Source organism: Brevundimonas bullata (genome assembly GCF_003350205.1).
In the GTDB taxonomy this organism is placed as follows: Bacteria; Pseudomonadota; Alphaproteobacteria; order Caulobacterales; family Caulobacteraceae; genus Brevundimonas; species Brevundimonas bullata.
The window spans coordinates 1-91,081 of record NZ_QLLC01000015.1 but is presented as its reverse complement, the minus strand read 5'-3'; the positions used below and the strand labels follow the sequence as shown (position 1 = coordinate 91,081).

Annotated in this window: 79 protein-coding genes, 1 tRNA gene and 4 pseudogenes; 36 read left to right on the top strand and 48 right to left on the bottom strand. The window is 66.1% G+C overall.

All coding sequences use genetic code 11. The annotated features are described in order from the left end of the window. The 3 genes and pseudogenes from DXK21_RS09225 to DXK21_RS09215 all read left to right on the top strand — a co-directional run. A partial coding sequence (locus DXK21_RS09225) for a LysR family transcriptional regulator (RefSeq protein ID WP_211306001.1) occupies positions 1–868 on the top strand: 868 nt, incomplete at its 5' end. A gap of 98 nt (positions 869–966) precedes the next feature. Further along, positions 967–1,173, top strand: a complete 207-nt coding sequence (locus DXK21_RS09220) for a hypothetical protein (RefSeq protein ID WP_114817482.1) — start codon at positions 967–969, stop codon at positions 1,171–1,173. Positions 1,174–1,214: 41 nt separating this feature from the next. Continuing rightward, a pseudogene (locus DXK21_RS09215) lies at positions 1,215–2,048 on the top strand (IS3 family transposase); the annotation flags it as partial. A gap of 10 nt (positions 2,049–2,058) precedes the next feature. Here DXK21_RS09215 and DXK21_RS09210 read toward each other — a convergent pair. The 11 genes and pseudogenes from DXK21_RS09210 to DXK21_RS09175 all read right to left on the bottom strand — a co-directional run bounded on the left by DXK21_RS09210 (position 2,059) and on the right by DXK21_RS09175 (position 10,366). Continuing rightward, entirely contained in the window at positions 2,059–2,616 is a 558-nt protein-coding gene (locus DXK21_RS09210; RefSeq protein ID WP_114817481.1) for an NADH dehydrogenase ubiquinone Fe-S protein 4, read from the bottom strand. Beyond that, positions 2,600–3,238, bottom strand: coding sequence for a hypothetical protein (locus DXK21_RS09205; RefSeq protein WP_114817480.1), 639 nt, complete (start codon positions 3,236–3,238; stop codon positions 2,600–2,602). Before DXK21_RS09205 ends, DXK21_RS09210 begins: the two co-directional genes overlap by 17 nt. Before the next feature lie 208 nt (positions 3,239–3,446). Then, positions 3,447–4,094 (bottom strand): HdeD family acid-resistance protein, encoded by a 648-nt coding sequence (locus DXK21_RS09195; protein ID WP_167493334.1) that lies wholly within the window; start codon positions 4,092–4,094, stop codon positions 3,447–3,449. 27 nt (positions 4,095–4,121) lie between these two features. Next, positions 4,122–5,264 (bottom strand): sigma-70 family RNA polymerase sigma factor, encoded by a 1,143-nt coding sequence (locus DXK21_RS09190; protein ID WP_114817478.1) that lies wholly within the window; start codon positions 5,262–5,264, stop codon positions 4,122–4,124. 79 nt (positions 5,265–5,343) lie between these two features. Then, the gene (locus DXK21_RS09185) at positions 5,344–8,169 is read right to left on the bottom strand and encodes an ATP-dependent Clp protease ATP-binding subunit (protein ID WP_281269028.1); all 2,826 of its coding nucleotides are present in this window, start codon (positions 8,167–8,169) and stop codon (positions 5,344–5,346) included. Then, positions 8,072–8,689: an ATP-dependent metallopeptidase FtsH/Yme1/Tma family protein gene (locus tag DXK21_RS17045; protein ID WP_281269027.1), complete on the bottom strand. Its 618-nt coding sequence runs from the start codon at positions 8,687–8,689 to the stop codon at positions 8,072–8,074. The genes DXK21_RS09185 and DXK21_RS17045 overlap by 98 nt, the downstream gene beginning before the upstream one ends. A 256-nt stretch (positions 8,690–8,945) precedes the next feature. Continuing rightward, positions 8,946–9,026, bottom strand: a pseudogene (locus DXK21_RS17040) (hypothetical protein); the annotation flags it as partial. A 133-nt stretch (positions 9,027–9,159) separates the two neighbouring features. Continuing rightward, positions 9,160–9,291 (bottom strand): annotated as a pseudogene (locus DXK21_RS17035) (AAA family ATPase); the annotation flags it as partial. After that, the gene (locus DXK21_RS17030; RefSeq protein ID WP_211305999.1) at positions 9,234–9,497 is read right to left on the bottom strand and encodes an AAA family ATPase; all 264 of its coding nucleotides are present in this window, start codon (positions 9,495–9,497) and stop codon (positions 9,234–9,236) included. The gene DXK21_RS17030 and the pseudogene DXK21_RS17035, both read right to left, overlap by 58 nt. A 201-nt stretch (positions 9,498–9,698) precedes the next feature. Then, the gene (locus DXK21_RS16770) at positions 9,699–9,920 is read right to left on the bottom strand and encodes an ATP-dependent metallopeptidase FtsH/Yme1/Tma family protein (RefSeq protein ID WP_211305998.1); all 222 of its coding nucleotides are present in this window, start codon (positions 9,918–9,920) and stop codon (positions 9,699–9,701) included. A 17-nt stretch (positions 9,921–9,937) separates the two neighbouring features. Further along, complete coding sequence (locus DXK21_RS09175; RefSeq protein WP_114817476.1) at positions 9,938–10,366, bottom strand: MarR family winged helix-turn-helix transcriptional regulator; 429 nt, start codon at positions 10,364–10,366, stop codon at positions 9,938–9,940. A 202-nt stretch (positions 10,367–10,568) separates the two neighbouring features. Between DXK21_RS09175 and DXK21_RS09170 the strand changes: the two genes are divergently transcribed. The 6 genes and pseudogenes from DXK21_RS09170 to DXK21_RS17120 all read left to right on the top strand — a co-directional run bounded on the left by DXK21_RS09170 (position 10,569) and on the right by DXK21_RS17120 (position 13,217). After that, a complete protein-coding gene (locus DXK21_RS09170) occupies positions 10,569–10,994 on the top strand; it encodes an Hsp20/alpha crystallin family protein (protein WP_114817475.1) in 426 nt (141 codons plus the stop codon). A gap of 14 nt (positions 10,995–11,008) precedes the next feature. Continuing rightward, positions 11,009–11,448: pseudogene (locus DXK21_RS09165) on the top strand (Hsp20/alpha crystallin family protein). 20 nt (positions 11,449–11,468) lie between these two features. Next, the gene (locus DXK21_RS09160) at positions 11,469–11,960 is read left to right on the top strand and encodes an Hsp20/alpha crystallin family protein (protein ID WP_114817474.1); all 492 of its coding nucleotides are present in this window, start codon (positions 11,469–11,471) and stop codon (positions 11,958–11,960) included. A gap of 114 nt (positions 11,961–12,074) precedes the next feature. Next, positions 12,075–12,554: a phosphate-starvation-inducible PsiE family protein gene (locus tag DXK21_RS09155; RefSeq protein WP_114817473.1), complete on the top strand. Its 480-nt coding sequence runs from the start codon at positions 12,075–12,077 to the stop codon at positions 12,552–12,554. 232 nt (positions 12,555–12,786) lie between these two features. After that, a complete protein-coding gene (locus DXK21_RS16765; RefSeq protein WP_211305997.1) occupies positions 12,787–12,999 on the top strand; it encodes a M48 family metalloprotease in 213 nt (70 codons plus the stop codon). Further along, on the top strand, positions 12,897–13,217 hold the full coding sequence (locus DXK21_RS17120) for a M48 family metalloprotease (protein ID WP_211306003.1): 321 nt from the start codon (positions 12,897–12,899) through the stop codon (positions 13,215–13,217). The genes DXK21_RS16765 and DXK21_RS17120 overlap by 103 nt, the downstream gene beginning before the upstream one ends. Here the strand turns inward: DXK21_RS17120 and DXK21_RS16505 are convergent. The 6 genes from DXK21_RS16505 to DXK21_RS09125 all read right to left on the bottom strand — a co-directional run bounded on the left by DXK21_RS16505 (position 13,155) and on the right by DXK21_RS09125 (position 17,716). Beyond that, complete coding sequence (locus tag DXK21_RS16505; protein ID WP_162790616.1) at positions 13,155–13,451, bottom strand: hypothetical protein; 297 nt, start codon at positions 13,449–13,451, stop codon at positions 13,155–13,157. The genes DXK21_RS17120 and DXK21_RS16505 overlap by 63 nt on opposite strands. 5 nt (positions 13,452–13,456) lie before the next feature. After that, a complete protein-coding gene (locus DXK21_RS09145) occupies positions 13,457–14,713 on the bottom strand; it encodes an alpha-D-glucose phosphate-specific phosphoglucomutase (protein ID WP_114817472.1) in 1,257 nt (418 codons plus the stop codon). 432 nt (positions 14,714–15,145) lie between these two features. Further along, complete coding sequence (locus tag DXK21_RS09140) at positions 15,146–15,556, bottom strand: HdeD family acid-resistance protein (protein ID WP_114817471.1); 411 nt, start codon at positions 15,554–15,556, stop codon at positions 15,146–15,148. A gap of 30 nt (positions 15,557–15,586) precedes the next feature. Beyond that, a complete protein-coding gene (locus DXK21_RS09135; RefSeq protein WP_012520304.1) occupies positions 15,587–16,246 on the bottom strand; it encodes a hypothetical protein in 660 nt (219 codons plus the stop codon). After that, positions 16,243–16,980, bottom strand: a complete 738-nt coding sequence (locus tag DXK21_RS09130) for a sensor histidine kinase (protein WP_114817470.1) — start codon at positions 16,978–16,980, stop codon at positions 16,243–16,245. Before DXK21_RS09130 ends, DXK21_RS09135 begins: the two co-directional genes overlap by 4 nt. Positions 16,981–17,053: 73 nt before the next feature. Next, positions 17,054–17,716, bottom strand: a complete 663-nt coding sequence (locus tag DXK21_RS09125; RefSeq protein ID WP_114817469.1) for a BON domain-containing protein — start codon at positions 17,714–17,716, stop codon at positions 17,054–17,056. Positions 17,717–17,899: 183 nt separating this feature from the next. Between DXK21_RS09125 and DXK21_RS09120 the strand changes: the two genes are divergently transcribed. After that, entirely contained in the window at positions 17,900–18,829 is a 930-nt protein-coding gene (locus tag DXK21_RS09120; protein ID WP_114817468.1) for a YfdX family protein, read from the top strand. A 162-nt stretch (positions 18,830–18,991) separates the two neighbouring features. Beyond that, positions 18,992–19,693 carry a Crp/Fnr family transcriptional regulator gene (locus DXK21_RS09115; protein ID WP_162790615.1) on the top strand — a complete coding sequence of 234 codons (702 nt, stop codon included), beginning with the start codon at positions 18,992–18,994 and terminating at the stop codon, positions 19,691–19,693. 53 nt (positions 19,694–19,746) lie between these two features. Here DXK21_RS09115 and DXK21_RS09110 read toward each other — a convergent pair whose 3' ends face one another. Next, the gene (locus DXK21_RS09110; RefSeq protein WP_196066429.1) at positions 19,747–20,130 is read right to left on the bottom strand and encodes a hypothetical protein; all 384 of its coding nucleotides are present in this window, start codon (positions 20,128–20,130) and stop codon (positions 19,747–19,749) included. Positions 20,131–20,176: 46 nt separating this feature from the next. Between DXK21_RS09110 and DXK21_RS16755 the strand changes: the two genes are divergently transcribed. After that, complete coding sequence (locus DXK21_RS16755) at positions 20,177–21,322, top strand: PD-(D/E)XK nuclease family protein (RefSeq protein ID WP_196066428.1); 1,146 nt, start codon at positions 20,177–20,179, stop codon at positions 21,320–21,322. A 255-nt stretch (positions 21,323–21,577) separates the two neighbouring features. On the opposite strand, the gene DXK21_RS09095 is transcribed toward DXK21_RS16755, so the two are convergent. After that, a complete protein-coding gene (locus DXK21_RS09095; protein ID WP_114817465.1) occupies positions 21,578–22,579 on the bottom strand; it encodes a cyanophycinase in 1,002 nt (333 codons plus the stop codon). A 138-nt stretch (positions 22,580–22,717) separates the two neighbouring features. Between DXK21_RS09095 and DXK21_RS09090 the strand changes: the two genes are divergently transcribed. From DXK21_RS09090 to DXK21_RS09065, 6 genes are all read left to right on the top strand, one after another. Continuing rightward, the gene (locus DXK21_RS09090) at positions 22,718–25,486 is read left to right on the top strand and encodes a TonB-dependent receptor plug domain-containing protein (RefSeq protein ID WP_114817464.1); all 2,769 of its coding nucleotides are present in this window, start codon (positions 22,718–22,720) and stop codon (positions 25,484–25,486) included. Positions 25,487–25,785: 299 nt separating this feature from the next. Then, entirely contained in the window at positions 25,786–27,981 is a 2,196-nt protein-coding gene (locus tag DXK21_RS09085; protein ID WP_114817463.1) for a TonB-dependent receptor, read from the top strand. Positions 27,982–28,077: 96 nt separating this feature from the next. Then, a complete protein-coding gene (locus DXK21_RS09080; RefSeq protein ID WP_245945166.1) occupies positions 28,078–30,672 on the top strand; it encodes an ABC transporter substrate-binding protein in 2,595 nt (864 codons plus the stop codon). Then, the gene (locus DXK21_RS09075) at positions 30,669–31,532 is read left to right on the top strand and encodes an ABC transporter permease (protein ID WP_114817462.1); all 864 of its coding nucleotides are present in this window, start codon (positions 30,669–30,671) and stop codon (positions 31,530–31,532) included. Before DXK21_RS09080 ends, DXK21_RS09075 begins: the two co-directional genes overlap by 4 nt. Further along, positions 31,529–33,145 (top strand): ABC transporter ATP-binding protein, encoded by a 1,617-nt coding sequence (locus DXK21_RS09070; RefSeq protein WP_114817461.1) that lies wholly within the window; start codon positions 31,529–31,531, stop codon positions 33,143–33,145. The genes DXK21_RS09075 and DXK21_RS09070 overlap by 4 nt, the downstream gene beginning before the upstream one ends. After that, positions 33,142–34,263, top strand: coding sequence for a P1 family peptidase (locus tag DXK21_RS09065; protein WP_114817460.1), 1,122 nt, complete (start codon positions 33,142–33,144; stop codon positions 34,261–34,263). Before DXK21_RS09070 ends, DXK21_RS09065 begins: the two co-directional genes overlap by 4 nt. An 18-nt stretch (positions 34,264–34,281) precedes the next feature. Here the strand turns inward: DXK21_RS09065 and ggt are convergent, their stop codons facing one another. Next, positions 34,282–36,024, bottom strand: coding sequence for a gamma-glutamyltransferase (gene ggt / locus DXK21_RS09060; protein WP_211305996.1), 1,743 nt, complete (start codon positions 36,022–36,024; stop codon positions 34,282–34,284). Between the two features lie 398 nt (positions 36,025–36,422). Here ggt and DXK21_RS09055 point away from each other — a divergent pair, with 398 nt between their 5' ends. Both DXK21_RS09055 and DXK21_RS09050 read left to right on the top strand, forming a co-directional pair. Then, on the top strand, positions 36,423–39,383 hold the full coding sequence (locus tag DXK21_RS09055; RefSeq protein ID WP_245945165.1) for a TonB-dependent receptor plug domain-containing protein: 2,961 nt from the start codon (positions 36,423–36,425) through the stop codon (positions 39,381–39,383). A gap of 80 nt (positions 39,384–39,463) precedes the next feature. Further along, positions 39,464–40,915, top strand: a complete 1,452-nt coding sequence (locus tag DXK21_RS09050) for an amidohydrolase (protein WP_114817458.1) — start codon at positions 39,464–39,466, stop codon at positions 40,913–40,915. On the opposite strand, the gene DXK21_RS09045 is transcribed toward DXK21_RS09050, so the two are convergent. From DXK21_RS09045 to DXK21_RS09030, 4 genes are all read right to left on the bottom strand, one after another. Then, positions 40,899–41,168, bottom strand: a complete 270-nt coding sequence (locus DXK21_RS09045; protein ID WP_114817457.1) for a SemiSWEET family sugar transporter — start codon at positions 41,166–41,168, stop codon at positions 40,899–40,901. The genes DXK21_RS09050 and DXK21_RS09045 overlap by 17 nt on opposite strands. Next, positions 41,165–41,638, bottom strand: a complete 474-nt coding sequence (locus DXK21_RS09040; RefSeq protein ID WP_114817456.1) for a low affinity iron permease family protein — start codon at positions 41,636–41,638, stop codon at positions 41,165–41,167. The genes DXK21_RS09045 and DXK21_RS09040 overlap by 4 nt, the downstream gene beginning before the upstream one ends. Before the next feature lie 33 nt (positions 41,639–41,671). Further along, positions 41,672–43,075 (bottom strand): amidase, encoded by a 1,404-nt coding sequence (locus DXK21_RS09035; protein WP_114817455.1) that lies wholly within the window; start codon positions 43,073–43,075, stop codon positions 41,672–41,674. A 113-nt stretch (positions 43,076–43,188) separates the two neighbouring features. Beyond that, positions 43,189–45,438, bottom strand: a complete 2,250-nt coding sequence (locus tag DXK21_RS09030; RefSeq protein ID WP_245945164.1) for a S9 family peptidase — start codon at positions 45,436–45,438, stop codon at positions 43,189–43,191. A gap of 393 nt (positions 45,439–45,831) precedes the next feature. Here DXK21_RS09030 and DXK21_RS09025 point away from each other — a divergent pair, with 393 nt between their 5' ends. Further along, complete coding sequence (locus DXK21_RS09025) at positions 45,832–46,647, top strand: ferredoxin--NADP reductase (protein ID WP_114817454.1); 816 nt, start codon at positions 45,832–45,834, stop codon at positions 46,645–46,647. A 4-nt stretch (positions 46,648–46,651) separates the two neighbouring features. After that, positions 46,652–46,984 carry a chorismate mutase gene (locus tag DXK21_RS09020; RefSeq protein WP_114817489.1) on the top strand — a complete coding sequence of 111 codons (333 nt, stop codon included), beginning with the start codon at positions 46,652–46,654 and terminating at the stop codon, positions 46,982–46,984. Positions 46,985–47,161: 177 nt separating this feature from the next. Here DXK21_RS09020 and DXK21_RS09015 read toward each other — a convergent pair whose 3' ends face one another. Both DXK21_RS09015 and DXK21_RS09010 read right to left on the bottom strand, forming a co-directional pair. Then, entirely contained in the window at positions 47,162–47,515 is a 354-nt protein-coding gene (locus DXK21_RS09015) for an Hpt domain-containing protein (RefSeq protein ID WP_114817453.1), read from the bottom strand. Further along, complete coding sequence (locus DXK21_RS09010; protein WP_114817452.1) at positions 47,515–48,924, bottom strand: amino acid permease; 1,410 nt, start codon at positions 48,922–48,924, stop codon at positions 47,515–47,517. The genes DXK21_RS09015 and DXK21_RS09010 overlap by 1 nt, the downstream gene beginning before the upstream one ends. A 195-nt stretch (positions 48,925–49,119) precedes the next feature. On the opposite strand from DXK21_RS09010, the gene DXK21_RS09005 reads away from it, so the two are divergent. Beyond that, positions 49,120–49,195: transfer RNA gene (locus DXK21_RS09005), tRNA-Lys, on the top strand. A gap of 164 nt (positions 49,196–49,359) precedes the next feature. Further along, entirely contained in the window at positions 49,360–50,301 is a 942-nt protein-coding gene (locus DXK21_RS09000; protein WP_114817488.1) for a DUF808 domain-containing protein, read from the top strand. Between the two features lie 9 nt (positions 50,302–50,310). Here DXK21_RS09000 and DXK21_RS08995 read toward each other — a convergent pair whose 3' ends face one another. The 7 genes from DXK21_RS08995 to cyoA all read right to left on the bottom strand — a co-directional run bounded on the left by DXK21_RS08995 (position 50,311) and on the right by cyoA (position 57,255). Continuing rightward, positions 50,311–50,847, bottom strand: a complete 537-nt coding sequence (locus DXK21_RS08995; protein WP_376856721.1) for a response regulator transcription factor — start codon at positions 50,845–50,847, stop codon at positions 50,311–50,313. 5 nt (positions 50,848–50,852) lie between these two features. After that, positions 50,853–52,175 (bottom strand): ATP-binding protein, encoded by a 1,323-nt coding sequence (locus tag DXK21_RS08990; protein ID WP_114817450.1) that lies wholly within the window; start codon positions 52,173–52,175, stop codon positions 50,853–50,855. Next, positions 52,172–52,885 (bottom strand): SURF1 family protein, encoded by a 714-nt coding sequence (locus tag DXK21_RS08985; protein ID WP_114817449.1) that lies wholly within the window; start codon positions 52,883–52,885, stop codon positions 52,172–52,174. The genes DXK21_RS08990 and DXK21_RS08985 overlap by 4 nt, the downstream gene beginning before the upstream one ends. Positions 52,886–52,952: 67 nt before the next feature. Then, entirely contained in the window at positions 52,953–53,354 is a 402-nt protein-coding gene (cyoD, locus tag DXK21_RS08980) for a cytochrome o ubiquinol oxidase subunit IV (protein WP_114817448.1), read from the bottom strand. Continuing rightward, on the bottom strand, positions 53,351–53,995 hold the full coding sequence (cyoC, locus tag DXK21_RS08975) for a cytochrome o ubiquinol oxidase subunit III (RefSeq protein ID WP_114817447.1): 645 nt from the start codon (positions 53,993–53,995) through the stop codon (positions 53,351–53,353). The genes cyoD and cyoC overlap by 4 nt, the downstream gene beginning before the upstream one ends. 4 nt (positions 53,996–53,999) lie before the next feature. Further along, a complete protein-coding gene (gene cyoB / locus DXK21_RS08970) occupies positions 54,000–56,009 on the bottom strand; it encodes a cytochrome o ubiquinol oxidase subunit I (RefSeq protein WP_114817446.1) in 2,010 nt (669 codons plus the stop codon). Positions 56,010–56,022: 13 nt separating this feature from the next. Then, on the bottom strand, positions 56,023–57,255 hold the full coding sequence (gene cyoA / locus DXK21_RS08965) for a ubiquinol oxidase subunit II (protein WP_162790614.1): 1,233 nt from the start codon (positions 57,253–57,255) through the stop codon (positions 56,023–56,025). A gap of 190 nt (positions 57,256–57,445) precedes the next feature. On the opposite strand from cyoA, the gene DXK21_RS08960 reads away from it, so the two are divergent. Both DXK21_RS08960 and DXK21_RS08955 read left to right on the top strand, forming a co-directional pair. Then, positions 57,446–58,789, top strand: coding sequence for an MFS transporter (locus DXK21_RS08960; RefSeq protein ID WP_114817444.1), 1,344 nt, complete (start codon positions 57,446–57,448; stop codon positions 58,787–58,789). 223 nt (positions 58,790–59,012) lie between these two features. Continuing rightward, positions 59,013–59,444 carry a hypothetical protein gene (locus DXK21_RS08955; RefSeq protein WP_114817443.1) on the top strand — a complete coding sequence of 144 codons (432 nt, stop codon included), beginning with the start codon at positions 59,013–59,015 and terminating at the stop codon, positions 59,442–59,444. Positions 59,445–59,521: 77 nt separating this feature from the next. On the opposite strand, the gene DXK21_RS08950 is transcribed toward DXK21_RS08955, so the two are convergent. The 6 genes from DXK21_RS08950 to DXK21_RS08925 all read right to left on the bottom strand — a co-directional run bounded on the left by DXK21_RS08950 (position 59,522) and on the right by DXK21_RS08925 (position 68,085). Further along, positions 59,522–60,430, bottom strand: coding sequence for a hypothetical protein (locus tag DXK21_RS08950; RefSeq protein ID WP_162790613.1), 909 nt, complete (start codon positions 60,428–60,430; stop codon positions 59,522–59,524). Positions 60,431–60,447: 17 nt separating this feature from the next. Further along, positions 60,448–62,973, bottom strand: a complete 2,526-nt coding sequence (locus tag DXK21_RS08945) for a fimbria/pilus outer membrane usher protein (protein ID WP_162790612.1) — start codon at positions 62,971–62,973, stop codon at positions 60,448–60,450. A 62-nt stretch (positions 62,974–63,035) separates the two neighbouring features. After that, on the bottom strand, positions 63,036–63,884 hold the full coding sequence (locus DXK21_RS08940) for a molecular chaperone (RefSeq protein WP_211305995.1): 849 nt from the start codon (positions 63,882–63,884) through the stop codon (positions 63,036–63,038). Positions 63,885–64,059: 175 nt separating this feature from the next. Then, positions 64,060–64,854, bottom strand: a complete 795-nt coding sequence (locus DXK21_RS08935) for a hypothetical protein (protein ID WP_114817439.1) — start codon at positions 64,852–64,854, stop codon at positions 64,060–64,062. 256 nt (positions 64,855–65,110) lie between these two features. Continuing rightward, entirely contained in the window at positions 65,111–65,647 is a 537-nt protein-coding gene (locus DXK21_RS08930) for a hypothetical protein (protein ID WP_114817438.1), read from the bottom strand. Between the two features lie 284 nt (positions 65,648–65,931). Further along, positions 65,932–68,085 carry a malate synthase G gene (locus DXK21_RS08925; RefSeq protein WP_114817437.1) on the bottom strand — a complete coding sequence of 718 codons (2,154 nt, stop codon included), beginning with the start codon at positions 68,083–68,085 and terminating at the stop codon, positions 65,932–65,934. A gap of 104 nt (positions 68,086–68,189) precedes the next feature. Here DXK21_RS08925 and DXK21_RS08920 point away from each other — a divergent pair, with 104 nt between their 5' ends. Next, a complete protein-coding gene (locus tag DXK21_RS08920) occupies positions 68,190–69,080 on the top strand; it encodes a LysR family transcriptional regulator (protein ID WP_114817436.1) in 891 nt (296 codons plus the stop codon). Positions 69,081–69,225: 145 nt separating this feature from the next. Here the strand turns inward: DXK21_RS08920 and DXK21_RS08915 are convergent, their stop codons facing one another. The 3 genes from DXK21_RS08915 to DXK21_RS08905 form a co-directional block, all read right to left on the bottom strand. Then, complete coding sequence (locus DXK21_RS08915) at positions 69,226–71,685, bottom strand: S9 family peptidase (protein WP_114817435.1); 2,460 nt, start codon at positions 71,683–71,685, stop codon at positions 69,226–69,228. Between the two features lie 84 nt (positions 71,686–71,769). Further along, positions 71,770–72,183 (bottom strand): DUF2177 family protein, encoded by a 414-nt coding sequence (locus tag DXK21_RS08910; protein WP_114817434.1) that lies wholly within the window; start codon positions 72,181–72,183, stop codon positions 71,770–71,772. Further along, entirely contained in the window at positions 72,183–73,226 is a 1,044-nt protein-coding gene (locus DXK21_RS08905; protein ID WP_114817487.1) for an SAM-dependent methyltransferase, read from the bottom strand. The genes DXK21_RS08910 and DXK21_RS08905 overlap by 1 nt, the downstream gene beginning before the upstream one ends. A 141-nt stretch (positions 73,227–73,367) precedes the next feature. Between DXK21_RS08905 and DXK21_RS08900 the strand changes: the two genes are divergently transcribed. Next, a complete protein-coding gene (locus DXK21_RS08900; protein ID WP_114817433.1) occupies positions 73,368–74,069 on the top strand; it encodes a CoA transferase subunit A in 702 nt (233 codons plus the stop codon). Positions 74,070–74,072: 3 nt separating this feature from the next. Further along, positions 74,073–74,723, top strand: coding sequence for a 3-oxoacid CoA-transferase subunit B (locus DXK21_RS08895; RefSeq protein ID WP_114817432.1), 651 nt, complete (start codon positions 74,073–74,075; stop codon positions 74,721–74,723). A 243-nt stretch (positions 74,724–74,966) separates the two neighbouring features. Here the strand turns inward: DXK21_RS08895 and DXK21_RS08890 are convergent, their stop codons facing one another. The 6 genes from DXK21_RS08890 to flgK form a co-directional block, all read right to left on the bottom strand. Next, positions 74,967–75,587 (bottom strand): ABC-type transport auxiliary lipoprotein family protein, encoded by a 621-nt coding sequence (locus DXK21_RS08890; protein WP_114817431.1) that lies wholly within the window; start codon positions 75,585–75,587, stop codon positions 74,967–74,969. Beyond that, complete coding sequence (locus tag DXK21_RS08885) at positions 75,584–76,522, bottom strand: MlaD family protein (RefSeq protein ID WP_114817430.1); 939 nt, start codon at positions 76,520–76,522, stop codon at positions 75,584–75,586. Before DXK21_RS08885 ends, DXK21_RS08890 begins: the two co-directional genes overlap by 4 nt. A 15-nt stretch (positions 76,523–76,537) precedes the next feature. Next, the gene (locus DXK21_RS08880) at positions 76,538–77,326 is read right to left on the bottom strand and encodes an ABC transporter ATP-binding protein (protein WP_114817429.1); all 789 of its coding nucleotides are present in this window, start codon (positions 77,324–77,326) and stop codon (positions 76,538–76,540) included. Continuing rightward, the gene (locus tag DXK21_RS08875; RefSeq protein WP_114817428.1) at positions 77,323–78,441 is read right to left on the bottom strand and encodes an MlaE family ABC transporter permease; all 1,119 of its coding nucleotides are present in this window, start codon (positions 78,439–78,441) and stop codon (positions 77,323–77,325) included. Before DXK21_RS08875 ends, DXK21_RS08880 begins: the two co-directional genes overlap by 4 nt. A gap of 110 nt (positions 78,442–78,551) precedes the next feature. Beyond that, positions 78,552–79,493, bottom strand: coding sequence for a flagellin (locus DXK21_RS08870; RefSeq protein ID WP_114817427.1), 942 nt, complete (start codon positions 79,491–79,493; stop codon positions 78,552–78,554). Further along, the gene (flgK, locus tag DXK21_RS08865; protein ID WP_114817426.1) at positions 79,490–81,604 is read right to left on the bottom strand and encodes a flagellar hook-associated protein FlgK; all 2,115 of its coding nucleotides are present in this window, start codon (positions 81,602–81,604) and stop codon (positions 79,490–79,492) included. Before flgK ends, DXK21_RS08870 begins: the two co-directional genes overlap by 4 nt. Positions 81,605–81,996: 392 nt before the next feature. Here flgK and DXK21_RS16915 point away from each other — a divergent pair, with 392 nt between their 5' ends. The 7 genes from DXK21_RS16915 (at position 81,997) to DXK21_RS08830 (ending at position 90,919) form a co-directional block, all read left to right on the top strand. Further along, the gene (locus DXK21_RS16915; RefSeq protein ID WP_245945162.1) at positions 81,997–83,928 is read left to right on the top strand and encodes a flagellar hook-length control protein FliK; all 1,932 of its coding nucleotides are present in this window, start codon (positions 81,997–81,999) and stop codon (positions 83,926–83,928) included. A 3-nt stretch (positions 83,929–83,931) separates the two neighbouring features. Beyond that, positions 83,932–84,627 carry a flagellar hook assembly protein FlgD gene (locus DXK21_RS08855; RefSeq protein ID WP_114817425.1) on the top strand — a complete coding sequence of 232 codons (696 nt, stop codon included), beginning with the start codon at positions 83,932–83,934 and terminating at the stop codon, positions 84,625–84,627. A gap of 47 nt (positions 84,628–84,674) precedes the next feature. Further along, a complete protein-coding gene (flgE, locus tag DXK21_RS08850) occupies positions 84,675–86,432 on the top strand; it encodes a flagellar hook protein FlgE (RefSeq protein WP_162790611.1) in 1,758 nt (585 codons plus the stop codon). A gap of 186 nt (positions 86,433–86,618) precedes the next feature. Beyond that, positions 86,619–86,903: a CtrA inhibitor SciP gene (gene sciP / locus DXK21_RS08845; protein WP_105563033.1), complete on the top strand. Its 285-nt coding sequence runs from the start codon at positions 86,619–86,621 to the stop codon at positions 86,901–86,903. A gap of 237 nt (positions 86,904–87,140) precedes the next feature. Continuing rightward, the gene (gene mnmA, locus DXK21_RS08840; RefSeq protein WP_114817484.1) at positions 87,141–88,313 is read left to right on the top strand and encodes a tRNA 2-thiouridine(34) synthase MnmA; all 1,173 of its coding nucleotides are present in this window, start codon (positions 87,141–87,143) and stop codon (positions 88,311–88,313) included. A gap of 52 nt (positions 88,314–88,365) precedes the next feature. Continuing rightward, entirely contained in the window at positions 88,366–88,884 is a 519-nt protein-coding gene (locus DXK21_RS08835) for a hemerythrin domain-containing protein (RefSeq protein ID WP_162790610.1), read from the top strand. Positions 88,885–88,981: 97 nt separating this feature from the next. Next, positions 88,982–90,919 (top strand): S9 family peptidase, encoded by a 1,938-nt coding sequence (locus DXK21_RS08830; RefSeq protein WP_114817423.1) that lies wholly within the window; start codon positions 88,982–88,984, stop codon positions 90,917–90,919. Positions 90,920–91,081 lie beyond the last annotated feature (162 nt).

Sequence of the window (91,081 nt, the reverse complement as noted above, 5' to 3'; positions counted from 1 at the left end):
TGACTCGGGCCGGAAAACTCTAGCCTCGGGTGCTCCAGAAAACGGGGGCGGATCACGGGCAATCGGCATCACCCAACCGGCGGCGTCGCAGCACATCGCCTCACTCGAAGCGCAATTGGGCCGTCCCTTGTTTGATCGCCATTCGCGGGGTGTTCGACCAACAGCGATTGCCGACGATCTGGCGGCTTCGATCGGAAGCAGCCTCGACACGGCGGAATCGGCAGTGGCCAGCGCGCGGGCCCGATCGTCGCGCATCTCGGGCACGGTCCACATCGCCGCGCCGTCGGACCTGCTGGGCGAAATGATCACGCCCCGGCTGGCTCCGCTGCTGGAGGCAGGGCTGGACCTGCGCCTGCATATCGGCGGGCGCGAGGCGCTCTATGCCTTGCTCCTGGAGGACAAGGTGCACCTGGCCGTCACCGCCTCGCAACCCGAAGATCCGCGGTTGGCCTTCCATGCGCTGGGCGAGGAACACCTGCGCGCCGTAGCCTCGCCCGCCGTGGCCATGCGGATTGCCGAATTGCCGCTTGCCGACGGGCTCAACCGGACGGCCCACCTCGCCTACGACCTCGACCGGCCGCTGCTGCGAACCTGGCTCCATGCAAACCAGCTCGAGCTGACGAGCCAGCCCGCGTTGACCGCGCCCGATTTGAGAGTATTGCGATCGGGATTGTGCGCGGGTCTCGGCTGGACGGTGATGCCCGGCTATCTCACCCGCAGCGAACGCGCTGCCTGCACGCTGATCGAGATACCCGCCCCGGTCACGGTGCCGCGCAACGCTTACTACCTCGTCTGGGCACGCTCATCGCTGCGACACCCGCGCGTGGCCATGGCTCGGGACGCCCTGATTGCTGCACTCCGAATATAATTGTGGCGACGCCTATTGGGCCGTCAACGGCCTAGCCATTCCCCGTCATGACCAGCACCCGAAGCTGCCTGAGATCGCGGCTCCTACATTCTCAATGCATGGGCCGGAGATTTCTGCCGTCGCGAACCTCGCTTGATGGCCTTGATGCGATCTTCGCACCGATAGATCAGGGCCAGCAAATCACCGATCTGGCTGATTTCCCGAGCAGCCTGGAGCCGGGTCCGACTATTTGCGATCTGTTCGAGCAAGGCATCGATCTCTCCTTCACCGCCCTTGCTCCGAACCGCATGGGCAGTCTGACGTGACCCCCAGAAACTCCTCCAGGAATAGCTAGAGTCCGCCCTAACGAAGGACGGACAGAATGAAGCGATCACGGTTCACGGAAGAGCAGATCATCGGGATCCTGAGGGCCCTCGCCCAGGAACGTCGCCGGTTCGGCTACCGCCGCCTGCACGTCCTGCTGCGGCGCGAGGGCCATGCGGTCAACAGGAAGCGGGTTCAGCGGATCTATCGTGAGGAACGGCTGACGGTGCGCCCGCGCGGCGGGCGGAAGCGAGCAATGGGCAGGCGGCGACCGCTGGACCTGCCGCTGGTGGCCAACCAGCGCTGGTCGCTGGACTTCGTCTCTGACCAGATGACGGACGGGCGGCGCTTCCGCATCCTGACGGTGATCGACAACTTCACCCGCGAGTGCCTGGCGTTGGTGGCCGACACCTCGCTGTCGGGCGCTCGGGTGGCGCGAGAGTTGGACGCCGTCATCCGGCAGCGGGGCCGACCCGACACCATCGTCAGCGACAACGGCACGGAATACACCTCGAACGCCGTCCTGGCGTGGGCCGACGACACCGGCGTCGGCTGGCATTACATCGCGCCGGGCAAGCCCCAGCAGAACGGCTTCAATGAGAGCTTCAACGGGCGCCTGCGTGACGAGCTGCTGAACGAGACGCTGTTTCGATCCCTGCCGCATGCGCGCGCGGTGCTCGAGGCCTGGCGGCGTGACTACAACGAACGGCGACCGCACTCGAAGCTCGGCTGGCTGACGCCGCAGGCCTACGCGCAAGCCCTTGCTGGAAACACAGGGCGGCCTGCTGCGCTGGTTGACGGCTGCGCAGGCCGCCCTATTGCCAACCCAACCAATCTCTACCCAGATCAACCTCGGACTCTTGTTATGGCTGGATGAGAAACGGGGGTCACGTCACCGTCCAGGCCGGGGGATCGGAGGCCGGGAAGGATTCGAGCGAGGCTTCGAGCACCGGATCGAATTCGGCCTGTTCTTGCGACGACAGGTCCACCGTGCCTTTCTGCTCGACCGCGCGCCGGAGGCGGTGATCCGAGCGACCGTGATCCACGCGGGACGGGATGCGGAAGGCTTCCGGCGCATCGGCTCCCTTGTGGAGTCGATGCCGTTCCTCTCCCCGCCAGCGGTCAGGCGCATGCCGGGGAGCCACATCCTCACGCACGAAATAGCGCCAGTCCTGCCGCTCCGCGAATTCCACGGCGCTTTCGCGGTCGGGAAATTTCAGCCGGATCGAACGGTAGGGATCGTTGCTGGAGGTATATCCCATCAGCGGCTCGACCTGCAGGGGTCGAGACGGCTCGAATTCCAGTATCCAGTAGTTGGGCCGCGGCGCCGACGTCATCGCGGAACGAGCCGGCCGGTAAATGATCGCGGTCGGAACGTCCCAAGACCTCATGTTGGTCCCGGGTATCGTCGGCGGAAAGGGCGGGCGGTTATGGCCGCGCATCATGACGTTTCTCCTTCTTAATCTTTGCGAGCTCCGCTCCAAAATTGAGATCGTCAAGTTTCTCCATTCGCGTCGAGTTGCGGCGAATGGCGCTCGCCGCATTCGTTGAGGTCAAGGCCGTGTTCTGGAGCACGTCAGATCGCATTGCCGTTGTCAGATCGGCAACGGACTGCATCACCTTTTCGCCGTCAGCTTCGGAAAGCGCGCCGTCCGCAAAGCCGGACAACAGGGCGTCGAGAACGACCTCAAAGCGGATCACAACCTCTTCGCTGGCTACCACCGCAAGCTTATGATTGAGAACCCTCAGATCATCGATCAGCCCGGCCTCATGCTTTGCGTTCTCGACAATTTCCGCGACCTTTTCTATGCACGACATGTATATATCGCATTGCTGCTGAAGGATGATAACCCTTCCTTCTTTCCGAAGCTCGAGTTCTGTCTGACGATTGAGGAGAGCGGCGGTAAGAGCGATCGTGACGACGGCGCCCAGAAAGACCAGCGTCACCTCTTGGGCAAACGGCAGAGGCTCTTCCGACATATACATTGCGCGAAACATAAAATAGATGCCGACCCCAAACGAGGTGGCGACAACTAGGTAGGCAAGATCGCGCAGGCTGTACTTCATTGGCGATCGTCCTCTTTGCAATCTGCCCTCAGCCGAACATTGGGCTTCTCGCAGCTTTGTTCTTCGCCACTCGGCTGCGGGAAAACCGGCGTCGGACCGCTGCCGAAAGGATTGAAACCAGCCTTTAGACAGCGGTCAAAGATTGTCTCGTCCCATCGAGTAAAATCATCCTCGTTGCCGATGGGCCGCCCGGTCGTCATTCCGCGAGTCATGTGCCTACGGCTTGGTTGGCTTCGGGACCTTTGTCGTGCTCCGTGTGATTGGCGCGGCGCAGCCGCAGGCCCAACATGAGCATCATTGCTCCGAAGAAGGCGGCGTAAAAGCCAAGAAGCCAGCCAAGCGCAAGAAAACTTTCGAGCGGGCGCGTCAGCAGCATCCAGGTCACTAAGACCCCCAGGGTGACGGACAGAAGGCCGCTCAGGATGAGCCAGATTTCGCCCTTGATTTCCTTGCGCAGGCGAATCGCCGCCACGATTTCCAGGACGCCGGAGAACACGGACCAGAATGCGATGCTGGCCCAGAGGAATGTCGCAAGCACGAGCGTCGCGACAAAGGGCGAGACAACCACGACGACGCCGGTGGCGATCCCCAGGAGGCCGCTGAACATCAGCCAGCCCCAGCGTTTGCCCTTGCGGATGTTACGTATCGCGGCGACGAGGCCGAACACGCCGTCGGCAAAGGCGAACGCGCCGAAGACCAGCGTGAGCGCCAGAAGCGATTCCGCAGGCATGACGAAGGCCAGCACCGCGATGATCAATGCGAGCACGCCGCGCAACACGAATGCCCACCAATTCCGGGACAGGCTGCACAGCATGTCTTGCATCTTGTCGGTCGGGTTTTCATAGGCTGTTCTCATTGGTCCATCTCCTGTTCCTGTTTCAACTCAGTTTTCTGCGTTTGTCTCCGCGCCGGCGAGCGCGGCAGCCACGCGGCGCCGGTACTCGACTGGCTGGGGCAGGCGCTGCGTCAGGGCAATTTCCCGTTCGATGGGCGCGCGCCCCGATGCCTCGCTGATCAACCCCGCTTCGACAAGCTTTCTGCGCAGTGTCTCGCCCGCCTTCTCGGCGATTTCTTCGACCTCTGCTTCGGAAAGGCCGAGGAGGTCCGCCGTCTCCGCAAGCGTGGCGTCGTCTAGGTGGAGCCGATAGAGAACGCGGCGTTCGACCGACGGAAGATCGGCGATTGCCCGGTGCAGCGTCACGGCGATATCATGACGACTCATTTCGGTCTCAGGATCCGTGCCGCCGTCGTCGGCGACGAGTTCCTCGAGCAGCAGCACGTCGTCGGGCTGGTAGAACTCGAACATCTCCTCATCAGACTCGGTAGGCTCCCCGGCAGGCGCCTCGGGCGCTACGTAGATCGAGGCGGCATCCTCGGGCACCGCGCGGCGCGCAGCCTGCGCCTCGGCCTCGACGGTCTCGAAGGCCAGCTGCGTCAGCCAGTCCCGGACGGAGAATTCGGTCGGCCGCCGCTCGAAGCGGTTGAGCCCGTTGAGGATCGTCGCATCGACGATATCGCCAACGCTCAGGTAGCCAGCCGGCACAGACCCGCTACACTCGAGATAGGTCAACTCGCGCCTGACGGTATCGTAGACCGTATCGAGATGATCCTCGATCAGGTCGAAGAAGAGTTGGCGCCGGTCCGCTTCCGCCGCATCCCGCGCGGACGGCAGCGGGGCGCCGATCCGGCGCCGGCGGGCGGGACGCTTGTATTCAGGCTCGTGCTTGAGGCGCGCCACATGCCGGTCAACCCGCTGGCGCAGGTCGGCAAAGGCCTTGCGCAGGACAGGCTCGATCTTGAACCCCTCTTCCTGTGCCGCGATCACGCCCGAGGGCAGTTGCAGGCGCAGGCTGACCTCGATGCGCGTCTTGCCGCTCGTCTGGGTGGCGACGACTTCGAGCCGGACGAGATCCTCGCGGAAGCGTACAAGATGCGGTTCAAGTTGCCGCACCTCTTCCTCGATGACCTCAGGCGCGCGCTGTTGGCCGTGCCGGTCGAGATTGCGAAATGCTCTGATGACTTCCATGCCGTATGACCTTGCTTGTCGCTTTTTTGACGAAATGAGCCGGCGCGACCGTCATCGCGCCGGCCAGTCCTTCACGACGTCATCCGGTAGACTTATCGCCCTTGGACTGCTCCTTATCATTGGCGTCGACTGGGACATCGGGCGTCGGAGCGTCCGCCTTGTTTTCGGCAACTGCGCTGGACTCGCCGATCCCGGCTTGGGCCGGATCGTCCGGGCTGTCTTCACCGGTGTCCCTTGCGATCTTTTCGAACACGACCTTCTGTTCGTCCGCTGACCAGGCGACGCGGACCTTGTCGCCATCCTCGATCCGCCCCGAGAGCAATTCGCGAGCCAACTCGGTCTCCAGCTCCGACCGGATCAGCCGGCGTAGCTCGCGGGCACCGAATTCGGGACGGAAGCCGACCGCGCCGAAGTGATCCACGACGCTCACATCGAGTTCGAGTTCGACGCCCTGGGTAAGGGCGGTCCGCTTCACCCGGTTGAGCTGCAACTCGACGATCTGGCGGATCTCCGACTGATTCAGCGAATGGAAGACGATGATCTCGTCGATCCGGTTGATGAACTCTGGCCGGAAATGACCGCGCAACACCTCCATCAGTTCGGATTTCTGCTTGGCCTCGTCGAACTCCCTGCTGCCGCGTTTCGTGAGGTTGCGCTGGATGATGTCCGAACCGAGGTTCGAGGTGGCGATGATGATGGTGTTAGTGAAGTCCACCACGCGGCCCTTGCCATCTGTCAGGCGGCCATCGTCGAACACCTGAAGCAGGATGTTGTAGACATCGGGATGCGCCTTTTCGATCTCGTCGAGGAGCACGACCGAGTAGGGCCGACGGCGCACCTTCTCCGTCAGCTGCCCGCCTTCGTCGTACCCGACGTAGCCCGGAGGTGCGCCAACCAGCCGGGCAACCGAGTGGCGCTCGCCATACTCCGACATGTCGATACGGATCAGCGCATCCTGGTCGCCGAAGATCACCTCCGCGAGCGTCTTGGCCAGTTCCGTCTTGCCAACCCCGGTCGGCCCGAGGAACAGGAAGGTCGCGGTCGGACCGGAACCTTCGCGCAGACCCGCACGCGCCAGGCGCACCGCATCGGCCACGGCGCGGATCGCTTCTTCCTGGCCGATGACGCGCTCGTGCAGCTTCTCCTCGAGCTTGAGGAGCTTGTCCTTCTCCTCGGTGGTCAGGTCCGTGACCGGAACGCCGGTGATCTTGGAGACGATCTGCGCGACGTGATCGGCGCGCACCTCGGCGGTCGCCGAAGCCTGATCGCGCTTCCAGATCTCCAGAAGCTCGTCCAGCTCCTTCTGCTTCTGCTCCAGCTCCTTCTTCAGTTCCGCTGCCCGGTCGAATTGCTTGCGGGCTGCGGCATAGTCCTGCTCGCGCCTGATCTGCGCGGCTTCGGCCTCCAGCTCCTGGACGTCCACGGGGCGCGCTGTGGCGCTGATCTTCACCCGTGCGGCTGCCTGATCGATCAGGTCGATCGCCTTGTCGGGCATGAAGCGGCCAGTGATGTAGCGATCAGAAAGCTCGGCCGCCGCGACGATGGCCTCGTCGGTGATCGTCACCTTGTGGTGCGCCTCCAGCGTGTCGCGCAGGCCGCGCAGGATCATGATGACCTGAGCTATCGTGGGTTCCTCGACATAAACCGGTTGGAACCGTCGCTCGAGCGCCGCGTCCTTCTCGATGTACTTCTGGTACTCGTTGAGCGTCGTCGCACCGATCAGGTTCAGCTCCCCCCGCGCCAGCGCCGGCTTGAAGGTGTTGGCGATGTCGAGACCACCTTCGCCGCCGCCCTGGCCGGCGCCGACGATGGTGTGGATCTCGTCGATGAACAGGACCAGGCTGTCCTTCTCCTCGGTGATCTCCTTGAGGATCTTCTGCACTCGCTCCTCGAACTCGCCGCGATACTTCGACCCGGCCACCATCGAGTTGATGTTGAGCTCGACCAGCCGCTTGTCGCGCAGCGCCTCGGGCACTTCGCCCGCGACGATCCGTTGTGCAAGTCCCTCGACGATGGCGGTCTTGCCCACGCCGGGCTCGCCGATCAGCACCGGGTTGTTCTTTTTCCGGCGGGCCAGCACTTCGATCGTCGTCTCGATCTCGCGGGCGCGGCCGATGACGGGATCGAGCTTGCCCTCGCGGGCGAGCTTCGTCAGGTCACGGCTGAACTGGTCGAGATCGGGGGTGTTCGACGGAGTCTCGACGCGGCCTTCCTCGGCTCCCTTGCCGACCACCTTCGTCACCTGCTGACGCAGCGCCTGCGGCGTCAACCCCAGCTTGCGCAGCATCGCGGCCGCGAGGCCTTCGCCCTCTTCGGCGAGCCCGATCAGCAGATGTTCCGGCCCGACATAGGAATGGCCAAGCTCGTTCGAGGCGATGAAGGCCCGGTTCAGCGCGTCCTTGAGACGCGGGCTGACACCGATTTCGCCTTCCGTCTTGGCGTCTCCACGCTTCGCTTCCTTCTCGATCTGGCGCCGCAGATCGTCCACATCGACCTTGAACTGTTCCAGGATCGTCTTGACTACGTCAGACGAGGTCAATGCCAGAAGCAGATGTTCGGTATCGACCTCGCTGCGCCCGAATTCCCCGGCCTTCTGTGCGGCATCCTGCAGCAGCTTGTTGCCCTGTTCGCTCAGCCGGTCGGCGATGGTGCGTCCGCCGCCGCGCCGCGATCCACGCCGCGGCGCGCCCTCGTCGAAAGTGGCGTCGACGACAGCGTCATCGCCATCACCCATAGAGCCGAGCGTGCCGCCTCGCAACGGACTGTCACCAAAGAGGCTGCCGAAACTGCTCTCGCCGAAGAACTCGTCAAGAAGGGAACGCCGTCCGAACAGGGACTCCAGTGGCGAGGCGCTGCGCCCCGACCGGCGCGCCATTTCGCTGTAATGCTGGTCGCAAAGCTCCATGTTCTGAACCCTGCCGTTCACCGAGGCGCGCACACGCGCCGTCGCCGGGCGACCGCAAATATCGCAAGCTCCGTTTGTCATTCGGCTTCTCCGTTTTCATTATCCAGTCAGGCGCCAGTGACAGTGTCACGCAGCGACCTGTCTCTCGTTGCAGGAGATCCTGCGCCGATTGCTCGAGAAGATCCAGATTGGTTTCAAGAAAGGTGAGGGTGCGCTTAAACCCGCCATCCACGATGTCGCGCACCTTCGCGTCCATCCGCTTAGCAGTGGCGTCGCTGTAGCGGCGGTTTAGCCAGGAAGACTGGTCGCCGGTGCCGAGAAAGCCGGGCCGATCGGTGTCGTAGCTGACATGCCCGAGGTCTTCGTCCATCCCGTACCGCGCGACCATGGCGCTGGCGATGTCGGTCGCCTTGACCAGATCGTCCGCCGCCCCGGTCGAGACATGATCGTAGATGATCTTCTCTGCTGCGCGCCCGCCAAGCAGGACTGCGATCTTGGTTTCGAGTTCCTCCCGCGTCATCAGGAAGCGGTCCTCGGTCGGCGCTGGATGGTGTAGCCGAGCGCGCCAATCCCGCGCGGTATGATCGAGACTTGTGCACCGGGTCCACCCCCGGCAGAGCCATCGCCACCAGCGCGTGCCCCATCTCGTGGTGCGCCACGATCTCGCGTTCGCGCGGATTGAGCACGCGGTTCTTCTTTTCCAACCCGGCGATGATGCGTTCCACCGCATTGTTGAAGTCGTCCATCGTCACCGCATCAGCCTTGCGGCGCGTGGCGAGCAATGCTGCCTCGTTGACGAGATTGGCAAGATCCGCGCCGGAAAAAGCCGGGAGTAAGCGCTGCGACCTTCTCGGCATCGACGTCTGGGGCGAGCGTCACTTTCTTCATGTGCACGTTCAAGATCTGCACACGCCCCGTCTTGTCGGGCCGGTCCACCAGCACCTGACGGTCGAAGCGTCCCGCACGCAGCAGCGCGGGGTCGAGAATCTCGGGTCGGTTGGTGGCGGCCAGGAGCACGATGCCCACTGAAGGGTCGAAGCCGTCGAGCTCGGTCAGAAGCTGGTTCAGCGTCTGCTCACGCTCATCATGGCCACCGGCGATCTGGCCGGAGGAGCGCGCCATCCAAGAGCGTCGAGTTCGTCGATGAAGATGATTGCCGGGGCCGATTTCCGGGCCTGCTCGAACAGGTCGCGCACCCGTGCGGCACCGACGCCCACGAACATCTCGACGAACTCTGATCCCGAGATCGAAAAGAAGGTCACGCCGGCCTCGCCTGCCACCGCGCGCGCCAGAAGCGTCTTGCCGGTTCCCGGCGGCCCGACGAGCAATATGCCTTTGGGGATATGAAGCCGCCAAAACCCTGCTTGTCGGCGAACTTGCGGAACAGCAGCATCCAGATTCCGAAGAAGACAAGCGCTGGCGCCACCCAGGAAATCAGCGTGCCGAGAAAAGTGTTTTGCGGAACGCCAGTGATCTCGATACCTGACCGGTCTATCCGATCGAGAGGATTGCGGGATTCACTACGGTCGTCACGACTGCTTCTTGCCGTCGACCGGTTCGGCGAAGGCGCCGGTGATGGTGTCTGACCCGACCGCGTCCGACGCGACCCTGCCGTCCTCGAGATAGGTTTCGAATTGGCTGTAGCTGATGGGAGCGACGGATTGCCAGCCAGCGATCAGGTTCTGGATGAAAAGCACGGCTATGAAAGCCACCACCCAGTACCAGATGTTGTATTCGGTCTTCTTTTCCATACCGCTTTCCCCTTTCCCTAGCACCCAAGCCGCGACTTGATCCGCTCGAGCAGCGCCAGCAGGATGCGCCTTTCGTCCGCCGACAAATCCTGCAGGATTTCATGTTCGAGCGCCGATTGCCGCGGCGCGAGTTCCTCCAGCATTGCCCTGGCCTTCGGCGTTGCCGTGACGATCTGCGACCGTCGGTCGTCGGGTGACGCCCACCGCTCTGCCCAACCGCCCTGTACCATGCGATCGACGAGCTGGCCCGCAGTGGCCCGGCCCACCTCCAGCCGCCCGGCCAGATCGCCGATGGTCAGCCCGGGCGAATCCTCGACATGTGCCACCGCCATCCAGGACAGGCGGGTCAGGCCGCTGTCGCCGATCTCGTTGTCGATCCGCTGCTGGATGAGCTGCGCTACCCGGTGGATCGTCGTCCCGATCAGGGCGAGATCAGAAGTGATCAAGGGTATCTTTCCTCCGTCTGCATGAGAAACAGGATAGACTGCGGTCCACCCAAAGTGCAATGCAAGCATCATATATGCTTGCATAATAAATGGATCCGCCTATCTTGATGGGCGGTCTCCGAACCGACATCCAGCCGGCACCGTTGCCCGGTCGGACCATGCCGCCGGTTCGGGGGCATCGATCAGCAACAGGAGGCCAGCAATGCTCTATCCGACATATCTGTGCCGCAGCGATCCCTTCGCGCTGATGCCCTCCATGATGCGCGATCTCGACCGCGGCTTCTGGCCCCCGTCCCGCGCGGCGTTCCCGGCGGTGAATGTGTGGCAAGGCTCCGAGGCCGTTGCCGTCACCGCTGAACTTCCCGGCATCGAACCGGGCGACATTGAAATTTCGGCCAAGGACAACGTCCTGACGCTGTCGGGCGAACGCAAGCTGCCCGAGGTTCCCGAAGGTGCGCGCTGGCACCGCAACGAACGCGGTTATGGCAAGTTTTCCCGCGCTATCCGCCTGTCATTCACGGCTTCGGATGACAAGGTGGAGGCGAAGATGACGAAAGGCGTATTGCGGATCGCCATCTCCCGTCCCGAGGCAGAAAAGCCAAAGAAAATCGAGATCAAGGCAGCCTGATAGGAGCTGGAACGATGAGCACCGACATCACGCAAGCCACCGAAAAGACGCCGACCGACGCGCCCGAGACCGCCGGCGGCGGCGGCGGCGGCGGCGGCGGCGGCGGCGGCGGCGGCGGCGGCGGCGGCATCTACCGCCCGCTGACCGATATTGTCGAGACCGATCAGGGTGTCTCCATGATGCTCGAAATGCCTGGGGTCGCCGCCGATGCGGTCGAAATCACACTCGAAAACCGCGTGCTGACGATTCGCGGCAAGGTTGAGCCGATGCGGCCAGAAAACCTGGAACTTGCCTATGCCGAATATGGCGAGGGTGATTTCGAGAGGGCTTCACGCTTTCCGAGGATTTCGACCCCGACAGGATCGAGGCCGAGATGCGCGGAGGCGTCCTCACTTTGACGCTCCCCCGAGCCCCTGAAGCGCACCCAAAAAGGATCGCCGTCAAAGGCGCCTGAAAATCGAAGGAGACACCATCATGCAGATCAAGGACCTGATCCCCTGGGCGCGCAAGGACGGCGCGCCAGACGCCAAGAGCAGCGAAGACAACCCGATCGCGACGCTCCAGCGCGAAATGAACCATGTGTTCGAGAACTTCTGGAACCGGGTCGGTCAGTTCGAATGGCCCTGGGGCAGCGGCGAAGCCAAATCTGACATGGTTGAGACCGACAAGGCGATCGAAGTGTCGATCGAGCTGCCCGGCATGGAGATGAAGGACCTCGAGGTGACGGTCAACGATGACATGTTGACTGTGAAGGGGGAGAAGAAGATCGAGCGCCAAGAGGAGAAGAAGGGATACTATCTCTCCGAGCGCAGCTACGGCGCGATCTACCGGACAATTCCGCTCCCCCCCGGTGTGGATGGCGAAAAGGCGCAAGCATCGTTCAAGAACGGGGTTCTGACGATCAAGCTGCCCCAGACTCCCGAGGCGCAGGCCAAGGTCAAGCGCATCGAGGTCAAGAACGGCTGATTTGCCACATGGGGGTCGCCGGTTTGCGGCGTCCCCTCCGCTCCGTGCGATATCGCACCGTCTGGCAAAGCCCCGGGGAGCCTGTCTCTCCGGGGCGGCTTTCGAGAGGCAATCATGAAAGACTCGCAACGATCCGGGCTGACCCGTGAACAATGGTCGGCGATGACGCTCTACGAGAAGTTCGAGCAAGTTGTCATCTTCGTCCTCAGCGTCATCATTGCGGCGATCATCGTGGCGTCGGTCTGGGCGCTGATGCTCGAAGTCGTGAACCGCTTGCTTCTGGGGGCATTCGACACGCTCGACTACGCCACTTTCCAAGTGGTGTTCGGCATGATCTTCACCGTGGTGATCGCGCTCGAGTTCAAGCGCTCCCTTCTTGTTGCGACCGAGCGCAGCTTGGGGATCCTCCAAGTCCGCACGATCGTGCTGATCGCGCTCCTCGCCATCGCGCGCAAATTCATCATCCTGGACCTCAGCGAGACGGAATCATCCAAGATTGCAGCACTCGCGGGCGCGGCGCTTGCGCTCGGCGCTGTCCACTGGCTGGTGCGCGATCAGGACCGACGCGAACTCGGAGGCCACGAGACGCGCTGACCAATACCTCCGCCAGCCACCGCCTGCTCAATTTCGTGCAATCGGCGCTGCTGCTCGGGCTCATCGCCTGGATCGCGGTGACAGCGATCGCCGGACCCGAAAATGGTCTCCTCATGGCGCTCGCGATGGGCGGGGGTCTCCTGTTTGCGCCCCGCTGCCACTCCGGCTGCTCCTCTCGACCTATCAGGCGCAGCGGCTCACCGGTCGTGATGCCCCCGGTCTCGTCGCGGCCTTGGCCGAACTCGCCCGCAGGTCCGGGCTGCAGCGCGCACCGGCGCTTTATCGCGTGCCGAGCCGGCTGCCGAACGCCTTCGGCCTGGGCAGGCCCGAGGACAGCGCCATCTGCGTCACCCACGGGCTGCTCGACCAGCTCGACGGCGAGAACTCGCCGGGGTTCTGGCGCATGAGATCGGGCATATCGCCAACCGCGACCTGTGGATCATGATCCTTCTCCCCGGCCGCCGCATTCCGGAGCTCAGGATGCATCCCCCGACCGAAAGCCGAATCCGCCGTCTCCAGGACTTGGTCACGGGGCGCACGAGCCCGATCCCCGCCCTTGTCGGCTATCCAATCGAGCGGCCGAGCCGATCTTGCCAGCGTCTATCGCAATATTTTCGGCGAGAACCTCAAGGCGAGCCGGGCCGAGAAGACGGAGCTTTTTAAGAAGCTCAACATGTTCGGCATCGGCGGTGAGACCAGCAACCGGGTGTCCACAGCCGCCAGAGGCGGGCTGTCCACGACCTCGCCATTCTCATAGGTGGCGCTGAAGCGCGGTCCAAAATAGCCGCCCCAAGGGCTGGGGTTGCCGGGAAACGGCCGAATTTCGGCCGCCAGCCGATCTGCCTTCCATAGCTCTGGCTCACCTTCGGCTGCACCGGCTCGCAGCGCTTCAGCCACGTCCGTCAGGTCGACAGGACCGCCGGCGCGATCGAAGCGGGCCAGCACCTCGTCCGGCGTTTCACTCGGGGCCGATGATGATGACATGGTCTATCACGCGGGGACACCGCCCACAGACCATCCTTCTCCCGGATGTGACTGGAGCCCGCGCCGAAGCTCTCTTCGCCGCACAGGTTGATCAGACCCCGGTCAAGCAGGGCGACGAAGTACTTCCAGCCGGTGGGGGTAACATAGCAGGGCACGCCGAGGGCGCGGGCGACATGATCCACAGCCCGGCTCGTCGGCATCGACCGTGCGATGCCCGCGATTCCACGTGCGTAAGCCGGTACGGCCGTCGCATTGGCCGCCATCACCGCAAGGCCGTCGCTCGGCGTAACGAAGACACCGCGACCGAGGATCATGTGCCGGTCGCCGTCGCCGTCGGAAGCGGCCCCGAAATCGGGCGCGTCGCTTCGGAACATGGCCTCCAGCAGGGCGCGCGCGTGTGTCGGGTTAGGGTCGGGCTGCAGACCGCCGAAGTCGGGTCTTGGCAGGCCGTTGACCACGGATCCGCAGGGCGCGCCCAGCCGCCGCACAAGGATTTCCTGAGCGTAGGGCCCTGTAATGGCGTGCATTGCGTCATAGCGCAGCCGGAACCTGTCACCGGACAGCAGTCGGGAGAGCCGGTCGAAATCAAACAATGATTCCATCAGCGCCGCGTAGTCGGCCACGGGATCGAAAATCTCAACCCTTGTATGCCCGAGCGTGGTCAACCCAATCCGTTCGAGGTTCAGGTCGGATTGATCCAGGGTCCTGTAACTGCGAATGCGCTGTGACGCCGCGAATATGGCCTGCATTATGGGGTTGGGCGCTGGTCCGCCATTGGCCAGGTTCACCTTGCCCCCAAAGTCACCCCCGGCCCCCCCTCGGTTGTGGCTGGCCGTCAGCAGGATTGCGCCCGCCGCGGCGCGCTTGCGGATGACGCAAGAGGCTGCAGGCGTGGAAAGAAGGCCGCCTTGGCCCACCAACAGCACTGGGAAGTCGTTCGCGGCGGCCATCTTGGCGACCGTCTGGAGTGCTGGGCCGCTGTGATAGCGGCCGTCGCCGCCGATCACGAGAGGGGCGGCTCGCGAGAGGGCTCCGGAGTCGAAGATCGATTGTACGTAATTCTCAAGATAATGGCGCTGCTGGAACGTCGAGACCGGCTTGCGCAATCCCGAGGTTCCGGGCCTCTGATCGTCGTAGGGGCGCGTTGGGACGGATTTGACCCCAGCATCCGCCATTTCGAGCCTCCTTCGGAAAAACACACGACACATCGGGCCGCGTGAACGACGTCCGAGAAGACCTCGCTCGCCGCGAACGGAACGTCTGCCAGCGCCGTCGCGCATTCTAGGCTTCTGGGGCTGGCCCGACGGCGCTTCCCGTGGAGAGCCGTCCATCGGCGGCGCGGAGCACAGCGATTTGGGTGTCCGCCCCTTGACCGGAGCCCTACGGCTCGACCCCGCCAGCGCCAGCATCAGGCGCCAGCGGCGGACACAGGAAGCGGCTCGCTTGCCGGCAATCATGCGACATCAGCTGTATTTCCGCCCAGCCGCCGTTGTCCGCGATCGCGCGTCCGACACGGCAGGCCGCGTCCTGCGCTTTCGCGCCGGAGCGAAAGACGAGCGGTCCAGCCAGAAGGTCGGAATGAACCAGCCATCCGGCGGCTGTGGGAACTATGGAGACGTTGTGAAGCATGATCCCCTCCGGAACGCTGCGACGGCGGCCGTGACCCCGGAGGCGATGAGGTAGGCCGCCACCAACAGCGTAATCGTCCAGGCGCCGAGAAAGAGATCGAGCAGGAGCAGCACGCCGGCAACGAACGCCGCGATTGTCGACACCAGCCGCCAGCCCCAGGCGCCGCGGCGCCCGCTCCGAAAAAGCCCGACGAGGCCGACAACGCCGGCGGCGATCAACAAGACAGCGAACAGAGCAACCGTGGCCAGGCCGGCGATCAGCGGCGCCACAATGGCCAGTACGCCCAGCAATATCCAGAGCACGGCGTCGAGGGAAAGCCAGAACCTCACGCCGAAGCGGCGGGGGCGGCTCGCTCCGACGGTCGTCGCCGTGGCGTTCTTCATAGTCATGTCGGGGTCCTCCGTGTCGGTCTTTACAGCTCAGCTGTTGGGTGGGGCGGCCAGAGGCCGATCATCCAACCACGGGTCGGGGCGAATCCGCCCCAGCGGGATGTCCAGCAGGGTCTTGGCGAGGTCGACCTCGTGGACGTGGACATTGCGCGCATGCTCGCGAAGTATGGCCAGCGCCCTGGCCTCCTCCTGCCCGTCATCGACGCGCACGAAGATCGCCAAACCGCCCATCGCCAGGTCGTGCTCGAGCATGTCGGGATCGGCTTCGCCGAGAACGCGGCGGCGGATGGATCTGGCGAGCGTCGTCGCCAGCACGCCGCCACCGACGGCCGCGCTCAGCGCCGCCGCCGCAGCGCCGCCGGAGGCCACCACGATGGCGCCTGCGCCCAGCGTGGCGACCGCGAGCAAGGTGCCAAAGACCAGCACGTTCAGAGCGGCCGCATCGTCGCGAGTGACCAGGTCACGCCTGGGCAACTGGTCGACTTCCGCTAGCGCGGTGGGCTCGACATAGTAGTGGTGCAGCTTGTCCAGGATCGCCTCTCGGCTACCCATCAACGAGATGCGCGCGCGATCCACGCCGGCCAGGAGCAGAGCCTCGACGATGCGATCGAAGGCGTCTCGAGAGTCGGCGATGCCGACGACTTCGCGCACGCGCGCGACCTCGATCGGCGGGGCGTCGGGCTGGCTCATGGGTAGTCCTCCATCGGCGCTCCAGGCGCCACATCGTCGAGCGGCAGGATGAGAACGGCCGCCGTCCCGCGTCCGGGCCTTGAGCGAAGCCGCAGGCGTCCGCCCGCGGCCTCCGCAAACTTGCGGGCGCGCCACAGGCCAAGGCCGCGCCCTTGACCCTTCGTCGAGAAACCGAAGCTCGTAGCCCTGGCCAGGTCGTCCGGACGGATTCCCGGGCCGGTGTCCGCCACCACAATTCGCACACAGCTCCTGACGGGCTGGGCTGGCTGCCGGAGCGCACGGGCGCGGATGACGATGCGCCCTGGCCGCTCGTCGAGCGCCTCCTTGGCGTTCTTGAGGAGATTGATCAATACGGCCACCAGCTCTGCAGAGCCCGCGCCGAGCGGCGAGAAGCGACCGAACACCTCGCAGTCCAGACGCTGACCTGCCGCCAGGCAGGGCTGGAAGGCCGCCCCTGCCGCATAGAGGGCGCGCGGCAGATCGGCGACGCCACCGCTGAGATGGGGGCCGCCGTTCGGATGCAAGGAATCCGACCAGCCGGCGAGAAGCGCGGCCGAGTGGGAAACGGCAAGATCGAGGGCGCCGAACAATAGCCCGGGCGTAAAGGCTGACGCTTGGGCTTCGTCCGCCTCGCGGTTCGACCAGGCGCGGCGCAGGGACCTTGTCGCAGCCTGGATGATCATCAGGTCGTTGCGCACATCGTGGGCGATCCCTTGCAGCTGCTCGACGTTCATGGCTTCCCTCCCCGGTCTGCGCGCCTGTTGCGGTCGTCGGCCGACCGCAACAGGCGCGGACCGGCGCCGACGGTCAGGCGATGACGATGCGGTTGTCGACGCTGGTGACGCCGGGGGCGGACCAGGCGGAGCGTTCCGCCTCCTGCCGTTCCGCCCAGGAGCGGACGGACCCGCGCAGGATGACGCGGCTGCCGTCGACTTCGACCGTGACCTTGTTGGCGTCGAGCTGGGCGCTGCGCACGAAGGCGTCCTCGATCTTCTTCTTCAGGTCCGACGGGGTAACCTTCGGTTTCACGGTGATCAGGTTGCTGATGGACTTCACGCCCCGGATGGTGCGGACGGCCCGCTCGGCGGTCTCCTTTTGGTAGTTCCACTCCACCTCACCTTCGAGGGTGAGACGGCCATCTTTGGCGATGACCTTAAGCTTCTCGTGCGTCAGCGGGAGGTCCCGCTTGAGCGCCTTGACCGCCTCCTCGGCGATGTCGGGGTCGGGCCGCTCGCTGCCGGTGTCGTACTTGATCTCCAGCTCGTTCGCGATGCCCTTGACGCCCTGGACACGTTTGGCGGCCCGCTCGGCGTAATAGGAATCCATGTACTTCTTGGTGTAGCCCGTGAGGGTGACCACCCCGTCGTTGACCGCCACGGCGATGTGGCTGTCGTCCTCGATCGAGGGATCCCAGCGGATCTCGTTCTCGACGTCGCGCTTGATGTCGGTGTCGGTTCTGAAAAGGGCCATGGTCAGGGTTCTCCTATGCTTTAGCGCCGGCGGGGGGGGCCGACGTCAGGACAGTCCCACCCCCCGCCAGGGGCATCTTGACGACCATCAAGACCGGCCGCGCAGGCTCCGCCATTCTCCGGTCCACGGCGCGCAGAGGTCGCAGCGGCGATCGCCTGACGGCCGCTTGAAGGAGAAGCAAGCATGCGATCGAAGCGCGTCTGGATACTGCTCGCGATTGCCGTGGTCGTGATCGTGGCCCTGTTCATTTGGAAACCCTGGCGAGAGGCCGCGCCGACTCCGTCGCCGCAGGCCGGCCCCGTGGCCAGCCAGACCCCGTCTCCTGCCAACCGCTATGAGCCTGAGCGTGCGCAGGCGGAGGCCGGCGCCCAGCAGGCGCTGGACGCCGAGGCCGTCGCGGTGCTGGCCAAGACCGACGAGGCGCAGAGCCGGATCGCCGCCAAGGACAAGGCGGGAGCGATCCGGGCCCTTGAGGAGGCCGCCGGCAAGGCGGATATACTTGTCGGCCGAAATCCAGCGGCCGCGCTCATTCCGGCGGCGACGGAGGTACAGATCATCGACGTGGCGCCAGCCGACCTGGGCCAGGTGCGCAAGCTTCGCCGCGCGGTCGAGCTTGCGGTGCTCACCGACGACTTCCCGAAGGCGCGGGTGGCCCTGGATGGCATGCGCAGCGAGATTCGCGTGCGCACTTACTATCTGCCCCTCGCCACCTACCCCGCGGCGCTCGCCTCTGCGGCCGGGCTGGTGGAGCGCGGTGACTTGACTGGGGCGGCCGAGGCTCTGGATCGCGCCCGAAGCACCCTTGCCATGACGGATGTCGCCATACCGCTGCCGCTGCTGGCGGCGGAAACGGCCGTGGAAGCCGCCAAGGCGGATACGGACGCCCAGAAGAAGCTTGGGCATGTCGAGGCGGCGCGGGCCGCGCTCGAACGTACCGAGGCGCTCGGCTACGCCGGTCGCGACGTCCGTAAGGCGCTTCTGGCCGAGATTCGTGAAGTCGAGCGCCAGGCCAAGGGCGGCTCGGACATCAAGGCCGGGCTGGAGCAGTTGCAGGAGCGGATTTCGAAGGCGATCGGTGACCTGAAGGCCGAGCGCAAGAGCGCTGAAGCCTGAGGCGGCGCCGCCTACGCGACTAGCCGGCCCGCCGTCGGCGCCGACGGCGGGCCGGACGCGATAGCGGGAGCGCGAGCCGGTTCGGATGTTGACCGTCGTCAAGGACTCGTCGCGCAGCCTGTGTTAACCTTTCAAGAGGCAAACATGGAAGGCGTGAGGGACATGTCTAAGCTTGCTCTCGTAAACGACGATCAAGTTGGGGCCTTTGTTCAGCAGCTTCGCCTCTGGCGGATTCAGCGGCGGCCGGGGCAAAGCCTCTACCATGAGGGCGATCCTGCCGAGTTCGTCTACCGCGTCGACAAGGGCTGGGTGCGGCTTCTGCTCGATGGTGAAGACGGGCTGCGCCGGATTTTCGCGTTCGTGGGCCCAGGCGATTACTTCGGGGCGAACCTGCAAGAGCGAGACTGCACCGCAGAAGCTTGCACCGACCTGCAACTGACGGTGATCCCCGTCGCCGGGCTCCTGCGGATCGGTCGAACCGATCCGGTCGCGCTACTGGAACTCTTCGAGGCATGCACGAAGCACTACCGTGAGCGCGTCGAGGTCGGGCGCGGGCAACCGTCGGCGGCCGAAAAGCTTCGCGCATTCATCGCGCGGATGGGCGAGCGCATCACCAGCGGTGGCCGAAGCGGGATCTGCCTGCCCTTCAGCCAGGTTAATCTCGCCAACTATCTCGGCGTCGCGCCCGAGACCCTGTGCCGCGCCGCGGTCCAACTTTGCGAGCGCGGGGAACTGGCGCGTCACGGCCGCCGGCTCTGGATTGGCGGATGCCCCCCCCCCGCCAGAAAACAGGAAAGCAAGCCAAGAAACTTGGGGCCTGCGACGCCGCCCATGCCTGGTGACGCAGGAATCCAGCAACGCTGACCAGGCCATTGGGGGCTGATCCCGGTCGCGGATCGCGCCTCCAGCCCACGTCGCTAGTGGAGCGGTCCCCCCTGTCGATTGGCGGTCAGCAATCCGATGGCCTCGCGATCGCTGATCTGGGATTCCGTCCCAACGTCGAGCTCGGCGGTCCTCGGCAACGGCTGCAGCACGATCAACTCGTCGGCCTCGATGCTGAGGGCTTGCAGGTCTTCATCGAAGGCTCGGCGGGCGATAAGCACCAGTGGGGCCGGACTTCGCCGCCGCGCCGCGGCGATGGCAGCGAAGGCTAGCGCGGCTGGCGCGGCCGTATCAATCACCAAGATCGCAGTCTTGCCGGCGGCTCCAAGGCTGCGCCGAAAGGGGGCGTAGAGCGTCTGGCGACGCTGTAGGGCCTCGAGCGCGAGTCGCCATTGCGCGGTGAAGACGTCGGGGGCCAAGTCGTCGCCGGGCGCCTCGAGAGTGACGAGAGAGCCTGCATCGGCAATGGCGCCCAGCGAAACCGACCGGCTGATGGCCCGCCCGCAGGAGTTTGCCGGCGAGCCACAGGCTGCCGCCGCCACAACCTGCTGGCGCAACTGGCACCACAAGGAGATCACGCCCCACGACGGCCTGGTGCGCGCCGACCACCCGCTCTTGCTGGCCATTCTCGACCGGACCCAGTCGGCGAGCTCGCTCCGCCTGCTCCTGCGCAGCCCGCTCGGCTTCGTCTGGCGCTACGCGATGCGGCTGCGGATGTCCGAGAGCGGCACCGATCCGCTCGTTCTCGACGCCCTTGGCATGGGCGACCTCGTCCATATGACGCTCGATGTGGCGCTCCAGAAGCTCGAGGCCGCCGGCGGGTTGGTCAAGGCCGACGAGGCGCAGATCGCCGCCAGCGTTGAGGAGGCCGCGCGCGAGGTCGCCGGCGTCTGGGAGAGCGAACGCGCCGTTCCGCCGGCAATGATCTGGCGCCGGACGCTGGACGACGCCCGCCTCCTGACCAGCCGTGCGCTCACCTATGTCCGGGCGCGCGACGCCTTCATCGCCCAGGACGCCGACAGCGTCCTGTCGATCTCCACCAACTTCCGCTCCTGCGCGCCGATCCTGACCTATGTTAACGACCGCTTCGAAACGCTCTTGTCGAGCGACGGTCAGCCGGGCTTCACCGCGCTCGACCCGTTCCATGCCGAACGGGGCGAGACTCCGTGCGTGGCCGCGCTAGACGTCGCCGTTGCCGACGAGAACGGCAAGGCGAGCGCCGAGCAGCAACGTGACGCCGAGGCCGAAGCCGTCGCTGAGATGTGCGCCCGCCTGATCGGCAGCGAGATGATCCTCGATCGCCGCTCCGGCGCCAACCGGGTTTGTCAGCCCGGCGATATCGCCCTGCTCGCGCCGACCGGAAGCGATCTGTGGCGCTATGAAGAAGCCCTTGGGGGGCGACGCCCTCGGCACGGAAAGAGGTCGGACGGATCACGCGCGCCAATGAACGCGCGGTCCGCAACTGGTTCGAGGGCCGCAACGGTCCGAGCGGAGAAAACCTCGTGTCCCTCATCCGCGCCTCGGATGCCGTCTTCGAAACCGTTTTGGCCCTCTCAGGACGAAGGTCAGCCTTGTCGGGCGTTCACGTGCCGGCGCTGCGAGAGCGTTTGAAGTCACTCCTTGATCTGATCGACGAAGCCCCTTCTCGATAGATACCGCCACTTCGGCGAATTTCTTTACCGGAGGAAGCAGTCCCATGGCGCGACCTATGGGCGCCCGACGCGCGCCTTCCAGGCGCAGTTATTGTGGAGACAAGTTCGCATTAGACTGGCAGCACCGCCACTTACTTACCAGATAGAAGCCTCCCCTCAGCGGGACATCGTCGAGCGGTCAGGCGACCTGTTAAGGTCGCCCTCTCGTATCCGCTTACTGTCCCGTCGGCGCGTCCAGCAGGTGACCGGCCTGCACCGACGCCGTGCCGGAAAAGGCCGAGCGCGTGATGGTCATGGTCTTCAGGTCGATCTCGCCGTCGACGCCCATCGTGGTGACGCGCACGGCGGCATAGTCGAGCGGCTGGCCGAGCACGGCCTGCGGCGCGCCCTCGGGTTGGACCAGCCAGACATAGCCGCTGCTGGCGGTGTGGAAACGACCGATCCCGTCGGCTTCAACGCACAGGGCGCCGTCTTCGTCCACGCCCAGGCCGACGGCGGCAGGATCATCCGTGGCCCGCGTCTGGGCCACGAAGGCGATCAGTCGACCGAGGCGGTCGCGGGCGCTGAAATGGGTGTCGGTCACTACATGGGCCAGATAGGGCATGGCCAGGAAGTCGCGCACCATCGTGACTTCGGGGCCCATGGGGTCCTTCAGCGCGGCCTCGGAGTCGACGCTGCCGTCGTCCATAGCCCCGTATCCGGCGCCGCCCAGAATAGCCAGGCCCGCGCTGGTGCCGCCGATCGGGCGACCGCGCGCGACATGGGCGTTCAGCGCCGTCTCGATCGGAGTGTCCTTCCAGAAGCGGACGTATTTCGCCTGATCGCCTCCGGCCAGAAAGATCCCGTCAGCCTGCTCCAGGATAGCCAGGACGCGCGGGTCCTGCGCCGCCTTGCGATCGTCGAACAATAGGGTCTGGACCGAGGCGGCCCCGCCGATGTCGCGATAGATCTCTTCGCCGGCCTCGCCGTCGCCCGAGGCGCGCAGGATGACGATATGGCCATTGCCGGCCTTGCCCAGGAACCAGCGGAAGGCGTCGTAATCCCAGTCGCCGCCGCCCATCAGCATCATGGCGGGTTCCGTTCCCCCCGACCTCGGCGCCGAGACGTCGCCGACCGAGAAATAGGTGTAGCCGTCAGGCGTTTCCGCCGCCCTGGAGGCCGTCGCCCCCGCAACCGCCGCAAGCCCGAAAAGCAGCGCTAGGATCGCCTGTCGCATGAAACATTCCCTGTTCCGTTATCTTCGCCGACATAGGCGCACATTTCGCTGATCGACGCGATACGAACGGTGATTTTTACCCTTCTAAAACAGCGAAATCGGCCCCATGGTGATCAAAAGAGGGACAGGGGGATCACCATGAAACACGTCAAATCCATCATCGGCGTTCTGACGGCCGGCAGCAGCCTCATCGCGCTGTCCGCCGCCGCCCAGACCGCGTCGCCGCAGTCAGCCGAAGAGACCGCGACACGGGTCGATGAAGTCATCGTCCTGGGTTCGCGCATTCCGCGTCAGATCGACACCGAGGGCCCGGCGCCGGTGACGACGATCACCTCCGAAGACATCCTGCGCAACGGCTATCAAAGCGTGCCGGACCTGCTGCGTGCGGTCACTCAGAACGGCGGGGAGACTCAGAGCCAGCAGTCCTCGTCCGGCGCCTCTTTCACCCCCGGCGCCCAGCAAGTCGATCTGCGCGGGCTCGGCCCCAACCACACCCTGGTGCTGGTCAACGGTCGCCGCATCGCCGACTTCCCCCTGCCTTTCCAGGGCCAGAGCAACTTCACCGACGTGTCGAACATCCCGGTCGGCCTGATCGAGCGGGTCGAGGTCCTCAGCGGCAGCGCCTCGGCCATCTATGGGTCTGACGCCATCGCCGGGGTCGTCAACTTCGTGCTCAAGAAGTCGGCGGACGGCACGCGCTTCGACTTCCGCTCCGGCTTCACCGAGGACGGCGGCGGCGAGTCGCAGCGCCTGACCATCACCACCGGCTGGGATCGCGGAGCCTTTCACGGCGTGGTCGGCGTCGAGCTGCTGAACCAGGAACCCCTGTGGGCCTATGACCGCGAGATACAGGATTCGACCAAGGACAGCCCGGTCAACACCACGGCCCGTCGCGCCTTCCTGCGGTTCGACGACGTCGACGACTACCTCGATCCGGGCGACGCTGCCTGCGCCGCTCTGTCCTCGCTCAACGGCGGCACCACCTACTACGCCAACCGCCCGCGCTACGGGAATTTCTGCGGCAGCGACGAATCGATCGGCTACGGCACCATCCTGAGCGAGCGCCAGGGCGTGAACGCCTATTCGGCCATCGGCTACGCCCTGAACGACCGAGCCGAGCTCTTCCTCGACCTGCAGTTCAGCCACAGCAATCTGAAGCTGTTCCGCGACGTCCAGACTTGGACCTATCAGGACGAGAACGGCAGCGAGGACGGCCTCTTCGTCAACGCCGACACCGGCCTGATCGAGGGCTGGCAGCGTCAGTTCTCGCCTGAGGAAATGGGCGGCCTGGCCAGGGGCTTCACCCACAACCGTTCGACCTCGTTCAACATCACCCCGGGGATCAAGGGCGTGTTCGGGGACGGCGACAAATGGGCCTATGAGGTGGCCTTCAACCACGCCGAATACCGCTCGAAGGTCCGCTTCCCCCAGATCATCGCCAGCGCGGCCAACAAGTTCTTCCTGGGCGAGCAGATTGGGGTGGGTCCAGGGCCAGAATTCTATCCGATCTTCGCGGTCGGAGAAGACGCCGATCGTCTATATCAACCCCTGACGCCGGCCGAATACGACCAAATCGCCCAGCATGCGGTCTATGAGCCGCGCTCGCGCACCGACAGCCTGTCGGCCAGCCTCAGCACCAGCGACCTGTTCCAGCTGCCGGCGGGGCCGGTGGGCTTCGCCGCCGTCATCGAGGCCGGCAACCAGGGCTATGAGCTCAACCCCGATCCTCTGGCCCTTATCCCCTATTACGTCGGCCTGATCGATTCAGACGGCAAGGGCGACCGCGACCACTGGGGCGTCGGCTATGAGCTTCGTGCGCCCCTGCTGAGCAACCTCGAGTTCAGCACCGCCGGTCGCTATGATCACTACGAGTTTGCCGACAAGGGCTTCGGCAAGTTCACCTACAACCTGGGTCTGGAATATCGCCCGATCGAGACCCTGATGTTCCGCGGTGCCTATGGCACCGGCTTCCGTGCGCCGGACCTGCACTATGTCTTCTCGGGGCCGGGCAACACCCACCCGTCGGGCGACGACTACTATCGCTGCCGCACCGAGGAGCCGGAAGAGGATATCGGCGACTGCTCCTATTCGGGCGAGAGCATCGTCGCTCACCGCAACGGCAATCGCGATCTGAACCCCGAAACCAGCAAATCCTTCAACGCTGGTCTGGTCTGGCAGCCGATCCGCAACTTCGACCTGTCAATCGACTACTTCAAGGTCGAGCTGACCAATCAGGTCCGCGACATGAGCATCGACGCCATCCTACGCGACGAGGCCGACTGCCGCATCGGCCAAACGGCGGGCGGCTCGACGGTCGATCCCAACTCGCCGACCTGTCTGGACGCCGTCGCCCGGGTCGAGCGCAATCCGGCGGGCGAACTGCTGGGCGTCTTCATCAACCCGATCAACATCGCCAAGGAAACCACGTCGGGCGTCGATGTCGCCGCCCGTTGGCGCATCCCGACCGAGACCTTCGGCCGCTTCAACCTGTCCGCCGCCTACACCTGGGTCGATAACCACGACTTCCAGCAGTATCCGGGCGATCCCACCATCGACAAGCTGGCCTTCGACAGCGGCTACTACATCCCGCGCGACAAGGGCACGGCCAGCGTCAGCTGGGCGTTGGACAAGCTGACGGCGACGATCCAGGGCCAGTATCTCGGCAAACTGCCGAACTATGACGAGGACGCCTACATCAGCGACAGCTGGATGTTCAACGCCTCGGCCCAATACGACCTGACGGACCACGTGCGCCTGTCGATGACGGTCAACAACCTGTTCGACGAGGGCCCGGTCAAGGACCCGACCTACAGCGCCTACCCCTACTACGACATCTCGTGGTTCGACTCGGTCGGCCGCAGCTACTACTTCCAGCTGACCTACAAGTTCGGCGGCGCCGGGCTCTAGAACACACTGGCCTCTCCTCCAGCCCTGCCCGCAGAGCTGGAGGAGCTTGCCCCGCGTCGGTCCAACGGGCTTCCGGGCCGGTCGAGGCCGAAGCTTGGCGACGGCTATCGCCGGCGCCCCTTGCGTGACAATTGGATGACACCCAGGGATGCGCCGAGAGCTTCAGCACAAATGCTGCATTGCACACCCATCTAAGCCCGAGGATACATAGCCCCCGCGCTCGGGAGCCCGTGCTCCGTTCGCAGTTGCAACGCACCCTTCAGAATGGTGCGTGCAGCCTTATTGGGAGGGATGGGGCGATGAATCGTCTTTTGGTCAGCGTATCCGTGGGCGCGCTCGCGGCCCTGTGTTCCACCATCGCCACGGCCCAGCAGGCGTCGCCTGAACGGGCCACGACGATCGACGAGGTCATCGTCACCGCCCAGAGGCGCGAACAGGCGGCCCAGGACGTCGGCATCGCCCTCAGCGTCCTCAGCGGCGAGAGCCTGACGCAGCAGGGCGTCACCAACGTCAATCAGCTTCAGAACGCCACGCCCAACCTTGAGGTCGAGCCGGCCTTCGGCGGCGGCGCTGCCCAGTTCCGCCTGCGCGGCGTCGGCTTCCAGGACTACGCCTCGAACAACTCCCCCACCGTCGGCGTCTATGTGAACGAGGTCGCCTATCCGGTCCCGGTCATGACCCAGGGCCTGATCTTCGACATCGACCGGGTCGAGGTCCTGCGCGGGCCGCAGGGCACCCTCTACGGCCGCAACACCACCGGCGGGGCCATCAGCCTCGTCACCCGGCGCCCGACCGAGGACCTGTCCGCCGGTCTGACGACAGAATGGGGCAGCCAGGATCAGTTCCGCGCCGAGGGCCATGTCTCCGGCCCCCTCGCCGCGACCGTACGCGGTCGTCTGGCGGTTTCGACCGAACAGGGCGGCGCCTGGCAGCGCCACCGCGACACCGGCGAGAGCCTGGGCGACGCCGACCGCAGCGGCGCCCGCGCCCTGCTGGCCTGGGATCCCAGCGAGACCCTGTCCTTCCTGCTGGACGTCCACGGCGGCATCGACAAGTCCGAGAACCAGGGCCTCTACCTGCTCAGCGACTTCAAAACGGGCGCGATCCGCAACCCCAGCTATGTCATTCCCGCCGACAAGGATCATTCCAAGACCGGCTGGGGCATCTCGCCCCGCTTCGCCGCCTCCATCGGCCGCGACCCGAACGCCAAGCCCGGCCGCGACAACTCCTCCTGGGGCACGTCGCTGAACGCCAACCTAGCGCTCAAGGGCATGAACCTGACCAGCATCACCAGCTACGAGACCCTGGATCGCAGCGAATACGGCGACTGGGATTCCAGCGCCTCGGTCGAAGCTGACACCTTCTTCGGCAGCGACGTGGACGTGATCTCGCAGGAACTGCGCCTGGCCTCGGACAACGACAGCCCCCTGACCTGGGTCGCCGGCTTCTACTATTCCAAACAGGAGCTGAACGAGCGCTACTACTCGGACTTCACCGATCTGCTCGGCACCTACGGTCAGGTCACCTATGATCAATCTGTCGAGTCCTGGAGCCTGTTCGGCCAGGCGGAATACGCCTTCGCCGACAAGTTAAAGGCCATTCTGGGCCTACGCTATGAGGAGGAGACGCGCGAACTTCAGGGCTTCGGCGCGGCCTTCGGCGGCGCCACCGCCCTGCCCCCGACGACGGTCGACACCAGGATGACGCCTCTGACCGGCAAGGCCGCGCTGGAGTTCAAGCCGATCGACAATCTGCTGATCTACGGTTCGGTCAGCCGGGGCGCCAAGTCGGGCGGCTTCACCACCTACAACACCGGCGACCGCAGCGGCATCGAGCCCTTCGACCCCGAAATTCTCTGGGCCTATGAAGTCGGCTTCAAGGCCGATCCGTCGCGCGCAGTCCAGATCAACGGCGCGGCCTACTACTACGACTACAATGGCCAGCAGGTGCTGTCGGCGGTCTGCGGTGCAAACAGCCCAGTCGGCCGCTTCACCAACGCAGATTCCAAGATCTATGGCGCCGAACTGGAGGGGGTCTTCCGTCCCGTCGCCGGTCTGCGGATTTCCCAGACCGCCAGCTACAAGAAGGGTGAGTACACCGACTTCATTGACCTCGACATCGGTAAATGTCCCGGCGAGACAGCCTACATCGACAAGTCCGGCGACGATATTCCCTTCCCAGCTATCAGCTACAGCGGTTCGATCAGCTACGACTGGACCGTAAGCGGTTTCGCCGTCTCCGCCGAAGCCAACTACTCCTATCGCGACGAATATCCGTCCTGGCTCGGCGCTAAGTACGACGTGCCGGATTACTGGCTGGCCAACGCCAGCGTGACGGTCGGGCCGGAAAACGCCAACTGGTCCGTCACCTTCTGGGCGCGCAACCTGTTCGATCAGGAATACGACCTGACGCGCAACTTCTTCATGCCCAGCGCGAGCATCGCCCAGCCGGGCCGCCCGCGAACCATCGGCGCCCGCCTGAGCCTGCAATACTGAGGGCTTGTCCGGGCGGCCTTGGGGCGTTTTGTGACGCACGCCCCGATGCAGATGCGATATGGGGGATGCCGATAGGCCAACGGAAGGCGAGACCGCGTGAACTCAGGTGACTGGCGTCTGGCACGAGACCGGCTGCGGGCGCGGCTGGCCGCGGTGCTGCTGGTCGTCCTGACCCTCCTTGCGCCGCTGGCCGTGGCGACCGCCGCCCAGGGCCAGCCCGCCCACGACCGCCTGGTGCTGGGACTGCCGCTGGAGCCGCCGAACCTCGACCCGACCTCGGGTGCGGCGGCGGCGGTGGACGAGGTGGTGTACGCCAATGTCTTCGAGGGCCTGACCAAGCTGACCCAGACGGGGGTCGTGGCCCCGGCGTTGGCCGAGTCATGGGAGGCCGGGCCCGACGGCCTCAGCTGGACCTTCCATCTGCGGCGTGGCGTGACGTTCTCGGACGGCGCGCCGTTCGACGCCTCGACCGCCAAGTTCTCGCTGGACCGCATCACCGCCGAGGGTTCGACCAACGCCCAGAAGGCCCTGTTCGCACCGATTCGGAGCGTCGAGGTCGTCGATCCGGCGACCCTGCGAATCCGCCTGTCCCGCCCGATGGCGACCCTGCCCTATGTTCTGGCCTGGGGCGACGCGGTGATGGTTTCGCCGAGCAGCGCGGCCACCAACGCCGTCACGCCGGTCGGCACCGGCCCCTTCCGCCTTGAAAGCTGGCGGCGCGGAAGCCAGCTGACCCTGACCCGCTGGTCCGGCTACTGGGGTCCCGCGCCCCGCCTGAACACGGTCGTCTTCCGCTTCATCAGCGACCCGACCGCCGCCTTCGCCGCCGTCAGCGCCGGCGACGTGGACGCCTTCCCCAACTATCCCGCGCCGGAAAACGTGGCCCAGTTCCAGCGCGACCCGCGCTTCCGCGTCGTGGTCGGCGCCTCCGAGGGCAAGGTCATCCTGGGCATCAACAACACCAAGGCCCCGTTCAACGATGCGCGTGTGCGCCGCGCCCTGTCCTACGCCATCGACCGCGACGCCCTGATCCAGGGGACCATGTTCGGCTTCGGCCAGCCGATCGGCAGCCACTATTCGCGACAAGCGCCGGGCTATGTCGATCTGACCGGCGCCTATCCGCACGACCCGGCCAGGGCGCGCGCCTTGTTGGCTGAGGCAGGCTATCCCGACGGCATCGACGTGACCTTGCGCCTGCCGCCCCGTCCCTATGCGCGACGCAGCGGCGAGGTGCTGGCCTCGCAGCTGGCGCAGGCGGGCATTCGGGTGAAGATCGAAAACCTCGAATGGGCCCAGTGGCTGGATCAGGTGTTCAAACGCCGCCAGTTCGACCTGACCATCGTCGAGCACGTCGAGCCGATGGACTACGACATCTATGGACGCAAGGACTACTACTTCGGCTACGACAGCCCCGCCTTCGACGCCCTGCTGGCCCAGGTGAACGCCGCCCCGGACGAGGCGACGCGCAACCGCCTGCTGGGCGATTTGCAACGCCGCATCGCCGACGACGCGGTCAACGGCTTCCTGTTCCAGTCCTCGCGCATCGGCGTGTGGAAGGCGGACGTGAACGGCCTGTGGATCAACGGCCCCATCGCCGCCAACGACGTCACCGGCGCCTACTGGACCGGCGCGGGCGCGGCCGGCGCCGCGACCGCCGAGCGGACTGGCGGCGGTCTGCCCTGGGGCTGGATCAGCCTGATCGCAGGCGTCGGCCTGCTGGCCTTCGTCGGCTGGCGCTTCGGCGCGGTCTGGCTGCTGAAGAAGTTGGGCGGCCATGCCCTGACCTTGGCGGCGGCGACCGTCGTCATCTTCCTGCTGCTGCAAGTCGTGCCCGGCGATCCGGCCGCCTACATGATGGGACTGAACGCCAGCCCGGAGGCCATCAACGCCCTGCGTCAGCAGATGGGGCTGGAGGGGTCGGGCATTGAACGCTACCTCGCCTGGCTGGGCGACCTGCTGACCGGCCAGTTCGGGACCAGCTACACCTATCAGGTGCCGGTCGGCGGCCTGATCGCCGAACGTCTGGCCGTGTCCGCCCCCCTCGCTCTCATGGCCACTGTCCTGTCGCTGGCCGTCGCCCTGCCCATCGGCGTCATGGCCGCCAGCCGTCGCGGGACAGCGGTGGACACCGGCCTGATCGGCGTGACGCAGGTGGGCGTCGCCCTGCCCAACTTCTGGATCGCCATGCTGCTGATCCTGCTGTTCTCGGTGAACCTGGGCTGGTTCTCGGCGGGCGGCTTCCCCGGCTGGGACCAAGGCTTCTGGCCCGCCTTCAAGGCCCTGATCCTGCCCGCCGTGGCCCTGGCCGCGCCCCAGGCGGCCATCCTGGCGCGCGTGCTGCGCACCGCCCTGCTGGACACCATGAACGAGGACTATGTCCGCACCGCCCGCGCCAAGGGACTGAGCGTCAATCAGGCCCTGTGGCGCCACGCCCTGAGGAACGCCTGGATTCCGGTCCTAACCATCCTGGGCCTGCAGTTCCCCTTCCTTCTGGCGGGCGGCATCATCATCGAAAACGTCTTCTCCCTGCCCGGCTTGGGCCGTCTGGTCTTCCAGGCCATCACCCAGCGCGACCTGATCGTGGTGCAGGGCGTGGTGGTGGTGCTGGTCTTCGCCGTGGTTCTGGTCAGCTTCCTGATCGACCTGGCCTATCTGTTCGCTGATCCGCGCCTGAGGGGACGCCGCGCATGACCGACGCCCCCGCTCCTCTCGCAGCCGCCGCCAAGGCCCCCGCGCGCTGGCCGCTGTCGCTGGTCGTCGGCGGCGTGTTGACCGCCGTGGTGGTGCTGACCGCCCTGATCGCCTTCGTCTGGACGCCCTATGACGTCGAGGCGCAGAATATCGCCGCCAAGCTGACCACCCCTTCCGTCATCCACCCGTTCGGCACGGACCATTTCGGCCGCGACGTCCTGTCGATGATCATGGTCGGGGCGCAGAACTCCCTGGCCGTGGCCCTGGTCGCCGTCGGCATCGGCGCGGGGATCGGCGTGCCTCTGGGTCTGACCGCGGCGGCGCGCGGCGGCTGGGTCGACGACCTGGTGATGCGCGGCAACGACCTGATCTTCGCCTTCCCGGCCCTGCTGCTGGCGGTGATGATCACCGCCGTCTTCGGCCCAGGCGCGATCAACGCCGTCATCGCCATCGGCCTGTTCAACATTCCTGTCTTCACCCGCGTGGCCCGCGGCGCGGCCATGGGCCTGTGGACCCGCGAGTACGTGCTGGCGGCGCGGACGGCGGGCAAGTCGAAAGCCCTGATCTCGATCCAGCACATCCTGCCCAATCTGATGAGCCTTCTGGTCGTGCAGGCGGCGATTCAGTTCGCCGTCGGCATCGTGGCCGAGGCCGGGCTGTCCTATGTCGGGCTCGGCGCCCAGCCGCCCATGCCCAGCTGGGGCCGGATGCTGGCCGAGGCCCAGACCATGATCGGCTTCGCCCCATGGCTGGCCGTCATGCCGGGTCTGGCCATCTTCATCACCGTGCTGGGCCTCAGCCTGACCGGCGACGGCCTGCGCGACCGGCTCGACCCGCGCGTTCGGGAGCGTCGGGCGTGAGCGTCCTCGACATCCGCGACCTGAGCCTGTCGATCGGGGCGACGCCGATCCTCAAGGCCGTCAGCCTGTCCGTCGCCCCCGGCGAAATCCTCGGCCTGGTCGGCGAAAGCGGCTCGGGCAAGTCGATGACCGCCCTGGCGATCCTCGGCCTGACGCCGCCTCGCGCCACGATCAGCGGCGAGATCCGTCTGAATGGTCAGTTGATCTCGAACGCCTCCGACGCCGCCCTGTGTCAGGTGCGGGGCCGCGACGTCGGCGTCATCTTTCAGGAGCCGATGACGGCCCTGAACCCCGTCATGACCATCGGCGATCAGGTCGCGGAGACAGTGCGCCTGCACAAGGGCGCCTCCCGCAAGCAAGCCCTGGCCGTCGCCCGCGCCGTTCTGGACCGGGTCGGCCTTCCCGCCGACCGCTTCCCGCTGGGCCGCTTCCCGCACGAACTGTCGGGCGGCCAGAGGCAGCGCGTGGCCATCGCCATCGCCATCGCCCTGACGCCCAAGCTGCTGATCGCGGACGAGGCCACCTCGGCGCTGGACGTCATCGCCCAGGCTAGGATTCTCGACCTGCTGAAACGTCTGGCGCGCGAGGACGGCATGGGGCTGATCCTCATCGCGCACGACCTGGCCGTCGTGGCCGACACCGCCGCCCGCGTGGCGGTGATGAAGGACGGTGAACTGGTCGAACAGGCGCCCGCCGTCCGCATCCGCAGCGGCCTGAGCCATCCCTATTCGCAGCGTCTGCTGGCCCATGCGATCCACATTCCCAGGCGCACCCATCAGCCGGATTTGGACGCCGCGCCGGTGCTCGAGGTCGAGGGACTTGTGCGCGAATACCCTCGCCCCCGCCCCCTGTTCGGCAAGGCGGTTCCCTTCCGGGCGGTCGATCAGGTCAGCCTGTCGATCCAGCCCGGCGAGAGCGTCGGCCTGGTCGGCGAGAGCGGCTGCGGCAAATCCACCCTGCTGCGCGCCATCCTGGCGCTCGAAGCGCCGCAAGGCGGCCGCGTCCGGGTCAAGGGTCGCGACATCACCGCCGCCCGCGGCGCCGCGCTGAAATCCATCCGCCGCGACATTCAGGTGGTGTTCCAGGACCCTTACGGCAGCTTCGACCCGCGCTGGAAGGTCAGCGATCTGGTGGCCGAAAACTTCCATCTGCTGAACGTCAGACCCAGCCCTGCCGATGCGCGCCGTCGTGTCGATGAAATGCTGGAGCGCGTAGGCCTGAAAAGCAGCGCCGCAGAGCGCTATCCGCACGAGTTCTCGGGCGGTCAGCGCCAACGCATCGCCATCGCCCGCGCCCTGATCACCGAACCTTCGATCCTCTGTCTGGACGAACCTGTTTCGGCGCTGGACGTATCGATCCGGGCGCAGATTCTCGACCTGCTGGCCGATCTGTCGAACCGCCTGGGCCTGTCCTACCTGTTTGTGAGCCACGACCTTTCCGTGGTGCGCGCCGTGACGGACCGGGTCTTGGTCATGCAGTCCGGGCGGATCGTGGAACAGGGCGACACGACAGCCCTCTTCGCAGCCCCGTCGCATCCCTATACGCAGAAACTTCTGGCGGCGACGCCGGATCTGGTCCGCAATAGCGCTCTGGAAAAGGAAATCGCCGGATGAACCGCAGAACCGTACTCGGCTCGGCCCTGATCGGCGCCGCCGCCTCAGCAGCGGGCGCCGCCGGCGCCAAGCCCGCGGCCCAGACCGCCGCCCGTGCTGCCGGCCGCACCGGGCCGCTGAACCTGATCACCGATGTCGAGGGCATCAAGATCGGTCAGGCCCATGACGCCGGCGTCCGCACCGGCGTCACGGTCATCCTGGCCGAAAAGCCTGCGGTCGCCGCCGTGGACGTGCGCGGCGGCGGTCCCGCCGGGCGCGAGACCGACGTGCTGAAGCCCGAAAACCTGGTGCAGGAGGTGGACGCCATCGCCCTGTCCGGCGGCTCTGTCTACGGCCTGGCTGCGGGCGACGGCGTCGCCGCCTGGATGGGGATGCGCGGGCGCGGCTACGGCATGGGGGGCGCGCCCGGCGTGCCGCCTTCGCCCATCGTGCCAGCCGCATGCCTCTATGATCTGGCCAACGGCGGAAACAAGACGTGGCAGATGGACCCGCCCTATCGCCGTCTCGCCGTCGAGGCGCTTGAAGCCGCAGGCGATCGCTTCGACCTGGGCACGGCCGGCGCAGGCTACGGCGCCTCGGCGGGCGCGCTGAAGGGCGGGATCGGTTCGGCCTCGGCCGTCATGGCCTCGGGCTGGACGGTCGGCGCCATCGTGGCCGTCAACAGCGTCGGCTCCGTCGTGGCGCCCGGCGGCAAGAGCTTCTGGGCCGCCCCCTATGAAATCGGCGACGAGTTCGGCGGTCTGGGCTCATCGGGCCTGCACGCCTCGGCCGAGGACTGGGGCCCGGCCAAGTTCCGCCCGCAACCGCGTGAGAACACCACCCTGGCCTGCATCGCAACCGATGTCGCCCTGAGCCGGGTCGAGTGCCAGCGCCTCGCCATCATGGCACAGGACGGGCTGGCGCGCGCCATCCGCCCGGCCCACGCTCCTTACGACGGCGACACCCTGTTCTGCCTGTCCACCGGCAAGAAGGTCATCGAAGACCCCGCCATGCGCCAGATCGCCGTCGCCCAACTGGGCAATGTCGCCGCCGACGTCCTGGCCCGCGCCATCGCGCGCGGCGTCTATCACGCCAGCAACTACGAAGGTCAGACCGGCCAGACCTGGCGGGAGCTGTAAGCGCCCGCCCCGAGGGCTTTAGCGGACGCCCAGCGCCAGGGCGTCAGGTCGACGCGTGTCCGCCGCCCCGAGGAAACGGTCGCCCTCGATCATGATGGACTGGGTGCTGCCCATGGTCATGGACGGACGGACCGTGTGGCCGCGCGCCGTCAGCAGGCGCTCGACGTCCGGCGAGAAGCCGCCTTCCAGTTCCAGCGGGCTGTCGCCGCCGCCCTGATTCAGGCGCGGACGCATGGCCGCCTCGGCGATGTTCAGCTGGTGGTCGATGACGTTGGAGATCAGCTGCACCATGGTGGCGATGATGTAGCCGCCGCCCGGCGTGCCGGTGACGATCCAGGGCTTGTCGTCGTCAAACACGATCATCGGCGTGATGGTCGAGCCCAGACGCTTGCCCGGCGCCGGCGAGTTCGGCTCGCCGTTCCGACCCCACGAGAAGTTGTCGAGCGAGTTGTTCAGCAGAATGCCCGTCCCCACCGGGGCCACGTGCGCCCCGTAGGAGTTGGACAGGGTATAGGTGTTCGACACCGCATTGCCGTAGGCGTCGGCCACCGAATAGTGGGTCGTGTCCTGGCTCTCATACGGATAGGGGTTGCCATCGGGGATATCGGCGGCGGCCAGCGAGCGATCCATGCGGATCAGCTTGACCCGCTCAGCGGCGAATTCCTTGCTGGCCAGACCCTGCGCAGGCGTCGTCCACTGGGGCGCCCCGCCGATCAGGCGGCGGTCCGACGAGACGATCTTCATCGCCTCCGAAATCAGGTGCAGGCTGTCAACGCTGCCCCAGCGCAGTTCGCGCATGGGGAAGTGCTCCAGCAGGTTCAGCCCCTCGGCGACGCTGACGCCCGAGGCGGTCGGCGGCATGTAGGCGATGCGGTGATCGCGATAGGTGGACCAGATCGGGGCGGTCACATCGGCGCGATAATCAGCCAGGTCCTGCGCGTCCATGATCCCGCCGCCGGCGCGCACGCCCTCGACGATCTTCTGGGCCAGTTCGCCGCGATAGAAGGCGTCGGCCCCGCCCTGCTGCACCTGACGCAGGCTCCAGGCCAGTTGGGGCTGCTTGAACAATTCGCCCGCGCGATAGGGCGTGCCGTCGGGCTTCAGATAGGCTTCGCGCGCGCCGGGGTCGGTGGCCAGAACCGTGGCGCGACCGGCAGTCGCGTCCGCCTCTCCGTCCGACAGGATCACGCCGTCCTCGGCCAGCTTGACCGACGGCGCCACCACCTGGGCCCACGTCAGGGCGCCGAAACGCTTGTGCGCCTCCCACATGCCCGCGACCGTGCCGGGCACGGAGACGTTGCGGAAGCCCGACGGCGCCCGGCGGTCGAACTTGCCGTTGTCGTCCAGCAGCAGGTCCGGCGTCGTCGCGCGCGGGGCCGTGCCGTAATAGTTGATGGCGATGTCCTGGGCCGGGCGATCAGCCGTCGCCGCCATGTGGACGATCATGTAGCCGCCGCCGCCGATATTGCCAGCGCGCGGCAGGGTCACAGCTTCTGCAAAGGCCACGGCCACGGCGGCGTCCACGGCGTTGCCGCCCTGTTTCAGGATGTCGACGCCGACCTGGGTCGCCACGGCGCTCTGGCTCACCACCATGCCGCCGCGCCCGACGGTCGGGCTGTGGATCTGCCCATAGCTGACGATGTCCCCGCCGCTGCCGAGGGCGGGCCGGGTCGGGACCGCAGCCTGCTGGGCGAAAGCCGGCAAGCCGAGAAGCAGCGCCGCCGAGGCGACCGCCATGGACTTCATCAAGTGAGAACGCATCGCCACCCCGTCATACTAAAAACCCCGGAGCGCCACCTTCCGCCCCTCCGGCCAAGCCCTGCGCGCCCAAAACATCAGCGCAGCGCATGAAGCGGAAGCGTTAGCATTCCACAAAACGACACTTCAAGGCTGTAAAATGTAAGTTTCGCCTACCCAAACTCAAATAACGGCAATATTTTTGCGCACTCTGATTGACGCCGACAATGTGACCGCTTCTAGTCAAATCTGCGGCCTCAAGACCAATAGTCGGTCAAAAGAACTCCTCGCCTGGCGATGGAACGGTCGCGTGTTCCAACTTCGGCCATTGGCCGGCGGACCCTGGGGGGTCCGATTCCACCTCGGGGATTACCAGTACAATGCGAGCGACGTTCGCTACACACCGACGCCTGAAGACGGCCATGCTGGCCACCACGGCCCTGTTCAGCCTGTCCACCGCCGCCGCCGCGCAGGACGCCCCGCAGGAAGAAGCCACCCAGATCGATGAAATCGTCGTCGTCGGCTCCCAGATTCGCGGCGCCAAGGTGACCGCCGCCCTGCCCGTCACCGTGGTCGGCGAAGAACAGATCCTGGCCACCGCCGCCACCTCGGGCGACGAGCTGATGCGTTCGATCCCCCAGATGGGCGACGTGACCTTCAACGCCAGCTACCTGCCCAACAGCTCCAACTCGGCGCGCGGCGACACCGGCTCGGTCAACCTGCGCAGCCTCGGCATCGGCAACACCCTGGTGCTGCTGAACGGTCGTCGCGTCGTCGGCCATCCGACCTCGCAGGCCAACGAACACCTGGTTCCGGTGCTGACCTACAACACCAACGCCATTCCGGTGTCGGGCCTCAAGCGCATGGAAGTGCTGCGCGACGGCGCCGCCGCCATCTATGGCGCGGACGCCGTCGCCGGGGTGGTCAACACCGTCCTGCGCGACGACATGACCGACCTGACCGTCTCGACCCAGTACGGCTTCGCCGAGGGCACGGACATGCGCGAGATCAACTTCTCCGCATACGGCGGCAAGGACATCGCTGACGGCCGCGGCAATATCTCGGCCTTCTTCAACTACGACCACCGCGACGAACTGACGACGCTGGAACAGTCCTACACGGCGTCGGACGACAAGACCGGCCTCTTCTCCGGCACCGGATTCTCGGGTTCGTCGCTGAACGGCCTGTCGTCGCTGACGCCCTGGGGCCAGTTCACCCTGACCAACGACGCCACCTTCGGCGGACAGACCTTCCGCGACTTCACTATCCAGCCAGACACCCTGGCCGGATGCGCCGCCGCGCTCGGCGACGGCTTGTGCCTGAAGAAGGGCACCAACATTGATCCCGCCCTGCTGACTGACACGGCCGCGCAGGGTCTGACGGTCATCCCCGAGGTTGATCGCTTCAACCTCTTCCTGACCGGACGTTACCAGATCAACGACTCGGTCGAGGCCTTCGGCGAAATCGGCGGCTACTACGCGCATTCCAAGGCCCGCCAGGCGCCGGTGAACACCGTCACCGGCGTCGCCCTGATCATCCCCGGCGGCAACTACTACAACCCGTTCAAGCAGGACGTCCGCCTGACCGGCTACCGTTTCAGCGAAATGGGACCGATCAACGTCGAGGTGACGAACCAGCAGTACCGCGTGCTGGGCGGCCTGCGCGGCGACTGGCGCGGCTGGAACTGGGAATCGGCCCTGCTGTGGTCGGAAGCCTCGGCCAAGGACGTGTCGGACAACATCTCGGTCACGCGGCTGGCCGAATGGGCAGCCAAGTCCACGCCCGACGCCTTCAACTTCTTCAATGGCGGCGACAAGTCCAACCCGCGCGTCGGCGACGGAACCCCGTCCAACCAGGCCGCCATCGACGCCGTCCGTGTGGACATGGTCCGCAAGACCAAGACTGAACTGGGCCTGTGGGACTTCAAGATCTCGCGCCCTGATCTCTTCACCCTGCCCGGCGGCCCCGTCGGCATGGCCGCCGGCATCGAGGCGCGCACCGAGACCCAGCTGGACGACCGCGACAGCCGCATCGACGGCACGATCAAGTATGGGACGTCAAGCGATCTGATCAACGGGTCGATCAACCCCGACACCTACGGCGAACGCGACGTCTATTCGGCCTATCTGGAGTTCGCCGCGCCTTTGGTTTCGCCGGAAATGGGCATCCCTCTGGTCCACAACCTGGAAGTCCAGCTGGCCGGTCGCTTCGAGCACTATTCGGACTTCGGCGACATCGCCAAGCCCAAGTTCGCAGCGGCCTGGGACATCGTCGACGGCTTCCGTCTGCGCGGTTCGTGGGCCCAGGGCTTCCGTGCTCCCAACCTGGAACAGATCAACGCGACAGAGGTCACCCGTTCGAACAGTTCGAACGACTACTACTATTGCGACGCCCTGCTCCAGCGGAACGCCATCAACGACATGAAGCAGTGCGGAGCCTCGGTTAAGCTGAACGACGGCTTTGCCGACGCCGGCAGCTTCAAACAAACCCACGTGCGCAAATCCATAGCCGAACGCCGCGCGGGCAACCCGGATCTGCAGCCCGAAGAGTCCGAAACCCTGTCGTTCGGCGTGGTGATCCAGCCGCGCTTCGTCCCGGAACAGTTCGGCGACTTCACCTTCACGGCCGACTGGTGGCAGGTCGAACAGACCGGCATGGTCGGTCTGTTCCGTGGCCAGAACGCCATCATCCTGGACTATCTGCTGCGCAAGCAGGGCAGCTTTAACCCGAACGTCATCCGCGCCGACGCCACCGCAGCCGACCAAGCCATCTTCAAAGGCACCAAGCTCGCCGCAGTGGGTGAGATCCAGTACATCACCGACGCCTACACCAACCAGCAACCGCAGACGGTCGAGGGCCTGGACCTCGGCGCCATGTGGAACCTGCGTGGCACCAGCTACGGCGACTTCAGCCTGAACCTGAACGTCTCGCACCTGATCAAATACTACCTGGAGCTGGCTCCGGGGGCTCAGGCCCTGGTGGACGCCAAGGAGGCCGGAGAGCTTGCTCCGTCGATTTCGCTCGGCGGCAACATGGGCGACATGATCGGCGACCTGGGTCGTCCTGAATGGAAGTGGTCGCTCTCGGGGACCTGGCGCTACCAGAACATCACGGTCGGCGCCTTCAGCCAGTACATCTCGTCGCTCTATGACGACCGGCTGACCAACTCGGCCGGCGACTATTGGACAGTCGATTCCACCATCACCGCCAACCTGTACGGCGAGTACCAGTTCGACGAAGGTCAACTGGCGGGAACGGCGGTCCGCGTCGGGGTGCGCAACCTGACCGATGAACAGCCGCCGCTCTCGACTGACGGCTATGTCGGCGCCGTCTATCAGCCCTATGGTCGCTACTGGTACGCCAGCATCCGCAAGACCTTCTAGTCGGTCTTGATCCTATCGGGCGGAAGGCGAGCGATCGTCTTCCGCCCTTTTCTGTTTCGACGTCTGTTGTGGAGTTCCCGATGAAACCCGTCTCGATGCGCGCCCTCATGCTCGCCGCCGCCCTGACCACGCTGAGCGCCCCGGTCGTCGCCGCCGAGCTGTCGCCCCAGGCTCGCGCCCAGATCACCGGCACGGTCGAACGCAACCAGCCCGCGCTCGATCACGCCGCGCTCGAAATCTGGAAGTTCGCGGAGCTAGGCTATCAGGAGACGCAGAGCTCGACCCTGTTGCAGGGCCAGCTGACCGAGGCCGGCTTCACCGTCACGCCCGGCATCGCCAACGAACCGACCGCCTTCCTGGCCAGCTTCAAGAACGGCGACGGCCCGGTCATCGCCGTCCTGGCCGAATATGACGCCCTGCCCGGCCTGTCGCAGACCCTGAACCCGGTTCAGGAGTCCGCCGGCGGTCACGCCGGTCACGGCTGCGGCCACAACCTGTTCGGCGCCGCCTCGGTCCACGCGGCCATCGCGGTCAAGGACTGGATGGTCGCCAACAACGTCAAGGGCGAGCTGCGCGTCTATGGCACGCCTGCCGAAGAAGGCGGCTCGGGCAAGGTCTATATGGTCCGCGACGGCCTGTTCAACGACGTCGACGTGGCGGTCCACTGGCACCCCGGCAACGTCAACAGCGCCCGCCAGGGCGACACCATGTCCAACGTCTCGGGCAAGTTCCGCTTCTACGGCGTCTCGTCCCACGCCGCCGCCGCGCCTGACAAGGGCCGCTCGGCGCTCGACGGCGTCGAGGCCATGAACGCCATGGTCAACCTGATGCGCGAGCACGTGCCCGACCGCACCCGCATCCACTACGCCATCACTGACGGCGGCAAGGCGCCCAACGTCGTCCCCGCCTATGCCGAGAGCTACTACTACGTCCGCCACAACGACCCGCAGATCGTCCGCGACGTGCTGGAACGGGTGAAGAAGGCGGCTGAGGGCGCAGCGCTGGGCACCGGCACCCGCGTCGAGTTCGAGGCCATCGGCGGCGTCTATTCCATGCTGCCGAACGAGGCCCTGATGACCGTCATGGACCGCAACCTGCGCCATGTCGGCGGCATCACCTGGACGCCCGAGGAAATCGCCCTGGCGACCGAAATCCAGAAGACCCTGCCCACCAAGCCCGACCTGGCCAGCGTCGGTACGATCGAACCGGCGGTGATCGGCGGCGACTTCGGCGGCTCGACCGACGTGTCGGACGTCAGCTGGGTCGCGCCGACGGTCGGCCTGTCCACCGCCACCTTCGTCCCAAGCTCGGCGGGCCACAGCTGGCAGAACGTCGTGGCCGCCGGCTCGACCATCGGTCTGAAGGGGGCGCATCTGGCCGCCAAGACCCTGGCTCTGACCACCGCCGAACTGTTCCAGAGCCCCGACACCATCGCCACGGCCAAGGCCGAGTTCGACCGTCGTCGCGGCCCGGACTTCCAGTACGAGGCCCTGCTGGGCGACCGCGCCCCGGCGCTCAACTACCGCGACTGAAGCGCCACTTCATCAGCAGGACCCCGGTCGCCATGACCAGCGCGCAGGCGTTGGCCACGGCGACCGGCCAGGCGTCGATCATCACCCCATAGGCCGTCCACAGGACGAAGCAGGTCACGGTCAGGGAATAGGTCTTCAGCGACACGCTGGAGGCGTCCCGCGTCTTCCAGATCTTGATCATCTGCGGCGCGAAACTGGTGATGGAGCAAAGGGCCGCCGCCGTACCGACGACGTTGGCGATCAGATCGCTCATGCCCCCGCCTTTGACACGGGACGTTTCGCCCGAGCTTTCGGCGGCTGCTCGGCCTCGATCTCTTCGGCGCGCGCGGCGGGCTTGCCGGTGATCGCCCGCGCGGGCTTACCCGCATGAATGGCCAGCGCCCGCTGCTCCACCTCGTTCAGGATGACGGCCAGTTCCTTGTCGGTCAGATGCTCGATGCCGATGAAGCGGGCATCCGCCTTACGCACCGCATAGATCAGCTCGTCCATCTTGGCGTGCATGGCCGCCGCGTCGCGGTTCTGGGTGCTCTGGATCAGGAAGACCATCAGGAAGGTGATGATGGTGGTGCCGGTGTTGATCACCAGCTGCCAGGTCTCGCTGAAGCCAAACAGCGGCCCCGTCGCCGCCCACACCAGGACCAGCAGCAGACAAGTGATGAAGGTCCACGGCCGCCCTGCGACCTTGGCTGTCGCACTGGCGAAACGGTTGAACAGTTTTTCCATGACCGTTTAACCCGTCTGAATGGCCGAGGTTGCTCAGGGCAGAGGCGGCGGCCGACGCTCGCGCGTTGCTCGCTCATAGGCATGGCCCAGCGACAGGATGCGGGCGTCGTCCCATTTCCCGCCGATGAAGCTAAGACCCACCGGCATGCCGCGATCAAAGCCCATGGGCACGCTCAGGTGCGGATAGCCCGCCACCGCCGCCAGTCGGCTGGCCGAGCCCTGCATCTCATCCTCGTCCCTGGGATCATTGGTCCAGGCGCGCGAGGTTGTGGGCGCGATCAGGGCGACGACGCGGTGATCCGCCATCATCCGGTCGATCCCGTCCGGTCCCGCCGCCTGCAAGGACCTTGCTCGCGCCTCGACATAGGCGGGATCGCTCAGCTCCCCGGTCGCCTGGGCCGCCTCGAACAGGTCCTGCCCGAACAGCACCAGTTCGCGCGGCTCAGCGGCGTTGAAGGCGATGACGTCGGCGAGGGTCCGCGTTTTCACCTGCGTCGGGTCGGTCGAGGCCAGATAGGCGTTCAGGTCGTGCTTCAACTCGGTCAGCAGAACGGTCAGCTCCCACCCGCCGATGGCCGGCAGATCGGCGGGCCCTTGCTCGATCTCCACCACCTCGGCCCCGGCGGCGCGCAGGGCGGCCAGAGCCCGCTCGAACTCGGCCCGCGTCTCGGCGGAAAAGGAGGGCAGCAGGAAGCGCATGACGCCGATCCGGGCGCCGCGCAGGCTGTTCGCATCCAGCGCCGCGCGATAGTCGACCTTGCGCGCGTCCGCCTCAAGCGTGGCGGGGTCGGCGGGATCGCTGCCCGCGATGACGGTCAGAACAATGGCGGCGTCCTCGACCGTCGTGGCGATGGGGCCAGCGGTGTCCTGCGAATGGCTGATCGGGACGATGTGGGTGCGGCTGACCAGACCCACGGTCGGCTTGAACCCGACCACGCCGTTGACTGCGGCGGGACATGTGATCGACCCGTCCGTCTCGGTGCCTATGGCGACGGGCGCCAGGCCGATGGCCACAGCCGTCGCGCTGCCCGAGGACGACCCGCAGGGCGTCCGTTCGGGGGCGTAGGGGTTGCGGGTCTGCCCCCCGACCGCGCTCCAGCCGCTGATGGAGTCCGACGCGCGGATATTGGCCCATTCCGACAGATTGGTCTTGCCGAGGATGATCGCCCCGGCGTCGCGCAGCCTCGCCACGAGGGGCGCATCACGACCCGGCGCATTGGCGGCCAGGGCCAGCGAACCCGCCGTCGTCGGCATGTCGCGGGTCTCGATGTTGTCTTTCAGCAGGATGGGAAGGCCGTCCAGATAACCCTCGCCCTCGCCTTTCGACCAGCGGATGTCCGACGCCAGCACCACCAGGGCATTGGGAGCGACACCCTCGCCCGCCCCCTGGTCGACCCGCAGCGCCCAAGCTGGATGGCCCGGTCCGTAGATGGCCATGTCGTCGACGATCTTCGCCGCCGTGGGAGGTACGTATCCGACTCCCGCGACAGCCGGATCATTCTTGACCCCAGCGCACGCCGTCAGCGCCAGGGCGCTGACGGCGGCGGCGATCAGTCCGCCTTTTCGGGCGCCCGCGTACCAATGGTGCGGTCGAGGAAGTCGAGGTAGGTGCGCCATAGGTGAAGCTGCCTCTCGTTGCCACGCACGCCGTGGCGCTGTCCGGGATAGAGCATGGTCTCGAACGGGATGCTCTTGGCCTGAAGCCCGTCCAGCACCCGCGTCGTGTTCTCGAAGATGACGTTGTCGTCGGCCATGCCGTGCAGCAGCAGCAGACGTCCGGTCAGGTTGTCGAGACGGCCCAGCACGTCCGACGCGGCATAGCCTTCCACATTCGCCTGCGGCGTCGACATGTAACGCTCGGTATAGGCCGTGTCGTAGAGGCTCCACTCGGTCGGCGGGGCGCCGGCCAGGGCCGAGGCCAGACCCATCCTGGGCTCGGTCAGGGCCATCAAGCTCATGAAGCCGCCGTAGGACCAGCCCATCATGGCGATGCGGCTGTCGTCGACGTAGGGCAGCGACCGCAGATAGTCGGCGGCGATGACCTGATCCTCGATCTCCGGCTGCCCCATCTTCAGATAGAGGGCCTGCTTGAAGGCCGCCGAACGGTCGCCCTCGCCCCGGTTGTCCAGGCGGAAGACGATGTAGCCGGCCTCGGTCAGCAACTGGTTGGTCGCCCCCTGCCAGCCGTTCTTCACGCCGCCGCCGGAGGGGCCGCCGTAAACCTGCATGACGACCGGATAGGTCTTGGTCGGATCAAAGTCCGGCGGCGTGGTCATCTGCCACATCAGCGTCTCGCCGTGGCTTTGCAGCGTGCCGAAGGTGGGCTTCTGCTGACGCTCGGCATAGGGCCAGAAGGGGTGGCCGGGCTGGAGCTTGTTCTCCTCGATCCAGCGGACGCGCGTGCCGTCGATGCTGTACAGCGCCGACTGCGGCGGGGTGTTCACGTCGGTATAGTTGCCGACATAGGCCGTACCCGTGTCGTTGACCGAAGCGCTCCACCAGCCGCCGCGCGGCGTGACCTCGGTCGGGGCGCCCGTCCGCTTGTAGCTGGCGCGGAACAGCTGCTGCTCGATCGGGTATTCCTTGCCGTCGCGCATGGAAGCGGTGAAGAAGACCTCGCCCGTCGTCGGATTGACGCCCGCCAGCGACTTGACCGGATAGTTCCCCTGCGTGATCGCGCGCAGTCGGCGACCGTCGCGGTTATAGAGATAGAGGTGGTTCCAGCCGCTCTCTTCCGACGACCAGATGAAGTTGCCGTCCTCCAGCGCCTTGAAGCTGTGGCTCAGCGGCACCCAGGCGTCGGAGCGTTGGGTGGCGATGACGCGGCTGGCGCCCGTGGTCGGATCGACGCTCAGCAGCTCCAGCGTCTTCTGGTCGCGCGACAGACGCTGGACGTAAAGGGTCCGCCCGTCCTTGGCCCAGTTGACGCGGGCCAGATAGATGTCGGCGTTGGCGCCCAGGTCCACCTTGACCCGTTTACCGGCCTGCACGTCCTGAACATAGAGCTCGACCACGGCGTTGGGACGCCCGGCGCGCGGATAGCGCTGCTCGATCACCGAAGCGCCGCCGCCGGTGATGTCCAGGCGCGGGATGATGTCGACGGTGCTTTCGTCCGTGCGTTGCAGAGCGATGAAGCGCTCATCCGGGCTCCACCAGTAGCCGGTGTCGCGATCCAGCTCTTCCTGGGCGATGAACTCGGCCGTGGCCCAGGTGATCAGGCCGTCGCCGTCGTTCGTGATCGCCTGTTCGGCGCCCGAGGCCAGGTCCAGCACGACCAGATCCTGATCCCGCACGAAGCTGACGAACGAACCCTTGGGCGAGACCTTGGCGTCGATCTCGTCGGCGGCGGTCTCGGTCAGGCGGCGCACGCTGCTGTCGGCGCGGTTGGCCAGGAAGATGTCGCCTTCCAGCGGGGCCAGGATGTAGCGGCCCTGCTCGTCCCACGAATATTCCACCACGCCGCGCGCCGAGATCCGCATCCGCTCGCGCCGCGCCTTCTCGGCCTCGGACAGTTCGCCCGCGTCGGGGACCAGAGCCCGCGCGTCGATCAGCTTGAACGGCTCGCCGCCGGCGACCGGCGCGGCCCACAGGTCCAGCACGTCCACGTCGTCCTCGCGCGAGCGCAGGAAGGCCAGCAGCTCGCCGTCCGGCGACAGGCTGACGCCCTTGGCCACCGGCCCCGACAGGGACGGATTGGCGAAAACCCGCTCGACCGTCAGGATCGAGGACGCCGGCGCGGTCGCCGCCGGGGGCGACGCGGGCTGCGGGCTGGATTGGGCGAAGGCCGAGGTCGCAGCCATCAGGATCGTCGAAGCAAGAAGGAATGTGCGCATGACGGCGAAGCTAGAGGCGGAATCTTCCGCCGTCATTCCTTTTTACGGCGCCGCGTCGCAGCAAATTCCGATGGTTGAAAGCGTTCAGCCATCCTAACTCGACGCCCCATCCAACTGATCTGAAACGACTTCCCTATCCTTACCGCGTGGTTTGCTCGCCTTGGTCCGCGTCCAGCCTATCCTGCGTGCGTTCTTTGACATCACCGCCCGCGCCCGCCGCCGCTTCAGGTTTCGCGCCCCTCCTCCAGCCGCCCAGAGCCATTGCACCAATTGCACTGTTTTTTTTCGCCGTAGGGTGCAATGGCGACTGCGACGCCCGCGAGCCTTTCGCAATCGCTCGCGACCGCCTAGGTAGTCGCCATGTCTGACGCCTCCCCCGCCGCGCCGCCCGTCAAGGCCAGCCCCTTCCACGACCTCGAGGTCCTGTGGGTCCGCCACTGGACCGACCAGCTGTTCAGCTTCGCCCTGAAACGGCCCGAGGATTTCCGCTTCCGCTCGGGCGAGTTCGTCATGATCGGCCTGCCGGGCGAAGACGGCGCTAAGCCCGTCCTGCGCGCCTATTCCATTGCCTCGCCCTTCTGGGCCGAGGAACTGGAGTTCTTCTCGATCAAGGTGGCAGACGGTCCGCTGACCTCGCGGCTTCAGAAAATCCAGCCGGGCGACCGCGTCCTGATGGGCAAGAAGCCGACCGGGACCCTGGTGCTGGACGCCCTGACCGGCGGCGAACGTCTGTGGCTGATCGGCACGGGCACCGGCCTGGCGCCCTGGCTGTCGGTGGCGCGCGACCCCGAAACCTATTCGCGATTCAAGCAGGTCATCGTCTGCCACACGGTGCGCAATGTCGCCGACCTGGCCTATCGCGACTTCTTCACCCATGAAATCCACGACGACCCGCTGATCGGCGATGAGGCCAGGGCCCAGTTGACCTATTATCCGACCGTGACCCGCGAGCGCTTCGAAACGCCGGGTCGCATCACCGACCGCATCAAGTCAGGCGACGTCTTCGCCGACCTGCAACTGCCCATCGGCTTCTCGCCCAACAGCGACCGCGTCATGCTGTGCGGGGCCATGGCCATGATCAAGGAGACCGGCGAACTGCTGGAAACCTATGGCCTGAAAGAAGGCTCGAACGCCGAACCCGGCGACTATGTTCTGGAGCGCGCCTTTGTCGGCTGATCTGATGACCTCTCCCAAGACCGTGACCATCGACGACCGCAAGGCCCCGGAAGACTGCGCCAGCATGGTCGACGTGCGCCAGGGCGTGGACGCCCTGGACCGCGCCTTGGTGACGCTGCTGGCCGAGCGTCAGCGCTACATGGACGCCGCCGCCCGCATCAAGCCGAACCGCGACGCAGTCTTCGACCAGGCCCGCATCGACGACGTGGTGGCCAAGGTCCTGGCCGCCGCTGAACCCGCGGGCCTGTCGCCCGATATCGCCGAGCCGGTCTGGCGCCTGCTGATCGACCGCTGCATCGCCCACGAGTTCGCCAAGTACGACGCCACGCGGGGGTAGCTTCCTTCTCCCCTTGTGGGAGAAGGTGGCAGCCGAAGGCTGACGGATGAGGGGTGCTGGCGCGACCCTTCCGCTCAGGGCGTTCGGCTTTCAGACGCACGTCAAACGCAGCGCTGACACCCCTCATCCGGCCCTTACGGGCCACCTTCTCCCTCAAGGGGAGAAGGCGCCAGGCGATCACCCCTTCAGGCTTCTCAGCATCAGCTCGTGGCGATAGGCGGCGATGTCGCCCAGGGCGGCGTCCAGCACCGTCCTGACCCGCTCCAGTCCTCCGGACGCAAGGGCCTGGTCGCCATGTTCGACCTCGGCGCAGACGGCCGCCAGATCGTTGGCCCCGATCCCGGCGCTCGCCCCGCGAATGGTGTGGACCGCATCGCGCCAGCCCTCGGACGCCGCATCCAGCAGGGGCGACCACAGGGCCGCCTGCTGAACGAACAGGCCCAGCACCTCCTCGGTCACATCGTCCATGCCGCCGGTCATGGTCTCGAGGACGGTGAAATCCACCGCCCCCGTCAGATCGCGCCGCGCCATCAGGCTTCCGGAGCCTTGGCCAGGCGGGCGTTTTTCGACGACCACAGCAGATAGATGGCCAGACCGCCCAGGTTCCACAGCAGGAAGTAGAGCTGGGTCGAGGCCTTCAGGCTGAAGAAGAAGACGATGCAGCCGACGATGGCCACGCCGCCGACCAGCCACCACAGCGGCGTCTTGAACTTGCGCTCGCGGTTGGGCTCGCGCACGCGCAGCACGATCAGGCTGACGCCCACGGCCATGAAGGCCATCAGGGTGCCGGCGTTGGCCAGCGAGGCCAGTTCGTCCAGACGCATGATGCCGGCCAGAATGGCGACGACGATGGCGGTGAAGACCGTCACCACGACCGGCACGCCGCGGTGCGAGATCTTGGCCAGGCGGTTGGGCAGAAGGCCGTCGCGGGCCATGCCCAGGAAGATGCGGCTCTGGCCGAACAGGAAGGCCAGCAGCACGGTCGGCAGGGCGATGACGGCGGCGGCGGCGATCCACTGGGCCGCCACGCCCTGCCCCAGACCGCGCATGATCAGGGCCAGAGGCTCAGGGCTGTCCGAGAAGGACGCCACGGGGGCGGCGCCGATCGCGGCGGCGGCGACGACGATGTAGAGGATGGTGCAGACCACCATCGAGCCGATGATGCCGATGGCTAGGTCACGCTCGGGCTTCTTGGTTTCCTCAGCCGCCGTCGCGATGGCGTCGAAGCCGTAGAAGGCGAAGAAGATGATGGCCGCCGCCGCCATGACGCCAGTCTGGACGAAGGGCGCGCCGAAACCGTGCGGCATGAAGGGGGTGAAGTTGGCCGTGTCGAAGTGCGGCAGGGCGATCGCCACGAAGGCCACCAGGGCGGCGATCTTCACCAGCACCAGCACCGCGTTCAGCGTGGCGCTTTCCTTGGTGCCCATCAGCAGCAGGCCGGTGACAACGGCGATAATGAAGACGGCGGGCAGGTTGATCAGGCCGCCCTCGACGTGCGGGCCGACCGTCAGGGCCAGCGGCAGGTCGATGCCCAGCCCGGCCAGGAAGGGAATGGCGTACCCCGACCAACCCACGGCCACCGCCGAGACGACCAGGGAGTATTCCAGGATCAGGCTCCATCCCACGACCCAGGCGAAGATCTCGCCCAGCGAGGCATAGGAATAGGTATAGGCGCTGCCCGAGGCGGGCATGATGGTCGATAGCTCGGCATAGGCCAGGGCCGCGCAGGCGCAGACCAGACCCGCCAGACCAAAGCTGATCAGCACCGCCGGACCGGCCAGACCGGCGCCGACCCCGATCAGGGTCAGAATGCCGGTGCCGACGATCGCGCCGACCCCCAGGGCCATCAGATGCGGCCAACTCAGGGTCTTCTTCAGCGCCGGCCCCTCTTGCGGGGCCAACATCGCATCGATCGACCGCCGACGGTTCCAGAACGCCATATGTGTAATTTCCTCGTACCGCGTCTGCCGGCGGCTGATTCCGAGGCCCATCTTAACGCCTCAGACAAACTTTAGAAAATGCCGCGATCAGCCCTTGCGTCCCCTCAGCATCCTGAGTAATAGGACGGCCCTTCGGGCAACCCATCGGGTCGCAACGAAGAACCGGCGCCACACCAAGGGCGCAGACGACGGTACGGGTGATTAGCTCAGTTGGTAGAGCAGCTGACTCTTAATCAGCGGGTCCACAGTTCGAACCTGTGATCACCCACCATCGTCTATTTAAAGCTCCTCCAGACAAAACTCTTCCCCACAAGCGGGTCCCGGCGCTCTGTTTCGCCCCGTCCCGCTTGAAGGCGAAGCTCGGCCCTTTCCAAGACGCCTCGGCGCGGGCAGGAAGATGGGGACTGTTTTTCTCCCTCTATTGCTGGTGTGCCCATGCCTTCTGGACTGATGGCCTTGATCGACGACGTCGCAGGGATCGCCAAGCTGGCGGCCGCATCCATCGACGACATCGGCGCCGCCTCGGGCAAGGCTGCGGGCAAGGCGGCCGGCATCGTGATCGACGACGCCGCCGTGACGCCGAAATACGTCACCGGCCTTTCCCCCAGCCGTGAACTGCCGATCATCGGCAAGATCGCCGTGGGCTCGATCCGCAACAAGATGCTGCTGATCCTGCCCGTCGCCCTGTTGCTTACGGCCTTTGCGCCCTGGGCCATCACGCCCCTGCTGATGTTCGGCGGCGCCTACCTCTGTTTCGAGGGGGCGGAAAAAGTGATGGAAATGTTCGGCGGGCATGAGCATGAAAAGGCGCCGGTCAGCGACGACCCCGCCCATCTGGAAGACGCGACGATTTCGGGGGCCGTACGCACAGACCTGATCCTGTCGGCCGAGATCATGACCATCGCCCTGGCCGACGTGACCGACGCGCCTTTGGCGACCCAGGCCGGGGTGCTGGTCGTGGTCGGCCTGGCCATGACCGTAGTGGTCTATGGCGCGGTCGGCCTTCTGGTGAAGCTGGACGACATCGGCCTGCACATGGCCGAGCGCACGTCGAAATCCAGTCGGGCCATCGGGCGCGGCCTGGTGAAGGCCATGCCGGGCGTCTTCTCGGGCCTGTCCGTCATCGGCACGGTCGCCATGCTCTGGGTTGGCGGCGGCATCCTGATGCACGGCTCGCACACGCTCGGCCTGGCCTGGCCGGCTGAACCGATCGAGCATCTGGCCCACGCGGCCGGTGCCCTGGCCGGGCCGCTGGGCGGCGCCATCAGCTGGACGACCACGGCCCTGCTGTCAGGTCTCCTGGGCCTCCTCATCGGCGGCGTGCTCGCCGTGCTTGTGCATCAGATCATGCGGCTCTCGGGGCGCGGCGCGCACTGATCCGCGCGCTCAAGTGACCTGACGCTTCTCCAGCTTCCGGGCCAGGGTGCGGCGGTGCATCCCCAGACGGCGCGCGGTCTCGGAGATGTTGAAGTCGGTCTCGGCCAGGACCTCGTGGATGCGCTCCCACTCCAGCGTCTTGATCGAGGTCGGGCGGGCGCTGAGCGCGGCGTCAGGATCGCCGTCCTGACGCGCGAAGGCGGCTTCGATCTCGTCCGTGCCCGAGGGTTTGGCCAGGTAGTGCCGCGCCCCCAGCTTGATGGCCTCGACGGCCGTGGCGATGCTGGCGAAGCCGGTCAGGACGACGATGTTCAGATCAGGATCAAAAGCGTGCAGGGTCTGCACGCAGGTCAGGCCCGAGGCCGCGCCCAACTTGAGGTCCACCACGGCGTACTGCGGATGATGAACGGCCAGAAGCTCGACCAATTGTTCATGGCTGCGGGCCGAAACCACCTCATAGCCGCGCCGCTCGAACGACTTGCGCAGGGTCTTGGCGAAGGCCTCGTCATCCTCGACGATCAGCAGCTGGCGGGGGGCGTCGGTCAGTTCGGTCATTTCGGCGCCAAGGCCTCCAGAGGCAGGGTGAGGCGGACGCTGGCGCCGCCGTCGCGTCGGTTGGCGGCGACGACGCCGCCGCCCAGCTTGCGCATGACATTGACCAGCAGGAAGAGGCCCAGCCCCGCCCCTGCCCGGCCCTTGGTCGATTGATAGGGCTGGCCCAGCCGCTCGAGAATCTCGGGCGCGAAACCGGGGCCGTCGTCGTTGAACTCGACCGACAGCAGGTCCTCGTCCAGCGTCGCGGCGATGACCATGCGCTCGGCGCCCGCCTCATGGGCGTTGTCCAGCAGCGCGCTAAAGACCTGCTTCAGGGCCGGGTCGGCGATGATGCGCGGATCGCGCGGCGTCGGCCCGCGCAGGACCACAGCCATGGCGTCGTTGGACTTCTCGCGCCAGTCGGCGACGATCTCGGACAGGAAGCCGCCCAGGGTGGTGATGGTCGGCGCCTCGCCCCGCGCCTCGCCCGCCGACATCAGGATGCCGGTGACAATGGTCTTGCAGCGCTCGACCTCGGCCTGCATCTCGGCGATGTCAGCGGCCAGATCGGCGTCAGCGGTCAGCTCCGGCATCCGCTTCCAGTCGCTGAGGATGACCGACAGTGAAGCCAGCGGCGTGCCCAGCTCATGCGCGGCGCCCGACGCCAACAGACCCATGCGAACGATGTGGTCCTGTTCCGCCGCCTGCTGGCGGGCATCAGCGAGATAGGCGTCGCGCGCCCGCACGTTCTGGGTCGTGCGGGTGACGAAGGCGACCAGCAGCACCGCGATCAGGATGAAGTTGACCAGGGCTCCGGCCTGGATCAGCCCCAGGCGTGCATCCGCGCCAGGCGGCAGCGGCAGAGGCTGATGCCAGAAGGCCAGCAGGCCCAGACAGGCGCTGGTGACCAGAACAAACCCCCAGGCGTAGGTCGGGCGCAGCAAGACCGCCGCCAGCACGATCTGCATCAGATAGAGGGCCGCGAACGGATTGCTGGCCCCGCCGCTGAAGAACAGCAGCCAGGTCAGGGCGGCGACGTCGGCGAACAGGGCCAACAGCAGCTCGGGATCAGTCACGCTCTGTCGGCGCAGCGCCACAGGGGCGCTGGCCAGGTTCATCAGCGCCAGCCCGGTCGGGGCCAGCAGGAGCATCCCCAGAGGCAGGGGGATCTTCAGCCCCCAGTGGACCACGGCGATCGTCACCACCTGCCCGACCACCGCGAGCCAGCGCAGTTGGATCAGCAGCAACATGTTGCGCCGACCGGCCGCGCCCGGCGACACCGGCGCCTCGGCCCGGTCGTCCAGACCCAGCAGACTGCGCGCGAACCCTATGGCGCTCATCGCGCCGCCCTCCGCCGCTTTTCCTCACGCGCGAACAGGACAAAGCCCGCCGCCGACATCAGGGCCAGTCCGAACCAGGTCAGGGCGTAGATCAGATGGATGTTGGCGAACCGCACCACGGTCAGGCCCCCGCGCGGCAAGCCCCCCGGATTGGGCGTGGCGTCGGCGTCGATAAAGTAGGGAGCGACGGGGGCGGAAATCCCCTTCGCCTTGGCGATCCCCGCCACATCGCGCGAGAACCAGCGGTCACGCGTCGGATCATTGGCGCGCAGGAAGCCGCCGTCGGGTTCGGTCAGACGCAGCAGGCCGACGACCGTCGTCTCGCCTTCGACCTGACCGGCCGCGCGATCCGCCGGCTTCTGACGCTCGGACGGCACGAAACCCCGGTTGATCAGGACGGTGAAGCCGCGATCCGTCATCAGCGGCGTCATGACCCAGTAGCCGGGCCCGAGGTCCGTCACCGCCTTGACCAAGGCTTCGCGCGAATGATCGAAGCGGCCGCTGACGACGACCCGACGATACTGATCAGCCTGTCGCGTGACGACCTGATCCGGCGCAGGCGCCGCGACGGGCGCGGCGTGGATGCGGGCGTCGACCTGGCGGATCAGCTCCTGCTTCCAGGCCAGCCGCTGCACCTGCCAGACGCCGAGAGCTGAAAAACCCGCGAACAGGACGGCGAACATGACCGCGCCCAGGATCAGGACGGTCATGCTGCGTGGTGGCCGAGCAGGTCGCGACGACGGCTCTATGGCGCTTCTCCCCGGCTAGCCGTCAGGCTCAGCCCATGCTCTGCATCTCGTGCGTGGGCATCATGTTGACGTTCAGGTGATACATCACCCAGACCGAACCCGCGACGGCGATCACCACGATGACGATGGTGAAGATCAGCGCCAGCATGTTCCACCCGCCCTCGGACTTGTGGTTCATGTGCAGGAAGAAGACCATGTGCACCACGATCTGCACCACGGCGAAGGCCGTGATGATCAGACCCGTGGTCTGCGGCGCCAGGGTCTCGGTCATGACCAGCCAGAACGGGATCGCCGTCAGCACCACCGACAGCAGGAACCCGATCATATAGGTCTTGAACGAGCCGTGATCGTGGTCGTCGCCGTGGTGATCGTCGTGATGATGGTCACTCAGAGTCTTGGCGGCGTGTTCGTTGTGGGCCTCGGCGCTCATCGCAGCATCCCGAACAGATAGACGAAGGTGAAGACGCCGATCCAGATGACGTCCAGGAAGTGCCAGAACAGGCTGAGGCACATCAGCCGGCGCTTATTGGCCGGGATCAGGCCCTTCCGCCAGACCTGGATCATCAGCGTGACCAGCCAGATGCAGCCGAAGGTGACGTGCAGGCCGTGGGTGCCGACCAGAACGAAGAAGGCCGACAGGAAGCCGCTGCGCTGGGGCGTGGCGCCCAGGTGGATCAGGTGGGCGAACTCATAGAGTTCGATCCCCAGGAAACAGAGGCCGAAGACCCCGGTGATCGCCAGCCAGATCTGCATCTGGGCCGTACGGTTCTTGACCATGGCCAGCATGGCGAAGCCGTAGGTGATCGACGACAGCAGCAGCATGGAGGTGTTCAGCGCCACCAGCGGCAGGTCGAACAGGTCCTTGGGCGCCGGGCCGGCTGCGTAGTTGGCGCCGATCACCGCATAGACGGCGAACAGCATCGCAAAGATGAGGCAGTCGCTCATCAGATAGATCCAGAAGCCCAGCATGGTGCTGTGGCCTTCCGGGTGATGCGGCTCCTCGACCGGGTGGTAGATCGGCCGCCCGGCCTCGTCGACGTAGTCAGGGTTCAGGGAAGCTGCGTGGCTCATCAGATCATCCCTTCGCCGCTGCGGCCGCCAGGGCCTTTGTGTGCGCGTCCTCGGTCGCCTGCACCGTCTCGGCCGGGATGTAGTAGTCGCGCTTGTAGTTGAAGGTGTGGAAGATGGCGTAGGCGATCAGGGCGAAGAAGCTCAGCGCCGCCAGCCACCACATGTACCAGATCAGGGCGAAGCCCATGACCGTCGACAGGCCGGCCAGGATCACCCCTGCCCCCGTGTTGGCAGGCATGTGGATGGGCTTGTAACCGTCGACCGGACGCTCATAGCCGCGCGTCTTCATGTCCCACCAGGCGTCCGAGTCGTGAATGATCGGCGTCTTGGCGAAGTTGTAGTTCGGCGGCGGCGACGACGTGGACCACTCCAGGGTGCGGCCATGCCAGGGGTCGCCCGTCTCATCGCGCAGCTTGTCGCGGTTGATGATCGAGACGGCGAACTGGATCAGCATGGCCAGGATGCCGACGGCGATGATGGCCGCGCCGAAGGCCGCGATGATGAACCAGATCTGATAGGACGGATCGTCGAAGACCCGCATCCGCCGCGTCACGCCCATGAAGCCCAGGACATAGAGCGGGGCGAAGGCGACCCAGAAGCCGACCACCCAGCACCAGAAGCTGACCAGACCCCAGGTCTTGTCCAGCTTGAAGCCGAAGGCCTTGGGCCACCAGAAGTTGATGGCGGCGAACAGGCCGAACAGCACGCCGGCGATGATGACGTTGTGGAAGTGGGCGATCAGGAACAGCGAGTTGTGCAGGACGAAGTCCGCCGGCGGCACCGCCAGCATGACGCCCGTCATGCCGCCGATGACGAAGGTCAGCATGAAGGCGACGGTCCACATCATCGGCAGCTCGAAGCGGATACGGCCGCGGTACATGGTGAACAGCCAGTTGAACAGCTTGGCCCCGGTCGGGATCGAGATGATCATCGTCGTGATCCCGAAGAAGGAGTTCACGGACGCGCCCGAGCCCATGGTGAAGAAGTGGTGCAGCCACACCAGGTAGGACAGGATGGTGATGACCACCGTCGCATAGACCATGGACGTATAGCCGAAGAGCTTCTTGCCCGAGAAGGTCGAGGTCACTTCGGAAAACACGCCGAACAGCGGCAGGATCAGGATGTAGACCTCGGGGTGGCCCCAGATCCAGATCAGGTTCACGTACATCATCGGGTTGCCGCCGAAGTCGTTCGTGAAGAAGTTGGTGCCGATGTAGCGATCCGCCGTCAGCAGGGCCAGAACCGCGGTCAGGACCGGGAAGGAGGCCACGATCAGGACGTTGGCGCATAGCGAGGTCCAGGTGAAGACCGGCATCTTCATCAGGCCCATGCCCGGCGCGCGCATCTTCACGATGGTCGCGATCAGGTTGATGCCGGACAGGGTGGTCCCGACCCCCGCGATCTGCAGCGCCCAGATATAATAGTCGACGCCGACGCCGGGGCTGTAGCCAATGCCTGACAGCGGCGGATAGGCCAGCCAGCCGGTGCGGGCGAACTCGCCGATGAACAGCGAGGCCATGACCAGAACCGCACCCGCCGTCGTCATCCAGAAGCTGAAGTTGTTCAGGAAGGGAAAGGAGACGTCCCGCGCGCCGATCTGCAACGGCACCAGATAGTTCATCAGGCCGGTGATCAGGGGCATGGCCACGAAGAAGATCATGATCACGCCGTGAGCGGTGAAGATCTGGTCATAGTGGTGAGCGTTGAGGTAGCCCTCCGCCCCGCCGAAGGCCATGGCCTGTTGCAGGCGCATCATGATGGCGTCGGCGAAGCCGCGCAGGAACATGACCAGCCCCAGGATCATGTACATGATGCCGATCTTCTTGTGATCGACCGTGGTGAACCATTCGGTCCAGAGATAGCCCCACAGCTTGTAGCGGGTGATCAGAGCCAGGGTCGTCAGACCGCCCAGCACGACCACGGCGAAGGTGGCGACCAGGATGGGCTCGTGGAACGGCAGGGCGTTCCAGTCCAGCCTTCCGAAGATCAGGGATGCGATGTGATCAATAGACATGTCGGTCAGGCGCTCAGGATTGCGACGCAGAAGGTGCGTCGGCGGCGGTCGGCGCAGGGATGCGAGGGGCGAAGGGCCAGCCGGCGGCGGCGACTTCGGTGCGAGAGGCTTGACCCGGCCGGGTCAGGCCCCTGCCCATGATCTGTTCGGTCGGGGCCGAGCGGGTGATCTGGGCGGCCAGTTCCTGACGGCGGCGGCCTGCGTCCACGGCGGCCTTCTCGGCCTCCAGCGGCGTGCAGATCGCCATGACGTAGGACTCGCCTGAACCCAGGGCCGCCTCGCCGCGACGGGCATACTTGTCATAGGCCAGCGGCCAGGTGGCGTGAACGGCGGTCAGACCCAGGCCGCCCTTCTTGTCGATAGCCATCATCTCGCCCATGCACATCTTGCCCGGCTCGACGCACATGTTCAGCACGGCGTCGAACAGGCCTTCATCGACCGAGGCGTAGTGCAGGACCGGCACCTTCTCGCTAGGCTTCTCCAGCTCCAGATAGGTTTCGCGGTCCAAGCTCTTGCTGTCGGCGCGCACGCCGGCGACCCACTGGTCAAAGCCCGCCTGATCCAGACCGTGGAAGGCGAAGCGCATGTCCGAGAAGCCGTCGCCGGAATAGTTGGCCGAGAAGCCGACGTACTTGCCCGGACGGTTGATGACGGCGTTCATCTTCGTCTCCATGCCCGGCATGGCGTAGATCTGACCGGCCAGGGCGGGGATGTAGAAGGAGTTCATCACCCCGGTCGACGTGATGTGGAAGCGGATCGGCCGGTCCACCGGCGCGGCCAGTTCATTGACCGTGGCGATGCCGTACTCGGGGTAGATGAACAGCCACTTCCAATCCATGGCGACGACGTTGACCTGAAGCGGCTCCACGCCCTCGGCGATAGCCTGCCCCTTGTTGATCCGATCCAGCGACCGATACGGGTCCAGCAGATGGGTGCCCGACCAGGTGATGGCGCCCAGGCAGATGATGATCAGCAGCGGCGCGGCCCAGATCACCAGCTCCAGATGGGTCGAGTGGTCCCAGTCGGGCTCATACCGGGCTTCCTTGTTCGACTCCCGGTACTTCCAGGCGAAGAAGACGGTCAGCGCCATCACCGGGATGATGATGATCAGCATCAGCACCACCGACCAGACCAGCAGGTCGCGCTGCTGCGCCGCGATGTCGCCCGCAGGCGACAGGACAACGGCTTCGCAGCCCGACATCAGGGCCATAAGGGGCAGCAGCAAGAGGGGTCGCAGGCGGCGCACGGCGGTTCCTGTTCGGGAAGAGGGCTCTGGCACGATCATTGTGCATCGCCCGTACCGCCGCCCGCCGAAGGGGGACATTGGACAATCCGTCCTATCCCCCGCGCAGAGGATCGGGAGCAAATGACGGCTTTCGCCATTCTTACCATGTCGGCGCGCGTGTCGCGCCCGGGTCCAGGGAACGTCATCGGTCATGAACGCCACCAGCGGCGCGCCTTCTTCAGAGTCCCTCGAGCGGGACGCCAGCCAGATCAACGCGCGACACGGCAAAATCGACGCCGGAGAAATTGCGATCGGCGTGATCATTGGTCGCACGTCGGAATTCTTCGACTTCTTCGTCTATGCCATCGCCTCGGTCGTGGTCTTCCCGCAGTTGGTCTTCCCCTATGCGGGACCGCTGGGCGGGACCCTGCTGTCCTTCGCCGTCTTCGCCGTGGCCTTTATCGCCCGGCCGTTCGGCACGGCGCTGTTCATCGCCATCGACCGGCGCTTCGGACGCGGGACCAAGCTGACCATCGCCCTCTTCCTGATGGGGATTTCGACCGTCTGCCTCGGCTTCCTGCCCAGCTACGCCCAGACCGGTCACTGGGCGGCGGTCATGCTGATCGTGTTGCGCATCGGTCAGGGCGTGGCCTTGGGCGGCGCCTGGGACGGCATGGCTTCGCTTCTGGCCGTCAGCGCGCCTGAGAACCGTCGCGGCTGGTACGCCATGGTGCCGCAACTGGGCGCGCCCTTCGGCCTGATCGTGGCCAGCGCCCTGTTCGCCTACTTCCTCAGCAAGCTGTCGGCCGCCGACTTCCTCGACTGGGGCTGGCGCTATCCCTTCTTCGTGGCCTTCGCCATCAACGTGGTGGCCCTGTTCGCCCGCCTGCGCATCGTGGTGACGCCCGCCTTCCAGGCTGCGTTCGAGACGCTGGAGCTGCACCCCGCCCCCGTGATCAAGGCCGTGCGCGAAGAAGGCGGCGGCATCGTCATCGGCGCCTTCGCCCCCCTGGCCAGCTTCGCCATGTTCCACATGGTGACGGTCTTCCCGCTGTCCTGGGTCTTCCTCTACACGGAGGAATCGCCCGCCCGGTTCCTGATGATCGAACTGATCGGGGCCGTCTTCGGCTTGGCCGCCATCCTGGCCTCGGGCTGGCTGGCCGACCGTTACGGCCGCCGCGCCCTGCTGGCCGTCACAGCCGCCGGCATCGCCGCCTTCTCGGGCTTCGCGCCCCAGATGCTGGACGGCGGCCCCATCGGCGAACTGGCCTATATGATCCTGGGCTTCGTCCTGCTGGGCCTGTCCTTCGGTCAGGCCTCAGGCTCCATCGCCTCCAGCTTCAGCCTGAGCAACCGCTATACCGCCTCGGCCCTGACGTCCGATCTGGCCTGGCTGTTCGGCGCCGGCTTCGCCCCGCTGGCGGCCCTGGCCCTGTCGGGCAAGTTCGGCCTGATCGCGGGCGGCGGCTATCTGCTGTCGGGCGCGGTCTGCACCCTGCTGGCCCTGTGGCTGAACCGCGAACTGGGTCGTGGCCGGGCGGGCGCCAAGACCTGACGCCACCCATTCAGGCTAACCCATCTTATCGGGGGCGCGATCCGGATCGCGCCCCCTTTTTTATGCGTTCCAGCCCTGACCATCGCCGCGTCGGGCCTTCATCAGCCAACAAGGTTAGCGACGGTTTACGATGACGATTAAGCGCCCGCTAAGCCTGTCTGATCGCGTGAAGTTAAGAGCCGCCAAGTATCGTCCCATTGAAATCAAGGGTGATGAGGACGTCATGACCAAGCTGTTCCCGGCAAAACGCCGTAGTTTTCTTGCGATCGCCGTCGGCCTGACCGCCCTTCTGGCGCCGCAGATCGCATCGGCCGGACCGACCGGCGGCCATACCTATAGACTGCGCGCCACCGTGCCGGTCGCCTGCTGGGTGCGCCCCACCGGCACCGTCATGGCCGAAAACGGTCGCGCGGGTTCGGTGGTCGAGGCCTGCAACAGCCCTGGCGGCTTCACGGTCTCGGCCCAGTACCGCCCGCTCGCGGCCAGCGAGAAGGCCAAGATCATCTATGGCGACCGCTCACTGAATCTGGCCAAGAGCGGCATCCTGGAACTGCGCCGCTCCAACATGGCGACGATCCGCACCGTCGATTATCGCTTCGACGAGGTCGAACTGGAGCAGCCGCTGATCCTGGCCCTGACCATCCAGCCCATCTAGGCTGACTGCAGTCTGAATACTGAAACACCCCGCAGGATCTGCGGGGCGTTTTCGTTTCCGGCGAAATGATCGCGGCGTCAGATGGCCGCGACGGTGAAGGTCAGAGTGTCGCTGTACTCGCCTGCCCGCTTGCCCGACACATCGCCGATCCGCACGGTCAACGGATAGTCGTCACGACGCGCCGTCTGGGACACGACATTGATCGTGTCCGTCCGCTGGAGATTGATGTCCTGAGCCCCGACCTTGAGATTGTAGTCGACGTACCAGGCCGTCGCCCCTTGGCGCAGGCGTCCACGGTTGGCCGAAGTGACGGAGACGCGATACCCGCCCGTGCTGTGCACATAAAGAGCGGCGTTCAGCGGCCGCGCCCCCTCGGTCAGTTCGCCTAGGTCGATGACAGGCGTGCCGTTGGGACGCGAAAACTCGCCCTTGAGCCCAATGGCAGCGGCGGCGGCGAGATCAAGCACCAGAGTCACCGGACGCGTAGCGTGGATCGTCCCGTTGGCCTGCTCGACGAACAGGTTGGCGACCTGAGTATATCGTCCCTGAGCCACGCCCGCCTCAGGGGAGGCGGCGAAGGTGATGCGGGCCGGCAGTTGTTCGCCCTGCTTGATCGAGACGCTGGTCCCATTCCGCCTTGCGCTCTCGCCTGATCGCGGCGTGATATCGACGCCGCCGTAATCGACATCGACAAGCGTATAGCGCACGCGGTTGGCACCGCCCGGCGTCGTCAGACCAAACGCTTCGCCTTGCAGCGAGGCCAGGATATTGCCGTTGCAGGGCGTCCCCCCGCTGTTCACCAGCAGGACGTCGAAGCTGCGCTGGGCGACTTCGTCTTCCAGGGGATTGTAGCGGATCACCCATTGATCCAGCGCCGGCTGGATCGTCAGATTGCACTTGGCCTGGGCCGAGGCTTGATCCGGGATCAGCGCCAACAGACCAAGAACCGCCGCGGCGGCGAAGGATTTCGAGAGGGTGGAGACCATGATCGTCTTCCTTCCGTTCATTGGTCGGTGATGTCGACCGACACGGCGACAGTCTTGAGATCCAGCAGGCCTTCGTTGTCGGCTGGAACCGTGAATTCGAACCCGGTGGCGGGCGAAGTGAAGAGCTCGACCCGATAGGTCTTGCCCGGAATCAGCTTCTGGATGGCGAACCGCCCGACCGAGTTGGTGAAGAACAGCTCCGGGTCGGCCGTGGGGTCATCAAGCAAACGTACGCGACCCGAGATCAACGCCGCAGGCTTGCCGGCGTTGCCGACCATCCGGCCCAGGGCCGAGACGAAGGCGTCGCTGCCGACCTGGATGGCGTAGCCGCTCTTGTAGCCCGGCCGCACGCGCCGCACGCCTTCGCCGATGTCGTAGCCCGGCGGCACGCCCAGCACGTCATAGCGCACCGACTGATCGACATAGGAGGTCAGGGTGTTGGACACCGCCGGCCCCAGGGCGCCGCTGCGCGAGGTGTAGTTCCCGCGCTCGAACGACTCGCCGACGATCACCGGCTTATCCTCCAGCGACTGGTGCGGATAAAGAATGGCGAAGCTGTCGTAGATGTTGCGCCCGATGGCGACCTTGCCGCCCGCCGTCGAGATCGAGGTGCCGATGCGCAGCGACGTCACCTGTTCGTCGGTGATGTTGCTGAAGCTCTGGCCGAAGGCCGAGTGCGTCAGGCTGGCGTCGAAGCGGTTGGCGATATAGTCGAGCTGCCCGCTGAGCGTGCCAGGACCGTCGTCATAGGTCGAAGCCACCGAATAGCCGAAGGAACCGACACGGTTCTCAGGTGACTGCTGGAAGCGCAGGCTGCCGCTATTGCGCGCCGAACTGTATCGAGCCTCGCCACGACGATCGTAGCGTGGCTGCCAGACCAAGGCGACTGTGGCGCCGACCCCATTGGCGCCGCCTGCGCCGAAGTTACCGCCATAGTCGACCCATTCGGCACCAACCTGAACACTCCACTCCGGAGCGAAGCGATAGGAGCTGACAGCACTCAGCGAATAGGAGTCGTCGATGGTCCCGCGCCCCAGCCGGTAGGAAGCGCTAGCCGTTGCATTCCAGGCATCGGAAAACTGGTGCGAATAGGCGCCGGTGAGCGCCCAGGACGTCGAGTTGTCTCCGAACGCATTGCCCAGGGTGGCGTAGTCCTCAGACGTATAGTCGGCCACGACCGTCCAACTGTCGTAGGTACCGCCCAGATCGACGAAATGATCGTAGCTGAAGGCATAAGCGTAGCCTGCCCCCCTGTCAGCGTTGCTGGCAGAGGCGTTCAGTTGCAGACGCGCACCGTTACGCAGAATGAACTGGGTCTGGCCGGTGACGTTCTGAACGTCTTCAGACGCCTGCAAGCCCAAGCCGACGGCTGGCTTGTTCAGGAACGCCTTACGCCAGAATCCGCTGAAGGCCAGCGAGCCGTCGGAATAGTCGGGCGAGCCGAAGCTCCCCGAGTTGGTGACGCCTAGATAGGCGCCGTATTCGTAGTCGCCGGGTTCCAGATCGATCGAGTCGAGATATGCGCTGTAGGACACCGTCTCGCGGCGACCTGACTCGTTCTGGATTTCCAACTGGACGTCATTCGAGCCTGTTTGGAGCGGCAGATTGGACAGGTCGTACTGGCCTGGGTCCAGCTTGAACTCACGCACGAAGACGCCATTGCGCAACACGCGCACGGTCGAGGATTCCTGCAGCACGAGCTGGCGACCGCCAGACAAGCCGTTGTTGCGGAAGCTATTGAAGCGTTGCGTCTGGCGCGTCACGCCAACGCCGCCCATTTCGGCGAAGCCCTGACGACCGCGTGTCTCGACGTTCAGATCGCCCAGAAACCAGCGACGGTACTCAGCGGGTTGATCAAAAACGAAGCGAGCGTAGCGGCGCTCGATCTCGTAATCGCCCGAAGATTGATCTTCGCGTCCTTGAACATCAGCCTCCAGCACCACGCCCTTGTAGCGGACGGCGCCGTTCAGGAAGACGCTGGGCGAGGTCACGTCGCTGGTCGACTGACGTCGCGAAACGGCCAGGTTGGTGTTCAGATAGGCGCTGAAGTTTTCCGCCGCCTCGCCTGGCTCCTCGGGCCGACCGCCTTGGAAGAGGGATTCGACCGAGCGCTTGGTCGGGTCGATGCGCAGCACCAGAACCGCCAGCTGATCCGGGTCATAGTCCAGCGAAATGCCGGTGGCGTTGATCTCCTCCGGGGCGAAGGACTCCACGCCTTCCAGCTGCGTCTTCAACTCCGCCTGCGCCTCGGGCGTCAGCAGCGGGTCGATCAGCGCCCGGAACCCGGCGCTCTCGACGATGAAGCGGTCGTCGCGCGTCAGCAGCACCGGCATTTCGCCCAGCACACGCTGGTTGAAGTTCAGCGGCACCGTCATGGCGATGTCGCGGTCGTAGGGATTGATGTTGGGGCGCGTCTGCGGCGCAGCAGCAGCTGGCGCGCTCGGCGCCGGGGCCACGGCCTCCGACGCTTGCTCTGCCACCTGGGAGGCAGCCTGCATCAAGCCCACGACCTGGGCCTGCGCCCAACCGCTAGGCGTCGCCATGACTGCGGTCGCCAGCACGAGCTTTGAGGCTGCGCCCCGCAACGCCTTTCTTCCGGCCGTCGTCATCGTGCGAATCGCACGCTCACCGGCTTGGCCGGATCCAGCTCGACACCGGTCGGCACCTTGAACGTCCGCTTGCCGCCCAGGGGAGCCAGGTAGCCGACGCCGACTATCTGCGAGATTTCATCGCCAGTGAATTCACGACGGAAGGGCTGTCCAGCCTTGTCCGTCCCCTCCATGATCCAGGTCGCGCCGCTCATCAGCGCGTAGCGCTTGCCGGTATTGGCGACCACGATCTCGACGCCGGGCTGCGCAGGGGACGGCGACGAAGCTTCACCGCCGCTGAGGCTGGGATCGACCTCGGGCGCCGGCGGGGTGACCATGGCCGGCACAGCAGACAAAACTTCGACCTTGGGCTGAGCACCAGGCGGGGCCACCACGATCAGCGCTTTCATCGTATAGAGAACCTGAACCGAGAGCGAACCGCCGCTGTCGGGCGTGGTCGGATCGACCTGCACAGGCAGCTGCTTCACCCACAGGTAGTAGGCGCTCGAGGATTCGATGGTTGGTTCGCCGACCCACTGCACACGCACGACCTGGCGGCCGCCGACCGGCACCAGGCCCTGCGGCGGGAAGACCAGGAAATCCTCGTCAGCCGGCGTCTCGACGATATTGCCATCGGCGTCGACTTCCATTCGCGTAATAAGGGTTTCAAACGGCAGAGCCGCCGCGCCGACATTGCCGACCTCGATCCGGGCGGCCGATCCGGCGCCCGTCGTGGTCAGTTCCGACACCATGGGCGAGACGCGCATAGCCCAGGCGGCTGACATGACCAGCAGGCCCGCAATAATCCCACCGACCAGGGCGGCCAGGCGGCTGCCGCGCATGAAGCGAAAATCAGATCGAAGCATCAATCTTTACTCCCCCGAGGCTGTCCACAGACCGCCGTCTCAAGAACTCTGTGCAGGCCAGACCCGCCGCAGCAACGCCCATTGCGCGCGGCGCTCAACTTAACGAGCAATGGTCACTGAAACGAAAACGGGGAGGGCGGAACGCCCTCCCCGACGTCTTGCGTCTTAAGGCTGCTTACTGAGCAGCGATGAGCACCGAGAAGGAGCTCGTGTAGTTGCCGGCCAGCAGAGCTTGCGACGGCGTCGGAACCAGAACCGTCAGGTTCATCGGCGACTTCCAGGCGCCGTTGCTTTCGGCCTCGTTCAGATCGCCTGCAGCCATGGTCAGGGTGCGGCCGACGGCGGCGCCGCCGCCAGCCACCTGCGAAGCGCCCTGATACGAAGCGGTCACCGAGTAGGGCAGCTTGTTGGTGAAGACGTTGTTGTCGAAGCCCGAGGTCGAGTCGCTGGTCATGTCGGCCACCGCGCGGCTCAGCGTGACGGTGTTATTGGTGTTGCAGCCAGCCAGGTTGGTCTGGATCGTCAGGACCGCCGGAGCGACCATGGTGAAGGCGGCGTTCGGGCCGGTGTTGTCGCCAGCATAGATGCCCAGGGTGCCGAAGTCGAAAGACTCGGTGCTGTTGTCGCCCGAGTAATAGGCGCAGTCCTTCGAAACAGCGCCCTTCAGGCTGAAGGTCGCGCCGTCAGAGAGGCTTGCCGTCTCGGTGTCGCCGGCCGCGAGGCCGATGGCGTGCCAAGCCGACTGCTGAGCGCCGCCGTTAAGTGAGCGAGCGATATTGTCGCCGCTGGTGCCACCCAGGACGCCCGGCACATTGCGGGTTAGGCCGGGAACAACCAGGCCAAACACGTTGAAGTTGTTGGTCCACTGACCCTTATCGATGACCTGCACGGCTTGGGCCGAGGCAGTCGAAGCGGCCGAGGCGGTCAGGGCGGCGACGGCGACGCCGGCCAGAATCGAAGCGATTTTCATAGGAATTCTCCAGGTGAGGTTCTGACGAAACTTGTCGACCGAGATGAACAAGCTCCCCCGATCTGCAAACAACATAACAAACTGTAAAAATACAAGTCAACAAAAAAGACCGCCGTTAGGCATGATTATCTCAATTCAACTCGTAGGCGAGAAATATAAGTTCTCATTTATACGCAAATAGCGACCACCCAGAACTTGGATGATCGCTTTCATTATGCAAATTGTAACGAAAATTAGTGAATAGATACTTCAATTACTAAACGCGCGGCGCCAATGTGACGCTCAGAACTTCAGAATACTCACCCGCCAAAAGGCCAGCGCCCTCAGGCCGACCGGTGAGAATCTGGATGCGCCCGCCGCCCTTGGCGATGCCCTCGCCGCTGCTCAGCGTCTTCTTGGCGATCAGGTTTTCGCTGGCGAAGGTTCCGCCCAGCGTCGCCGCCTGAGGACTGATGGTCGGGATGGCGACGTTCAGGGTGTAGCCCAGCCGACCCGAAAACTGCCCCTCGCCGCGCGGCTTGTCGACGTGCGCCAGGCCGCCGCTTTGCGACTGGAAGCTGATGTCGAAGGGGACGTTGCAGGCCAGACCGAAGTCAGCCTCGACCTGCTGGCCGCCGGTCAGTTCGCCGAAGTTGATGTCGCCGCCGCCCGACAGACGGCAGCTGGCGGTGATCTTGCCCTTGACGATGACGTCCAGGCTGGTGGCCGCGTCGTTGCTGCCCGCAGATTCGGCCGAAGCCGTCGAAGCCGTCGCCGCCAGCACCAGAGCCATCAGGCCGGCCGCTTGCGCCATCGACCGCACTGTCGCGCGCTTCCCTTCGGAAGTGGTCAGAAACAAGCCCACTGTTCGCCTCCCCAAGCCGCAGATTGCGGCGCCCCCCGCCACCAGGAGGGGGTTCGTTGGTCAGCGTTCCAAGAGACGTGCCATCCCAAAATGGCACACCCCCTAAGCAGGTGCGGCGTCAGCCCCTTGCCGCAAGGGTTAATGAAACGTTAACGCACGCGGTTCTACGAGCGTCGTTAAGCTTTGACAAGCTTTCGCTTCATTTTGGGACAGCGGCGGTATGCCGCGCCGTTTCAACCCGCCTTGGCGCGACGCCTCCAGACGGTCAGCAGGTGTTCGGTATAGCCGTTGGGCTGCTCGCGCCCCTTGAACACCAGATCGCAGGCGGCGCTCCAGGCCGCACCGTCAAAGGCCGGCGCCAGAGGGCGATAGGCGGCGTCGCCCGCGTTCTGACGGTCCACCACCACAGCCATCCGCTCCAGGGCCGCCCTCACCTCGCCCTCCGTGACCACGCCGTGGCGCAGCCAGTTGGCCAGATGCTGGCTGGAGATGCGCAGCGTGGCCCGGTCCTCCATCAGGCCGACGTCGTGGATGTCCGGCACCTTGGAGCAGCCGACGCCCTGGTCGATCCAGCGCACGACATAGCCGAGGATGCCCTGAGCATTGTTGTCCAGTTCCTGGCGGATATCCTCGGCCGAGGGCGTCTGCGTCGCGAACGGCGGGGTCAGCAGCGGCGTCAGTCCCGTGGCGGGACGCTGGGCGATCTCGGCCTGGCGTCTCCAGACGTCGACCTCATGATAATGCAGGGCGTGCAGCGTCGCCGCCGTCGGCGACGGAACCCAGGCGGTCGAGGCCCCGGCGCGCGGATGGCCCGCCTTGGTCGCCAGCATCTCGCCCATGCGGTCGGGCGCGGCCCACATGCCCTTGCCGATCTGGGCCCGACCGGACAGCCCCGCCTTCAGGCCGATATCGACGTTGCGGTCCTCATAGGCCTTGATCCAGCCGGTGTTGCGCACGGCCTCCTTGCGAACCACCGGCCCGCCTTCCATCACCGAATGGATCTCGTCGCCGGTGCGGTCCAGGAAGCCTGTGTTGATGAAGGCCACCCGCCCCCTGGTCGCCGCGATGCAGTTGGCCAGGTTGACGCTGGTGCGTCGCTCCTCGTCCATGATGCCCATCTTGATCGTCAGTGGCGGCAGACCGACCATGGCCTCGACCGCGCCGAAGACGGCGTCGGCGAAGGCGACCTCCTCCGAGCCATGCATCTTGGGCCGCACCACGTAGATCGAGCCGGCCGGGCTGTTGCGCTGAGCCGCCGGGCGCTTCAGGTCGTGCAGGCCGATCAGGCCGGTCATGGCGATGTCCAGCAGGCTCTCGGGCGTCTCGCGCCCCTCCCCGTCCAGCACCGCTTCGGTCGTCAGGTGCAGGCCGACGTTGCGGACCATCAGCAGGCTGCGCCCCTTCAGGGCGAAGGCCGTCCCGTTCGGCGCCGTATAGGAACGGTCGCCGTTCATGCGCCGCTGCATCGTCTGGCCGTCCTTGACGAAGCCCGCCGACAGGTCGCCGCGCATCAGGCCCAGCCAGTTGGCGTAGACCAGCCGCTTGTCCTCGGCGTCCACCGCCGCGACGCTGTCCTCGGCGTCGGCGATCACCGACAGGGCGGCCTCGACCATCACGTCCGCGACGCCCGCCACATCGGTGCGGCCGATGCGGTGTGCGCGGTCGATGACGATCTCCAGATGCAGGCCGTTGTGGCGCAGCAGGACGCCGGAGGGCGCCGCCGCCTCGCCCGCATAGCCGACGAAGACCGCCGGATCGGCCAGACCCGTGATCCGCCCGCCCGACAGGACGACGACCAGCCGCCCGTCCTCAACGCGATACTCCACCACCTCGGCGTGGGCGCTCTCGGCCAGAGGCGCCGCCTGATCCAGCACGGCACGGGCGCGGGCGATGACCCTGGCCCCGCGCTCAGCATCATAGCCGCCGCTCTGCGGCGCCTCGCCCAGGGCGTCCGTGCCATAGAGGGCGTCATACAGGCTGCCCCAGCGCGCATTGGCGGCGTTCAGCAGATAGCGGGCGTTGGTCAGCGGCACGACCAACTGCGGCCCGGCCATCGTAGCAATCTCGGGATCGACGTTGGCGGTCTCGGCGCGGGCGTCGGTCCGCTCTGCCTCGATGTAGCCGATCTCGCGGAGGAAGGCCTGATAGGCCTCGGGGTCCGGTTGGCCCGGATGGGCGCGGTGCCAGTCGTCCAACTTCGCCTGTAGTTCGTCGCGGCGCGCCAGCAGTGCGCGGTTCTTCGGCGCATATTCGGCCACCAGCCCCTCGAACCCGGCCCAGAAGGCGTCGGGCGTGACGCCCGTGCCGGGCGCGGCCTCGTCGCGGACGAAGGCCTCCAGTTCAGCGGCGACGTTCAGGCTTCCGTGGCGGACATAGGTCGTGGACATGGCGCGTTCTCCTTGAGCCTCGACCCTAGCCGCCCGCACCCGCCCTATCCACGGCGAAGAAGGGCGGTTATCTTTGCCGAAATAGCAATGATAAGACCGCGTCCATGCTCGACGAGTACGAGATCTTCGTCCGCGCCCTGGAAGAGGGCAGCCTGTCCGCCGCCGCCCGGCGGCTGGACTTGTCGCCCGCCGTGGCCTCGCGCCGACTGGCGCGGCTGGAGGACCGGCTGGGCGTGCGGCTGATCGAGCGCACATCGCGCCGGCTGGCCCCCACCGAGGCCGGGCGCATGGTCTATGACCGGGCGGTGCGCATCCTCGACGGGGTGGACGATCTGGAAAGCCTGGTGTCGCGCCGCACGACCCAGGCGCGCGGCATGCTGCGGGTCTCGGCCCCGACCTCGTTCGGACGGCGGCGGCTGGCGCCCCTGCTGACGCCCTTCCTCGACGCCCATCCCCGGCTGACGCTGGAACTGAACCTGACGGACGCCTTCGTCGATCTGATGGCCGAGGACGTGGACGTAGCCGTCCGCATCGGCAGCTATGAGGCGGGCGATCCCGCCATGCACCGACTGGCTCCCAACCGCCGCGTCCTGTGCGCCGCCCCCGCCTACCTGGCCGAACACGGCGCGCCGCACACCCTGGACGACCTGCGCGCCCACGCCCAGCTGGCGGCCGAGAACCAGTCCGCCTGGCGACTGGAAGGCCCGGACGGCCCCGTCACCTTCCGCGCCCGCAGCCGGGTGCGGACCAATTCGTCCGAAGTGGCGCGCGAGCTGGTGCTGGCGGGGGCCGGGATCGCCCTGCGCTCGACCTGGGATGTGGGTGAGGAACTGCGCGACGGGCGGCTGAGCCGCGTCCTGCCGCAATATGCGGGCGCCTCGGACGTCGCCGTCTTTGCTCTGACCGCGGGGCGGGCGCGCGCCGAAAACCGGGTACGGGCCTTTATCGAGTTTCTGGCCGACCTGTACGGCGATGTGCCAGAATGGGACAGATAGCCTCCTTCCTCCCCACTTTAGTGGGGAGGTGGCGCGTCGCGATAGCGACGTGACGGAGGGGGCGACTCCACGGCTGAAGTTTGCGCCGCCCCCTCCACCACTTCGTGGTCCCCCTCCCCACTAAAGTGGGGAGGAAAGAAGCGCCTTACTGCGCCGTCGTCGCCTTCGGCTTCAGATAGCGGTCCAGCCAGGTGACCATTTCCCACTGGGTATGGCCGACCGACTCACGGGCGCGGTAGCCATGGTCCTCCAGCGGCAGGACGACATAGCGCGCCGTCGCGCCATTGCCCTTCAGCGCCGCATAGAAGCGCTCCGACTGGATCGGGAAGGTGCCCGAGTTGGCGTCCGCCTCGCCGTGGATCAGCAGGATCGGCTCATTGACCTTGTCGGCATAGGTGAAGGGGGACATGGCGTTATAGGTCTCGGTCGCCTCCCAGTAGGACCGCTGCTCGGCCTGGAAGCCGAACGGCGTCAGCGTGCGGTTATAAGCGCCCGAGCGCGCGATGCCGGTCTTGAACAGGTCGGTGTGGGCCAGCAGGTTGGCGGTCATGAAGGCGCCGTAGCTGTGCCCGCCGACAGCGATCCGGTCGCGGTCCGCGACGCCCAGAGCCACCACCGCATCGACCGCCGCCTTGGCGCTGGCCGACAACTGCTCGATGTAGGTGTCGTTGGGCTCGGCCCCGTCCTTGCCGACGATAGGCATGGAGGGGTTGTCCAGAACGGCATAGCCCTGGGTCAGCAGGAACAGGTGGCTGATGCCGCCCGGACGCACGAAGCGGTTGTCGGTGTCGACCACCTGACCGGCCACGGCGGCGTCGGTGAACTCGGCCGGATAGGCCCACATCACCAGCGGCAGAGGCCCGTCACGGTCCTTGTCATAGCCGGCGGGCAGATAGAGGGTGCCCGACAGCTGGACCCCGTCGTCGCGAGTATAGGTGATCAGTTCGCGCTTCACCTCGGCCAGTTGCGGGGCCGGGTCAGGGAACTGGGTCAGCTGCGTCACGCCGCCGTCCAGATCGCGCAGGCGCAGGTTGGCCGGATCGGTGCGGCTTTCGCGATAGGTGACCAGCTTGCGGCCCGCGTCGTCCAGAATGCCGACGACGCTTTCATATTCGCCCTGGGCCGCGCGCCAGACGCGTTCCGTCTCGCCGGTCTTCAGATCCAGGGCGTCGAGGAAGGGATATTCACCCTCGCGCGTCGCGCCGTCGCCCTCGACGAAGACCTTGGAGCCGTCAGCAGTGAAGCGGATGGTCGAACGGCCGCGCGCGTTCGGCTCTACAACCACCGAACCCGGATCATTGTAGCGGTCCTGATAGTTGCGATCGACCAGGACGCGGCCCGCGCCGGGGTTCGACGGGTCGACCAGGGTGCGGGTCTCGTGGCGGGTGTTGAACCAGCGGCTGTTGACGATGGCCGTATCGTCGCGGCCCCACTGCACGCCGGCATAACGCTCTTTCAGGTCTACCAGGGTGCGCGGGCGGTCGTTGAACGGCGCCGGCAGCATGAAGACGCGGTCGCGCACCTCGGCGGCGTTGCGCGGATCGCCGCCGTCCTGGGCCTCGACCCAAACCAGGGTGGCGTCAGCGTCGGCGCGCCACTGGGCCGAACGCGGGCCGGGGGCCACAGCGTCGAACGGCGTGGGCACGTTGTCGCGCAGCGGCAGGTCGGCGACGCGGTGAACCTCACGTCCATTCAGATCAGTGATGATCACGTCCGCCGGGAACAGGCTGGCTGGCACGATGTAGCTGTAAGGCTTCTTGACCCGCGTCTGCAGGATAAAACGCCCGTCGGGCGACACCGAGGCGTTCAGGAAGACGCCGGGCTGGCCCAGGGTCCGCGCGCGACCGTTCAGCGGCACGATGGTCAGCTGGCTGGTGAAATAGTGGTCGAACAGGGCCTCGTCGCCCGCGTCGGACAGCAGGTCCTGATAGGTCCGCACCGGCGCGGCGCGGCCGCCGGTCTCGGCCACGGTCGGACCCGAGGGCGGGCGCGTCACGTCGGGCGCGGCGCGGCGACCGGCGGGCACGGCCTGAACCAGCAACCCCGAGGCGTCGGGCAGCCAGCTGTAGCCGGACCCGGCGGCGGCGTTGACGGTCGGTCCCGTCAGACGGCGCGCCTGAGCCGAGGCCACGTCGGCGGTCCACAGCTCCAGCCCGTTCGGCGTATTGAGCAGGAAAGCCACCGCCGCGCCGTTCGGAGCCCAGCTGACATTGGTCAGGCGCGCGTTGGCCGGCAGACCAGCCACGACGCGGGCCGCGCCGCCCTCGACGGTCTGGAAGCTGAGGCCGGTCAGCCAGGCCACGCGGCTGTTGGCCGGGCCATTGTTCGTCGGATTGATGCGGTATCCGGCCAGACGCAGCATCGGCTCAGACAGCTCGGCGATGCTGGGCAGGTTCGAGCGGTCCTGCAACAGCAGGGTCTTGCGATCCGGGCTCAGGCTGGCGGTCGGGTTGGGCTTGGAATCGAGGATCTGCGCGATCGGTTGCGGCGGCTGCTGATAGGTCGGCGCGGCCGGCGCCTGGGCGGCGGCGGGCATGGCCAGGGCGGGCACGGCGGCCAGCACGACCAGGGCAGGCAAGGCCTGCTTCAACAGTTGACGACGCATGATGATCTTCCCCGACGTGGCGCCCGAAAACGCCGGGCGCCCATGGTCTAGGGGCGGGCTTGCCGGAGGGTCAACCCGTATGGCTCAGCCAAAGCGCCCTTCGGCCCACCGTGCGGCGAAATAGCCGCCGACCGAGGCCACGGCGGTCAGGGTCGTCCCCCAGCACAGGTCGATGATCGTCAGACGCGTGGACCAGACGCTCAGCGTCGCCTGATTGGTCAGGTCATAGGTGGCGTAGGCGACGAAGCCGAGCACAGCCCCGTTCAGCAAGGCCCGCGTCCAGGCCGCCTCCTTCAGGGCCGGCACGATGGCCAGGAACACGATGCCGCCGATGGAGATCAGATAGAAGATCACCGCCGCCGTCATATTGGGCTTGTCCGCCATCAGGGGACCGATCACCGGCCGATACAGCCGATCCGCCATGGTGGTCAGCCAGACCGCGTCGATGGCGGCGAAGGTCAGGCCCGCCCCCAGATAGGCCACGACATATTTCAACATCAGGACAGGCCCTCTCCGGCCGGCTTCAACAGATAATGACTGACCGCCCAGGTGCGGCCGCCGTCGTTTCCAAACAGACCCGCCGTCGCCAGGTAGAAGCGACGCCAGCGTCGGGTCCACAGCGCCGCGTCCGGGCCATAGGTTTCGCGCATCAGCACGGCCACCCGTTCGGCGTTCCGATCCATATTGGCCAGCCAGTCGTTGGCCGTCCGCGCATAGTGGCCGCCGTTCCAGGTCCATTCCTGCGCCACCTCGAACAGGTCGGGGAACTGTCGGATCAGGTCACGGCTGGGCATGATCCCGCCCGTGAAGAAGTGCTGGGCGATGAAGTCGCCGCTGTCGGTGTGGTCGAATCGATAGGGCGCGTCGCGATGGGTGAAGACGTGGATAAACATCCGCCCATCGGGCTTCAGCCAGCCCCTGGCCCGCGTCAGCAGGGCGCGCCAGTTGGCCATGTGCTCGAACATCTCGACCGAGACGATGCGGTCAAAGCCGCAGATCTCGGCCTGAAAATCATTCATGTCGCAGGTCACGACCGTTAGATTGCTCAGACCCCGCGCCCGCGCCTGGGCCTCGATATGGCCGCGCTGGCCGTGGCTGTTGGAAACGGCGGTGATCCGGGCCGCAGGATAGCGCTCTGCCATCCACAGGCTCAGCGAGCCCCAGCCGCAGCCCAGCTCCAGAATGGTCTGCCCGTCCGCCAGTTCGGCATGGGCGCAGGTTTCTGCCAGCGCCTTTTCTTCGGCCTGATCCAGGGTCTCGGCCCCATCGCCATACAGGCAGCAGGAGTATTTCAGCCGAGCGCCGAGGCAGATTTCAAAGAACTCGGGCGGGAGTTCGTAATGCTGATCATTGGCCGCGGTCGTGTGTTCGGCCACCGCCCGGCGCGCCATCTCCCGCGCAAAGGCCGCCTGATCATGGGGCCCGTCGCGATCCAGCCGCCGTCGCGCCTCCGTGACCAGACTGTCGATCGCCGGACGGGTGATGAAGTCGGGAAAGGGCGCATCCTGCAGCTGACGGATGGCGACGTTGACCAGGCTCATGCGGATTCCATTGGCGACAGGGGCGACCTCTTGCATACGCATCAGCCTCGTCTTTGGATGCGGGCGCTTGCTCCGTCCCCTCGCCCGCTTTATGGACGGATAAGACCGCAATATTCATCAGACGGTGAAAAAGGGAGAGCGATGCGCAAGATCTACGCTGACGTCACGTCCGCGCTGGAGGGCCTGACCTTTGACGGGATGACCGTCATGTCCGGCGGCTTCGGCCTGTGCGGGATTCCCGAAAACCTGATCGCAGGCCTGAAGGCCTCGGGCGTCAAGGGACTGACCGTCATCTCCAACAACGCAGGCGTGGACGGCTTCGGCCTGGGCCAGCTGCTGGAGACCAAGCAGATCGCCAAGATGATCTCGTCCTACGTCGGCGAGAACAAGGAGTTCGAGCGCCAATACCTGGCCGGCGAGCTGCAGTTGGAGTTCAACCCGCAAGGAACACTCGCCGAGCGCATCCGCGCGGGCGGCGCGGGCATCCCCGCCTTCTTCACCGCCACCGGCGTCGGCACCCTGGTCGCCGAAGGCAAGGAAGTGCGCAACTTCGACGGCCGCGACTATGTCATGGAAACCGGCCTGATCGCCGACCTGGCGATCATCAAGGCGTGGAAGGCCGACGAACGCGGCAACCTCGTCTTCCGCAAGACGGCCCGCAACTTCAACCCGATGATGGCCACCGCCGGCAAGTTCACGGTCGTCGAGGTCGAGGAGATCGTCCCCACCGGCTCGCTGGACCCCGACCACATCCACACGCCCGGCGTCTATGTCGACCGCCTGATCCAGACCGTGTCCGAGAAGCGCATCGAACAGCGCACCGTCCGCCAGAAGGAGGCCTGAACCATGGCTCGTACTCGCGAACAACTGGCTGAACGCGCCGCCAAGGAGCTGCAGGACGGCTTCTACGTCAACCTCGGCATCGGCATCCCGACCCTGGTCGCCAACTACATCCCCGAAGGCATGGAAGTGACCCTGCAGTCGGAAAACGGCATGCTGGGCATGGGGCCCTTCCCCTATGAGGGCGAGGAAGACCCCGACCTGATCAACGCGGGCAAGCAGACAATCACCGAGATCCCCGAGAGCAGCTACTTCTCCTCGGCCGACAGCTTCGCCATGATCCGCGGCGGCCACATCAACCTGTCGATCCTCGGCGCCATGGAAGTGGCCCAGAACGGCGACATCGCCAACTGGATGATCCCCGGCAAGCTGGTGAAGGGCATGGGCGGCGCCATGGACCTGGTCGCGGGCGTCAAGCGCGTGGTCGTGGTCATGGATCACGCCAATAAGCACGGCCAGTCCAAGGTCCTGAAAGCTTGCACCCTCCCCCTGACCGGCACGGGCGTGGTCAGCCGCATCATCACCGACCTGGCCGTCTTTGACGTCAAGCCGGACGGTTCGGGTCTGGAACTGATCGAACTGGCCGAGGGCGTGACCCTGGACGAGGTCGCGGCCAAGACCGAGGCTGACTACACGGTGGCGGCGGGTCTGGGCTGAACCGCGCCCTCCCCGCCTGAAGACAGAAACCCCGGCGACCGCGAGGCCGCCGGGGTTTTCTATTATTCCCTTCTCCCGGTGGGAGAAGGTGGCCCGCAGGGCCGGATGAGGGTTCCCGATATCTGTCGGCGCAAGCCGTAGAACCGCAGCGGCTTACGCCGATTGAACCCTCAGCCCCTCACCCTTTCGCCTTGCGGATCGCTTCGCTCTCCGAGGCTCAAGCCCTCTCCCGCCGGGAGAGGGTTACTTCGCCGTCGCCTGGAAGCCCTGCTGGTCCGTCCACAGAACGATCTGGCGGCTGGCCTCGGCGGTGGCGCGGTCGAAAGCAGCGACGATGGCCGACTGGCGGTTCTCACCCGCGCTCTCGCTGACCGTTATGCGGTCCTCGGCCACGATCGAGCGGTCGCCGGGGCGCACCAGACGCAGCAGGACCACGATACTGGCGTTCGGAACGGCGCCCGGCGCGGCGTAATCCGCCTCGAAACGGCGCACGTCCACGCTCAGCAGCAGACCGTCGCGCGTCAGGGGACCGCTGCTCAAAACCGTGCAGGTTCCACCGTCGAGGAAGGCGTTGCGAAGCGCTTCCTCGAACAGGGTCTCGGCGGGCGACACCCAGCGCGCGCCCTTGATGTAGGCCGCCTCGGCCCCGGTCACGGCCAGCAGACGATCACCACGCGCGGCTTCGGGGAAGTCCACGCGGCGCATGGAGACATGAACGTCGGGGCAGGCCGAGGTCGCCCCCGTCCCTGCAAAGGCGGACGCCCCGCCGAACCGATAGAGCTGAACCGGATCGGGCGACGACAACAGGGCGCAACCGGACAGGGCGACCGACGCAGCCGCGATCACAAGAGCGGAACGGATCATGGCTGCACCTCTATTTCCTTGGACGGCGCCTTCGAGATGAAGTCGCGCGGGCTTTCACGCACATTGTCGATCAGCGACTGCAGCGAACGCGTCGCCTGATCCAGCTGGCGGATCGTGTCGTTCAACTGCGGCACGGTCTGCGTGCCGAAGTCGCCCAACGGCCCTTCCAGTCCCGTCGCCGTTCGGTTGATCGAGGCGATGGTCTGCTGGGCTTCGCGCGTGGCGGCGTTGATGTTGGCGATGGCCTGCTTGCCGTCGGTGTCGATCATCTGACGCGCGCTGGCGCCCAGGGCCTGGTATTCGCCGACGGCGGCGTTGGCCTTGGTGATCGTCTCTTCAAGCTGCTGGAACATGCCCTTGCGGGCCTCCAGCTCGGCGGTCATGGCTTCCACGTTCTTCACGCTGGTCGAGAAGCTGCGGATATTGTCGTCCGACATGACGCGGTTGATGCGGTTCAGCGCGTCCACCGTCTGGGCCAGCACCGTGCCGGAGCCGCTCAGCAGTTCCGCAATCGGACTGGGCTGACTCTGGATCACCGGCACGACATTGTCGGCATATTGGTCCTTCAGCAGAGCGCTGTTGGCTTCACCCGCCGTAATCTGGATGTAGTTCAGTCCGGTGATGCCCTGCGGCTCCAGCTGGGCGCGCGAGGTGACACGGACCGGGGTCGTGCCGTTCAGGCGTACGCGGGCGATGACCTGATCCCCCTTCTTCGGGTCCAGGTTCAGGGCCGTGACCTCGCCGACGCGGATGCCGTTGAAATGCACTTCCCCGCCTTCCGACAGACCGCGCACAGGGCCGTAGAAGACGATGTCATAGACGTCGTAGTCGTTGTTGAACTGCAGGCGGGCCAGCCAGATCGTGAATACGGCCAGCGCCAGCAACAGAGCGACAGTGGCGATGCCGACAGCGGCGTAGTGGGCGTCTCTTTCCATCTCTTCCCGCTCTCCTCAAGCGGCCTTATGGGCGGCGCGACCGCGCGGCCCCAGGAAGTATTCCTTGATCCAAGGGTGGTCGGAACGTTCCAGTTCCTGAACCGTGGCCTTGGCGACAACGTGCTTGTCAGCCAGCACCGCCACCTTGTCGCAGATGGCGTACAGGCTATCGAGATCGTGGGTGATCATGAAGACCGTCAGATCCAGATCGTCCGACAGGTCGCGGATCAGCTGATCGAAAGCGGCGGCGCCGATGGGGTCCAGCCCCGCCGTCGGTTCATCCAGAAAGATCAGCTCGGGGTCCAGCGCCATGGCGCGGGCCAGGCCGACGCGCTTGCGCATCCCGCCCGACAGCTCCGCCGGCTTGAGATAGTGGGACTCCGGCTTCAACCCGACCATGGCGATCTTCATCTCGGCCAGTTCGCGAATGGTTTTGGCCGGCAGGTCCGTATGCTCGACCAGCGGCGAGGCCACATTGTCCAGCACCGTCAGCGAAGAGAACAAGGCTCCCTGCTGGAACAGGACGCCGGTGCGCCGCTCGACCTCGGCCGCCTCGGCCTTGGTCATGGTTTCGCGCTCCATCCCGAACAGCTTCACCGAGCCGCCCTCGGGCTGCTTCAGGCCGATGATGGAGTTCAGCAGCACCGTCTTGCCGGTGCCCGAGCCGCCGACCACGCCAACGACTTCGCCCCTCTGCACGTCCAGATCGAGGTCCTGATGGATCACCCGGTCGCCGAACTGGCTCAACAGGCCGCGCACCTCGACGACGTTCTCGCGGGTCGGCTTTTCGATAGGCGCCGTCACAGGTTCAGCTCCAGGAAGATCATGGCGAAGACGGCGTCGAGGAAGATGATGGCGAAGATGGCCTGGACCACCGCCGCCGTGACCCGACGGCCCAGGCTCTCGACATCGCCGGCCACCGACATGCCCTGACGGCAACCAATGGCGGCCACCACCACGGCGAAGACCGGCGCCTTGATCAGACCGACCATCAGATGCGTGCCCATGTTGGGATCTTCGGTGACTCGCTGAAGGAAGAAGGAGGGGCCATAGGCCAGCTCGCTCCACGTCACCAGCATGCCGCCGAACAGGCCCGACACCATGCCGACGAAAGTCAGCAGCGGCAGCATCAGCAGCATGGCCGCCAGACGCGGAATCACCAGGGCCTGGAAGGGATTGACGCCCATGACCTGCATGGCGTCGACTTCCTGGTTCATCCGCATCGAACCGATCTCGGCCGCGAAGGACGAGGCCGAGCGGCCCGCCAGCAGAACGGAGGTGATGACCACGGCGAACTCGCGCAGCACCGACACGGCGACCAACTGGACCGTGAATACGCCCGCACCGAACTGGGTCAGCAGATTGGCCCCCAGGAAGGCGATGACCGCGCCGATGAAGAAGTTGGTCACGGCGATGATGGGGATGGCGTCCAGCCCCGACCGCTCAGCCTGACTGAACCAGGCGGGCCAGCGGATGCCGCCCGGATGTTTCAGCGCCCCGCCCACCGCCACGATCAGCCGCCCCAGGAAGGCCAGCGACAGCATGGCTTCGGCCCCGAAATCATAGACGCCCCGGCCGATCTTGGCGAAGGTCAGGGTCAGGGCGTTTGCCCGAGGCGGCGGTGCGGCGGACTCACGGTCCAGCTTCTCGACCATGGCGTAGATCCGGCCGGCTTCCGGACGGTCGCGCCACGCCGACTTGGGCAGGGGCTGCGACAGGTTCTGAACGATCGCCAGGGCGCCGGCGGTATCGAACCGCCCCAACTGGTCCAGCGCCAGCTCTGCGACAGGCCGGTCGCCCAGGTCGTCGGACAGGCGACGCGCCGTGCGGGCCAGACCCATGGTGGTCCAGTCGCCCGTCAGCCGCAGTCGCGCACCACCGTCTGGCCCATCCTCGATCTGAAAATCAGCTACGTCCATGCCCACCCTTTACCCGAGCTTGGCCTGATCGCCCATGGCGAAGCTCGTGGAAGAGGCAAACGCGCTGAAACTCGGATCGTTCAACGCACTGCGAACAGAGTTACCGACGATCAGCGCAGATAGTTGAGCAGCGACACATCCCGCAGTTGACTGATCACCTGAGCCGAGGCCTGAATGGCGATCTGGGCCATCTCCAGTTCCGTCACGGCCTGCGCCATGTTGGCGTCGGTCTTGCCCGACAGGATGGTGTCGACTGAAATCTTGCGGGCCTCCTGCGACTCCAGCAGCGTATCGACGCGGGCCTGCATCGAACCGTTCTTGGCCTGGATATTGACCACGTCCTTGGCCGCCGTTTCGAAGCGCCCCATCAGCGCGGTCAGCGCGGTCTTCTGGGCGTCGTCCATCTGACCGTTCAGCGGTGTGCCCTGATGCAGGATTTGCAGGTCGCGGAACACGTCAAATAGCGCCTGTCCCACATCACTGGCCAGGAAGCCGGTGTCCATGGTGACAGTCTCGTCCAGCAGGGACGACTGCTTCAACTGGTCGTTCTTGAAGACGTCGCTGGTCAGGGGCATGGCCGCCAGCTTCTCGAGGTCCGTCGCCCCGACCGGCGCGGCGGGCAGGACCACGGCCTGCTGGTCCACCGCCCCGCCCGAAAACAGGGACTTGCCCTGATGCTTCATATTCAGGCCGTCCTGGGCCATCTTGAAGACGGTCTCCATCTCGGACATCAGCCCCTCCATGCGCCCGGCCGCGATGGCGTTGGCGATGGCTTGTCGACCGGCCGTGGCGGCGTCGGCGACCCGATCCAGTCCCATGTCCTGCATGGTCAGCCGGTCGGCCACCGTCTTGTTGGTGTCGATAAAGCCCTGGATTCGCGTCTGACTGGATTTCAGCGCGATCACCGTTTCCGACTGCCGCCCGAAGCCGACCAGATCTGTGGCGTTCTTCTTGGTGTTGACCTTGTTCTGCGCTTCCTCGCCGCGCGCCTGCGCGTTCATCAGGTGCAGCAGGGCCGACTGATAGTTTCCAAACGTCGAAACGCGGGTCATCGCATCATTCCGATCAGGGTGTCGTACATTTCCGACGCGGCCTGGATAAGGCGCGCCGAAGCGTTAAAGGCTTGCTGATAGGTGGTCATCAGCACCAGTTCCTCGTCCATGTTGACGCCTTCGACCGCGCTGCGTCGCGCGGACGCCTCTTGATAGAGCGCGGCGGCGCTGGTGGCGCGGGTCTTGGCGATGGTGGCCTTGCCCCCGATCTCGCCCGAGAACTCCGCCGCATAGCGCGCCAGGGACATATTGACCCCGCCCGCGCCGCCCGCCGCCGAGAACGACGTCGCGTTCTGATCGGCCTTGGCCAGCAGGCGACCGCCGCTGCCGTCGTTCTTGCTGAGCGCGGAGGTGCCCGCCGCCGCCCCCAGGTTCAACTGGGCCAAGGCCAGTCTGGACGGGTCCTTGGCGATATCGCTGCGCACCGAGAAGCCGCCGGCGCGAGAGGCGCGAGCACCGCTCAAGCCGAACAGGTCGCTCATCGACACGCCCGAAGGAACCTGGCGCGTGCCGTCCTCGATGACCGACATGGTCGACGGCGGCGCGCCGTGGCCGGTGAAGATCAGTTCGCCCGCACCGTTCAGACTGAAGCTGCCATGGGCGCCGATCCCCGTCGCGGGATCGTTCAACGCCGTGAGCATCTCGGTCATCGTTCCCGCGCCCGCCGGCACGGCCACCGCCAGATCGCGGATGCGCGAGCCCGAGGCGTCGGTGAAGCGGAACTTGATCGTCTCGCCCGGCGTGAAGCCATGCTGCGAGGCGGGTGTCAGGCCTGTGTCGTAAAGCGCCGGGCGATCCGTCGAGACCAGATCGTTCAGGCCGAAGTAATGCGAGAAGCCGCGCCCGGCCTTGCTGCTGGGGGTGGCGGCGTCATCGGCGATGGCGACGCCGCTTCCGGCGGGCGCCTCAATGCTCAGGCGACCGTTGACGAAGCTGGCTGTGGCCCCGCCCAGCTGTCCGTTCAGCGTGGTAAGGAAGGTGGCTGGCGTGGCCGCCACGCCGTTGATGGTCATCGTGCCGCCCGAGAAGACGATCTCGGCGGAGTTCTGGATCACGCCCTGGGCGTCGACCGTGGTGATGGTGGTCTTGCCGGTGAAGCCCGCCAGGGCCGTTTCCAGCGACTGCCCCACGTTGCGGCCATTCAGCACCGGCGGCGCCGGAACCGAGGATGCCGCGTTGTGCGCGCGGTTCAGTTCGTCGGCCAGGCGCGTCATCAGCTCGCCGAGGCGCTCGGCCGCCGCAGGAGCCTCGACGTCGCGCAGTTCCAGCAGACCCTTGATCTCACCCGAGGCCAGGCCTTCCGTCAGCGGTCGCCGCTGGCCGTTCGGCTCGGTGACCATGATCTGGTTGAAGACGGTCTCAGAGGACACCACGCCCGCCCGCTGGTATTCCAGCTTGGCCGCGCCCTGCCCGGCCAGCAGAATGCCGGCGCCCGTCCGCACCTCGATCCCGCCGATGGAGCGGTTGGTGATGCGCACATCCATCAGCTCGGACAATTCGTTGATCAGACCGGCCTGAATGGTCTGGGCGCCCGTCGAATCCGTGCCGACGACATTGGCCTTGGCGATGTCGACGTTCAGCTTCTCGATCTGCTCGACCAGGCCGTTGACCTTGTCCACCGCGGTGCGCAGACGAGCGTCCGCCTCCTCGCGCGTGCTTTGGATCTCCTTGGCCACCCGCGCGGCCTCGTCGAACATGGCCTGGGTCTTCCAGATCGCGTCCTGACGCAGCGGTCCCGAGGTGGCGTTTTCCGCCGAGGTCGAGAAGGCCGAGAAGATCTTGTCGATCTGGGCGAAGAAGCCGCTGTCCGCGCCCGGATCGCCGAACTGCGACTGGATATTGTTGAAAAGCTCATAGCGCACTGACTGACGCCCGGCGTCGGCCCCGGCGCTCAGGCTGGCGGCCTGCAGGAAGCGGTCGGTGGCCAGACGGATACGCGCGATCTCGACCCCGGCGCCCGCGCCCTGGCTGGCCCAGGACTGCTGATCGGCCACCTTGCGGATATAGCCCGGCGTATTGACGTTCGAGACGTTGTCGGAAACCACCCGTAGCTGCGTCTGGGCGGCGTTCATGCCCGAGGTGGCGATGTTCATGATCGAGTTCAGGGACATCAGACACGGGCTCCATGCAGGGGCGCGCCCGGCAAGCCTTGCTGGCCTGCGCGCAAATCTTGCCCGGCTTTCTGGTTAGCCATTCTAGCCAACTCCTTGAATTTATTAGACATCGGCTTTTCAGCCCCTGTGCGTTCACACACCACGGCGCAAATCGCAGGCCATGTCGTTCAAGGCGCTCGTCGGTGCGGGTCGCCCGGCAAAAACGTAGCGGCGCGGCAAGAAGCGCCGGGCGAAAAGGGCGCCGAAACCAATGCTGAAATCAATATAGATTGTTGTTTTTCAATGACTTGTATTTGCTCCGCTGACTTGGCCCGTAGCTTGCGCCGTGCCGTTCGAACCACCTGAGCGCAGTAGGCGCCGCCCACCCAGCGAAAGCCCTATCGCCTCTCATGTCCGCGCTCAGCGTCATGTCCCTGATCGCCCCGACCGCCCCGGTCGGCGCATCCGCATCCGTGGAAACGGCGGCGGACAGCGGCCTGTTCGCTGGCCTGGTCGCGGCTGTCGCCCCGTCGCTCAAGACGCAGGGTGAAGACAGCGCGCTGATTCCGAATGCGCCGTTCGTAGAGGACGAAGCCGCCGAGACGCCCTCGCTGGACGCAGCCATGACGACGGCGCCCGCCTGGCCGCACGTCCCTCTGATCGCCCCCGCCCCCCTGCCCGTCGCGCCGTCGGCGCCCGCAACAGCTTCGGAAGCCGCCGATGCGGCAACCGCCGCAAGCTCTGCCGCCCCCTCGCCGCAGATCGCGCCGGTCCCGCCGCTGAACGTCGCCACAGACGCACAACCGACCATCACCGCGCCGATGCCGCCTGCCGACGACGCTCCGGCTCCGGCTCCGGCTCCGGCCTCGACGCCGGCATCGCTCGGCACCTCCGCAGCGGCGCCTGACACGGCGAAAGCGCCCATCGCGCCCTCTGCCGCGCCCCTTCTCGCCGCCGCGCCGACGGAGGCTCGTCCTGCCCAGCCCGCGTCCGAGGCCGCGCCCCGCCCGGCCGTCGCTGCCGAAACGCCTGTCGCCCCGGGCCAGAACCCGGTTCAGGTCGATCAAACCGTGCGTCAGGCCGCCGCTGCCCCTCGCCAGGCGCCCACGGCTGCGCCCGCCGCCTCGACTTTGCCCGACGTCGCGCGGGAGCCGATCGCCTCCGACGGGACCACCAGGCCGCGCCTCGAAAGCGCCGCCGCCGCTCGCCCGGTTTCTCAGGGGCCGACCGCCGTCACCATGACGGCCACGTCCGTCCCCGCATCGGCCCCCGCACCCGCGGCCGTTCCGTCGGTCCAGCCCGCACCTGAGGCCCCTGCCGCCCCGGCCCTCGCGCCTGTCGCTACCACTGCAAGCGCTATCGCAGCCGCGCCTGCGGCCACGCCCGCACCTCGGCCGACAGCCGCCGCAGCACAGCCAGCCGTCTCCGCGTCGCCGGCGTCGCAGACCACTGAACCCGCTCCCGCCGCCCCCACCGCCGACGCGGCGCAACCGGCGGAACAGATCATCGCGACCGCCGCCGCTTCAGCTTCAAGCGAAGCGGAGCCCGAGCCCGCACCCCAGACGCCGCCGCCCGCGACCACGGCTCCGGCCCCTGCACGCAACGGGTCTGCACGCCTCGACGACCGCCGCTCCAACGCCGCCACAGCCAACGCCCCCGCTGAAGCCAGAACCGACACTGGCGGCGCCCGGTCGATCCTGCCGACCTCGACCCCGTCCGCCGCCGCATCGACAGCGCCCGTTGTCGCCGCCCTCAGCGAGGCAGCCGCCGCGCCGGTCCTGCCCGCCGACGCCGCGCCGCTCGACGGCCAGGCCGACCTCGCCCCGTCGCAACAGATTCTGGACGCCCAGAGCGCCGCCCCGACCGCCCCGCGCGACCTGGGCCTGTCACAACTGTCGCGCGCCACGGTCGAGACCACGGTCCAGTTGGCCGCGCAAATCCTGAAGAAGCTGGAAGGCCGCTCGACCCGCTTCGACATGGCCCTGACGCCCGAGGGCCTGGGTCGCGTCGATGTCAGCCTGGAAATCGATTCAGATGGCCGTCTGGCGGCGCGTCTGGCCTTCGACAACCCGGCGGCGGCGACCGACATGCGCGCCCGCGCTGACGAACTGCGTCGTCAGCTTCAGGACGCCGGTTTCCATCTGACCCAGGACTCGCTCGAGTTCTCGGACCGCAATCCCTCCTCGGGCTTCAGCGGCGGCGGCGCCTTTGACCGCGCCCCTGACCGCCGCGCCTTCGCCGGCGCCGCCCGTCTGGCCGCCCAGGCCGATAGCGTCCTGCCGCCGCCCAACGCCTGGACATCCCTCTCGATGACGCCCGACCGCGTCGATATGAAGGTCTGATCGATGGTCACCGCCGTCAATGGAAACACCGCCACCAACAAGATCAATGCCAGCTCCGGCATGCTGGCGTCGAACTTCGAGACCTTCCTCTCGTTGCTGACCGCCCAGCTGAAGAATCAGGACCCGCTGTCGCCGATGGACTCCAATGAGTTCACCGGCCAGCTGACCCAGATGGCCGGCGTCGAACAACAGCTACTGTCCAACCAGCTGCTGACCGCCCTGTTGAACGGCCAGAAGGGCGACGGCCTGGCCAACGCCTCGAACTATATCGGCAAGGACGCCACCGCCGTCTGGGACGCGACCAAGGCCGCCGACGGCAAGGCGACGTGGAGCTACGAACTGGGCAAGAACGCCACCGAGGTCGAGCTTCAGGTCCTCAACTCGACGGGTCAAGTCGTCTGGAAGGGCCCGCCGCCAGAAGGCGGCACGACGTCAGGAGTGCACGACTTCAACTGGACCGAAGGTCAGGACGGCAGCGTCTATACGCTGAAGGTCGTGGCCAAGGACGGCACAGGCAAGGTCGACGCCCAGGTCCTGATGCGTGGCCGGATCACCGGCGTCGAGATGTACGCCGACGAGCCCTACGTCACCATCGGCAACTCGGTCATGCCGCTGTCCAGCATCATCGCGCTCGACGAGAAGAACGCCAGCGTGACCCCGCCGAAACCGGACCCCACCCCACCCGAGACCGACGCCTGAACGGCGTCCCTCTCGCTTCCGCATTTTCCTCTTAAGGAGCCGCTACAATGAGCATCAACAGCGCCATGCAGGCCGGGGTTTCCGGTCTTTCCGCCAACTCCGCCGCCCTGGCCGCGATCTCGCAGAACATCGCGAACGTGAACACCATCGGCTACAAGCGCACCCAGGGCGAGTTCCAAACCATCGTGAACAGCCAGAGCAAGGGCGCGGGCGGCTATGCGGCCGGCGGCGTCATGACCACGGCCCGGCACTTCATCAGCCAGGAAGGCCAGCTGCAGCGCACGACCGAAAGCACCGACTTGGCCGTTGACGGTCAGGGCTTCTTCGTCACGACCGAGAAGGCCGAGGGCGTCGGCGCCACCGACAGCCGCCTGTTCACCCGTGCGGGCGCCTTCCGCATCGACAACCTGGGCTATCTGAAGAACAGCGCCGGCCTTTACCTGCAAGGCTGGCCCGTCGATTCCAACGGCGACATCGCCACCGACCCGTCGGACCTGACCCGTCTGCGCTCGATCAACATCGGCACGGTCGGCGGCACCGCCGAGCCCACCACGCGCGCCCAGATCAACGCCAACCTCTATTCCGGCCAAGCCATTTCGAGCGCTTCGGCCCCGCAGAAATATACGGGCGTCGCCATGGTTCCCGCCGCATCGGGGCCCAAGGACTTCACCGTCCGCTATTCGCCGACCGGCGTCGCCAACCAATACAACGTCACGGTGAAGACCGGCATCGAGACCATCAACGCTGTCGCCACCTATGACGCTGCTGGCAACCTGGCCACCCTGACCGGCCTGACGCCCGCTGGCGCCTCCGTCGATGGCACACTGGACAATCTGACCCTGCCTTCGGGCGGTGCGGTCTCTCTGAGCAGCCCGGGTCTGGGCATCAAGACCAACAACATCGCCAAGACCAAGTACGACCCGTCCATCAACTCGATGGCCATGTATAACGGCGAGGACGACAACCCGCTGGGCGTCAAGCCGGACTTCAAGATCAACATCCCGGTCTCGGACTCCAAGGGCGGTCAGCGCAACATCGAAATCCGTCTGCTGAAGAGCGACGTGGCCAACGAATGGTACGCTGAAATCGTCGCGGTCCCGGCCGAGGACGTGGTCACCGGCGGGGCCTATTCGAACGGTCAGATCAAGAAGGGCGTCATCGCCTTCACCCCGGCGGGCCGCCTCGACATCTCGACCATGCAGGGCTGGCCTGCGGGCAAGGGCCTGTTCGACGACCCGGCTAACGCCGTCCTGGACTTCGGCAAGTCCGACCCCAACATGGTCATCGACCCGGCCGACCCGGCCGACGACCTGAAGGTGAAGTGGGCCGACGGCCTGGGCATCTCGGCCCAGACCCTGACCCTGGACCTGGCCACCTCGGCCGGCGGCCTCAGCCAGCTGAACACGGCCTCGATCGTGCAGTCCACGGTCACCAACGGCACCGCCTTCGGCAACCTGTCGGACATCAAGATCGACGAGAACGGCTTCGTCACCGCCATCTTCGACAACGGCGTCATGCGCCGGATCGCCCAGGTCGCCATCGCCACCTTCCCCAGCCCCGACAGCCTGCGTCAGGTCACCGGCAACGCCTTCCGCGTCAGCCTGGACAGCGGCACCTTCAACCTGAAGGCGGCTGGTACGGGCGGCTCGGGCATGATCGCGGCCCAGCAACTGGAATCCTCGACCGTCGACCTATCCGCCGAGTTCACCAGCCTGATCACCACCCAGCGCGCCTATTCGGCTTCGTCCAAGATCATCACGACGGCCGACGAGATGCTGGCCGAACTGCTCAGCATCAAGCGCTGATCGCTTAACGCGACTCCGTGAGTAAGCCTTTGTTAGACTCGATGAATCCTTCGTTTCCGGCGCCCCGCGCGCGCCGGGGGCGAAGGATGCGTCTTAGCCATTCCTTCACCACGACGCTTAAACGCCCCTTAGCCGGGGCGCGCCTAGGGTACGCGTCGATGGTGGTGGTGAAAGAGGCTTAAGCCCATGCTGCAAGAGCGACGCCTGAATAGTAGAGGCGAACAATATGTGGTCGGCCCGACGGGCACGCCGCTGACCCTGCGCGATCTCCCGCCGGCGGAAACGAACCGCTGGGTGATCCGCCGCAAGGCTGAAGTGGTCGCCGCCGTTCGCGGCGGTCTGATCAGCCTGGAAGACGCCCTGACGAAGTATCGTCTGACGGCTGAGGAATTCATCGCCTGGCAACAGGCGATCGACAAATGGGGTATGCAAGGCCTGCGCACCACGCGCATCCAGAGCTACCGGGATTAATGGGCCTCAAGTAGCGCAAAGGGCGATAGGCCCAAGGATAAAGGCCGCCCCGAACCGGGCGGCCTTTTTCGTTGAACGCAGCTTCCCTCCCTCTCCGTCATCCTCCGGCTTGACCGGAGGACCCAGCGGCGTCGAAGGCGATCTTCAGGACCATGCCTCGAAATCGAACCCGAGGCCCTCTATATGGCGGCGATGACCCTGGCTGACGACACCTGCCCCATCCCGACCATCGCCCCCATGTCCGGCGCCGCCGACATGGACGCCGCGATCGAGAGCGCGCGACAGGCGGTCGGCCTGCCGGTCGGCGCCCGCGTGGTCGCGGCCATGTCGGGCGGGGTGGATTCCACCGTCGTCGCCGCCTTGCTGGCCAAGGCCGGCTATGACGTGGTCGGCGTCACGCTCCAGCTCTACGACCACGGCGCCGCCCTGAAGAAGAAGAAGGGCGCCTGCTGCGCCGGTCAGGACATCCACGACGCCCGTCTGGCCGCCGAGCTGATCGGCATCCCCCACTACGTCCTCGACTACGAAAGCCGCTTCAAGGACGCCGTGATCGACCAGTTCGCGGATTCCTATCTGAAGGGCCAAACCCCGGTTCCCTGCATTCGCTGCAATCAGACGGTCAAGTTCCGCGACCTGCTGGACGTGGCCCGCGACCTGGGCGCCGAGGCCATGGCCACCGGCCACTACGTCCGGCGCGCCATCGCCGGAAACCGCTCGCAGATGAGGAAGGCCGTCGATCACTCGCGCGACCAGTCCTACTTCCTGTTCGCCACCACCCAGGCGCAGCTCGACTATCTGCGCTTCCCCCTGGCCGATCTGGAAAAGCCCCAGGTGCGCGGCGTCGCCGCCGCCCTGGGCTTGAAGATCGCCGCCAAGCCTGACAGCCAGGACATCTGCTTCGTCCCGTCCGGCGACTACCGCACCTTGATCGACCGTCTGCGTCCACAAGGCCGCGAAGCCGGTGAGATCGTCCACATGGACGGCCGCGTGCTCGGGAAACACGGCGGCATCACCGACTACACCATCGGCCAGCGCCGGGGCCTGAACGTCGCCGTGGGCGAGCCGCTGTTCGTGACCAAACTGGACCCCGACAACCGCCGCGTCATCGTCGGCCCGCGCGAAGCCTTGCTGACCGCCAGCCTGATCCTGGAAGAAACCAACTGGCTCGGCGATCAAGCCACGATCGAGGAAGCCGCCCGCGACGGCGCCCCCGTCCTGGCCCGCGTCCGCTCGACCCGCCAGCCGTCCCCGGCCCGTCTCAGCATGGACGATGACAACCGCATCTCCGTCGTCTTCGATGAAGGCGAAGAAGGCGTCGCCCCCGGCCAGGCCTGCGCCCTCTACGATCCCGCCGATCCCGACCGCGTCCTCGGCGGCGGCTTCATCCAGAGCACCACCGCTGTCGTCTGATCATCCTATCGACGGGCTCGCGCTGGGCCTTCGCCCCGGTCTGCCCGCCGACATGCTCTATCTGCGCGACGCCTTCCCGCGTGAGCGCTGGACCGAGGCCTTGCCCGAAACCGCCGCCTTCTGGCTGCAAATGCACGGCGGGTTCCGCGCCCAGCAGCGGCATATGGCCGACGCCGCTGCACACTGGCGCTCGGGCAGGCTTGACCCGCGCGGTCTGCACGCCGCCCTCATGCCCACGCTGCAAGCCTTCCTCCAGCATCTGGACGGCCACCACCGCGTCGAGAGCGGCCACTATTTCCCGCACTTCCGTCTGATCGAGCCGCGCATCCAGTCCGGCCTCGATCTGCTGGACCGCGACCACGACGCCATCCACGCCCATCTAGACGCCCTCTACCATTCCGCCGTCGCCTTTCACCGGGCGGTCGCCGGTCAATCCTCCGACGCCCCCGACCACGCCAACCGCCTCGCCGACGTGCTGGACCGCGCCGCCCCCGGCCTGATCCGTCACCTCGACGACGAAGAGGACATCGTCATTCCCCTGATGGTCATGAAAGGCGGTCCTGCGGCCTGACGCCACAGAACCTCGATCGTTTATTTTCGAGACAGGCCGCATCCATACGGCCATGCTCCAGCCTCATCAGGTCATCACGCACCTCACGAGGCTCAGAATGCGCTCCTTCGCCTGCATGGTTTCCGCCCTGGCGCTTGTCGCCGCCGTCCCCGCCCTCGCCGCGACCGAACCCGCTGCGCCCGGCCAGGCCCAGGCCGCTTCCACCGCCGCCACGCCCTACACCGCCGCCCAGTTCTTCGAGACGACCAGCTTCTCGATGGCCAACCCGGACGGCCTGGCCTTCTCCGAGGGCCGCAGCCACGTCCTGATCTCGTCGGATCAGACGGGCGTGTTCAACGCCTACGCCCTGCCCGTCGCGGGCGGCGATCCCGTGCCCCTGACCGCCTCGACCACCAACGCCACCTTCGCCCAGAGCTACTTCCCCGACGGCCGTCGCATCCTGGTGGCGGCGGATCAGGGCGGCAACGAACTGACCCACATCTATGTGCGCGAAACCGATGGGACGCTGCGCGACCTGACCCCCGGCGACAAGCTCAAGGCCGGCTTCATCGGCTTCAGCGACGACGGCCAGACCTTCTGGCTGACCAGCAACGAACGCGACGCTTCCGCCTTCGACGTCTATGCCTATGACGCGACCACCTATGAGCGGAAACTGGTGTTCCAGAACCCCGGCCTCAACGTCACGGCCGTATCCGGCGACGGTCGTCTGGTCGCCCTGATCAAGTCTCACACCAGCGCCAACTCCGACATCTATCTCGCTGATCTTCAGGCAGGCGGCGAGCCCTACCTGATCTCGGAACACACCGGCGACGTGGCCTATGACGTCAGCGGCTTCGGTCCCAACGGCGCGACCCTGATCTACACCAGCAATCAGGACGGCGAGTTCGCCCAGGCCTACGCCTATGACATCGCCAACAAGGCCCACAACCGCACGACCCAGGCCGACTGGGACGTCATGTATGTCTCCTTCTCGCCCAACGGCCGCTATCGGGTCACCGCCGTTAACGCCGACGCCTCGACGGAACTGACCATCGAGGATGCACAGACCCGCGCGCCCGTCCGCCTGACCGGCCTGCCCGAGGGCGACATCACCGGCGTCCGCTTCGATCCCGGCGCCGATCTGGCCGCCTTCACCGTGGTGTCCGACACCTCGCCCGCCGACGTCTTCATCGCCGACCTGTCGACCGGACAGGCGCGGCGCCTGACCTCGGCCCTGAACCCGGCGATCAAGGAAGGCGACCTGGTCGAGGCGACCATCGTCCGCTACCCGGGCGAAGGCGGAGTCATGGTCCCGGCGGTTCTCTATCGGCCCAAGGGCGCCTCGGCCGCCAACCCGGCCCCGGCGGTCGTCCTGGTCCACGGCGGACCGGGCGGCCAGACGCGGCGCGGCTATTCCGCCATGGTCCAGCACCTGGTCAATCACGGCTATGCGGTCCTGGGGGCCAACAACCGGGGCTCGTCAGGCTACGGCAAGACCTTCTTCCACATGGACGACAAGAAGCACGGCGAGGCCGACCTGCGCGACATCGTCGCCGGCGGCGACTGGCTGCGGGCGCAGGACTGGGTGGCCGACGATCAGGTCGCGGTCATGGGCGGCTCCTACGGCGGCTACATCACCGCCGCGGCCCTGGCTTTCCACCCCGAGAAGTTCGAAGCCGGCATCGACATCTTCGGCGTGACCAACTGGGTGCGGACCCTGGAATCCATCCCCGCCTGGTGGGGCGCGCAGCGCGTGGCCCTGTTCGACGAAATGGGCGACCCGGCGACCGACGCCGCACGCCACCGCGCCATCTCGCCCCTGTTCCACGCCGAGAAGATCCAGCGCCCCCTGCTGGTGATCCAGGGCGCCAACGACCCGCGCGTGCTTCAGGTCGAGAGCGACGAACTGGTCGAAAAGGTCCGGGCCAACAACGTCCCCGTCGAATACGTCGTCTTCCCCGACGAAGGCCACGGCTTCCAGCGCCGCGCCAACCGCATCAAGGCCCAGGAATCCTACCTGGCCTTCCTAAACCGCTACGTCCGCAAGGCGGAATGACGCGAAGCGCGAGGTTGAGAAGCCTGGCGAAAGCCGACCGCGAGAGCGCGGTCGGCTTTCGACCCTCTGTCCGCTTTCCGCGCATGGGTGAAATGCCGCTTTCTACCGAGGCTGTGTAAAAACGTGCGGACCCACGGCGGGGCGGAAGGTGGCGACGAGGTG

Coding starts and splice junctions, on each gene's coding strand:
- mnmA (WP_114817484.1), top strand. CDS start 87,141: ATGTCCGGCGCCGCCGACATGGACGCCGCGATCGAGAGCGCGCGACAG.
- DXK21_RS09095 (WP_114817465.1), bottom strand. CDS start 22,579: ATGCGACAGGCGATCCTAGCGCTGCTTTTCGGGCTTGCGGCGGTTGCG.
- DXK21_RS09210 (WP_114817481.1), bottom strand. CDS start 2,616: ATGATGCGCGGCCATAACCGCCCGCCCTTTCCGCCGACGATACCCGGG.
- DXK21_RS09190 (WP_114817478.1), bottom strand. CDS start 5,264: ATGGAAGTCATCAGAGCATTTCGCAATCTCGACCGGCACGGCCAACAG.
- DXK21_RS09185 (WP_281269028.1), bottom strand. CDS start 8,169: ATGGAGCTTTGCGACCAGCATTACAGCGAAATGGCGCGCCGGTCGGGG.
- cyoD (WP_114817448.1), bottom strand. CDS start 53,354: ATGAGCGCCGAGGCCCACAACGAACACGCCGCCAAGACTCTGAGTGAC.
- DXK21_RS08925 (WP_114817437.1), bottom strand. CDS start 68,085: ATGTCCACGACCTATGTCCGCCACGGAAGCCTGAACGTCGCCGCTGAA.
- DXK21_RS08930 (WP_114817438.1), bottom strand. CDS start 65,647: ATGGCGCAAGCGGCCGGCCTGATGGCTCTGGTGCTGGCGGCGACGGCT.
- DXK21_RS09155 (WP_114817473.1), top strand. CDS start 12,075: ATGAAAGACTCGCAACGATCCGGGCTGACCCGTGAACAATGGTCGGCG.
- DXK21_RS09010 (WP_114817452.1), bottom strand. CDS start 48,924: ATGGCGTTCTGGAACCGTCGGCGGTCGATCGATGCGATGTTGGCCCCG.
- DXK21_RS09120 (WP_114817468.1), top strand. CDS start 17,900: ATGCGATCGAAGCGCGTCTGGATACTGCTCGCGATTGCCGTGGTCGTG.
- DXK21_RS16770 (WP_211305998.1), bottom strand. CDS start 9,920: ATGGAAAAGAAGACCGAATACAACATCTGGTACTGGGTGGTGGCTTTC.
- DXK21_RS08835 (WP_162790610.1), top strand. CDS start 88,366: ATGCTCTATCTGCGCGACGCCTTCCCGCGTGAGCGCTGGACCGAGGCC.
- ggt (WP_211305996.1), bottom strand. CDS start 36,024: ATGCGTTCTCACTTGATGAAGTCCATGGCGGTCGCCTCGGCGGCGCTG.
- DXK21_RS09065 (WP_114817460.1), top strand. CDS start 33,142: ATGAACCGCAGAACCGTACTCGGCTCGGCCCTGATCGGCGCCGCCGCC.
- DXK21_RS08945 (WP_162790612.1), bottom strand. CDS start 62,973: ATGGCGACGCCTAGCGGTTGGGCGCAGGCCCAGGTCGTGGGCTTGATG.
- DXK21_RS17045 (WP_281269027.1), bottom strand. CDS start 8,689: ATGACGCGGGAGGAACTCGAAACCAAGATCGCAGTCCTGCTTGGCGGG.
- DXK21_RS09035 (WP_114817455.1), bottom strand. CDS start 43,075: ATGGCCATCTACGGACCGGGCCATCCAGCTTGGGCGCTGCGGGTCGAC.
- DXK21_RS16915 (WP_245945162.1), top strand. CDS start 81,997: ATGTCCGCGCTCAGCGTCATGTCCCTGATCGCCCCGACCGCCCCGGTC.
- DXK21_RS09020 (WP_114817489.1), top strand. CDS start 46,652: ATGACCTCTCCCAAGACCGTGACCATCGACGACCGCAAGGCCCCGGAA.
- sciP (WP_105563033.1), top strand. CDS start 86,619: ATGCTGCAAGAGCGACGCCTGAATAGTAGAGGCGAACAATATGTGGTC.
- DXK21_RS09130 (WP_114817470.1), bottom strand. CDS start 16,980: ATGAACGTCGAGCAGCTGCAAGGGATCGCCCACGATGTGCGCAACGAC.
- DXK21_RS08990 (WP_114817450.1), bottom strand. CDS start 52,175: ATGAGCGCCATAGGGTTCGCGCGCAGTCTGCTGGGTCTGGACGACCGG.
- DXK21_RS08935 (WP_114817439.1), bottom strand. CDS start 64,854: ATGAAAATCGCTTCGATTCTGGCCGGCGTCGCCGTCGCCGCCCTGACC.
- DXK21_RS09015 (WP_114817453.1), bottom strand. CDS start 47,515: ATGGCGCGGCGCGATCTGACGGGGGCGGTGGATTTCACCGTCCTCGAG.
- DXK21_RS08875 (WP_114817428.1), bottom strand. CDS start 78,441: ATGGACGTAGCTGATTTTCAGATCGAGGATGGGCCAGACGGTGGTGCG.
- DXK21_RS08830 (WP_114817423.1), top strand. CDS start 88,982: ATGCGCTCCTTCGCCTGCATGGTTTCCGCCCTGGCGCTTGTCGCCGCC.
- DXK21_RS08905 (WP_114817487.1), bottom strand. CDS start 73,226: ATGAGCCTGGTCAACGTCGCCATCCGTCAGCTGCAGGATGCGCCCTTT.
- DXK21_RS08900 (WP_114817433.1), top strand. CDS start 73,368: ATGCGCAAGATCTACGCTGACGTCACGTCCGCGCTGGAGGGCCTGACC.
- DXK21_RS08855 (WP_114817425.1), top strand. CDS start 83,932: ATGGTCACCGCCGTCAATGGAAACACCGCCACCAACAAGATCAATGCC.
- DXK21_RS09040 (WP_114817456.1), bottom strand. CDS start 41,638: ATGGAAAAACTGTTCAACCGTTTCGCCAGTGCGACAGCCAAGGTCGCA.
- DXK21_RS09160 (WP_114817474.1), top strand. CDS start 11,469: ATGCAGATCAAGGACCTGATCCCCTGGGCGCGCAAGGACGGCGCGCCA.
- DXK21_RS09050 (WP_114817458.1), top strand. CDS start 39,464: ATGAAACCCGTCTCGATGCGCGCCCTCATGCTCGCCGCCGCCCTGACC.
- DXK21_RS08895 (WP_114817432.1), top strand. CDS start 74,073: ATGGCTCGTACTCGCGAACAACTGGCTGAACGCGCCGCCAAGGAGCTG.
- DXK21_RS09195 (WP_167493334.1), bottom strand. CDS start 4,094: ATGAGAACAGCCTATGAAAACCCGACCGACAAGATGCAAGACATGCTG.
- DXK21_RS09145 (WP_114817472.1), bottom strand. CDS start 14,713: ATGGCGGATGCTGGGGTCAAATCCGTCCCAACGCGCCCCTACGACGAT.
- DXK21_RS16755 (WP_196066428.1), top strand. CDS start 20,177: ATGGCGCCCAGCGAAACCGACCGGCTGATGGCCCGCCCGCAGGAGTTT.
- DXK21_RS09220 (WP_114817482.1), top strand. CDS start 967: ATGGGCCGGAGATTTCTGCCGTCGCGAACCTCGCTTGATGGCCTTGAT.
- DXK21_RS08955 (WP_114817443.1), top strand. CDS start 59,013: ATGACCAAGCTGTTCCCGGCAAAACGCCGTAGTTTTCTTGCGATCGCC.
- DXK21_RS09090 (WP_114817464.1), top strand. CDS start 22,718: ATGAAACACGTCAAATCCATCATCGGCGTTCTGACGGCCGGCAGCAGC.
- DXK21_RS08920 (WP_114817436.1), top strand. CDS start 68,190: ATGCTCGACGAGTACGAGATCTTCGTCCGCGCCCTGGAAGAGGGCAGC.
- DXK21_RS08985 (WP_114817449.1), bottom strand. CDS start 52,885: ATGACCGTCCTGATCCTGGGCGCGGTCATGTTCGCCGTCCTGTTCGCG.
- DXK21_RS08960 (WP_114817444.1), top strand. CDS start 57,446: ATGAACGCCACCAGCGGCGCGCCTTCTTCAGAGTCCCTCGAGCGGGAC.
- DXK21_RS08890 (WP_114817431.1), bottom strand. CDS start 75,587: ATGATCCGTTCCGCTCTTGTGATCGCGGCTGCGTCGGTCGCCCTGTCC.
- DXK21_RS08915 (WP_114817435.1), bottom strand. CDS start 71,685: ATGCGTCGTCAACTGTTGAAGCAGGCCTTGCCTGCCCTGGTCGTGCTG.
- DXK21_RS09140 (WP_114817471.1), bottom strand. CDS start 15,556: ATGACTATGAAGAACGCCACGGCGACGACCGTCGGAGCGAGCCGCCCC.
- DXK21_RS08885 (WP_114817430.1), bottom strand. CDS start 76,522: ATGGAAAGAGACGCCCACTACGCCGCTGTCGGCATCGCCACTGTCGCT.
- DXK21_RS09025 (WP_114817454.1), top strand. CDS start 45,832: ATGTCTGACGCCTCCCCCGCCGCGCCGCCCGTCAAGGCCAGCCCCTTC.
- DXK21_RS09135 (WP_012520304.1), bottom strand. CDS start 16,246: ATGAGCCAGCCCGACGCCCCGCCGATCGAGGTCGCGCGCGTGCGCGAA.
- DXK21_RS09030 (WP_245945164.1), bottom strand. CDS start 45,438: ATGGCTGCGACCTCGGCCTTCGCCCAATCCAGCCCGCAGCCCGCGTCG.
- DXK21_RS08950 (WP_162790613.1), bottom strand. CDS start 60,430: ATGGTCTCCACCCTCTCGAAATCCTTCGCCGCCGCGGCGGTTCTTGGT.
- DXK21_RS09045 (WP_114817457.1), bottom strand. CDS start 41,168: ATGAGCGATCTGATCGCCAACGTCGTCGGTACGGCGGCGGCCCTTTGC.
- DXK21_RS09205 (WP_114817480.1), bottom strand. CDS start 3,238: ATGAAGTACAGCCTGCGCGATCTTGCCTACCTAGTTGTCGCCACCTCG.
- DXK21_RS09115 (WP_162790615.1), top strand. CDS start 18,992: ATGTCTAAGCTTGCTCTCGTAAACGACGATCAAGTTGGGGCCTTTGTT.
- DXK21_RS09170 (WP_114817475.1), top strand. CDS start 10,569: ATGCTCTATCCGACATATCTGTGCCGCAGCGATCCCTTCGCGCTGATG.
- DXK21_RS09125 (WP_114817469.1), bottom strand. CDS start 17,716: ATGGCCCTTTTCAGAACCGACACCGACATCAAGCGCGACGTCGAGAAC.
- flgK (WP_114817426.1), bottom strand. CDS start 81,604: ATGTCCCTGAACTCGATCATGAACATCGCCACCTCGGGCATGAACGCC.
- DXK21_RS08910 (WP_114817434.1), bottom strand. CDS start 72,183: ATGTTGAAATATGTCGTGGCCTATCTGGGGGCGGGCCTGACCTTCGCC.
- DXK21_RS09085 (WP_114817463.1), top strand. CDS start 25,786: ATGAATCGTCTTTTGGTCAGCGTATCCGTGGGCGCGCTCGCGGCCCTG.
- cyoB (WP_114817446.1), bottom strand. CDS start 56,009: ATGTCTATTGATCACATCGCATCCCTGATCTTCGGAAGGCTGGACTGG.
- DXK21_RS08870 (WP_114817427.1), bottom strand. CDS start 79,493: ATGACCCGCGTTTCGACGTTTGGAAACTATCAGTCGGCCCTGCTGCAC.
- DXK21_RS09075 (WP_114817462.1), top strand. CDS start 30,669: ATGACCGACGCCCCCGCTCCTCTCGCAGCCGCCGCCAAGGCCCCCGCG.
- flgE (WP_162790611.1), top strand. CDS start 84,675: ATGAGCATCAACAGCGCCATGCAGGCCGGGGTTTCCGGTCTTTCCGCC.
- cyoC (WP_114817447.1), bottom strand. CDS start 53,995: ATGAGCCACGCAGCTTCCCTGAACCCTGACTACGTCGACGAGGCCGGG.
- DXK21_RS09055 (WP_245945165.1), top strand. CDS start 36,423: ATGCTGGCCACCACGGCCCTGTTCAGCCTGTCCACCGCCGCCGCCGCG.
- DXK21_RS09000 (WP_114817488.1), top strand. CDS start 49,360: ATGCCTTCTGGACTGATGGCCTTGATCGACGACGTCGCAGGGATCGCC.
- DXK21_RS08940 (WP_211305995.1), bottom strand. CDS start 63,884: ATGCTTCGATCTGATTTTCGCTTCATGCGCGGCAGCCGCCTGGCCGCC.